This window comes from Exiguobacterium sp. s141, from assembly GCF_018618085.1.
In the GTDB taxonomy this organism is placed as follows: domain Bacteria; phylum Bacillota; class Bacilli; order Exiguobacteriales; family Exiguobacteriaceae; genus Exiguobacterium; species Exiguobacterium mexicanum_A.
In genome coordinates this window covers 574,073-689,415 of record NZ_JACSLJ010000002.1, presented here as the reverse complement: position 1 = coordinate 689,415, position 115,343 = coordinate 574,073, and the positions used below count along the sequence as shown (strand labels likewise).

The 115,343-nt window shown below is 53.0% G+C and carries 112 protein-coding genes and 3 pseudogenes (1 of these 115 cut by a window edge); 22 read left to right on the top strand and 93 right to left on the bottom strand.

Features of this window, described 5'->3' with window-relative positions:
• Window positions 1-230: 230 nt before the first annotated feature.
• From KNP74_RS08050 to adhE, 7 genes are all read right to left on the bottom strand, one after another.
• On the bottom strand, window positions 231-752 hold the full coding sequence (locus tag KNP74_RS08050) for a GNAT family N-acetyltransferase (RefSeq protein WP_138859476.1): 522 nt from the start codon (window positions 750-752) through the stop codon (window positions 231-233).
• 133 nt (window positions 753-885) lie between these two features.
• Entirely contained in the window at window positions 886-2,793 is a 1,908-nt protein-coding gene (locus tag KNP74_RS08045) for a PTS fructose transporter subunit IIABC (protein ID WP_214763988.1), read from the bottom strand.
• Entirely contained in the window at window positions 2,790-3,719 is a 930-nt protein-coding gene (gene pfkB / locus KNP74_RS08040) for a 1-phosphofructokinase (RefSeq protein WP_214763986.1), read from the bottom strand. The genes KNP74_RS08045 and pfkB overlap by 4 nt, the downstream gene beginning before the upstream one ends.
• Window positions 3,716-4,462 (bottom strand): DeoR/GlpR family DNA-binding transcription regulator, encoded by a 747-nt coding sequence (locus tag KNP74_RS08035; RefSeq protein ID WP_214763985.1) that lies wholly within the window; start codon window positions 4,460-4,462, stop codon window positions 3,716-3,718. The genes pfkB and KNP74_RS08035 overlap by 4 nt, the downstream gene beginning before the upstream one ends.
• Before the next feature lie 139 nt (window positions 4,463-4,601).
• Window positions 4,602-5,513, bottom strand: coding sequence for an alpha/beta hydrolase (locus tag KNP74_RS08030; RefSeq protein WP_214763984.1), 912 nt, complete (start codon window positions 5,511-5,513; stop codon window positions 4,602-4,604).
• 385 nt (window positions 5,514-5,898) lie between these two features.
• Window positions 5,899-6,954, bottom strand: coding sequence for a M28 family peptidase (locus KNP74_RS08025; protein WP_214763983.1), 1,056 nt, complete (start codon window positions 6,952-6,954; stop codon window positions 5,899-5,901).
• 274 nt (window positions 6,955-7,228) lie between these two features.
• Window positions 7,229-9,820, bottom strand: a complete 2,592-nt coding sequence (adhE, locus tag KNP74_RS08020) for a bifunctional acetaldehyde-CoA/alcohol dehydrogenase (protein WP_214763982.1) — start codon at window positions 9,818-9,820, stop codon at window positions 7,229-7,231.
• A gap of 386 nt (window positions 9,821-10,206) precedes the next feature.
• On the opposite strand from adhE, the gene KNP74_RS08015 reads away from it, so the two are divergent.
• From KNP74_RS08015 to KNP74_RS08005, 3 genes are all read left to right on the top strand, one after another.
• Entirely contained in the window at window positions 10,207-10,653 is a 447-nt protein-coding gene (locus tag KNP74_RS08015) for a MarR family winged helix-turn-helix transcriptional regulator (RefSeq protein WP_138859482.1), read from the top strand.
• Between the two features lie 79 nt (window positions 10,654-10,732).
• Window positions 10,733-11,446, top strand: a complete 714-nt coding sequence (locus KNP74_RS08010) for a YebC/PmpR family DNA-binding transcriptional regulator (RefSeq protein WP_214763981.1) — start codon at window positions 10,733-10,735, stop codon at window positions 11,444-11,446.
• Between the two features lie 146 nt (window positions 11,447-11,592).
• Window positions 11,593-12,912 carry a Na+/H+ antiporter family protein gene (locus KNP74_RS08005; protein WP_214763979.1) on the top strand — a complete coding sequence of 440 codons (1,320 nt, stop codon included), beginning with the start codon at window positions 11,593-11,595 and terminating at the stop codon, window positions 12,910-12,912.
• A gap of 149 nt (window positions 12,913-13,061) precedes the next feature.
• Here the strand turns inward: KNP74_RS08005 and KNP74_RS08000 are convergent, their stop codons facing one another.
• The 6 genes from KNP74_RS08000 to KNP74_RS07975 all read right to left on the bottom strand — a co-directional run bounded on the left by KNP74_RS08000 (window position 13,062) and on the right by KNP74_RS07975 (window position 22,745).
• The gene (locus KNP74_RS08000; RefSeq protein WP_214763978.1) at window positions 13,062-14,513 is read right to left on the bottom strand and encodes a glutamate synthase subunit beta; all 1,452 of its coding nucleotides are present in this window, start codon (window positions 14,511-14,513) and stop codon (window positions 13,062-13,064) included.
• Window positions 14,510-18,949, bottom strand: coding sequence for a glutamate synthase large subunit (gltB, locus tag KNP74_RS07995; protein ID WP_214763977.1), 4,440 nt, complete (start codon window positions 18,947-18,949; stop codon window positions 14,510-14,512). Before gltB ends, KNP74_RS08000 begins: the two co-directional genes overlap by 4 nt.
• A gap of 278 nt (window positions 18,950-19,227) precedes the next feature.
• Window positions 19,228-19,977 carry a TspO/MBR family protein gene (locus KNP74_RS07990; RefSeq protein WP_034777451.1) on the bottom strand — a complete coding sequence of 250 codons (750 nt, stop codon included), beginning with the start codon at window positions 19,975-19,977 and terminating at the stop codon, window positions 19,228-19,230.
• 218 nt (window positions 19,978-20,195) lie between these two features.
• Window positions 20,196-21,008 (bottom strand): aldo/keto reductase, encoded by an 813-nt coding sequence (locus KNP74_RS07985; protein ID WP_214763976.1) that lies wholly within the window; start codon window positions 21,006-21,008, stop codon window positions 20,196-20,198.
• 66 nt (window positions 21,009-21,074) lie between these two features.
• Complete coding sequence (locus KNP74_RS07980; RefSeq protein ID WP_214763975.1) at window positions 21,075-21,872, bottom strand: ABC transporter permease subunit; 798 nt, start codon at window positions 21,870-21,872, stop codon at window positions 21,075-21,077.
• Window positions 21,873-22,745: an ABC transporter ATP-binding protein gene (locus tag KNP74_RS07975; protein WP_214763974.1), complete on the bottom strand. Its 873-nt coding sequence runs from the start codon at window positions 22,743-22,745 to the stop codon at window positions 21,873-21,875.
• A 121-nt stretch (window positions 22,746-22,866) separates the two neighbouring features.
• On the opposite strand from KNP74_RS07975, the gene KNP74_RS07970 reads away from it, so the two are divergent.
• On the top strand, window positions 22,867-23,430 hold the full coding sequence (locus tag KNP74_RS07970; protein WP_214763972.1) for a TetR/AcrR family transcriptional regulator: 564 nt from the start codon (window positions 22,867-22,869) through the stop codon (window positions 23,428-23,430).
• A 42-nt stretch (window positions 23,431-23,472) separates the two neighbouring features.
• Here KNP74_RS07970 and KNP74_RS07965 read toward each other — a convergent pair whose 3' ends face one another.
• The 5 genes from KNP74_RS07965 to KNP74_RS07945 form a co-directional block, all read right to left on the bottom strand.
• On the bottom strand, window positions 23,473-24,582 hold the full coding sequence (locus tag KNP74_RS07965) for an NAD(P)/FAD-dependent oxidoreductase (RefSeq protein ID WP_214763970.1): 1,110 nt from the start codon (window positions 24,580-24,582) through the stop codon (window positions 23,473-23,475).
• Window positions 24,583-24,662: 80 nt separating this feature from the next.
• Window positions 24,663-25,397, bottom strand: coding sequence for a Bax inhibitor-1/YccA family protein (locus KNP74_RS07960; protein WP_214752847.1), 735 nt, complete (start codon window positions 25,395-25,397; stop codon window positions 24,663-24,665).
• 26 nt (window positions 25,398-25,423) lie between these two features.
• Window positions 25,424-25,948 (bottom strand): type 1 glutamine amidotransferase domain-containing protein, encoded by a 525-nt coding sequence (locus KNP74_RS07955; RefSeq protein WP_214763969.1) that lies wholly within the window; start codon window positions 25,946-25,948, stop codon window positions 25,424-25,426.
• 105 nt (window positions 25,949-26,053) lie between these two features.
• The gene (locus KNP74_RS07950) at window positions 26,054-26,965 is read right to left on the bottom strand and encodes an NAD(P)-dependent alcohol dehydrogenase (RefSeq protein ID WP_214763968.1); all 912 of its coding nucleotides are present in this window, start codon (window positions 26,963-26,965) and stop codon (window positions 26,054-26,056) included.
• A 104-nt stretch (window positions 26,966-27,069) separates the two neighbouring features.
• A complete protein-coding gene (locus KNP74_RS07945) occupies window positions 27,070-27,351 on the bottom strand; it encodes a hypothetical protein (protein WP_138859493.1) in 282 nt (93 codons plus the stop codon).
• A 172-nt stretch (window positions 27,352-27,523) separates the two neighbouring features.
• On the opposite strand from KNP74_RS07945, the gene KNP74_RS07940 reads away from it, so the two are divergent.
• The 3 genes from KNP74_RS07940 to KNP74_RS07930 all read left to right on the top strand — a co-directional run bounded on the left by KNP74_RS07940 (window position 27,524) and on the right by KNP74_RS07930 (window position 29,620).
• Window positions 27,524-28,195: a Type 1 glutamine amidotransferase-like domain-containing protein gene (locus tag KNP74_RS07940; protein WP_214763967.1), complete on the top strand. Its 672-nt coding sequence runs from the start codon at window positions 27,524-27,526 to the stop codon at window positions 28,193-28,195.
• A 154-nt stretch (window positions 28,196-28,349) separates the two neighbouring features.
• Window positions 28,350-29,144: a thymidylate synthase gene (locus KNP74_RS07935; protein WP_034777438.1), complete on the top strand. Its 795-nt coding sequence runs from the start codon at window positions 28,350-28,352 to the stop codon at window positions 29,142-29,144.
• Window positions 29,141-29,620 carry a dihydrofolate reductase gene (locus KNP74_RS07930; protein WP_214711018.1) on the top strand — a complete coding sequence of 160 codons (480 nt, stop codon included), beginning with the start codon at window positions 29,141-29,143 and terminating at the stop codon, window positions 29,618-29,620. The genes KNP74_RS07935 and KNP74_RS07930 overlap by 4 nt, the downstream gene beginning before the upstream one ends.
• 15 nt (window positions 29,621-29,635) lie before the next feature.
• On the opposite strand, the gene KNP74_RS07925 is transcribed toward KNP74_RS07930, so the two are convergent.
• The 6 genes from KNP74_RS07925 to KNP74_RS07900 all read right to left on the bottom strand — a co-directional run bounded on the left by KNP74_RS07925 (window position 29,636) and on the right by KNP74_RS07900 (window position 36,078).
• A complete protein-coding gene (locus KNP74_RS07925) occupies window positions 29,636-31,126 on the bottom strand; it encodes a GGDEF domain-containing protein (protein WP_138859495.1) in 1,491 nt (496 codons plus the stop codon).
• Window positions 31,127-31,295: 169 nt separating this feature from the next.
• Complete coding sequence (gene fumC, locus KNP74_RS07920) at window positions 31,296-32,696, bottom strand: class II fumarate hydratase (RefSeq protein WP_034777433.1); 1,401 nt, start codon at window positions 32,694-32,696, stop codon at window positions 31,296-31,298.
• A gap of 106 nt (window positions 32,697-32,802) precedes the next feature.
• Entirely contained in the window at window positions 32,803-33,192 is a 390-nt protein-coding gene (locus tag KNP74_RS07915; protein ID WP_214763966.1) for a reverse transcriptase-like protein, read from the bottom strand.
• Complete coding sequence (locus KNP74_RS07910) at window positions 33,173-33,955, bottom strand: 5'-3' exonuclease (RefSeq protein WP_138859497.1); 783 nt, start codon at window positions 33,953-33,955, stop codon at window positions 33,173-33,175. Before KNP74_RS07910 ends, KNP74_RS07915 begins: the two co-directional genes overlap by 20 nt.
• On the bottom strand, window positions 33,955-34,884 hold the full coding sequence (locus KNP74_RS07905; RefSeq protein ID WP_214763965.1) for a CobW family GTP-binding protein: 930 nt from the start codon (window positions 34,882-34,884) through the stop codon (window positions 33,955-33,957). The genes KNP74_RS07910 and KNP74_RS07905 overlap by 1 nt, the downstream gene beginning before the upstream one ends.
• A 15-nt stretch (window positions 34,885-34,899) precedes the next feature.
• Window positions 34,900-36,078 carry a DNA-binding protein gene (locus KNP74_RS07900; protein ID WP_214763964.1) on the bottom strand — a complete coding sequence of 393 codons (1,179 nt, stop codon included), beginning with the start codon at window positions 36,076-36,078 and terminating at the stop codon, window positions 34,900-34,902.
• A 156-nt stretch (window positions 36,079-36,234) separates the two neighbouring features.
• Between KNP74_RS07900 and KNP74_RS07895 the strand changes: the two genes are divergently transcribed.
• Entirely contained in the window at window positions 36,235-36,747 is a 513-nt protein-coding gene (locus KNP74_RS07895; RefSeq protein ID WP_138859499.1) for a hypothetical protein, read from the top strand.
• Between the two features lie 42 nt (window positions 36,748-36,789).
• Here KNP74_RS07895 and hfq read toward each other — a convergent pair whose 3' ends face one another.
• The 7 genes from hfq to KNP74_RS07860 all read right to left on the bottom strand — a co-directional run bounded on the left by hfq (window position 36,790) and on the right by KNP74_RS07860 (window position 43,536).
• Window positions 36,790-37,038, bottom strand: a complete 249-nt coding sequence (gene hfq, locus KNP74_RS07890; protein WP_021067304.1) for an RNA chaperone Hfq — start codon at window positions 37,036-37,038, stop codon at window positions 36,790-36,792.
• A gap of 12 nt (window positions 37,039-37,050) precedes the next feature.
• The gene (miaA, locus tag KNP74_RS07885; protein ID WP_214763963.1) at window positions 37,051-38,001 is read right to left on the bottom strand and encodes a tRNA (adenosine(37)-N6)-dimethylallyltransferase MiaA; all 951 of its coding nucleotides are present in this window, start codon (window positions 37,999-38,001) and stop codon (window positions 37,051-37,053) included.
• Window positions 38,002-38,237: 236 nt separating this feature from the next.
• Window positions 38,238-38,831 carry an AmiS/UreI family transporter gene (locus KNP74_RS07880; protein WP_214752831.1) on the bottom strand — a complete coding sequence of 198 codons (594 nt, stop codon included), beginning with the start codon at window positions 38,829-38,831 and terminating at the stop codon, window positions 38,238-38,240.
• 111 nt (window positions 38,832-38,942) lie between these two features.
• Entirely contained in the window at window positions 38,943-39,803 is an 861-nt protein-coding gene (locus KNP74_RS07875; RefSeq protein ID WP_034777421.1) for a PPK2 family polyphosphate kinase, read from the bottom strand.
• 112 nt (window positions 39,804-39,915) lie between these two features.
• Window positions 39,916-41,445 carry a M4 family metallopeptidase gene (locus KNP74_RS07870; RefSeq protein WP_214763962.1) on the bottom strand — a complete coding sequence of 510 codons (1,530 nt, stop codon included), beginning with the start codon at window positions 41,443-41,445 and terminating at the stop codon, window positions 39,916-39,918.
• Window positions 41,446-41,624: 179 nt separating this feature from the next.
• On the bottom strand, window positions 41,625-42,623 hold the full coding sequence (locus tag KNP74_RS07865; RefSeq protein ID WP_214763961.1) for an ABC transporter permease: 999 nt from the start codon (window positions 42,621-42,623) through the stop codon (window positions 41,625-41,627).
• Entirely contained in the window at window positions 42,616-43,536 is a 921-nt protein-coding gene (locus KNP74_RS07860) for an ABC transporter ATP-binding protein (RefSeq protein ID WP_214711058.1), read from the bottom strand. Before KNP74_RS07860 ends, KNP74_RS07865 begins: the two co-directional genes overlap by 8 nt.
• A 117-nt stretch (window positions 43,537-43,653) precedes the next feature.
• Here KNP74_RS07860 and KNP74_RS07855 point away from each other — a divergent pair, with 117 nt between their 5' ends.
• Window positions 43,654-44,403 carry a GDSL-type esterase/lipase family protein gene (locus tag KNP74_RS07855; protein WP_214763960.1) on the top strand — a complete coding sequence of 250 codons (750 nt, stop codon included), beginning with the start codon at window positions 43,654-43,656 and terminating at the stop codon, window positions 44,401-44,403.
• A 36-nt stretch (window positions 44,404-44,439) separates the two neighbouring features.
• On the opposite strand, the gene KNP74_RS07850 is transcribed toward KNP74_RS07855, so the two are convergent.
• Window positions 44,440-45,111, bottom strand: coding sequence for a GNAT family N-acetyltransferase (locus KNP74_RS07850; protein ID WP_214763959.1), 672 nt, complete (start codon window positions 45,109-45,111; stop codon window positions 44,440-44,442).
• Entirely contained in the window at window positions 45,098-46,228 is a 1,131-nt protein-coding gene (locus KNP74_RS07845; RefSeq protein ID WP_214763958.1) for a mandelate racemase/muconate lactonizing enzyme family protein, read from the bottom strand. Before KNP74_RS07845 ends, KNP74_RS07850 begins: the two co-directional genes overlap by 14 nt.
• Window positions 46,229-46,306: 78 nt before the next feature.
• On the opposite strand from KNP74_RS07845, the gene KNP74_RS07840 reads away from it, so the two are divergent.
• Window positions 46,307-47,497, top strand: coding sequence for an HTH domain-containing protein (locus KNP74_RS07840; protein WP_214763957.1), 1,191 nt, complete (start codon window positions 46,307-46,309; stop codon window positions 47,495-47,497).
• A 17-nt stretch (window positions 47,498-47,514) separates the two neighbouring features.
• On the opposite strand, the gene nhaC is transcribed toward KNP74_RS07840, so the two are convergent.
• From nhaC to KNP74_RS07770, 14 genes are all read right to left on the bottom strand, one after another.
• Window positions 47,515-48,915 (bottom strand): Na+/H+ antiporter NhaC, encoded by a 1,401-nt coding sequence (nhaC, locus tag KNP74_RS07835; RefSeq protein WP_214764025.1) that lies wholly within the window; start codon window positions 48,913-48,915, stop codon window positions 47,515-47,517.
• 164 nt (window positions 48,916-49,079) lie between these two features.
• Window positions 49,080-50,177, bottom strand: a complete 1,098-nt coding sequence (locus tag KNP74_RS07830; RefSeq protein WP_214711005.1) for an amidohydrolase — start codon at window positions 50,175-50,177, stop codon at window positions 49,080-49,082.
• Between the two features lie 21 nt (window positions 50,178-50,198).
• The gene (locus tag KNP74_RS07825; RefSeq protein ID WP_034777412.1) at window positions 50,199-50,543 is read right to left on the bottom strand and encodes a DoxX family protein; all 345 of its coding nucleotides are present in this window, start codon (window positions 50,541-50,543) and stop codon (window positions 50,199-50,201) included.
• 55 nt (window positions 50,544-50,598) lie between these two features.
• The gene (locus KNP74_RS07820) at window positions 50,599-51,861 is read right to left on the bottom strand and encodes a S1C family serine protease (protein ID WP_214763956.1); all 1,263 of its coding nucleotides are present in this window, start codon (window positions 51,859-51,861) and stop codon (window positions 50,599-50,601) included.
• Window positions 51,862-51,982: 121 nt separating this feature from the next.
• Complete coding sequence (locus KNP74_RS07815) at window positions 51,983-52,801, bottom strand: fumarylacetoacetate hydrolase family protein (RefSeq protein WP_034777410.1); 819 nt, start codon at window positions 52,799-52,801, stop codon at window positions 51,983-51,985.
• A 54-nt stretch (window positions 52,802-52,855) separates the two neighbouring features.
• A complete protein-coding gene (nrdG, locus tag KNP74_RS07810) occupies window positions 52,856-53,311 on the bottom strand; it encodes an anaerobic ribonucleoside-triphosphate reductase activating protein (protein ID WP_214763954.1) in 456 nt (151 codons plus the stop codon).
• Window positions 53,289-55,133: an anaerobic ribonucleoside triphosphate reductase gene (locus KNP74_RS07805; RefSeq protein ID WP_214763953.1), complete on the bottom strand. Its 1,845-nt coding sequence runs from the start codon at window positions 55,131-55,133 to the stop codon at window positions 53,289-53,291. Before KNP74_RS07805 ends, nrdG begins: the two co-directional genes overlap by 23 nt.
• Window positions 55,134-55,324: 191 nt before the next feature.
• Complete coding sequence (locus KNP74_RS07800) at window positions 55,325-56,167, bottom strand: formate/nitrite transporter family protein (RefSeq protein WP_371815263.1); 843 nt, start codon at window positions 56,165-56,167, stop codon at window positions 55,325-55,327.
• Between the two features lie 210 nt (window positions 56,168-56,377).
• Entirely contained in the window at window positions 56,378-57,037 is a 660-nt protein-coding gene (locus KNP74_RS07795; RefSeq protein ID WP_214763951.1) for a 50S ribosomal protein L25/general stress protein Ctc, read from the bottom strand.
• 163 nt (window positions 57,038-57,200) lie between these two features.
• The gene (mutL, locus tag KNP74_RS07790; protein WP_214763950.1) at window positions 57,201-59,003 is read right to left on the bottom strand and encodes a DNA mismatch repair endonuclease MutL; all 1,803 of its coding nucleotides are present in this window, start codon (window positions 59,001-59,003) and stop codon (window positions 57,201-57,203) included.
• Window positions 59,004-59,007: 4 nt separating this feature from the next.
• Window positions 59,008-61,533 (bottom strand): DNA mismatch repair protein MutS, encoded by a 2,526-nt coding sequence (mutS, locus tag KNP74_RS07785; protein ID WP_214763949.1) that lies wholly within the window; start codon window positions 61,531-61,533, stop codon window positions 59,008-59,010.
• Between the two features lie 54 nt (window positions 61,534-61,587).
• Complete coding sequence (locus tag KNP74_RS07780; protein ID WP_021067281.1) at window positions 61,588-62,019, bottom strand: YlbF/YmcA family competence regulator; 432 nt, start codon at window positions 62,017-62,019, stop codon at window positions 61,588-61,590.
• A 101-nt stretch (window positions 62,020-62,120) separates the two neighbouring features.
• A complete protein-coding gene (locus KNP74_RS07775; RefSeq protein WP_214763948.1) occupies window positions 62,121-62,549 on the bottom strand; it encodes a GNAT family N-acetyltransferase in 429 nt (142 codons plus the stop codon).
• A 16-nt stretch (window positions 62,550-62,565) separates the two neighbouring features.
• Window positions 62,566-64,029 carry a phytoene desaturase family protein gene (locus KNP74_RS07770; protein ID WP_138859516.1) on the bottom strand — a complete coding sequence of 488 codons (1,464 nt, stop codon included), beginning with the start codon at window positions 64,027-64,029 and terminating at the stop codon, window positions 62,566-62,568.
• A 143-nt stretch (window positions 64,030-64,172) separates the two neighbouring features.
• Between KNP74_RS07770 and KNP74_RS07765 the strand changes: the two genes are divergently transcribed.
• From KNP74_RS07765 to KNP74_RS07740, 7 genes and pseudogenes are all read left to right on the top strand, one after another.
• The gene (locus tag KNP74_RS07765) at window positions 64,173-64,673 is read left to right on the top strand and encodes a hypothetical protein (RefSeq protein WP_214763947.1); all 501 of its coding nucleotides are present in this window, start codon (window positions 64,173-64,175) and stop codon (window positions 64,671-64,673) included.
• A gap of 16 nt (window positions 64,674-64,689) precedes the next feature.
• Window positions 64,690-65,136, top strand: coding sequence for a GNAT family N-acetyltransferase (locus tag KNP74_RS07760; RefSeq protein WP_214763946.1), 447 nt, complete (start codon window positions 64,690-64,692; stop codon window positions 65,134-65,136).
• Between the two features lie 13 nt (window positions 65,137-65,149).
• Window positions 65,150-65,671, top strand: coding sequence for a DNA topology modulation protein (locus KNP74_RS07755; RefSeq protein WP_214763945.1), 522 nt, complete (start codon window positions 65,150-65,152; stop codon window positions 65,669-65,671).
• On the top strand, window positions 65,668-66,390 hold the full coding sequence (locus tag KNP74_RS07750; RefSeq protein ID WP_214763944.1) for a nucleotidyltransferase domain-containing protein: 723 nt from the start codon (window positions 65,668-65,670) through the stop codon (window positions 66,388-66,390). Before KNP74_RS07755 ends, KNP74_RS07750 begins: the two co-directional genes overlap by 4 nt.
• A gap of 9 nt (window positions 66,391-66,399) precedes the next feature.
• Window positions 66,400-66,534, top strand: a pseudogene (locus tag KNP74_RS14935) (AAA family ATPase); the annotation flags it as partial.
• 217 nt (window positions 66,535-66,751) lie between these two features.
• Window positions 66,752-67,510: a transporter substrate-binding domain-containing protein gene (locus tag KNP74_RS07745; RefSeq protein ID WP_214763943.1), complete on the top strand. Its 759-nt coding sequence runs from the start codon at window positions 66,752-66,754 to the stop codon at window positions 67,508-67,510.
• On the top strand, window positions 67,507-68,511 hold the full coding sequence (locus KNP74_RS07740) for a pyridoxal phosphate-dependent aminotransferase (protein ID WP_214763941.1): 1,005 nt from the start codon (window positions 67,507-67,509) through the stop codon (window positions 68,509-68,511). The genes KNP74_RS07745 and KNP74_RS07740 overlap by 4 nt, the downstream gene beginning before the upstream one ends.
• Window positions 68,512-68,544: 33 nt before the next feature.
• Here the strand turns inward: KNP74_RS07740 and KNP74_RS07735 are convergent, their stop codons facing one another.
• Window positions 68,545-69,099 (bottom strand): maltose acetyltransferase domain-containing protein, encoded by a 555-nt coding sequence (locus KNP74_RS07735; protein ID WP_034777394.1) that lies wholly within the window; start codon window positions 69,097-69,099, stop codon window positions 68,545-68,547.
• A 90-nt stretch (window positions 69,100-69,189) separates the two neighbouring features.
• Here KNP74_RS07735 and KNP74_RS07730 point away from each other — a divergent pair, with 90 nt between their 5' ends.
• Window positions 69,190-70,113 (top strand): DUF7916 family protein, encoded by a 924-nt coding sequence (locus KNP74_RS07730; protein WP_034777393.1) that lies wholly within the window; start codon window positions 69,190-69,192, stop codon window positions 70,111-70,113.
• Between the two features lie 42 nt (window positions 70,114-70,155).
• Here the strand turns inward: KNP74_RS07730 and hisIE are convergent.
• From hisIE to KNP74_RS07680, 9 genes and pseudogenes are all read right to left on the bottom strand, one after another.
• Window positions 70,156-70,793, bottom strand: a pseudogene (gene hisIE / locus KNP74_RS15110) (bifunctional phosphoribosyl-AMP cyclohydrolase/phosphoribosyl-ATP diphosphatase HisIE).
• The gene (gene hisF / locus KNP74_RS07715) at window positions 70,742-71,509 is read right to left on the bottom strand and encodes an imidazole glycerol phosphate synthase subunit HisF (RefSeq protein ID WP_214763939.1); all 768 of its coding nucleotides are present in this window, start codon (window positions 71,507-71,509) and stop codon (window positions 70,742-70,744) included. Before hisF ends, hisIE begins: the two are co-directional and overlap by 52 nt.
• Complete coding sequence (hisA, locus tag KNP74_RS07710) at window positions 71,502-72,215, bottom strand: 1-(5-phosphoribosyl)-5-[(5-phosphoribosylamino)methylideneamino]imidazole-4-carboxamide isomerase (protein ID WP_214752805.1); 714 nt, start codon at window positions 72,213-72,215, stop codon at window positions 71,502-71,504. Before hisA ends, hisF begins: the two co-directional genes overlap by 8 nt.
• A complete protein-coding gene (gene hisH / locus KNP74_RS07705) occupies window positions 72,193-72,780 on the bottom strand; it encodes an imidazole glycerol phosphate synthase subunit HisH (RefSeq protein ID WP_214763938.1) in 588 nt (195 codons plus the stop codon). Before hisH ends, hisA begins: the two co-directional genes overlap by 23 nt.
• Complete coding sequence (gene hisB, locus KNP74_RS07700; RefSeq protein ID WP_138859524.1) at window positions 72,777-73,364, bottom strand: imidazoleglycerol-phosphate dehydratase HisB; 588 nt, start codon at window positions 73,362-73,364, stop codon at window positions 72,777-72,779. Before hisB ends, hisH begins: the two co-directional genes overlap by 4 nt.
• Window positions 73,351-74,364 (bottom strand): pyridoxal phosphate-dependent aminotransferase, encoded by a 1,014-nt coding sequence (locus KNP74_RS07695; protein WP_214763937.1) that lies wholly within the window; start codon window positions 74,362-74,364, stop codon window positions 73,351-73,353. Before KNP74_RS07695 ends, hisB begins: the two co-directional genes overlap by 14 nt.
• Window positions 74,361-75,578 (bottom strand): histidinol dehydrogenase, encoded by a 1,218-nt coding sequence (gene hisD, locus KNP74_RS07690; RefSeq protein ID WP_214763936.1) that lies wholly within the window; start codon window positions 75,576-75,578, stop codon window positions 74,361-74,363. Before hisD ends, KNP74_RS07695 begins: the two co-directional genes overlap by 4 nt.
• Window positions 75,575-76,183 (bottom strand): ATP phosphoribosyltransferase, encoded by a 609-nt coding sequence (gene hisG, locus KNP74_RS07685; protein WP_034777382.1) that lies wholly within the window; start codon window positions 76,181-76,183, stop codon window positions 75,575-75,577. Before hisG ends, hisD begins: the two co-directional genes overlap by 4 nt.
• Window positions 76,180-77,103, bottom strand: coding sequence for an ATP phosphoribosyltransferase regulatory subunit (locus tag KNP74_RS07680; protein WP_214763935.1), 924 nt, complete (start codon window positions 77,101-77,103; stop codon window positions 76,180-76,182). The genes hisG and KNP74_RS07680 overlap by 4 nt, the downstream gene beginning before the upstream one ends.
• 109 nt (window positions 77,104-77,212) lie before the next feature.
• Between KNP74_RS07680 and hisJ the strand changes: the two genes are divergently transcribed.
• Window positions 77,213-78,025: a histidinol-phosphatase HisJ gene (gene hisJ / locus KNP74_RS07675; RefSeq protein WP_214763934.1), complete on the top strand. Its 813-nt coding sequence runs from the start codon at window positions 77,213-77,215 to the stop codon at window positions 78,023-78,025.
• Window positions 78,026-78,187: 162 nt separating this feature from the next.
• Here the strand turns inward: hisJ and KNP74_RS07670 are convergent, their stop codons facing one another.
• The 13 genes and pseudogenes from KNP74_RS07670 to KNP74_RS07610 all read right to left on the bottom strand — a co-directional run bounded on the left by KNP74_RS07670 (window position 78,188) and on the right by KNP74_RS07610 (window position 89,732).
• Window positions 78,188-78,544 carry a hypothetical protein gene (locus KNP74_RS07670; protein ID WP_034777378.1) on the bottom strand — a complete coding sequence of 119 codons (357 nt, stop codon included), beginning with the start codon at window positions 78,542-78,544 and terminating at the stop codon, window positions 78,188-78,190.
• 200 nt (window positions 78,545-78,744) lie between these two features.
• Window positions 78,745-79,320, bottom strand: coding sequence for a deoxycytidylate deaminase (locus KNP74_RS07665; protein WP_034777377.1), 576 nt, complete (start codon window positions 79,318-79,320; stop codon window positions 78,745-78,747).
• A 53-nt stretch (window positions 79,321-79,373) separates the two neighbouring features.
• Entirely contained in the window at window positions 79,374-80,603 is a 1,230-nt protein-coding gene (locus tag KNP74_RS07660) for a toxic anion resistance protein (protein WP_034777376.1), read from the bottom strand.
• Complete coding sequence (locus KNP74_RS07655; protein ID WP_034777375.1) at window positions 80,587-81,303, bottom strand: 5-bromo-4-chloroindolyl phosphate hydrolysis family protein; 717 nt, start codon at window positions 81,301-81,303, stop codon at window positions 80,587-80,589. The genes KNP74_RS07660 and KNP74_RS07655 overlap by 17 nt, the downstream gene beginning before the upstream one ends.
• Window positions 81,304-81,487: 184 nt before the next feature.
• Window positions 81,488-82,840, bottom strand: coding sequence for a sodium-dependent transporter (locus KNP74_RS07650; protein WP_214763933.1), 1,353 nt, complete (start codon window positions 82,838-82,840; stop codon window positions 81,488-81,490).
• A 121-nt stretch (window positions 82,841-82,961) separates the two neighbouring features.
• The gene (locus KNP74_RS07645) at window positions 82,962-83,840 is read right to left on the bottom strand and encodes a diacylglycerol/lipid kinase family protein (protein ID WP_138859533.1); all 879 of its coding nucleotides are present in this window, start codon (window positions 83,838-83,840) and stop codon (window positions 82,962-82,964) included.
• On the bottom strand, window positions 83,837-85,342 hold the full coding sequence (locus KNP74_RS07640; protein ID WP_034777372.1) for an ABC transporter permease/substrate-binding protein: 1,506 nt from the start codon (window positions 85,340-85,342) through the stop codon (window positions 83,837-83,839). The genes KNP74_RS07645 and KNP74_RS07640 overlap by 4 nt, the downstream gene beginning before the upstream one ends.
• A gap of 10 nt (window positions 85,343-85,352) precedes the next feature.
• Window positions 85,353-86,069: pseudogene (locus KNP74_RS07635) on the bottom strand (ABC transporter ATP-binding protein); the annotation flags it as partial.
• A 158-nt stretch (window positions 86,070-86,227) separates the two neighbouring features.
• Window positions 86,228-86,971 carry a 3D domain-containing protein gene (locus KNP74_RS07630; protein ID WP_138859534.1) on the bottom strand — a complete coding sequence of 248 codons (744 nt, stop codon included), beginning with the start codon at window positions 86,969-86,971 and terminating at the stop codon, window positions 86,228-86,230.
• Window positions 86,972-87,194: 223 nt separating this feature from the next.
• Window positions 87,195-87,659 (bottom strand): GDYXXLXY domain-containing protein, encoded by a 465-nt coding sequence (locus tag KNP74_RS07625; protein ID WP_034777369.1) that lies wholly within the window; start codon window positions 87,657-87,659, stop codon window positions 87,195-87,197.
• Window positions 87,656-88,846, bottom strand: coding sequence for a DUF2157 domain-containing protein (locus KNP74_RS07620; RefSeq protein ID WP_214763930.1), 1,191 nt, complete (start codon window positions 88,844-88,846; stop codon window positions 87,656-87,658). The genes KNP74_RS07625 and KNP74_RS07620 overlap by 4 nt, the downstream gene beginning before the upstream one ends.
• A 17-nt stretch (window positions 88,847-88,863) precedes the next feature.
• Window positions 88,864-89,040, bottom strand: coding sequence for a DUF2187 family protein (locus KNP74_RS07615; RefSeq protein WP_232939448.1), 177 nt, complete (start codon window positions 89,038-89,040; stop codon window positions 88,864-88,866).
• A 65-nt stretch (window positions 89,041-89,105) separates the two neighbouring features.
• Complete coding sequence (locus KNP74_RS07610; protein WP_214763929.1) at window positions 89,106-89,732, bottom strand: NUDIX hydrolase; 627 nt, start codon at window positions 89,730-89,732, stop codon at window positions 89,106-89,108.
• A 107-nt stretch (window positions 89,733-89,839) separates the two neighbouring features.
• On the opposite strand from KNP74_RS07610, the gene KNP74_RS07605 reads away from it, so the two are divergent.
• Window positions 89,840-91,375, top strand: a complete 1,536-nt coding sequence (locus tag KNP74_RS07605) for an FAD-dependent monooxygenase (RefSeq protein WP_371816323.1) — start codon at window positions 89,840-89,842, stop codon at window positions 91,373-91,375.
• A gap of 33 nt (window positions 91,376-91,408) precedes the next feature.
• On the opposite strand, the gene KNP74_RS07600 is transcribed toward KNP74_RS07605, so the two are convergent.
• A complete protein-coding gene (locus KNP74_RS07600; RefSeq protein ID WP_034779838.1) occupies window positions 91,409-91,657 on the bottom strand; it encodes a hypothetical protein in 249 nt (82 codons plus the stop codon).
• Between the two features lie 95 nt (window positions 91,658-91,752).
• Between KNP74_RS07600 and KNP74_RS07595 the strand changes: the two genes are divergently transcribed.
• The gene (locus KNP74_RS07595; RefSeq protein ID WP_235420186.1) at window positions 91,753-92,046 is read left to right on the top strand and encodes a hypothetical protein; all 294 of its coding nucleotides are present in this window, start codon (window positions 91,753-91,755) and stop codon (window positions 92,044-92,046) included.
• Window positions 92,047-92,074: 28 nt separating this feature from the next.
• Here the strand turns inward: KNP74_RS07595 and KNP74_RS07590 are convergent, their stop codons facing one another.
• The 8 genes from KNP74_RS07590 to recU form a co-directional block, all read right to left on the bottom strand.
• Entirely contained in the window at window positions 92,075-92,650 is a 576-nt protein-coding gene (locus tag KNP74_RS07590; protein ID WP_138859540.1) for an NERD domain-containing protein, read from the bottom strand.
• Between the two features lie 18 nt (window positions 92,651-92,668).
• On the bottom strand, window positions 92,669-92,965 hold the full coding sequence (gene gpsB / locus KNP74_RS07585; protein WP_034777365.1) for a cell division regulator GpsB: 297 nt from the start codon (window positions 92,963-92,965) through the stop codon (window positions 92,669-92,671).
• A gap of 5 nt (window positions 92,966-92,970) precedes the next feature.
• A complete protein-coding gene (locus KNP74_RS07580; protein WP_138859541.1) occupies window positions 92,971-93,516 on the bottom strand; it encodes an SLOG family protein in 546 nt (181 codons plus the stop codon).
• Window positions 93,513-94,670 carry a ribonuclease H-like domain-containing protein gene (locus KNP74_RS07575; protein ID WP_214763927.1) on the bottom strand — a complete coding sequence of 386 codons (1,158 nt, stop codon included), beginning with the start codon at window positions 94,668-94,670 and terminating at the stop codon, window positions 93,513-93,515. Before KNP74_RS07575 ends, KNP74_RS07580 begins: the two co-directional genes overlap by 4 nt.
• Window positions 94,667-96,916, bottom strand: coding sequence for a DEAD/DEAH box helicase (locus KNP74_RS07570; RefSeq protein WP_138859543.1), 2,250 nt, complete (start codon window positions 96,914-96,916; stop codon window positions 94,667-94,669). Before KNP74_RS07570 ends, KNP74_RS07575 begins: the two co-directional genes overlap by 4 nt.
• Before the next feature lie 14 nt (window positions 96,917-96,930).
• Window positions 96,931-97,491 carry a hypothetical protein gene (locus tag KNP74_RS07565; protein ID WP_251130111.1) on the bottom strand — a complete coding sequence of 187 codons (561 nt, stop codon included), beginning with the start codon at window positions 97,489-97,491 and terminating at the stop codon, window positions 96,931-96,933.
• A gap of 89 nt (window positions 97,492-97,580) precedes the next feature.
• Window positions 97,581-100,202, bottom strand: a complete 2,622-nt coding sequence (locus KNP74_RS07560) for a transglycosylase domain-containing protein (RefSeq protein ID WP_214763926.1) — start codon at window positions 100,200-100,202, stop codon at window positions 97,581-97,583.
• 21 nt (window positions 100,203-100,223) lie between these two features.
• Entirely contained in the window at window positions 100,224-100,820 is a 597-nt protein-coding gene (recU, locus tag KNP74_RS07555; protein WP_214763925.1) for a Holliday junction resolvase RecU, read from the bottom strand.
• A 352-nt stretch (window positions 100,821-101,172) separates the two neighbouring features.
• On the opposite strand from recU, the gene KNP74_RS07550 reads away from it, so the two are divergent.
• Entirely contained in the window at window positions 101,173-102,024 is an 852-nt protein-coding gene (locus KNP74_RS07550; protein ID WP_034777355.1) for a DUF3800 domain-containing protein, read from the top strand.
• A 42-nt stretch (window positions 102,025-102,066) separates the two neighbouring features.
• Here the strand turns inward: KNP74_RS07550 and KNP74_RS07545 are convergent, their stop codons facing one another.
• The 14 genes from KNP74_RS07545 to bshA form a co-directional block, all read right to left on the bottom strand.
• Window positions 102,067-103,287 carry an MFS transporter gene (locus tag KNP74_RS07545; RefSeq protein ID WP_214763923.1) on the bottom strand — a complete coding sequence of 407 codons (1,221 nt, stop codon included), beginning with the start codon at window positions 103,285-103,287 and terminating at the stop codon, window positions 102,067-102,069.
• Window positions 103,288-103,392: 105 nt separating this feature from the next.
• On the bottom strand, window positions 103,393-104,055 hold the full coding sequence (gene nth, locus KNP74_RS07540; protein WP_034777352.1) for an endonuclease III: 663 nt from the start codon (window positions 104,053-104,055) through the stop codon (window positions 103,393-103,395).
• Complete coding sequence (locus KNP74_RS07535) at window positions 104,055-104,642, bottom strand: DnaD domain-containing protein (RefSeq protein WP_034777350.1); 588 nt, start codon at window positions 104,640-104,642, stop codon at window positions 104,055-104,057. Before KNP74_RS07535 ends, nth begins: the two co-directional genes overlap by 1 nt.
• Window positions 104,643-104,701: 59 nt before the next feature.
• Window positions 104,702-106,003 (bottom strand): asparagine--tRNA ligase, encoded by a 1,302-nt coding sequence (asnS, locus tag KNP74_RS07530; RefSeq protein WP_034777348.1) that lies wholly within the window; start codon window positions 106,001-106,003, stop codon window positions 104,702-104,704.
• A gap of 20 nt (window positions 106,004-106,023) precedes the next feature.
• Window positions 106,024-107,211, bottom strand: coding sequence for a pyridoxal phosphate-dependent aminotransferase (locus KNP74_RS07525; protein WP_214763922.1), 1,188 nt, complete (start codon window positions 107,209-107,211; stop codon window positions 106,024-106,026).
• A 21-nt stretch (window positions 107,212-107,232) separates the two neighbouring features.
• Window positions 107,233-107,712: a hypothetical protein gene (locus KNP74_RS07520; protein ID WP_214763921.1), complete on the bottom strand. Its 480-nt coding sequence runs from the start codon at window positions 107,710-107,712 to the stop codon at window positions 107,233-107,235.
• The gene (locus tag KNP74_RS07515; protein ID WP_016509977.1) at window positions 107,709-107,894 is read right to left on the bottom strand and encodes a YpmA family protein; all 186 of its coding nucleotides are present in this window, start codon (window positions 107,892-107,894) and stop codon (window positions 107,709-107,711) included. Before KNP74_RS07515 ends, KNP74_RS07520 begins: the two co-directional genes overlap by 4 nt.
• A gap of 66 nt (window positions 107,895-107,960) precedes the next feature.
• On the bottom strand, window positions 107,961-110,771 hold the full coding sequence (gene dinG, locus KNP74_RS07510; protein WP_214763920.1) for an ATP-dependent DNA helicase DinG: 2,811 nt from the start codon (window positions 110,769-110,771) through the stop codon (window positions 107,961-107,963).
• 107 nt (window positions 110,772-110,878) lie between these two features.
• Window positions 110,879-111,262, bottom strand: a complete 384-nt coding sequence (gene panD / locus KNP74_RS07505) for an aspartate 1-decarboxylase (protein ID WP_021067221.1) — start codon at window positions 111,260-111,262, stop codon at window positions 110,879-110,881.
• 5 nt (window positions 111,263-111,267) lie between these two features.
• Window positions 111,268-112,098, bottom strand: a complete 831-nt coding sequence (gene panC, locus KNP74_RS07500) for a pantoate--beta-alanine ligase (protein WP_034777344.1) — start codon at window positions 112,096-112,098, stop codon at window positions 111,268-111,270.
• Window positions 112,095-112,931 (bottom strand): 3-methyl-2-oxobutanoate hydroxymethyltransferase, encoded by an 837-nt coding sequence (gene panB, locus KNP74_RS07495; RefSeq protein WP_214763919.1) that lies wholly within the window; start codon window positions 112,929-112,931, stop codon window positions 112,095-112,097. The genes panC and panB overlap by 4 nt, the downstream gene beginning before the upstream one ends.
• Before the next feature lie 219 nt (window positions 112,932-113,150).
• Window positions 113,151-114,113 (bottom strand): biotin--[acetyl-CoA-carboxylase] ligase, encoded by a 963-nt coding sequence (locus tag KNP74_RS07490; protein ID WP_138859552.1) that lies wholly within the window; start codon window positions 114,111-114,113, stop codon window positions 113,151-113,153.
• Window positions 114,086-115,225, bottom strand: a complete 1,140-nt coding sequence (locus KNP74_RS07485) for a CCA tRNA nucleotidyltransferase (RefSeq protein ID WP_214763918.1) — start codon at window positions 115,223-115,225, stop codon at window positions 114,086-114,088. The genes KNP74_RS07490 and KNP74_RS07485 overlap by 28 nt, the downstream gene beginning before the upstream one ends.
• On the bottom strand, window positions 115,222-115,343 hold the 3' portion of the coding sequence (gene bshA / locus KNP74_RS07480; protein WP_214763917.1) for an N-acetyl-alpha-D-glucosaminyl L-malate synthase BshA. It continues 1,000 nt past the right edge of the window; the window shows 122 of its 1,122 coding nt (coding positions 1,001-1,122); its start codon lies off the right edge, out of view — the gene reads right to left on this strand; the stop codon is at window positions 115,222-115,224. Before bshA ends, KNP74_RS07485 begins: the two co-directional genes overlap by 4 nt.

The window sequence follows — 115,343 nt, the reverse complement described above, 5'->3', positions numbered from 1 at the left end:
CATTCGTATGTTAAAGCGTGATACGAACTCCTTCAACTCTTCTGCCATATGCGCAAGTGAGTTCGCAGATTGCGCAATCTCTTCCATCGAACCGAGTTGGTTCTCCGTCGTCGCCACTTGCTTCGAGGCTACCGAGTTCTCATTGGCGATAGGTCAACTTGCTTGCTGTCCTTGCACGGTCATCCCCCTTATCCATAAAAACGGACGCGATCTGCTCTGGCCGCGTCCGTTCATGCGCCGACAATCGCGTCGTGATTCCCTTTCGTCCATCCGTAGGCGACTTCACGGAGGGCAAGTTCCCCGAACAAGCGCTCTTTCGCATCGATGACTTGCCCGTCACGTTGCTCATAGAACGTGCGGTAAGGGTTCAATTCGAGCGCCCAAATGATGAGCCCGTGATTCGACATCGCTTGAATCGCTTGCTCCAGCAATAGCGAACCAATCCCGTTACGCTGATGGTCCTCTAGAATGTAAATCGCATAAATCTCATTCGGATGGTCCGGATATTCGCCCGTCCGTTCTTCCCCGTAAAGAACGAACCCGACGATTTCCTCTTCGACGATGGCGACAAACCCTTCGACTTCTCGTTTCGCGAGGGCGCTGCGGACCTTTTCAGACCACTCGATTGCGTTCGAACCGAGCTTCAAGAGAAAGTCGGCCGGCACAATTCCCCGATAGGTTGTGCGCCATCCGTTCACCCTCACCCGCGCAATCCCGTAAGCGTCTTTTGGCTCGGCTTTCCGTATGAGCATCCGTACCCCCTCCTTAGCGTAAGTTTTACAAGTATTTTACCACAAATCACCCAATCGAAATCAGACTTCTTCCAGATTTGACTGACAATCATTTGACAAAAAACGACCGTAGGAAATCCTACGGTCGTACTGGTCAAGCGACGTTACGCGTTGTTGAAGCTTGCGTCTCCGTCAATGGTTTTTTCAAGAATGAGAGGAGGAGTGCTCCAATCAAGGCTCCGGCGAGAATCGCGAGGGCGTAAAGTCCCATGCTCATGACGACGTTTCCAGCTCCTTCAAGGAGTGGGAAGACGAAGATCCCACCGTGTGGCGCTGGCAATTGGATCGCGAAGAAGGCGGACAATCCACCTGCAATCGCAGATCCGAGAATCGCTGACGGCAATACCCGAATCGGGTCGGCCGCTGCAAACGGGATAGCCGCTTCCGTGATGAACGAGGCACCCATGATATATGCTGTCTTCCCGGCTTCACGTTCTTGTTTCGAGAACTTTTGACGGGCGAACACAGTCGAAGCGAATGCGACGAGAAGCGGTGGTACCATCCCACCGGCCATGACAGCTGCCATGATTTCTTGGTTACCGGCAGTGAGTGCAGCTGTACCGAAGACGTAGGCTGTCTTGTTAATCGGACCACCCATATCGACGGCCATCATGCCACCGACGATGACACCAAGCAAGATGGCGTTGGCGCCGCTCAGGCTGTTCATGACATCCATCAACCATGTCATGAAGGCTGCGATTGGTTTATTGACAACAAGTAACATGATCATACCGGAAATAAATGACCCAAGTAACGGATAGAGCAATACCGGTTTAATTCCTTCAAGCGAGGCCGGTAGTTTAGAAAGTGCTTTAACCAAGAAGAGGACGACATATCCGGCAAGGAAACCAGCGATGAGTCCGCCGAGGAATCCGGCGCCACCTTGACTGGCTAATAAACCAGCGACAAGACCTGGTGCGAGACCTGGACGGTCGGCGATTGACATCGCGATGAAACCGGCAAGAATCGGGACGAGGAAGCTAAAGGCTGCCCCACCGATTGTGTTGAGTTGCGCCGCAAATTCATTGAATGACGGGTCATCCGGATTTGCCGAGTTGATGCCCCAGAAGAAGCTGATGGCGATCAAGAGACCACCAGCGACGACGAGTGGTAGCATCGCGGATACACCGCTCATCAAGTGCTTATAGATGCCTGTGCGCTGTTCTTTCGTCCCACCTGACGAACCAGTTCCCCGATACACCGGTGCGTCTTGTTTCACGGCCCGGTTGATCAACTCTTCCGGCTTCCGGATGCCTTGGGCGACCGGGACTTCGATGACATGTTTTCCGGCGAACCGGTCCATCTCGACGGCTTTATCGGCCGCGACGATGATGGCTGTCGCTTTCGCGATATCGGCTGCTGTCAATTCGTTTTTGACGCCAGTCGATCCGTTCGTCTCGACTTTGATGTCAACTCCCATAGCCTCTGCTTTTTGCTTCAAGCTGTCTGCGGCCATGTACGTGTGGGCGATACCTGTTGGACACGCCGTGACAGCAAGGATGTAAGGAGCATCGGCTTGAACCGGCTTCGAAGCGACAGGAGCCGCCTCGGCCGCTTCTTTTTCTTCGATGGCCTGGATGACATCATCTTCTGATGTGGCCGCATAGAGACGTTCTTGGAACGCTGGATCCATAAGGAAGACAGATAATTTCGAGAGTGTTTCCAAGTGTTCGTTATTGGCGTGCTCTCCGGCGGCGATCATGAAGAACAAGCGGCTGTCTTGGCCGTCGAGTGCTTCGTAATCGATGCCTTCCGAGCGTCCGAAGGCGATGGCCGGTTGTTTGACGGCTTTCGTCTTCGCGTGCGGGATGGCAATCCCTTCACCGAGTCCGGTCGTGCTTTGTGCCTCACGCGCGAGGATGGCGTCGCGATAGCCGTTACGATCCGATAGTTTGCCGGCGCGATCGAGCACGTCGACGAGTTCTTCGATAACTTCGGCTTTCGAACGGCTGCGGAGATTCAGTTGAATCGTGTCCTTTTTAAGAAGGTCCGTGATGTTCATGTTGTTTCCTCCAATCGAGATAGTGGGGTGACGCTGACTTCGCCGACCAAGCGGTCCACGTCTTCTTTTGTGCACAGCCCGAACGTATATGCAGACGCGCTGCCGGTCGTGACCGCATAGCGGAACGCCTCAGTTGCATCGTGGTCGAGAATGTTGGCAACGAATCCGGCGACGAGAGAGTCGCCTGCGCCGACCGAGTTGACGAGTTTGCCATTCGGTGTGTTCGCCGTATAAGCACCTGAAGCGTTCACGAGCATGGCACCGTCACCGGCGAAGGATACAATGACGTTTTGAGCGCCGCGTTCGACCAACTGCTCCGCATATGGAAGTGCCTGCTCGAATGTCTCGATGTCTGTATCGAACAGTTCACCGAGTTCATGGTGGTTCGGTTTAATCATGAGCGGTTTGAGCGCGAGCACTTCAAGCATCGCTTCTTTCGTCGTATCGACGACGAACTCGGCACCGTTCGCGCGGACCGTCTCGGCGAGCGTACGGTAGAGCGTATCCGGCAAGTTGCCCGGGATGCTTCCAGCGAGGACGACGATGTCGCCCGGTTGGACGTGATCGAATTGACGCGTCAATCGGTCAAGTTCCGTGTCCGAGATGACGGGACCGCTCGCGTTCAATTCCGTCTCTTCTTGCGCTCGGATTTTGACGTTGATGCGCGTTTGTCCGTCGACTTCGACGAAATCGGTTTGGACGCCTTTGTCCGTTAACGCCTTCTTGATGAAGTCTCCAGTCGTACCGCCGACGAATCCTAACGCGACCGTGTCGACATCGTATTCGCGTAAGACGAACGCGACGTTAATTCCTTTTCCGCCGGCACGCTGTGTCGTCTCTTGAATCCGGTTGACTTCACCGAGAACGACTTCAGGGAGAGTGACGTAGTAATCGATTGAGGGGTTGAGGGTTAATGTGTAAATCATTGGGCGTTCACCACCTTTGTGATTGATTGGATCGAGCTGATGTATGGCGTGTCACCAAATGTGACGAGTGTGGCTGCCTCGAGTGATGCCACACGGCTGAACAAACGTTTCCCGAATTTTGAATCGTCCGCCAAGATATACGCCTTACGGGCCAAGTCGATCGCTGTCTTTTTGACGAGTGCCTCTTCCGGGTCCGGGGTCGTGTACCCGGCTTCTAAGTCGACGCCGTTAATTCCGAGAAAGGCGAGGTCGACCCGATAGTTCATCATGCTCTCACGAGCGTTATAACCGACGAGCGCTTGTGTCGAACGTTTCAACTCGCCGCCGATCACGAACGTTTTAATATCGAGATCGAACAAGTCGTTGGCAATCGGTAAACTGTTCGTCACGACGATGACATCCTTTCCGTTTAAGAAAGGAACCATCGCTTGCGTCGTCGTCCCGGCATCGAGATAGACGGACATCCCGTCTTCGATGAATGTCGCGGCCTTCCGTGCGATCGCGACTTTTTCATCGATGTGTTGATCTCGTTTCTCCTCGAACGTCGGCTCTTCTTCGTAGCGGGCCACGAGCGTTGCACCGCCATGAACCCGTTCGAGATAACCTTCAGCTTCAAGGTCGGTCAAATCCCGGCGAATCGTCGACTCCGACGATGCCGTCAACTCGACCAATTCTTTCAATTTGACGATCTTTTGCTCCGACAGACGTTGCAAAATCAGTTGATGTCGTTGCTTCGTTAACATCATATTCCCTCCGTAGCTCTAATATAAAGCGTTTTCATTTAAAAAACAATCATAAACATTCAAAAACACTCATCTTTTTTTACTTTGTCACAATTATAACATAAAAAACGGTCACTTAGTGACCGTTTTTGACAGTTCATTATCGTTTCATCAACCAATCGTTCAATCGGCGGATGAGTTCGGGATGAAGCGGCACCTCAATGGCGTCCCGATATTCCTTATGCAACGTGAGGAGCGCGTGCGGACTCGTCCGTTCGACGAGCAAGTGGTTCATGTCATGGATGATGTGGCTGTCGACGTCCCCTTTCGTCCGAATCGAATGGACGTGCTCCGGTGGGACTTGGACGTCGCGGTCGCCGGTCAGGGCGAGCACGGGAACACGCACATGTTCGAGCCGCTCCCGGACGTCATAGGATGCATGCTCGCGAATCCACTTGGCGTTGACGACTTGGCCGCGGTACTTGAAAGCGGCGACATTCGTCCGCAGTGACCGTTCGAGCAAATCGTCTTGGCGCTGACGAATCTTCTTCGGGACGCCGGTCAATCGATAGAACACGCCCTTGAGTCCTTTCACCGAACCGACTTCAGTTGCGAGTGCGTCGGCTTGCAGCAAGAACATCTTCTTTGAGGAATCGTTGAATCCGGCGAGAAGAATCAGTCCGGCCGCGTTCGTCTCGAGCTGGACCGCCGGGGCGATGACGGCCCCTTCGCTGTGGCCGAGCACATACATGTCCCCTGCGTCCGGCTCCTGTTTGATGGCGTTGACGACGGTGATCGCATCTGTCACCAAGTCGTGCAGCCCGACTTTATTGAAATCACCGTCCGATTCACCGATGCCTTGTTTGTCATACCGGTAGACGTTGACACCCATCTGAAAGAGCGCCTCGGCCAGTTTTTTATACGTGCCGAATTGGGATGGTCCAAGATTGCCGTCCCGGTCGCTCGGCCCGCTCCCGCTGAGCAGGACGACCGTCTTACGGGGTTCGCCGTGGGTCATCCACGTACCGGCCAGTTGTCCATAATTCGTTGTCACATTCAGTTGTCGTTCCATCGTATCGCCTCCCCTCTCATCATACCGGACATCGAGGTACGGTTCGAGCAAAACTACGTGTTCAACACTTGTTGATGATTTCGAATTTTTTAGGAAGTAGAATGAAATCAATCTAGCGTTACCAAATTATATACCCCACATTATCGCTGGTACTTTATGTTGTGGTTCGCGTTATGGATTATTAGGTTCCTCTTGCAATTCAGACGACGAATGAAACGGATTGGTTTGTTGATCACACTCATACCGACGCTATATTATTTGTATCTTGTTCTGCGAGCGATGGAATTTATTTCATTTTAGAATTTTTTAAAATCGACGAGTAAAAAAAGTACTTCCGCTGATCAGGAAGTACTTTCATTTCTATAAAATATGTCTACTCACTCGCTTATTGGGTCTTCAACCAATCCACTAACCACTCCACGTGCTCACGCATCGCTTCTTCAGACAGCCGCTCGATCGTGTCTTCTTCGGTAAATACGTCCTGCTCTGCTGTGATCGAATCGTTTACCGAGATGACATCGATACCGGCTTCGCGGTACTCGTCTAAAAGCGACACCCCTAAACTTCTCACCTCGACATCCTCGAACGAGGCATTATCCATGAACGGGTACGACTTCATGCCGTGCGTTTTGACGAATCGGTCCGTCTCCCCTGTCCCGATCAAGTCGAGCAACAACACGCTTCTCGGCGTCACTCCCTGCTCCTTTAACATGTCCAGGTAATGCGTACTCGCCTCATAACCTTCGCCATATCCGTTCAAAAACACGTAACGGATTGTCGCTTCTGTCTCCACGTCATCCATCGCTTGAATGACCTGATATAAAATCGAGGCGCCTCCGAGACCGATCAACGCGTGGTCACCGAATCCGCTACTGTCGAGCCGCGCCATGACGACGACTTCCTCATCGCTCGTCCCTTGCTGAATGAATTCGGTGTACACCATCTCCGTTTTAAACGGCTCGATGACAACGGTTTGGCCATCTTCAAGCAACGCCGCCAAATCTTCATAGATTCCTGTCCCACCCATCTGAAGCGCCGCCGATACGTAGACGAAGCCGGATTCGTCCGGGGCTTCTTTATGTGGGGTGATAAGATAGCCGACCGCTCCCGCCTCATTCAATTTTGATAAATAGCGGTTCGCCAACTCGTCATTTAACACTTCACCATAATGATCAACCTCGTAAGCACCATCTCGTTTCTCAAATGACTCGTCGGTCATCGGCAAGACGACGATTTTATCGGTCACATCCGGAATCGGTGCATCCCATTCAATATGAACGACCTCGCCTTGAATCGCATCCTGCACCATCATCGATGAATAACCTTCAAACGTCTCACCCTCAACTATCACATCCGTCCAATAGGTTTGGATGGGCGCATCATGTACGACGCGGTCCATGCTCAAATCAAGGTCGGTCCCGAGCGACTCGAATAACTCCATGTTCTCCCAACTATCAATTTGACGGTCGTATGACGCAAAGTGTTCCGCTGTCTCATAAGGACTTGTTGATGAGAGCGGATTAAAATAAAGAAAAATAGTAAATAGTGCCGACAGTATGCTGTACATAATGGTCATCTACGTATCTCCATAAAAAAACTCACCAATAAATGGTTGTATTATCCTATTATATTAAGTGATCTGACAATTGTATATTTATTTTTCAAGAAAAAACGGCCTCCCTCTTAGGAGGGAAACCGTTTAGACATTGTAAGACTTATACGCCTTCGAAAGCAGCGTACATGATTTCTTTCAATTCTTCGACGAGCGGCATTTTCGGGTTAGCCGTCGTACATTGGTCTTCGAACGCGTCGACTGCCATCTTGTCGATTTTCGCGTCGAGGTCCGCTTTCTTGATGCCTTGGGCTTTGAACGAGAGCTTGATGTTCAAGCGCTGACCGAGCTCGATGATCGCTTGGATGAGCGACTCGACGCCTTCTTCCGTCGTGCTTGCTGGAAGTCCGAGATAGCGCGCGATTTCAGCGTAACGCTCGTCGGCGATGAATGACTCATATTTCGGGAACGCCGCGAGTTTCGATGGGCGTGTCGCGTTATAGCGGATGACGTGCGGCATAAGGATCGCGTTCGTCCGTCCGTGCGGGACATGGAACTCGCCGCCGATTTTGTGTGCGATCGAGTGGTTGATACCGAGGAACGCATTCGCGAAAGCCATACCAGCCATTGTTGATGCGTTGTGGACTTTCTGACGTGCTTCGGCGTCACTGCCGTTCTCATACGCTTTCGGGAGGTAATCGAAAATCATCTTCATCGAACGAAGCGCGAGTCCATCCGTATAGTCGTTTGCCATGACCGAAACGTACGCTTCGATGGCGTGTGTCAACACGTCCATACCTGTATCAGCCGTGATTGAAGCTGGGACCGTCATGACGAACTCAGGGTCGACGATGGCGACGTCCGGTGTGATCGCATAGTCAGCGATCGGGTATTTGACGTTGCGTTTCTTATCTGTGATGACCGTGAACGGTGTCACTTCAGAACCCGTACCTGATGTTGTTGGGATGGCGACGAACATCGACTTGTTGCCGAGTGTCGGGAACTTGTACGTCCGCTTGCGGATATCCATGAATTTTTGGCGAAGGTTCGAGAACTTCTCTTCTGGGCGTTCGTAGAAGAGCCACATGCCTTTCGCGGCATCCATCGGTGATCCACCACCGAGTGCGATAATCATGTCTGGTTGGAAGTGACGCATTGCTTCGGCACCGCGCATGACCGTCTCGACCGATGGGTCTGGCTCGACTTGGTCGAAGATGCGGTACTCGACACCAGCCGGCAAGTTTTTGACGACTTTATCGGCAAATCCGAGTTTGACCATCATTTCATCTGTAACGATCATCGCCCGTTTTTTCGATGTGAGCGATTGAAGGTATTGGACCGAGTTTTTCTCAAAGTAAATCTTTTCAGGGACTTTAAACCATTGCATATTCACGCGACGTCTCGCCACCTTTTTCACGTTGAGTAGATGTTTCGCCGTCACGTTCTCAGAGACGGAGTTTTTACCGTACGACCCACAACCGAGTGTGAGTGATGGTGTCATTTCGTTATAGAGGTCACCGATCCCGCCGTGTGCCGTTGGCGAGTTGACGATGATGCGGCAAGCTTTCATCCGGAGTCCGAATGCGAGGATGGCGTCGTCGTCTGTCGAGTGGATGGCTGCCGTATGACCGAGACCACCGATTTCGAGCATCTTCTCAGCGATGGCGAAACCTTCTTCACGCGATTGGACTTTGTAGGCTCCTAGTACTGGGCTAAGTTTCTCGTGTGAGAGCAACTCTGTCGCACCGACCGTCTCGAGTTCGGCAATCAAAATTTTCGTGTCGGCTGGGACTGTGAGTCCAGCTCGTTCGGCGATCCAGGCTGCCGGCTTCCCGACGATTTCAGGGTTGACCGCACATGAGTCAGTTTTGATGACGAGTGTCTCGAGTTTCGCTTTCTCTTCTGGTGAGCAGAAGTAGCAACCGAGCGCCGTCATTTCCGCTTTCACTTCTTCATACACTTCTTGGTCGACGATAATCGCTTGTTCCGATGCACAGATCATGCCGTTGTCGAATGTTTTCGACAAGATGACGTCCGAGATGGCACGTTTTACTTTTGCTGTTTTGTCGATGTAGGCCGGAACGTTACCAGGACCGACACCGAGGGCTGGTTTACCAGTCGAGTAGGCTGATTTGACCATCGCCGCTCCACCAGTTGCGAGGACCATGGCAACACCTGGGTGGTTCATGAGCGCTTTCGTCGCGTCGAGTGACGGTTTTTCAACCCATTGAATCAAATGTTCCGGTGCGCCTGCTTCGATGGCTGCGTCACGAAGGATGCGTGCCGCTTCACTTGAACACTGTTGAGCCGATGGGTGGAAACCGAAGATGATCGGGTTACGTGTTTTGATGGCGATGATCGCTTTGAACATCGTCGTTGACGTCGGGTTCGTGACCGGTGTGACCCCAGCGACGACGCCGACTGGTTCGGCGATGTACGTAATACCGTTTTGCTCGTCGTCTTCGATGACGCCGACCGTCTTCTCGCCACGGAGTGAGTTATAAATATATTCTGTCGCAAAGATGTTTTTGATCATTTTATCTTCAAACACACCGCGACCTGTTTCTTCATATGCATGTTTCGCGAGGGCGACGTGTTGTTCGAGACCGGCTAACGCCATTGCCTGAACGATCGCATCGATTTTCTCTTGGTCGAACGTCATCAACGTCTCGAGCGCTGTGTGAGCTCGGGTGACGAGCGTGTCGACCATCTGTTCTGCTGATGTTTCTACTACTGCTTTCTCTTTAACTGCCATGTTGGTTTCCTCCTCATGAATGAGAGCTTATACTGTTGACTTGATGGAGAGCACGGGGCAATCAGTTGGTTTGAGAAGAGTTTGTGCTTTCCTTCACATTCATAGAATACAACGTTTCTCATAGTTTGTGCGTGACAACAATGTGAACTCTTTCACAATATTCTTTAAGAGAATGAGGATAGGTCTTGCTTTTTAGGGTGACGCTCAGTAAAATCGAATGCGTTTTCATGAAAAGATGAAGTCTAAAAAATGTAAACGCTTACATGTATTGTGACGCCTGTTTGTCTGATGTGCTGTGCAATTTGTCACGCAACAAGGATTGGTCGTCCACCCCGTCCTCGGTCGTGTATAATGAAGAAAGAACCTAATTAGGAAGTGACATGATTATGCCGAGACAAGACGCAGCCGATCAGTTCGTGAAACTGATCCCATTTATTCGCCGGAAGTTGTTACGTCGTTCCGACCTTCCGCAAATCCCAAACTTAAACTTTTCCCACTTTCATCTCCTCATGTTGATTGAAGATGAAGGCGCGGTCACGAACGGACACATCAGTGAGACGTTATCGATTGCCCCGCCGAACGTGACGCCGCTCATCACGAAGCTCGTCGATGAGGGCTACATCACCCGCGTCCCGGACGAACGCGATCGCCGCGTCATCTGGAATCAACTGACCGAAAAGGGCGAACTCGTCCTCCGCGAGCGTCGCGATTCATTCCGTCGCCTGTTCGAGGACCGTCTCGCGTTTCTGAACGAGGAAGAGACGGACCGCCTGATTGACAGTTTGAAGACGTTGACGGAGATCGTCGAGAAGATGGATAAAAGCGAGGGATGATTTTTGCTCGTCAACATTCACGTCTTCTTATATAATCGAGGATGAATCAATCGAACAATGGAAAGAGAGATGACATGTAATGGGTCGTAAATGGAACAACATTAAAGAGAAAAAGGCGTCAAAAGACGCCAATACGAGTCGCATTTATGCGAAGTTCGGCCGTGAAATCTACGTAGTCGCCCGTCAAGGGGAACCAGATCCAGAATCAAACCAAGCACTCAAGTTCGTCGTCGAACGAGCGAAAACGTACAACGTCCCGCGCGCAATCATCGACCGTGCTATCGACAAAGCGAAGGGCGGCGACGAAGAGAACTTCGACGAGCTCCGCTATGAAGGATTCGGACCGAACGGCTCGATGCTCATCGTCGACACGCTCACGAACAACGTCAACCGGACGGCGTCTGAAGTCCGCGCCGCTTTCGGTAAAAACGGCGGCAACATGGGTGTCAGCGGGTCGGTCGCTTACATGTTCGACGCGACGGCTGTCATCGGTGTCAGCGGCATGAGTGCCGACGACGTGCTCGAACTCATGATGGAGCATGACCTCGACGTCCGTGATGTCATCGAAGAAGATGAGACGGTGATCGTCTATGCGGAACCAGAAGCGTTCCATGCCGTCCAGACTGCCTTCAAAGCAGCGGGCATCGAGACGTTTGAAGTCGCCGAGTTGACGATGTTGCCACAAAATGAGATTGCCCTCGACGACGAGTCGAAAGAACAGTTTGAAAAACTGCTCGACGTCCTCGAAGACCTCGAAGACGTGCGCCAGGTATACCATAACGTTGAAGGATGACGAACGAGCGATAACTTTTCGGAGTTATCGCTTTTTTTGAACAATCGATTTGACAACCCGAAACACATATGTTAAATTTCAAAAGTCTTTATCATATTAAAGTGATAATATGAGAAAGAGTTTTTGAATGAAAGGTGTTGGAATTGATGAATGCTGTCTTATTAGCTGTTATCGTATTATTCGCGCTCGCGATCAGTCGCGTGCACATCGTCTTGTCACTCATCCTTGCCGCCGTCGTCGGTGGTCTGGTCGGAGGTCTCGGATTCAATGAGACGTTGACCGCCTTCAGTGACGGGCTCGGCGGAGGTGCGACAATCGCCCTCAGTTACGCGTTGCTCGGCGCCTTCGCCGTCGGTCTATCAAAAACTGGACTCCCAGACGTCCTGGCTGAAAAGTTAATTTCCATGTCAGGACGCGACGTCACTGGCAAAAGTGTGACACGGGTCAAGGCGCTATTGCTATCGTTCTTATTACTTCTAGCGATAAGTTCACAAAACGCGCTACCGATTCACATCGCGTTCATCCCGATCGTCATCCCGCCGCTCCTCGTGCTGTTTAACGAGTTGAAGCTCGACCGCCGACTCGTGGCGACGATTCTCACATTCGGTCTCGTCACCCCGTACATGTTACTCCCGGTCGGATTCGGTGGCATTTACTTGAACGAGATTTTGCTGCCGAACGTGGAAACGAACGGCATGACCGTCGGTGATGTCAACATCGTCAGCATCATGGCCATCCCGGCGCTCGGAATGCTCGTCGGTCTCATCACGGCCTTCTTCCACTATCGGAAGCCGCGTTCGTATGAGACGATTCAACTCGGACCAAGCGACTATGAGGTCCGGACGTTGAGCCCGCTCAAGATTTGGCTCACGGCCGCTGTCATCCTCGTCGTGCTCGTCGTACAGCTTCAGACCGAGTCGATGATCGCCTCGGCCGTCACAGGACTCATCTTGTTGACGTTGCTTCGCCTCATCCCTTGGTCAGAGGCCGATGACATCTTCTCGAGCGGTATGCGCATGATGGCTTTTATCGGTTTCGTCATGATCGCAGCGAGCGGTTTCGCAGCCGTCATTCGCGCGACCGGTGCCATCGAACCGCTCGTCAGCGGTGCGAGCGGCATCATGGGTGACTCACAATTCGTGGCCGCACTCGTCATGCTCCTCGTCGGACTCGTCATCACGCTCGGCATCGGTTCAAGTTTCTCGACGGTTCCGATTATCGCAGCCATCTTCGTCCCGCTCTGCATCCAATACGGTTTCTCGGTCGAGGCGACAATCGCCATCATCGGGACGGCCGGTGCACTCGGTGACGCCGGTAGCCCGGCGAGTGACTCGACACTCGGACCAACAAGCGGCTTGAACGCCGACGGTCAACACGATCACTTGCGTGAGACGGTGTGGCCGACGTTCCTCCACTACAATATCCCGCTCATCATCTTCGGCTTGATTGCCGCCATGGTACTGTAATCACTTCCGATTGCGCCGAGCGTAAATCGTGCCGAGCAAGACGAGCACGAGTAAGAACCAAATCCCGGTATACATGAGGATCTCGATAATCATTGCTAATTCCTCCTAAATGTCCATGTAAAAAGGAGCGACGAAATCGTCGCTCCTTTTTATGATGAAGTTTTTAGCTGTTGTTGACAAGTGTTCAAGTATCCGTCGACGGTATCCGCGACTTCGCGGCCTTCCCGGATTGCCCAAACAATCAAGCTTTGTCCCCGTCTCGCATCGCCTGCGACAAACACACCCTCGACGTTCGACGTATAGTCATGGTTCGCCTCGATGCCGACTTTCCGGAGTTCACGCTCCGGTCGTTCGAATCCGATGGCGACAAGCACGAGATCGGCTGGATACGTCTCGACCGAACCGTCGACGACGAAGAACGTCGCCTGTCCGTCCGGTTTGACGATTTTCTCCATCCGCTCCGTCTCAATCCCGACCACCCGGTCCCCTTGTTTGATGACCCGGTTCGAGCGAATCAAATATGTGCGCGGGTCGTGGTCGAAGTGTTCGATTGCTTCCGCATAAGCGTAATCGGTCGATAACGTGTCCGGTTGGAGCGGCCATGGCTTCTCCGGCGCCCGGAACATGCCTTTCTCCGGATGCTTCCCGAACTGCGTCACCGACTTGGCGCCTTGACGGATTGCCGTCGCCACACAGTCCGCGCCCGTGTCCCCGCCACCGATGACGATGACGTCTTTCCCGTTGGCGTCGAATCGAGCGTCGAGCGATTTCCCGCCGAGCGAACGCGTCGACTCGGTCAAATAATCCATCGCCGGCTCGACGCCTGTGGCATCATCCCCATCGATGCCGAGCATACGCTGTTTTTGAGCCCCCGTGGCGAGAATGACGGCATCGTACGTGTGACGGAGTGACTCGATGGTCACATCGGTCCCGACGTTCACGCCCGTCTTGAAGCGAATCCCCTCCGCCTCAAGCAGACGTACACGACGTCGGACGACATCTTTCTCGAGCTTCATATTCGGGATGCCATAGAACAACAGGCCGCCCGCCTCATCCGCTTTCTCATAAATCGTGACCGCATGGCCGAGCTGATTCAACTGATCGGCCGCTGCGAGCCCAGCCGGCCCGCTGCCGATGATGGCGACACGGCGTCCGGTCCGCTTCACGACGTGACGAGGTTTGACCCAGCCTTCCTCGAAGGCGCGGTCGATAATCGTCCGCTCAATCGATTTGATGGCGACCGGGTCTTCGCTGATACCGAGCGTACAAGATCCTTCACACGGCGCCGGACAGACACGACCCGTGAACTCCGGGAAGTTATTCGTCTCCATCAACCGTTCATAGGCTCGATACCAGTCCTGATCCGTTACGAGCTTGTTCCACTCCGGAATCAAATTGTGAATCGGGCAACCGATCGTCTCTTGTCCAATCATATCCCCGACGTGACAGAACGGGGTGCCGCAATCCATGCAGCGCTCGGCTTGTTTGACGATTGGTCCGTCTTCCATGCGGGAAGCGTATTCTTTATAATCATGAACCCGTTCGACGACTGAGCGCTCCGGCAATGTCTGTCGTGGGATATCGATAAATTTATGTCTCATACTCCCCCTCCTTCAGTCACGACACGGAATAGTTCGAGGGCGCGGTCGGCGTCACTCAATTCCGGACGCGTCGCCTCGATGTGACGCATGACGTCAAGCACGTTCGCATAGTCACGCGGCACGATTTTGACGAAGCGTTTGCGTTCTTGCTCGAACGCCTCGAGCACAGCTCTCGCTTTGACACTGTCCGTATGGAACTGGTGCATCTCGAGCAACGCGTAAATCTGTTCGGCATCCTCGTCAGTCAACTCACGGTCGACCGAGACGAGTTCTTGGTTGACGAGCTGTTCGTACGCTTGGTCCCCGTACAGATAGGCGACCCCGCCCGACATCCCGGCACCGAAGTTACGCCCGACATCCCCGAGGACGACGACCGTCCCACCAGTCATGTACTCACAGCCGTGATCGCCGACGCCTTCTGTCACAGCGACCGCACCCGAGTTACGGACGGCAAATCGTTCTCCGACATGACCGTTGAAGAACGCCATCCCAGACGTCGCGCCGTAGAGACAGACGTTCCCAGCGATGACTTGTTCGCTCTCTTCAAACGGGGCATGTTTCTCGGCGATGACGGCGAGTTTTCCACCACTCAAGCCTTTCCCGACGTAATCGTTCGCGTCACCGATGACCGAGATCGTGATCCCGCTCGGCAGGAACGCCCCTAAACTTTGGCCGGCCGATCCGCTGAGGCGAAGTGAAATCGTATCCTCGGCGAGACCGACGTTGCCATGCACTTTCGTCACTTCATGCCCGAGCATCGTCCCGACGGCGCGGTCCGTGTTGCGGACGCGGCCGACGAAGAACGTCGGTTGGAGCGACTTGATTGAGCGTGATACGGCCGGGATCAATTTTCGGTGGTCATACGACTGATAGGCCGGATGCGGCAACTCTTCTTTTTCCGGCAACGCTGTCGGAATCGATAGCATCGGTGCCAAATCAAGTGTTCTCGCTTTCGGATGTTCTTGTTTCCAGACGCTTTCCTCTAACAAGTCGGTCCGGCCGATGACGTCACGGAGCGATTTCGCACCGAGCGAGGCTAAAATCTCTCGCACGTCTTCGGCGAGGAACGTCATCAAGTTGACGACGTGTTCGGGTTTGCCCATGAACTTTGCGCGCAAGGCCGGGTCTTGTGTGGCGACACCGACCGGACACGTGTCGAGGTGACACGCCCGCATCATGATACAACCGAGCACGACGAGCGGCGCCGTCGCGAACGCGTATTCTTCGGCGCCGAAGATGGCGGCGAGGACGATATCACGCCCGGTCATGAGCTTACCGTCGGTCTCGAGCGTGACGCGGCCCCGGAGTCCGTTCAACGCGAGCGTCTGATGCGTCTCGAGCAGACCGAGCTCCCACGGGAGTCCCGTATGCTTGATTGATGTCCGTGGTGACGCCCCGGTTCCTCCGTCATAGCCACTGATGACAATCGTGTCGGCGTTCGCTTTGGCGACACCGGCCGCGATCGTCCCGACGCCTGACTTCGAGACGAGTTTGACGCTGATTTTCGCGTTCGGGTTGACGTGCTTCAAGTCGAAGATCAGCTGAGCCAAATCTTCAATCGAATAGATGTCGTGGTGCGGCGGTGGCGAGATGAGTCCGACACCTGGGACTGAGCCGCGCACTTCGGCGACCCATGGATATACTTTGTTCCCTGGCAATTGTCCACCCTCACCCGGCTTCGCACCTTGCGCCATCTTGATTTGAATCTCATCGGCGTGATACAAATATTCGGCCGTCACACCGAAACGACCACTTGCGACTTGCTTGATGCGACTGACGCGTTCACTGCCGTCCTCATCAGGCGTGAACCGATTCCGGTCCTCCCCGCCTTCTCCTGAGTTGCTCTTGCCGCCGATTTGGTTCATGGCGATGGCGAGCGTCTCGTGGGCTTCTTTCGAAAGGGAACCGAATGACATCGCCCCCGTCTTGAAGCGGCTGACAATCGAGGCGACCGATTCGACTTCGTCGAGCGGGACGGCCTCCTGCTGTTTAAACGCGAACAATTGACGCAAGAATTGGCCTGACGATTCGTGGAGTTTGACGTAGGCGTCATAATACCGGCGCTCGTTCTCACGGCAGGCACGCTGGAGCAAATGAATCGTCTTCGGGTTAAAGGCGTGCTCTTCCCCATCAGCGCGCCATTGGAAGTCGGCTCCGGCCTCGAGCGGTCGTTCGCGCTTATAGGCAGATTCATGCTGCCGGCGCGACTCTTCTTCGAGTTCGGTGAAACCGACACCGGACAACTGTGATGTCGTCCCGCGGAAATGGCGTTCGATCAAGGCACGGTCAATCCCGACCGCCTCAAAGATTTGGGCCCCACGGTAACTTTGTACGGTCGAGATCCCCATCTTCGACATGATCTTGACGATGCCATCGACCGATGCCGTCTGATAGCGGCGAACGGCTTCTGTGAACGAGTATGGCAGTTGACCGGCCTCGACCGCCTCGGCAATCGTCGCATAGGCGAGATACGGATAGACGGCGTCAGCGCCGTACCCAATCAAGGCGGCCGCTTGGTGCACTTCACGCACTTCGCCACTCTCAGCGACGAGACTGCACGACGCGCGAAGGTTGACGCGAATCAAATGTTGGTGGACGGCGCTCAAGACGAGGAGCGACGGCATCGCCAACAGGTTTTCGTTCATGCTTCGGTCTGACAAGATGATGACTTCAGCACCGTCGCGGACGAGCCCTTCGACACGTTCGAACAACGTCTCAAGAGCAGCCTCGAGGTCGTGTTCGTATGTCGTCTCGACCCGTTCGACGCGAAGCGTCTCGTTCACTTGTTCGACCGCGGCCGCATCAAGGAACGGATGTTTGAGCCAGACGCGACGCGCATGACCGCGGCCGGTGTGGACCGGGTTTGCGAGTGGTCCGAGCCACGTGAACGTGGCCGTGACGATCTTCTCACGCAATGCATCGATTGGTGGGTTCGTGACTTGGGCGAAGTGCTGTTTGAAGTAATGGAACAACGAACGTGGTCGTTCAGACAAGACCGCGACCGGTTGGTCATGACCCATCGAACCAATCGGGTCTTTCTTCTCAAGGATGAGTGGGACGAGATATTGTTCGATATCTTCTTTCGTGTAACCGAACGCCCGCTGTTTCCGGTGCAGGTCGGCGACGAACGGCTCTTCGACCGGAGACTCTTCAAGCTTAGTCATCTGCTTCAACCATTTACCGTACGGCTCGGCGCGCGCGATCGTCTGTTTGATTTCCGCGTCAGGGATGAGGCGTTTCGACTCTAAGTCGATCAATAGGAGCTGGCCTGGACGAAGTCGCTGTTTCGACTTCACGTTCTCGGCTTGTACGGGGATGACGCCGCTCTCAGACGACAAGATGAGTTCGCCATCAAGCGTCTCGATATAACGCATCGGTCGCAGTCCGTTCCGATCCAAGATGGCGCCGATTTGACGGCCGTCCGTGAAGACGACACCAGTCGGTCCATCCCAAGGCTCCATGATCGATGAATGATATTGGTAGAAGTCTTTTTTGAACGGATCTATTTTTACTTCTGCGAACGGCTCAGGGATGAGCATCATCGCCGTATGAGCGATGGAACGACCGGTCCGTGTGAAGAACTCGAAGGCGTTATCGAGCATCGACGAATCGCTGCCCGTCTCTTGAAGGACTGGGAACAGCTGATTCACGTCCTCGAACAAATCGGTCGATGTCACGCCTTCGCGCGCTCGCATCGCGTCGATATTGCCGCGGAGTGTGTTAATTTCTCCGTTGTGCACAATCATGCGGTTCGGATGGGCCCGCTCCCATGATGGGAACGTGTTCGTCGAGAAGCGAGAATGGACGATACCGAACGTGCTCTTATAGGCCGGCGCCTGCAAATCGAGATAAAACCGCTCGATCTGTTCAGGCGTCAGCATCCCTTTATAAACGATCGTCTTCGTCGATAAACTCGGCATGTATAGATTCAAGTCTTCGGTCTTCTCAATCGTCCGTCTGAGTTGGTAGAGTGTCCGCTCGTTCGAGTCGTAGTCTGCGAATGGGCAAGAAACGAACCATTGATAAATCGTCGGCTGTGTCACCCGGGCGTGTTCCCCAATGGCCAGACTATCGACCGGGACCTCACGCCAGGCGATGGTCGCATAGTCAAACTCATCGGCAATCGCTTCCATCTGCCGTTGCTTTTCTTGCAGCCGTGATTCGTCAGGTTGGAAAAAGACCATCCCGACCGCGTAGCGACCTGGTGTCGGCAAATTCATCGTCTCGAGGAACAGTTCGTGCGGTAGCTCGGTCATGATCCCCGCGCCGTCTCCGGCATCGATGACGCCTTGCCCGCCCCGGTGCTCCAGTTTACAGAGCATCGATAATGATTTACTGACAATGTCGTGTTTCTTCTCTCCGTTTAGGTTGACATATAGCCCAATGCCACATGCGTCTTTTTCGAATCGTGAATCGTACAAGCCTGTTCGCTTCATCGAATCAACCCCTCTCTCTCGATCTTGTTTCGTAAATTTTATTTTGTTCTAAATATTCTGATAAATCAAGGGGCTTGTATACCATTCTGCATAATTTACGTCCATCACCATATCGATGTAAGCGGATTCATTAACGTTATCAAGCAATTTTTGAAAACATGTTATAATGCATAAAGAATAATTATCCATAAAATATATTGATATATAGGTTCATAAGAACTCAAATAGTCTCACAAAAAAAGCGGTAGTCTATTGAGCTACCGCTTCTGCTTTCGACCTTATTCAACCGTTTTTCGTGAGTGATGCAAAAATGCCCGTGGCTTTTTCCAAATGATCAATCCGACATAGCCGAGGGTAAGCAAAATCAAGGCACTGACGAGGACGACGTAAAGCGTCGCATTGTCGATTCGTGCGAAGATGGCGACGTAGGCCCAGACGAAGACGAGCGGATAGATGAAGTCACGATGCCACCACATGAAGACGAGTGCGAGGACAACACCGACCATGAGCATGAGCGACGTCCAAGCCAATTCGTCGAGCCCGAGCAACGTGGTGACATTTTCTCGGTTCATGACGACGAACACGTTGACGATCGTCGCGACGGACACCCAGCCGATATAAATCGAGAACGGGAACCGGTCGAGCCAACTTGTCGACGTCCGGAAGGCGATGTAATAGAGCCAAGCGAGCGTCGCGAGAAATGCGATCATGACGACGAGCGAAGCGATGAACCACTCGTTCGTGAACGTGAGCAACCAGAGGCCGTTCAAGATACACGAGACAAGAAAGCCCGCTTTCATCCGATTCGCCTGCCGGTTCGCAACCGACCCTTTCTTCAGTTGCAAGACGAGCCAGACGGCGAGCGCGATATAAATCACGCCCCAAATCGAGAACGCGTAGCCGGCCGGTTTGAAGTAAATATCGATTCGGTCCGACACGGCCGCATTTTCACCGCTCGCGAAGTAGTTGATGACGACCGTCGCCAAAAACGCCAGCCAGTTGATTAAAGGCCATTTTGATAAGTCCATAAGTACGATCCTCCGAAGAAGACCTGACACCTCCTTTATTAGCATAGTTTTCTATACCCATGTGCCAACGCTCATACACATCCGGACTAGCTCCTGAATAACTCGCTGGACACATAAATAAAACGACTCCGGCCTTAACCGGAGTCGTGTCGAAGAAGCGGCAGTGTCACCGCATTCGGGATCGTCCACCTAAGTAGGTGGGCGACAACATCAATTGTTTAGAAGTCGATCTCGTCCGGGTCGGGACCGAGACGGTCATGTGTCGCCACGGCATCGATTTTCGCCAAGTCGTCCGCATCGAGCGCAAAGTCGAACACTTCGAAGTTCTCTTGAATGCGGTGCGGTGTGACGGATTTCGGAAGCGCGACATTCCCCGTGTCCAAATGCCAGCGAAGCACGACTTGCGCCGGCGTCTTGCCGTGTTTCTCCGCGATCTCAGCGAAAGTCGGGATGTCGAGGAACTTCCCTTGCATGAGCGGGCTCCAAGCCTCAACTTGAATGCCCTCGTCTTGGCAATACTCGACGAGGTCCGGTTGCGGCAGTTGCGGGTGCAACTCGATTTGATTGATGAGGGGCGTCATGAGACCCGCTTCTTTCAACGTTTCGAGATGGTGTTCTTTGAAGTTCGACACCCCGATCGCCTTGATTTTACCGGCCTCATAGAGGTCAATCAAATCTTTCCACGCCTCGACGAACCCGTCGACTGGCCAGTGGAGCAGACAAAGATCTAAATAGTCAGTCTCGAGTCGAGCGAGTGATTCGTCGAACGCCTCTTTCGTCCGTCGCTGGCGAATGTCTTCGTTCCAAATCTTCGACGTCAAAAAGATATCTTCACGAGCGACGCCTGATTCTTGAATCCCTTTGGCGACGCCTTCTTCATTCTTATAGACGGCTGCTGTATCGATATGACGATATCCGACTTTGAGTGCCTCGGCGACGGCCTGTGGCGCCTCCGTCTCGTTGTCGACTTGCCACACCCCAAAGCCGATCATTGGAATTTTGACACCGTTACGTAACGTTGCGAGTTGCATGCAATCATTCCCCTTTCCAATCTGTTCGAGCTGATTGTATCATACCCGTCATTCTATTTCGAAAAACTAAATCGTCAAATCTTTTCGGGTAAAACGTCCATAAGACAACAGCATGGCGACGATGAGAAGTCCCCCCAACCAGATGAAAGAACGAAACGCTGATTCCCCTTGGATTTGAGCGTTGGCGTCAAACAACGAGAAAATCGATAACGTATTCAACCAGTCGAGCTGGTCACTAAATCCCGAGAAGACGTTCGCCATCAAGAAGAGCGCGAAAATCCCACCTGTGACCATATATGACCGTGTGCTGTCGTCGAACAGGCTTGCGAGCACATAGGCGAGCGCACCCAGGACGACTAGAATCAGTCCTGCGTTCAACTGAAGCGTCCACAGTAAGCCGATGTCGATATGTAAATCAAACAACACGTTGGCGAGCATCAGATTGAGCCCGTTCAACCCGACGAGCATACCACTCGCGATCACAAGCAACACCATACTAGCCGTCACGTAACCGCCACGTGAAATCGGTGCGGCCAAATAAAGCATGACCTCACCCGAATCGACCGGTTTAGCCATGAGCCGTGAGGCGAACGTGAGCGCGAACAGGATGGCCAATACGTAAAAGATGAGCCCATAGTAATTGCCCGCGAGCAGATTGATGACGTTGTCCATCGCCAAGTTCGGGTCGATTTTAAACACTTCTAGCAACTCGGGTGGCAACGAATCCAACTTTCCTTCAATCAGCCCCGTCTCTTGGATGGATGGGAACACCGCCGCCAAAAAGAACAAGTAGAGGCTCGTCCCGAGCGAGTACCCAAGAATCCAGCTACGATTTTGTTTAAACAGTGCCGAGATGAGAACCATTTATTTCGCCTCCCCATAATATTGCATGAACAGATGCTCGAGTTCGTCCGTGCCGCTCGACAACGATTGGACTTCGTGACGGGCGAGTCGATGAATCAAGTCGTTCAACTCTTCGACCGTCGATAAAGTGACGGTGACGACCACACCGTCACGCGAACCGACTTCTTCGCTCAACCGCATTGCTGCCGCCTCGTCCTTCAATTCGATCAGATACGTCTTCTGACTATGCCGTTTTAACTCGGTCATCTCCGCTTCGATGATCATCCGACCATCACGGATGAGTGCGGCCCGGTCACACGTCTTCTCCATCTCCGGGAAGTGGTGGGAACTCATCAAGACCGCCTTACCCGCTGTTTTCTCAGCGATGACCCAATCGACGAGCCGTTCCTGCATGAGCGGGTCGAGCCCGCTCGTCGGTTCATCGAGAATATAAACCGGCACATCTTTCATGAAGCAGGTGACGATGGCAAGTTTTTGTTTCATTCCTTTCGACATCTTGCGCACTTTGAGTGACGTATCGAAGGCGAACACGTCACGCAACGTCCGTTCGCGCTCCGCGCTCGTCACATGAAGTTTCCGAGTCAGTCGGATGACATCCTCCGCAGTCATGTCCTGTGGATAATTGATTTCGCCAGGCAAATAGCCGACAAGCGCCTTCACCGTCTCACTCTCGTTCCAGCAATCATGTCCCATGACGGTGGCGACACCAGATTCAGCGTGGAGCAACCCCATCAAGTGACGAATCGTCGTCGATTTCCCCGCCCCGTTCGGTCCGATAAATCCGAACACGGTTCCCGGCTCGACCGTGAACGACACGTCGAAGATGCCGTGTGACGCATCGAAACGCTTCGTCAGTCCTTTAATTTGAATCACCGCTCTCACTCCTTAGTTTTGAAATTTACTATATATATGATTACAAAACTAGTATATCACGTTATTTTTTGAAATGGAAATGGTATATTGATTACAAAACATTAGAGAAGCGAGGGTCATCATGGATGGATTCACAAAACGAACTGAAACGAAACGACGAGCAATCTTAGACGCCGCCTTTCGACTAATGAACGAGAAGCAGTCCCGTTTCACGGTGAGTGAGCTTGCTCGCGCCGCCTCGGTCTCACCGGTATCGATTTATAATTACTTCGGCTCCAAAGAACAAGTGATTGTCGCCGTCTTGACCGAAATGACGGAGGAACAGATGGGATGGATCGAGTCACAAATCGCTGACACCGTCCCGTTCGATCAATTGCTGATCGAGATTTTGTCTCGTAAAATCGAGACGGCCGGGCTGTTCGACGAGACGATCACGACGACGATTCAAGCGGACGCATCGTGGCAACAGTTGGCCGGTCGAGGCTACGCCGCATTCCGGCAATTGATTGAGTACGGGAAGACGAGCGGGGCCATCGACCCGGAGCTGTCGACCGATTCGTACTTACGCTACGTCCAACTCGTGCAACAGGCGATTTTGTCCGACCCGTCCTTCCCGTCAGGTGACATGAGCTCGTTGATGCAAGACTATTTTCATTTCTTCTTGAACGGAATCATGAGCCGTTGACGACAAACAAGCGACCACCGAAGAGGATGGTCGCTTGTTTTCTCATGTCAGATAGATGAAATCTTCAATCGGATAAAGCGACATATCGAGCTCGCAGTCCCCTGTCAGAACGAGATCGGCGAGCACTTTCCCGATGAACGGGCCGACCGTCAAACCGGATGACCCGAGACCGTTCGCGACGAGCAACTGCTCCGCTCCCGGCACGCGGCCAAGAATCGGGATCGAGTTCGGGGTGACCGGACGGAAGCCGACCCGCGTCTCAATCAGTTCGGCCTCAGCGAGTCCCGGGGCCGATTCTAGTCCTTTCGAGAGCACTTCATGAATCCCGATTGCCGTCGGCCGTGCGTCGAACGCCTTGTCCCGCTCGTGCGTCGAGCCGATGACGATGCGTCCTTCCTCAAATCCGAGCAAATAGCGGCGCCGCGGCGGCATGACGACCGGCCAGTCGGACGCGTCCGTATCCGGCAGCTGAACGTGCACGATTTGCGCCTTTTCCCCGGCGACACGGGCCGTGTATCCAATTGGCTCCATCAACTCGGGCAACCACGCCCCGCAGGCGAGCACGATCTCATCCGCCTCAAAGCGGACCCCGTCGCACTCGACGTGATAGCCGTCCGCTTCGACGAGGACGGCCGAACCGTCAATCATGGTGACGCCGCGCTTCACGGCGACCCGTTCGAGTGCCGCCCGCAATTTCTCTCCATCGACGCGTGCCCCGCCTTCGACGAGTAGGGCGTCATATTCGTCCGAGAGCGGTGGGAAGAGTACTCTCGCTTCTTCTGCCGTCATCCGGGTCAAGTCGCCGATTTCCGGGGCTTCTTCCCGGCGTAGCGCCGTCCGCTCTTGCATCTCGTTCAACTTTTTGTCTTCGTGCAAGGCGAGCGTCCCGACGCGTTTATAGCCCGTCTCCGTCTCTCCTTCTTGCTTCAAGTCGTCGACGACGGTCGCGTAGTAGTGAGCGCCCCCTTTGGCGAGCGCGTACCACGCCTTGTTCCGGCGCTGGGCGATCCACGGGCAGACGATGCCTGCTGCCGCGTCAGTCGCACGGCCCTTCTCTTTACGGTCAATGACGGTGACGTCGGCTTTCCCGGCCAGATGGTACGCGGTCGAGATGCCGACGATTCCTGATCCAATCACAATCACTTTTTTCATAACAGTAGCACCATCATCGGTTCGATGACGGCTTCACATCCTTTCCTTTCATAAAAAATCACCGGCCCGAAGGCCGATGATCAGTCGCGCATGGCGAGGCGATACAGTAAATCAAGAATTTCAATATAGAGCCAGATGAGCGTCACAATCAACCCGAACGCCGCGACCCATTCGAGCTCTTTCGGAGCCCGGCTCTCGACTTGACGAGCGATATAGTCGAAATCAAGCACGAGCGCGAGTGAGGCGATGATGACAATTACAAATTGCACGCCGATGGCAAGCGGTGACGAGCCCGTCATGAACGGGAGTCCTGAACCAAAGAAGCTCATCCCGATTTGAACGAGATAAAGCAACATGACCGTAAAGATCGCGGCCGTGACACCGGCGCGGAACTTTTGCGTCACTTTGACGAGACCCGTCGAGTAGACGAACCACATCGCGAACGCGACGATGAACGTCGTCAAGACGGCACGGCCGACGATGCCCGGAAGCATCGCTTCGAAGAAGTACGAGATCAACCCGACGAACACCCCTTCGACAATACCATACAATGGCGCGACGACAGGTGCCGTTCTCGGTTTGAACGTGATGACGAGTGCTAAGACCAAGCCGAGGATGAGCGAGCCGATCATGAGCGGGAACAATAACGCCTCACCGATTGTCGGCACGAGCATCCACGTCGTCCCGGCGGCTGCCGTGACGAGCAAGAGCAGCGTGAACACTTTCGACCACGTACCGGCTTTCGTCATCGGCGTGGCGCTATAAGCTGTTGTCTCCATTGATTTACGGAGAACTGGATTCGATTTAAGTCTCAACTGTCGTTAACCCCTTTATTCTATTTTCAGTTCTTGGCCATGACTTTAATGAATTCCCGCATATAGTCAGGCAGGTCAGGCGGACGGCGGCTCGAGACGATATGACCGTCGACGACGACCGGCTCATCGTGCCAAATCGCACCCGCGTTTTCCATATCATCTTTAATACCCGGTGTGCTCGTGACGTTGACACCATCAAGAATCTTCGCTGAAATCAATACCCAGCCAGCGTGACAGATTTGACCGATTGGCCGTTTCTCGTCATGCATATAGCGGACGAACCCTTTCACCGAATCGAAGCGGCGCAACAAGTCGGGTGACCAGCCACCTGGGACGAGGATAGCGTCGTATGATGAGATGTCGACGTCATCGAACGCGATGTCCGATTTGGCTGGAACGCCGTACTTACCGATATAGGCGTGATCCGCCTTCTCGCCGGCGAGGGTGACGTTTGCGCCTTCCTCGCGTAACCGATGGACCGGATACCATAATTCTAAGTCTTCAAAGTCGTCACTGACGATTTGCAGGACATTCTTACCTTGTAATTGCATCGAATCCCTCCCTTTATTTGTCTTTCACAAGTATACCCTATAAGACACGTGGCGAAAACAGTGACGATTGACGAAACGCACGTCGCTTAACTTGAATCAATTTGCTTATGTCACGGTCACAATCACATTTCCAGCCTTTCCTCCGGCATCAACGTATCGGTGCACCGCGACGATGTCCTCGAGCGGATAAACCGAATCGATGACGGCCTTTAACCGGCCGGGTTCAAACAGATCGTTCAGGAAAGTCAAATCCTCTTTCCGTTCACTCGCAGGTCCTTGTCCGGCGACAGAACTGAATTTCCCGTGTTCGGCGACATGCTTCCGGGCCAACCGCTTATCGATTTTCCCGGCCGCTTCGAACACAGCGTCGTATGTGGTCAGTTTCTCGTCGTAGCCGTCTATGGTGTAGTCAATCACGACGTCCGCGCCGAGACTTCTGACGAGTTCGAAGTTCCGTTCTCGACAGACTGCCGTTACGCGAGCCCCGTAATAGTTCGCGATTTGAACGGCCATCGAACCGACTGCTCCGGAGGCCCCGTAAATTAATACGGTCTTCGCTTGTTCGATGTTCACTTTACGCAAAAAGTGAAGAGTCGTCGTTCCGCCAAACGGCAAGCTGGCTGCTTCGACAAAACTAGCGTTGTTCGGCATGCGTTCGACACATTTATTCGCTTTGACACACGCATATTCAGCGTAGCCGCCGAACCGCACCCCGGTCAGCGCATAGACACGGTCACCGACCTTGAAGTCTTCAACGCGACTACCCGTCTCGACGATCTCCCCTGCCAAGACGACACCAAGAATCGGTTGGCGCGGCGCCTTGAAACCGACGATGACTCGCATCGGGAGCTTACCTAGAGCCGGTACATCAAGAGCCCGTAATCGAAGGTCGCCGGAATGGACGGCAGAGGTGTGAACTTTGATTAACAACTCATCCGATTTTGGCACAGGCTTGTCGACCTCTCGGAGCTGCAACACGTCAGGTGGCCCATATCCGGTACAAATCACTGCTCTCATCGTAACCCTCCTCTTAAGACGTGCAGTAGTTACTAATGAATTCACCGTCTCAATAAAACAAAACTAGATGGAAAAGTCATCTGGTTCCTGGAATGAGTTTTTCATCAAACAAGCTGAGGAATAAGAATGACCGCCAACAGAAAAACGGAAGTGATTTTTACTTTGTTACGATTCAATGCGAAAGGAAGCAGGAATAACCCAAGAAAAGTAATGGCAAGGGCGATAAGTCCATGGATGAAGTACCCTTCAGTGGATGCGATTGGGATGCTGATCACCTGAATGGTTGGATTTAAGAAAAAGCCCATCGTTTCAAAAACAAGATTTCCGATTAGGCCAAGGCTCAGTAAGCATACGGATAATAAGAAAATTAATGATTGCTTCTTCACGATAATCCTCCTTTTGAACGTACATCAATCAACATGACAAGGTAGACTCGTTTGTCTTCTTCATTATAAACAATCACATATTATTTATGGAAAAAATTTCAACCAGTTCGGTTACAATGAGATTGATTCTAATCAATTTATTGAAAGAACTTTCATACGAAGGAGGCTCACTATGAAGACGTGCTACTATCTTGGATGGTTCAACGATTTTTTCCCAACTCATTTGGCAGATGCCTTGTCACGAGACGTGACAAATCGGCATTCCCTCGTAATGATCAGCTCGGACCCTGCCTCAACTGCGGAAAATGGTGTTATCGAGCTATCGTGGTTACAGGAAGCCGGCATCTTGTTCAACGACTATCACGTAATCAATTATGAAACGGGCCGAACTAATGCAAAACATCTTCTTAAAGTAGCTTCGATGATCTTCTTGTTAGGTGGGGACACCGTCAAGCAAAATCAGTTCATACATGAATATGACCTAATCCAATCGATTCAACAAAGCGAGGCCATCGTCATAGGCGCTAGTGCAGGCGCAATCAATATGTCTTTGTCTTGGTTATGCCCGCCATACATGGGTTATGAGGTTTCAACCCCAACGATTTTCCAGGGCGTGGCCCTCAACGATTTTTCGGTGCTCTCCCACTTCGATCTCGAACATCACATGCACATCGTCAAGCAAGAGCTCGCCCTCTTATCCGAAGAATTACCAATCTATTTGTCGAACAAAGATTGTGCACTTCGTGTTCAAGGTGATCAAGTCGATATCTTCGGAGACGTTTATTTGTACGCGAATCGAAACATAACGAAGCTACCTGAGACCACATCTTTCCATACAGATTAGTCCCTCCCATTACGATATGGTTTCATGTTAAATCCGAGATAATTATCGCTTGCAAAATCTGTATGTAGAAATCGAAACGTTATGTCGTCAATATATTGTGTTATAATGAGTGCGTCTTTTTGTAAATTTTTGAACGAGAAAGGGGACTTCCCACATGAAACAATACCATGATTTATGCACCCATATCCTCGAGAACGGGGTCGTCAAAGAAGACCGCACCGGGACCGGGACGACGAGCGTGTTCGGCTACCAGATGCGTTTCAACCTTCAGGACGGGTTCCCCCTGATCACGACGAAGAAATTACATACGCGTTCCATCATCCATGAACTGCTCTGGTTCATCACTGGCGACACGAACGTCAAATACCTTCAAGACAATGGGGTTCGTATTTGGAACGAGTGGGCCGATGAGGACGGTAATCTCGGTCCTGTCTACGGGGCGCAGTGGCGCTCGTTTCCGAAACCAGACGGCACGACTGTCGACCAGCTCGCGCAAGTAATCGAGCAAATCAAAACGAACCCTGACTCGCGCCGACTCATCGTCTCGGCCTGGAATCCAGGGCAACTTGAAGACATGGCGTTGCCGCCGTGCCATCTCATGTTCCAGTTTTACGTCGCGGACGGAAAATTGTCGTGCCAGCTCTATCAACGAAGCGCTGACACGTTCCTCGGTGTCCCGTTCAATATCGCGTCTTACGCTTTGCTCACGCATATGGTCGCCCATGTGACCGGGCTTGAAGTCGGAGACTTCGTCCATACGCTCGGCGACGCCCACATTTACCATAACCACCTCGAACAAGTGAAGCTGCAATTGACGCGTGAGACCCGACCGCTCCCGACATTGAACATCCTGCGTGACGTGTCATCCATCGAGGACTTCCGGTTTGAAGACTTCGAGATTGTCGGCTATGACCCTCATCCACACATTAAAGGAGAAGTGAGCGTATGATCATCCATGTCGTCGCCATCGGGAGCAATCGGGAAATCGGGAAAGATAACGCCTTGTTGTGGCGTCTGCCCGATGACTTGAAGCAATTCAAAGCCATCACGACGGGTCAAACGGTCGTCATGGGACGAAAGACGTTTGAATCGATTGGTCGGCCGCTGCCGAACCGACGCAATATCGTCGTCACGTCGGACCGCACCTTCTCGGCTGAAGGTGTCGATGTGTGGCACGACCTCGAGTCGCTTAAAGACGAGACGACAGACCTTTATATCATCGGTGGCGCGACGCTCTATGAGCAGACGCTTTCGATAACGGACCGGTTCTTCGTCACCGAGGTCGATGGCACGTTCGAGGCGGACACGTTTTATCCGTCCCTTCCGGACGGTCTTATCGTGACGAACGAACAGTTTCATCCGGCCGACGAACGGCATGCCTATAGCTTCACATTCCGTCAATATGACAAAAGGGACATCGACTGAGTCGACGTCCCTTTTTTAATCGGGTAATTTTTCGAGCCATTGCTCGATTTTTTCAGTGATCGTGTCCTGATGGTCCTGCTCGGCCAAGTCATCATACAGCGCCCCGAGCTCGAGCGCGGTTCGTTTCGATACGGCCAAGATGTGGCTGTACTTGCCGCGTTGCTCTTTGACGGCTGATAAGGTCCCTCTCGTCTCGTTCGTGCCCGAGTCATCGAGAATAAACATTTCCATATGATCGTTACAGGCGTAACGATCGTATGGGCGATAGATGACCTCGTAGCGACGATGCTGCTTCGGCAAGCGCTCAGCGAGCAAAGCGTACTTCTCAGGACTCATCGTCACGTAAGCGAGCCGTTTCTCCTCGCGGACGGCTGACGAGTAGCGGATGATTCGATTGCGTCCATCGCGCTTCGCCTTGTAGAGCGCCTCATCGGCATAAGCACACCACTCGCCGAGCGTCATACCGGTCTGACAGACCCGTGTATAGCCGATCGATACGGTGACGTGATGTTCATATGTAAATGTCATCTCCTCGATGCGCCTACGGACCCGTTCAAGCACCGCATCGACGACGTGACGCTCGGACACGTTTAGGATGATGAGAAATTCTTCCCCGCCATAACGAATCAATTCGTCACTCGAGCGGATGGCGAGACGGACTTCCTCGGCGACGCGATGCAACACCTCGTCCCCGTAAGCATGACCGAACGTATCGTTCAACTGTTTGAAATGATCGATGTCGAGCAGGGCGAGCGTGAAGCTCTCACCGGAGCGCTCAAGTCGGGACATGAAACGACTGAACGTCGCTTTCAAATATTTTCGGTTGAACGCGCCTGTCAATTCGTCGACGAGGAGCGCGTTCGAGACAAGACGAGCCTTCTCGATATGATGTCCGAGACGAACGAGCCGTTCTTCCATCGGTACCCATTCCTCCCAATAGTCATCGAAGCCGTAAGAATAAGCGGCGAGGCGATAATGTTCATTCGTGCCGATCACGATGAGCGGGACATACAGCTTCTTCATCTTGCTGACGAACGATTGAATCGACCGCTCCGGGAAGCGGGCCCACAGCTCGACGTCCATGATGATGGCTTTCGGGACATCTTCATAGTCATATTCGACGGCCTCTTCTAACGTCTGCAAGAAGACAGGACGCGCCCCGAGCTTTTCGACGCGCGGTTTATACCGGCTATACGTAGAAAAACTGTTAGCTAAAACAAGGACGAGATCCTCGTCTTCCTGCTCGATGCCTAAGACGGTATGGATATAACGTTTCACTGGGGCAATCAAAGCCATCGCCTCCGCTTGCGTCAAGACCGGTGGCAATTCACGAACATCAGACTCGACACGACTGAAAATCTCAAGCAAGTGCATCAAGCGGCGACGCTTCACTTCTTGCTTCATCCAATCTAATAAAAACTCGATCTCTGATGTTTGAATCTGTCTCGCGCTCGTGATTTGCGTCAAAATAGTATGTATACGATCTGTGAGTTGCTGCTGCTTCATTCCCGACCCCCCAGTTTCGTTCTCCCCGATATGTTCTTCTGTCTATGATTATGCGACTTTATCCACGGAAATACAACTATTTACTTATTTTCTGCCCATTGTTTGACAGTAAGATAGTGCTTATGACCCATTACATCATGAAAAAGAGCGGTCATCGACCGCTCTTTTCTTATTTTCCAACTTTTAGGTTAGGAGATGTCATCTCTTCTGGACGAATCCATTCGTCAAACTGCTCTTCTGTCAATAGTCCTGTCTCTAGCGCCGCTTCTTTTAAAGAGGTCCCATTCTTATGTGCTAGTTTTGCGATTTTAGCCGCATTCTCGTAGCCGATATGCGGGTTGAGCGCTGTCACGAGCATGAGCGAACGATCAACGTTGTGCGCGATAACGTCCAAGTCTGGTTCGATGCCGACGGCGCAATGCACGTCGAACGAATGAAGACTGTCCGTCAACAGGCGGCACGTCTGGAGGAAGTTGTACATGATGACGGGTTTGAACACGTTTAACTCGAAGTTTCCTTGGCTCGCCCCGAATCCAATCGTCGCATCATTGCCGAGCACTTGGGCCGCGACCATCGTCAACGCCTCACTCTGAGTCGGGTTCACTTTACCAGGCATGATCGAGCTGCCCGGTTCGTTCTCCGGAATCAAGATCTCACCGATACCGGCACGCGGGCCAGAAGCGAGCCAACGGACGTCGTTGGCAATCTTCATCGCATCCATGGCGAGCGCTTTCAAGGCACCGTGTGTGAACACGAGCTGATCGTGGCTCGTGAGCGCATGGAACTTGTTGACGGCCGTGATAAAACGTTTTCCGGTCTCTTGCGAGATCTTCTCGGCCACGACTTCTCCGAACCGTGGATGAGCATTGATCCCCGTCCCGACTGCCGTCCCGCCGAGGGCGAGCTCTGTCAACGGTTCGAGCGTACGCTCAATCATCTGTTTCGACAGCTCGAGCATCCGGACCCAACCACTGATCTCTTGACCGAGCGTGACTGGCGTCGCGTCTTGCAAGTGCGTCCGACCGATCTTGACGATGTCCATGAATGACTCGGCCTTCTTCGCGAGCGTCGCGTGGAGCGCCTCGATTGACGGCAACACATGGTCCTCAACCGCGAGGATGGCGGCGATGTGCATCGCCGTCGGATATGTGTCGTTCGAGCTCTGCGACTTGTTGACGTCGTCGTTCGGATGAATCGTGAGCGTTTGACCACGCTCTTTCAACTTATCATTCGCCAAATGGGCGATGACTTCGTTGACGTTCATGTTCGACTGTGTCCCTGAACCCGTTTGCCAGACGACGAGTGGAAACTCGGCGTCATGTTTCCCGGCGACGATCTCATCGGCGACTTCGGCGATGACGTCGGCTTTCGCTTGCTCCAACACACCGAGCTCGGCGTTGGCGAGTGCGGCACCTTTTTTCAAAATCGCGAAGGCATGCACGACCTCGAGCGGCATCTTTTCCGTGCCGATTTTAAAGTTCTCTAGACTGCGCTGTGTTTGGGCTCCCCATTTGGCTGAAGCCGGAACGTTGATTTCCCCCATCGTGTCCCGTTCGATCCGATATTCCATGAAAATTCCCCCTCTTTTTTTGACTACGCTTTCATTTTATCGAAACTTTTGCAAAAAAGAAATCATTCCCCTGCAATTGACAAAAAGTCGGGCCAAAGCCCGACTCTCATCCGATCAACAATGCCTGTTTCGCCACGTCATGGGCCCGGTTCTCTGCCCGCGGGATCCATTTGATGAACTTGTTTGGCAATTCGTCATACAGCGTCAGCGCCTTGACGAACAAAGGACGCACCGCTTGGTCTTTTAAGAACCTCTGCTCGAGCGCCCGCACGACCGTCTCGGCGTCCGAATAGAACATGAACGTCGATTCGTCCGTGAGCGTATGCGCTTGTTCGAGGGCGAACGCGAGCGCGGCGAGTTCGGCCTGAACGCTCGTCAGCCCGACACGTTTGGCGATGTACGTGGATACGGTGCCGTCCGTTGTCTTAATCCAGACACCAAGACCGTTCTCACCCGCCTCTTGGTTCGTCGCCGCATCAAAATAAATGTGAACCAAAGCGATACGCCTCCCAATCCGTTTCGATCGGTGCATGGATATCGATGAGCGAGAGACGTTTCGACAAGAGCGCCACTTCTTCTTGCCCGTCGAGCTTCTTCGCAAACTTCCGATGCGCCTCTTGGAGTGCTTCTTGTCTCAAGATGTCATACAGCGCTTCAACCGTGTCGTATGACTGGACAAGAATCGTCGCCGTCTTTGGTCCGATGCCGCGGACGCCTGGAATATTGTCCGAGGCATCACCTTGGAGCGCTTTCACATCGACGAACTGTCCGGGCCGTATTCCATAAGTCGTCTCGAATATGTCCTGGTTCATCATCATCTCTTCCCCCTTTTTCGGGACGATTTGAAACACGTTCGGGGAAAGCAGCTGATGCAAATCACGGTCTGACGAATACATATACGATTCACCCGGGAACGCGGTCGCGACGGCCCCGATCAAATCGTCGGCCTCATATCCGGCGAGCTCGGACTGAAAAATGCCGCGCTCGCTCAACGCTGCCCGCAACTTGACGTAATCGTGGAACAACGGTTCCGGTAAGCCGGTACGAGTCGCTTTATAGTCCGAAAACAGGGCGTAACGATGCGTCGTCTCGCGTGGTCCGTCCCAAAAGAAGGCGATATGTGTGAAGTCGTTCGTCCACCCGTCAACTTTACGGAGCAGTCCTTTCAACGTCACATCGGGATCGAGCGCCCGACGACGCTCTGTGGCAAAATAATAACGCGACAGAAGGTTAAACCCATCGACCAACATCAATTTCATCATTCATCCACCTCACAAGCTTGTAATCCGCGCGCTAGCGCGTCTCGATCGAGATTCTTCCCGATCCAGACGAAGACGGAACGCGAGTCGTCGCTCGGTTCGTTGGCGAACGTCGCCCCCATCAGTTGATTTGTCGCTTGGACGACGAATTTTGATGTTTCTCCGTCTAAACGGACAATCGCCTTCAAGCGATAGACATCGTCCTCATAGTGCATGAGCACCTCGCGTACGTATTGCGTGACACGTTCCCGACGTAGTGGGACGTCGGTCGTGAGCGTCACGGCCCGTAGTGAAGAGACGGACGTGTGCCCTGCTGTCAGTCGACCGAGGAGTTGCTCGTCGACTCGTGAAAGCTGGAACGTATTTTCCGTCAAGTCATAGTCCCCTAGCGTTTGGACCGTCTCAATGACCCGAACGGTCGGATTTAGTGCTTTAATCCGTTCATGCGCTTGTTCGAGCGTGACGTCATCGATGAGGTCGATTTTGTTCATCAGAATCACATCTGCATAGGCGATTTGATGGATTCCTTCTATAAACAATTCGCGGTCCATTTGACTAGCGTCGACGACCGTCAAAATCGCCGTCAGCTTGAACCGTGTCCGTAAGTAATCATCGTAATAGATCGTCTGGATGATCGGTGCCGGATCGGCGACACCAGTTGTCTCGATGACGATGCGGTCAAATGTATCTCTGGACGCAAGCTGATAGAACGTCTTACTCAAATCGCTTTGAATCGAGCAACAGATGCAACCGTTCGATAACTCGATCTGTTCTTGGTCCATCTGGACGATCAACTGTTCGTCGATATTGACTGAGCCAAGCTCGTTGACGATGACGAGCAATCGCTCGTCCGTCGCTTCTAGCAAGCGATTCATATAGGTCGTTTTTCCGGCGCCTAAAAAACCGGTCACCAATTGCACGGGAATCATGTACTGCACCTCACCTTATAAATTTTCGTGGACCCGCGCCCACTTCTCATAACGGGCATCCAACAAGTCGATCAGATGGAGCATCCATCCTTCCGTCGTGACCGGTAACACGCTCGAGCCCCACTCGCGCTTGCCGTGGTGGGACAAAATCATATGCCAAATCCGATGATGGACGTCGAGCGGAAGTGTGACGCCGGCAGCTTGTTGACTTCTTTCGAACAACAGTCCGCCGTACGGCATGTGTCCGATCAAGCTTCCCATCGGGTTGATGGAGATCCCGGTCGTCCCACTCGTGCCGCTGACCGAGAACAGTTGCTCAAACCGGTTCGGGGACGATAGCAAGTGACTGTACTCGAACAACTTACCGATATCATGGAACAAAATCCCGAGCGCGAGCTCGTCCCAACGGAGTGGCTCTTTCAACTCGGCGATGGCCTCACAGGCCGCGTAAAGCGACTCGAACGTGCCGCGGAACGCCTGTTCAACTTTTACACCGTTCATCGTATTCCAAACGTCTACTTTGTGCAACTGCTCGGCTTCTTTGATGACCCGGAACGCCATCGCCAAATGGTCGTCTTGTTCTTGGAACCGATAACCAAGTCGAAGCATACAGACCGTGTGCTTCAAGAGGCCGCCGACATAGTTATGATGATGATACAGTGCGGCCGGTGCGAGAACGAAATCGTCCCAATAGCGGTCGAGCAGTGACAACGCGATCGCTTGATAGTCTGGCGAGAGCGTCGACAGAATCGCGAACAGCTCGTCGGCGTATTGTTCCATCGTCTCGTCTCCAGGAAGACCTGGCAACAACGATACCGCTTCGTCCCGGGCAATCGGTTTGGCCCGGTCGATCGTAATCGATTTGGCGCCGTCCGGTTTTGGGTAGACGTCGATTTTCCCTTCGAGCTCGATGACGCCTGACTCGTAAATCGGCAACAATTGATCTTCATTGCCGCGCAACCACTGCTTGGCACGGATGAGTCCGCTCGAGGTCGTCAAATTGAGCTGTAACCATTTCGCCCCGGATTTGCCTTCTCGAACTTCGACCGTACTGACGAGCGCTTTCGTCTGAACCGGTGTTCCGTCTGTCAGGTCCGATAGCCGTGTCGCCGACTTCTCTACGGTCGGAAGTTGGAACCGTGTTCGGTCGAATCCGCCCCCTGCAATTGGATCAATCTGTTGGTAATAGTTCATGTGCAATGCCCTCCTTCTTCTCTTTGCCCATTGTATCGTGTTTTCCGCTTCGAGGCGAACATACTTTCGTTATAGGTCCAGAAGTTTCCTGAATTATATTGAAAGCGCTTACTATAATTGTTACGATAAAGGCAGTTAGATAAAGGGGGAACTCACATGATTTCATTGGTAGATACGTATGAACGGTTGATCGCAACAGGGGAAGCGACACGTTACGCCACTACGCATTCGACAATCGCAAGCATTTTACAGGCATCGACTTGCCCGGTCTCGCATCAAGAGCTCGTCACGGCGGTCTCGGGGCATGCCGGTAACCCATATACGCCAGACCAACTCGTCGACTCGGTCATCGAGCATGAAATGAAAGGGGCGATGGCCGTCCTGCTCGTCGCCGGTTATCCGATCCAAACACCGCTCGCAAAAGCCGTCGTCTTATCGGCGTTCGCACGCACGAACCGGATGAACATCGAGAAACTGAAAGAACTCGGTCATGCTGACTTGCTCGTGCGGATTCAATCGGCAGAACGATCTTGGAAGCGGACATATACCCACTTGTATCGGTCGGCACCGACACAGCTCTGTGACCAGCTCGACTCACTGCTCGGCGGTTGCGCCGTCCATCGTGTAATTGAAGCACTCGATCTCGACCCGAACGTCAAAACGGCATAAAAAAAGAGCGGTCCCCGGGCCGCCCTTTTTTTATGCCTTGAATTATCCTTCTGTCACTTCGACCGCTTCCGGTTCGAACAACGTGACGTTCCGCGCTGGTGAGAACGTTGAAATCGCATGTTTATAGATCAACTGTTGGCGCCCTTCTGATTCGACGATGACCGTGAAGTTGTCAAACGATTTGATGACTCCCCGAATTTGAAATCCGCTGACTAAAAAGACGGTCGTCGGCACCATTTCTTTACGTAATTGATTCAAAAAATGGTCTTGGATGTTATAGCTAGCCTTCATGTTGCATTCCCCCTAGTCTATGTCTCTTTCAAATAATCGGAATTTTCGAAAAAACTCCTCAACTTCATCATAAATATTTTGATACGATAGTTCAAATGATTTTCTTCCCATATCAACCCAAATCCCATCAAATTGATGACGGAACCATGTTAATTGACGCTTCGCGAATTTGCGCGTGTGCTGTTTGAGCGTCTCGGTCATCTGCTCTCGGGTCATCAATCCATCAAGGTACGGGACGACTTCTTTATAACCGATGGCCCGCATTGCCTGCGTATCCCGATAACCAGCTGCGAGCAAACGTTCGACTTCTTCGATGAGACCCGCTTCGAGCATCAAATCGACACGAAGGTTGATACGCTCATAGAGTACGTCCCGGTCGGCGTGGAGCACAAACAATTTGTAGGCGTAATGCTGGGAGGGGAGGCTATCCATCGCTTGAGCATCCCCTTGCAGTGCGACTTCAAGAGCACGGATGACGCGGCGGACGTTATTTGGATGAATGCTCTCGGCCCGTTTTGGGTCGAGCGACTGCAGGCGGGCGTGCAGCGCTTCAGGACCATTTGTCTCCGCCTCTAACTCGAGCGATTCGCGCAATTCATGGTCGACCGGTCGCTCCGTGAACTCATAGTCATATAAGATTGCTCTAATGTAGAGACCGGTCCCACCGACTAAAATCGGCAATTTCCCGCGCGCGTAGATGTCATCGATCGCCGCCCGGGCCAACTTCTGGAATGTGGCGACGCTCATCGCCTCGTCCGGGTCACAGATATCGATTAAATGATGCGGAACCCCTTCCGCCTCCTCGACCGTCACTTTTGCCGAACCGATATCCATCCCGCGATACACTTGGACCGAGTCGCCCGATACGATTTCACCGTTGAACGCTTTCGCGAGCTCGATTCCTGTCTTCGTCTTCCCGACAGCGGTCGGTCCGACGAGGACGATGACTGGTGTTTGTTCCATCCTTGTCACTCCTCAAACGAAAGACCGTTCCAAAAAGGAAACGGTCCGTTAAATTCTTCTTTTAATTGTATCATCAAACACGACCGCAAACAGCATCCATCCGCATAATAATAGTCCCATCAATAAAATTAAGCCATCACTCAGCCGTGGTCGCCTCCTTTACGTACCTCATTCCCACTTTTCACACTTTAGACACAATTGAATACGTAAAAAAAGACGCTCACGAAGAGCGTCATTCATTGTGTCACTTCAAGAACTCGGCGGCCTCGCCACATCGTGAACCCAATGTAGAGAACCGTCGTGCCGCTCGCTGCCCACCAGATCACGTCATAGAGCGGTGTCATCAAGTTGGCCAGTCCAAACAGCGCCGGGACGATCAGTGTCAACCAAGCGAGCACGAATGCGACTCGGGCCGTCAACCCATCAATTTGGCGCCCAAGACCCATCCCTACATAGAACAGTCCCCACAGGAACGACCAGAACAACCAGGTTACGGCGCCCATCACATCGCCCATCGTGAACGAGATGGTGGCATAAAAAACGGCTGAAATCGAAACAAATAGCGAGAACCAACCGACGCCACGTCCGTCGAGGTCGAACAAAAATGTCACACCGACGTACAAATAGGTGAAAGCGAACAAATAGATGCTCGCATATCCGAACACTTCCGCCGAACTCGCCCCGATGACGAGCCACGTCGCGATGAACGTCTGCAACAGTCCTGTGAAGAGACTGAATACACCCGCACTCTTGACGTCCACTTTCCCGAATAATACGAGGCTGTTAATGAACAGTGCCACACCACCAAATAATAAACTAATATTCCCCACTCTCATTGCTCCTTCGTACAGATGTCTGACGTCTTATTTTATACGTCCACTGTAACGTGAATTCGTTTTCAGTGCAAGTGGGGAAATGGATGTTCACGGAGTCGACAAAGGTCACTCATTCTCGAGCGTTTCAATCGCTTCATCAATCCGGTCCTGTTCGTCCTCCGTAAATGTCGGGAATTTAGGATCGATGTCTTCAAGGACGTCAATCATAATCGTGGAGACGATATATCTGGCGTACCAGTCATCATCTGCCGGGAGCACAAACCAGGGTGCATGTTTCGACGCCGTGTTCGATAACATATCCTCAAAGATATCCTGGTAATCATCCCAATGCTTTCGCTCTTCGACGTCATTAAATGAAAACTCCCAGTTCTTACTTGGATCTTTCAGTCGTTCAAGCAAGCGGTCACGCTGGACTTCTTTTGACACGTTAAAGAAAAATTTGATGACTTTGAATCCGTTCTCATCTAAATATTGTTCAAAGTCATTGATTTGGCGATAACGGACCTTCCATACCGACTCTTTGTCCTCTTCATCAGGGATGACCTCTTCCCCGAGCAAGTCATGGACGCGCGGAGCGATCACTTCTTCATAATGCGACCGGTTCAAGATGCCTACCTGCCCCCGCTCTGGCATGAGGTCATGCATTCGCCACAAGTAATCGTGTTTCTTTTCCGTGTCCGACGGTTTTTGGAACGCGTTCGTCTTCAACCCTTGCGCGTTCAAGTTCGAAAAGATATAACTGATCGCCTCATCTTTGCCGCCGGCATCGAGCGCCTGCAAGACGACAACGATCCCTTTCTTCGATTCGGCGTACAGCTTCCAATGCAACTCTTTCAATCGCTCCACGCTCTTTGGAATCAACTCGTTTTGTAACGTCTCGTCAGATGGCCGATCTTGTATCGTGGTCGGGAAATCGCTGAGACGAATCCCATTTTTATGGTCAATGCGAAAAGTTTGAATATCCATGTGTCCTCCTTGACTCGATTGAATTCTAAGTACAACACCTATTTACCCTATTCTTTCAAAAAATAGCGACAAAAAAATCCTTTCCGCCGAAGCGAAAAGGACTGAATCAAGTTTAGTTGATACCGACCGCATCGAACGATTTCGCCGCTGCGACTGCTTGCGTGCTCGTCGCACCGTGCAAGTCTTTGGCCGATTGAACGACGGCTTGACGTAGGCTTGAGAAGTTCGAAGTCGGTGTCAAGTAGACAGTGAGCGCGCGGTAGTAGACATCACCCATTTGCTTGACGCCGATGCCTTGGACCGAGACGCCGTAGTGTGACCCGCCGCTCGCTAAGAGATAAGCCGCTTTGTTGACGATTCCTGAGTTGATGTGGACGCCGCCGTTATCCTGCGTCCCCGTGTAACGGACCGAGTAGTGGTCCGGGTCACCATATGCTGCCGGATTCGACATCGAACGGAGTCCGTCCCCAGCCACACCAGGCGTGTAGATGTCTTCCCCGACCAACCAGTCGAAGTTCGAGCCGACGCTATACTCCGCGACCGTACCGAAGATATCCGATACCGCCTCGTTGATCGCACCCGATTCATTTTGATAGATCAAACCGGCCGTGTATTCTGTAACGGCGTGTGACAATTCGTGAGCGACAACGTCGAGGGCACCAGAGAGGTACGTGAACGTTTGGCCGTCCCCGTCACCGTACACCATCTTGCTGCCATCCCAGAACGCGTTGTTGTAGCTACGGCTATAGTGGACCGTCGAGTTGAGGGCCGCACCGTTGTTATCGTAACTGTTGCGTCCATAAGTGTTCTTGAAGAAGTCATACGTCTTCGTCGCGTTGACATGGGCACTGACCGCGGCCCGGTCGTACGTCGTGTTCAAGACGTTGTCAGCGTCGGCCCAGAGCGATCCAGGAAGGCGCGTCCGGTTTCCGGCGTCATACGTATAGATGCCTTTACCGCGCGTCGAGTCTTGGAGATAGTAGTATGAACCGCTCTTCGTCGTCTTGAACGTTTGGCTCTGGCCAAGGACGTCGATTCCCGTGCCCGTATACGTCGTACCCGTGACGCCGTTCGTCGGTTTGGCGTGTGCCAATTGGTTGTATTTGTTCAATACTTTCCCGCTTGCCGCATCGATGAAGTACGTCCAGCGTGACGGCTCTTCCGCATCAAGGATCGTCCCGGTCACTTCATACGCATAGACCGCCTCTTCACCATTCGGATAGACGACGAGTTCCGCTGCCGGCTCAAGCTCGTATGCGCCTTTGTGGCCGACAAGCTCTTTATAACGAGCGACCGCTTTTTGCTCATTCAGCTTGATCGATTTATGTAATCCTTTAAGTTGTTTCGTATCATCGACGACCGTTTTCAATTGGCCATCGTTATCGACGACACCGACGACGACTCCGCCGAAGACTGGCACTCCGTCGACCGTCTGTTGTAATTTGACAACTTGTCCGACTTTGTCACGCTTCGATTCGAGCGTTTTGAATTCGCCTTTCGCTTTCGCATACTCTTTGACGATCGTCGTCGGGGCTTCGTTCGATGGTTTCGTCAACGTGCCCGACTTGAGCTCCGCCGCGCCGACGAGTTGTGGCACGAGCAAGACGCCTGCGATGAGTGATGTAGATAAAACTTTTTTCATGTGTATTTCCCTCCTTATGTGGTGTCTCCTACTTTACATAGTTTCCCACAATGAAGGTATCCAACTATCTAATTATTTTGACAATTCAAATTATTAAGGCATTCGCCCTATTCCCACTACTTATCTAGTCATTTCAACCATGACAAAAAAAGCGTCACCACGGAAGGTGACGCCAGTCATCAATAGACATCTTTTTGTGTAAAATGGTAGAACGCATACGCGAGAGCCGCTAGCGACCAGACGAATATGACGATGAGCGAGAACGGCAACGTCATCCCCTCGATTGGTGGGGCTTGCCCCTCGAGATAGGTATGAAGACCGAAATTGACGTTGACCAAATATTTCGAGCTGTCCCAATTCGACCCGAGCGACGTGAGGAGCGGTCCTGAAATCAGGACGGCCATCATGATCCCAATCCCTGTCGCCGTGTTTTTGACGATGACCGAGATCATGAGCGCAATCGTCCCGACGGCCGCGACGACGAACCAGGATAGTCCGACCGACATGAGCAAGTATTGCCACATCGGCAGCGTATGGACGAAGTCGGTCGAGAACGTCCCGGTCGCCGAGGCTTGGAACCCTGTCAAAATCGGGGCGGTCCATCCGTCCCAGCCGAGCACGATGCCGGAGATAGCATAACTGACGAGTGCGGTGATGAAGATGAGAATCGACGTATATAGGAGCGTCGTCATCCATTTGGCGAGCAAAATCTTGAAGCGTCGGACCGGACGGGACAACAGCGTCTTAATCGTCCCGTCATTATGCTCACCGCTGACGATATCCGCCATCAAGACGATGATAAAGAGCGGCAGCACGAGCGTCGTCCCTTGCGAGAAGAAGACACGCATGAACGTTGGCGCGCCCGGGTAGTTCGGATTAATATCATTATCTAAGTAGTATTGATTCTGTTGGACCTGGAACTCCAAAATTTGACGGAACTCGTCCTGAACGTTCGCCGAGGCGAGCCGGTTTTGCGTATCGACGATCTCTTGCTGTAAATCGACACGCCAGTCGATCGTCCCTTGTTCTTCCCGCTGCTTCTCGATTTGCCGGTAGTTGGCATACGTGAACATCGAAACGAGCACAGTCAAGATGATTGAGACGACGAGGAGTCGTCGCTTCTTATGGATCTTTAAAACTTCGTTCCGAATAAGGCCAAGTATTGACGGATTAGACAATATGGTCACCCCCGGTCAATGAGATAAACAATTCTTCGAGTGTCTGGACGCGTCGTTCAAGCCCGAATACGTCGACTCCCCGGTCAAGCAAATAGCGGTTCAAGCGGGCCGTCTCTTCAAGATTCATCGAGACGCGAATCGTGCGCTCGTCGACGACGTCGGCATGATCGATCGATTCGAATCCGCGGATGATTGGCAAGACTTCAAAACTGTCGGCCACATGGACATCGACGGTAGACGCCAACTCATGAATCAGTTCCTCGACCGTTCCGACTTTCACGATTTTCCCGCGCGACATGATGGCGACGCGGTCCGCGAGCAGTTCAATCTCGGCCAAGATGTGGCTCGAGACGAGGACGCTCAGTCCTGTTTCTTCGACGAGACGGCGGATGAAGAGTCGAAGGTCACGAATCCCCATCGGGTCCAGCCCGTTCGTCGGCTCATCGAGAATCAAGACACGGGGGTTGTTCAACATGGCCTGGGCGATGCCGAGCCGTTGCCGCATCCCGAGCGAGTAGGTCTTCACTTTATCATCGATTCGTGCCGTCAAGTCGACGAGATCGATCACTTCTTGAATCCGGGCCTCATCTACCCCGGGCAACATCCGCGCGAAGGCGTTCAAGTTCTCACGCCCGCTCATGAACTTGTACAGTTCCGGATTCTCAACGATGGCGCCGATTTGATTCATCGCCTGAACGAATTGACGTTCGACGCTGAACCCACAAATCGAGACGGTCCCGTTCGTCGGCTTAATCAAACCGACAATCATCCGAATCGTCGTCGTTTTGCCGGCCCCGTTCGGTCCTAAGAAGCCGAACACTTCACCGGGAAACACATCGAACGAGATGTCATCGATGATTGTTTTCTTACCAATTACTTTTGTCAAATGGTCTATTTTCAATGTTGGTTGCATCATCTCACCTCTCCTACATTCTATCGGACTCGACCGCATCTGTCCTATTCGAACATTCACATAGGGCAGGTTAAAACTTATTTGATATGATAGTTCTATAGAAAGTGAGGGAATCACATGAAAAATGGGAAATGGTATTCGTTTTTAATCGGTTCGGTCTTCTTGACGGGCATCGCCTTATACGGTTTATGGATCGGCTATCAAGATATCGTCAACCCACCGGAACGCACACTCTCGATTAGTGAAGATTCGAGACCCGAACCGGTCGGTGACGTTTACGTCGCTTTAGGTGACTCCCTGACACGCGGCGTCGGGTCGACGTCAGGTGCTGGCTACGTTCAGCCGGTCGGTGAAACGCTCGACGAAGACGGCATTCGTACGCAGAACTTGGCCGTCTCTGGTGCCCGGACTGAGGATTTGTTGGCCCAACTCGAACAACCGGAAGTACGGCGAACGATTGAGAACGCCCGCTACATCACACTCACGATTGGCGGCAACGACCTGTTCAATCGCGGCGAGAATGTCGATAACTTTGAATCGGTCGATATCGAACAAGTCGTGACCGATGCCAAGACGAATTTGAATGACATCTTTGAACAAGTTCGCGGATTGAACGATACGGCACAAATCGTTTATATCGCGCTCTATAATCCATTCCAAGAGAACGAAAACGGTGAGGCGTTCAATCAACTGATTCTCGATTGGAACGCCTCGGCGGCCAGTTTCGGAAACGCACAACGCATCGACGTAATCGACCCGTTCGCATACGTCTCTGACGTCTCACGTGACCTCGCGACCGACCAGTTCCATCCGAGCGACCGGACGTACGAAAAGTTAGCCGAGGACGTCCTGTTCATCCTCGAATAAGTAAGATGGCCTGATCATCGCGATCAGGCCATTTTCTCATCGTTCATATTTGACGAGCCAGCTCTCCCCGTCGCGCGTCATGGACGTTCCGTACCAACCCTCCTTCAACAAGGCGCCCTGTTGCTCCGTCTCGCCCATCTCGAGCCATGTCGCTTCTCCGGCCGGTCGCCAGTCGCTGTGCAGTTCCTTCATAAAGATGTAGCGCAACTTCCCGCCATACTTCGGTTTAAGGGCACCGATGCGAAGCCCGAGGGCAAACTTGTCTTTCAAGCTCGGGATGTTGAATGGTGCCACGGTCGCACAGACGAGGTCGAATTGGCTACCATGTTCCAGCTCTTTCATCAGAAGCCTGCCGAGATGCTGTTGCAGGCCGTAGCCGCGGTAGTCCGGATGGACGTTCGTCACTTCTTGATAAATGATGCGTTCCAGTCCCTCTGATGGATAACCGATATCATAGCCGAGATGCTCGTCATCGAGCGGTGGGATGAGGAGCGCGCGGAACGCGATCAACGTTCCCTTGTGATATGCCCCGATGAGCGTCCGGTCCGTCAACAACTTCACAAACTCCTCCGTCGACAAGGACTGATACTGGCTCCCTTCCGTCAGTGTATCCATGACATCCTGTTGCACCGCCTCGATTTGTTCCAGGTCGGTCATCGCCAAATAGGTGACCTCGATGTCGAGGCCGTTACAATCACTGCGCCACATGATCGGTCCCTCCGACGACGTACGTCGCGGTCGTCAGACGTAATAAGACAGATTCATCGACGTCGACACCGAGACCTGGTCGTTCAGACAATCGAATGAACGGAAGGTCGTACGTCAAATTGCCGATGTCTTCTGCGAAACGGAGCGGCCCTGTCAATTCGACCGATTGGACGATTTTGCTCGAGAACGCGACGTGGAAACCTGCACTCGAGGCGACCGACGACTCGACCATCGACCCGATTTGGCACTCAATACCTGACATCTCGGCCATATGGACAAGTTTTTTCGCCGGGTAGATGCCGCCGCACTTCATCAGTTTAATGTTCACTTTGTGGGCGGCCTGCGTCATCGTCAGACGACGCATTTCGGTTACACCCCGCACGCCTTCATCAATCATGAGCGGGACCGAGATTTTCCCTTTTACTTCTACCATGCCTTCAAAATCGTCGGCTTTGACCGGCTGTTCGATCCAATCGATATTGAATGGTTCGAGCAACTTCATCGCCTGGAGCGTCTTGGCAGCATTGACCCAACCTTGATTGACATCGACCCGAATCGGAACCTCCGCTCCGACGGCTCGACGAACCGCCTCGACACGTCGTACGTCCGAGGTGGCATCGACGCCGACTTTCATCTTGACGGCTGTATAGCCTTGTTCGATTTGTTCGCGCGCCTCGGCCGCCATCGCTTCCGGATCTCCGATGCTTAACACGTGCGTGACCGGGAAGGCATCGTGATAACGGCCGCCAAGCAACTCATACACAGGCAAGCCAAGTTTTTTACCAACAACGTCGTGGCAGGCAATATCAAGCGCCGCCTTCGCCGCCGGCACGTCCCGGATGGCTCGGTCCATCACGTCATGGATTCGTTCCATATGCATCGGGTTTTGCCCGATCAAAAGTGGTCCTAGCACATGTCGGATGACGCTAATTGTACTGTCGAGCGATTCGCCCGTGACGTGCTCATCAGCGACGGCCTCGCCGTAACCGACATGTCCACACTCGGTCGTCAGTTTCACGATCACCGACGGCATGTCGTCGTAGCGGTGATAACTGACGATGAACGGTACTTTCAGTGGTAGACGTATCGCAAACAGCTCGATTTTCTTTATTCTCATATTTATTCCCCTTTACTTTTTATATATCATTAGCTATATTGTCGTTAAATAGTCGTTAAATTGCAAGGAGGAGTTTTGATGTCCATCCATATCGCCATCGTCGGGTCGCACGAATTTGTGGCGACTATCCGTACCCTCGGTGCCCCAGAAGGTGTTCGGTTCGCGTATCACCCTTACGAGCATCCCCATGAAGCAGCCGTTATTGCCAAAACGCTCGGCTCGTTCGATGGTGTCTTTTTTTCCGGGTCGTTCCCGTTCACTTATGCGGCCCCCTACCTTCAAAACGTGGCGACCCATCACGTCGTCCAAGACGAGACTGTCCTATTAACGACACTTCTCTATGCGACGCTCACCCATTCAGTCCCTCTTGATCAACTGTCCATCGATTTGGTCGAGCCGGAGCGCTTGACGTCAATCCTCGAGTCGTTCCCGAATCATGCCTCGACTCCTTCCGTTATGAAAATCGAACCGAATATCGCTTTCGAAGACGTGATTACTTTTCACACGGAGCACCGGGCCAAGCAGGCGAAACTGGCCGTGACGAGCATCGAACAAGTTCATCGTCAACTCGTCCGTGATGGGTATCATAGTCTATTGATGATCGAGCCGCGGACCACGGTCGAGCGCCATCTCGATATGTTAATTCAACGAATTCGACGCCAGTTCGCGGACGATGCCCAGTTCGCCATCATTCGTTTCGAGACCGACGACAAGGCATTACTCGAACATTTGAAAGTGGTCCGCTACCTTGGCGGACACATCGAATCGACCGACGATGGTCGTATCACGCTACTTACGACACGAGGCGAGACGAACAACGCCCTCGATACAAGTACGCTCAGCCCAACAGGTGATTATCGAATCGGAATCGGCTATGGCACACAATATCAACAAGCATACGAACATGCTGAAATCGCACTATCGGCCGCGAGCAAGGAGCGCATTCGAATCGTCGACGATTCAAAACGCTTGTCCTTCCCGAACCGTGAGGACCGCATCCCCTATCGAGTGACCGAAGTAGCGGTCTTTGACGTCATCAAGCAAGCCGGGATCAGTCCGGTCAACATCGGTAAAATTATGCAGTTCTCAAAGCACCATCTCGAATTCACGGCAAAAGAGTTGACCGACCATCTCGCCGTCTCAAGACGGACGACGGAGCGACTCATCAAAAAATTACATGACGCGCAACTGATCGAAGTGATTGGTGAAGAGATGAGTTACAACCAAGGACGACCTCGTGCCGTCTATAAATTTAATTTCCCAACCTGAATAGGCCGGGAAATTTTTCATTGTGCTGCTTGTTTTTCGAGTGGCGGTTCCACACTCTGCACAGCAATCCGTGCAATCGTGAAGCCTGTGAACGCATAGATAATCGAGATGACCGGAACGATGAAGTTCAAGATCGCGTATGGCGCATATTCGAACGCCCCGACGCCGAGCGTCCCGAGAATGAACACACCGCACGTGTTCCATGGGATGAAGACCGACGTCAGTGTCCCGCCGTCCTCGAGTGCCCGGGACAAGTTTTTCGACTGAAGCCCCATTTTCTCATAAGCACCTGCAAACATACGAGATGGAACGACGATCGAGATGTATTGTTCGGAACACGTGGCGTTCGTTGCTACCCCGGCGAGAATCGTCGACGCAATCATCGAACCGGCCGTCTTCGCTAGTTTGACGATTTGATTCATAATCGATTGCAGCATCCCCGAGTATTCTAAAATCCCTCCGAACGTCATCGCGACGATCGTCATCGAGACGGTGTACATCATCGCGTCGAGACCGCCCCGACTGAACAAGCTGTCGACGAGTTCATTACCGGTGTCGATCACATACCCGCTCTGCAACGCCCCGACGCTGTCGGCGAGCGAACCGCCTTGGACGATGACTTGGGCGAGAAAGCCGAGCGCAATCCCGACGACGAGTGCCGGAATGGCCGGTACTTTCCTCGCGACAAGGACGATGACAGCAAGTGGAATCAATAGGAGCCACGGCGAGATGACGAAGCTGTCCTGTAAAATACCGAGTGTTTGGACGATTTCTGAAGAGTCCGTCGTCGTCTCACTGAACCGTCTGCCAAGCCACCAATAGGCGCCGAGCGCGATGACGAGCCCTGGAATCGTCGTGTAGAGCATATGCCGAATATGTTCGAACAAGTTCGTGTGCGTCAAACCTGCCGCGAGGTTCGTCGTATCCGACAACGGGGACATCTTATCCCCGAAGTATGCCCCTGAGATGACAGCTCCGGCGACCATCGGTGCTGGTATCCCCATACTCAGCCCGATGCCCATCCCGGCGACGCCAATCGTTCCCATCGTCGACCATGAGCTGCCAATCGAGAGCGCGACGACCGAGCAGATGATACAAATCGTCACCGTAAAATAGGCCGGTGAAATAATCGTCAATCCGTAATAAATCATCGTAGCGACGACGCCTCCCCCGATCCAGGCACCAATCGTTAAACCGACCAAGATGATGATGACGACGGCCGGTAGTGCGAGCCGAATCCCTTTGTACATCATCTCCTCGATCTCTTTCCACTTGTACCCGTGTCGCCATGCGACGAGCGACGCGACCGCTGTCCCGACGATGAGTGGGATGTGCGGCCCTTGTTCCAATTTGACGATGGCTACGAGCATGATCCCGATCATGACAAGTAGCGGCAATACCGCCCAGCGAAGCTTCATGTCTACCTTGTTCCCCTGTTGTTCCATGTGTCTTCCTCCCCGATAGCGAAAAATTCAGAATTGTCGTTATATTGTCGCTAATAAGTAGATGATAACGCTTACATTTAAAGTTGGCAATAAAAAAATGAACGAGCTCATCCCGCCCGTCCATCTAGTCAATCGCTTCAATTATCGTTTGCGGCCCTGCGCAACGTATCGGCGAGTAAGGCAGCCGCTTCTGGTAAGACGTCCCGATCGAACGACATATGAGGATGATGGAGCCCCGGTGTCAAGTTCGCGCCGATTCCAATCATCGTCGCATCGAGTCCCGGCTGTTCGACCGTATAGAAATGAAAGTCGTCACTACCTGATGTAATGATCCGGTCGACGAGCGCGTTTTTCCCGAATCGGTCGACAATCGCTTCGGCCGCATGTCGGCTCGAGCGTTCGCCGATCTCCGCACCCGGTGTGAAGTCTTGCCAGTCCCAGTGGATGGTGACATCATGAAGGACGGCGATTTGCTGCAACAGCGTCTCGACGCGGTCACGTAACGCCAGCAGCTCCTTGTTCTGTTGAGCCCGGACGTCGAGTGAGAACGTCGCGTTCCCTGGGATGATATTCAAATTATCGCTACCGGCCTGGACGCCCGTCAACTTGATCGAATGGGGCTCGAACGGCGACAAGTAGATGCTTTTGAGCATCTGTTGAATCGTAAAGATGACATCTAACGCGTTTTGACCTTGATGCGGTCGCGCGCCATGGGCATCGTCCCCGATAACGCTTCCTCTTAGAAAGAATGCGGCTCCGTGTTGAATCGCAGCCGCATATTGTCCGCGCTGCAATTCCTCGAGCGGTCGCAAGTGGATGCCATACAGCTGACTCACTCCTTCGAGTGCCCCTTTTTGAATCATCGCGAGCGAGCCGTTCCCTTGTTCTTCAGCCGGTTGGAAAATGAAGCGAATTCGCTTCGATAGCATCTCATGTTTCAACAGGTCGAGCGCGCCGAGCACCATGCTGATGTTGGCGTCGTGCCCGCATGAGTGATTGGCTTGAAACGTCCCGTCGACTTGTTGCCATAAGGCATCGATATCGGCCCGGACAGCGATGACGTCATCACCTTGCCCAATCTCTGCGATGACCCCGGTCACGTCCGCAAACGTCTCGTGACGGACTTGCCATGACGTCAAGATGTCGGCAATCGTCTTCGTCGTCTCAACCTCTTTCCAGCTCACTTCCGGATGAGCATGAAAATGCTCAAACCAGTTCAATACGTTCGTCGTCATGATCAATTCCCCCATATGTACTTATATTTTTTTGACCCCTTTGATTAAGAGCCACTGCAGTGGCAATCGGGCCCACGTGACCCATTTTGGGAGCGGTATCTTGCCTAGTTTCGACGGTTTGAGCGCCATGTTGATATTGGCTGGGAACACCGCGATTAAGAAAGCGGGTAATGTCCCTTTCACGAAGCGCGTCCCTTTGTTCATGAGCAACAACACACCATAGACGACCTCGATGACCCCGCTTGCCTGGACCATGAATCGTTTGAACGGCCATGATTTCGGAATAATCGACATGAACGCCCGTTCCTGAATGAAGTGCATGATGCCGGCCCCTAGAAATAAAATCCCGTATAGTTTACGAATCAACTGAACCCCTCCTTTTTTCTAAGCATAACAAAAAAGATGGGCTGCGTGCCCATCTTTACAGTGCGTCTCCATTTGCGTTTTGAATCTCGACATCGACCGTTTCGGTCTTACCGTCACGAACGTATTCGATTGTCACGGTCCCGTCCGCGTCTCGAATCAGTTCACTCCGCAGGTCGATGAACGATGAGACAGCCTGATCGTTGATTTTCACGATGACATCGCGTGCCTCAAGTCCTGCCCGTGCAGCCGAACTGTTCGCTTGCACTTCAACGATGATCGTGCCCGACGTCACCGACTCCGGCAAATTGATTTGCTCGGTCAAGTACCCCGGTGGGAACTCCGACACGTCCCGAAGCGAGACGCCGAGCGATGGATGATTCACTTCGCCCGTCTGCTCGATTTGATTGATGAGCGGCAAAGCGATATCGACCGGGATGGAGAAGCCGACCCCTTCGACCGAGTCGGTCGCGATTTTCATCGAGTTGATCCCAATCAATTGTCCTGATTCGTTGATTAACGCGCCACCGGAGTTACCAGGGTTGATGGCCGCGTCCGTCTGAATGACTTCGGCGTTGAAGTCGGCTTGTCCGTTCTCATCCGTATCGACCGGGACGAGACGTGACGTCGACGAGACGACGCCGCGTGTGACCGAGTTCTCAAACTGGCCGAGCGGGTTCCCGATGGCGACGACGGTTTGCCCCGGTTTCAACTCGCTCGACTTTCCAATCGAGATGACGGACGAGACTTTGTCCGCATCGACTTCGAGCACGGCCAAGTCATACGTGGCGTCGCTACCCATCAATTTGGCGTCCGCTGTCGATCCGTCATTGAATGTCACGGTCAAACGGTCAGCACCGTTGACGACGTGATGGTTCGTGACGATGTAAGCCGAGTCGCCGTCTTTCTTATAGATGACACCCGAGCCGACCCCGGCTTCGACAGCTTCACTTGAAAAACCGTTTGACGCGAAATTGTTCACCGTCACGACAGCAGGCTGTGCGGTCGCGACCGCATCGGTGACCGAGCTGTCCGTTGTCGTAGACGTCGTCTGGATCGGCGACCCTTCCGACGTCACGTTCGTATCAGACACATTTGTCGGCACTTGATCGATGAACGGAAAAGCGATGGCGCCAGTCAAGACGGCACCAATCACGCCGCCGACAAACCCAGGGAACATCCGGCCGACGAACGATGGTCGGGCCGGTTGCTCTGCGCTCGACGGTTCTTGTCGTTGTTCTGACGAGCCGAGCTCGGTATCGAGCCAATCCTCGCGGTGATTCTGTTCATTTGATTCTGTTGGACGATCATTGCGTTCCATGTGTAATCATCTCCTATATGATGTTTCCTCTTTGTTCTACCCTTAGTATAAGAGGCATAGTCATCGTTTTGCGGAAATGAAGCATCGATTACAAGATTCTTCACAATTTGCGTCAATTGGGTCAGACGATGACGTTACGGAGCGTCCCGAGTCCCGTGATGCTCACTTCGACCGTGTCTCCTGATTGGAGATAGACGGGCGGCTTCATGCCGTGGCCGACGCCGGCCGGTGTGCCGGTCGCGATGATGTCTCCTGCTTCAAGTGTCATGCCCTTTGACAAAGTCCGAATTAACTCTTCGATCGGGCGAATCATATCCGCCGTCGACCCATCTTGACGTGTCTCGCCATTGACGACCGTTTGAATCGTGAGTGGGAACGAGAGCTCATCCGGTGTGACGATATATGGCCCCATCGGACAGAACGTATCGAACGATTTGCCGCGGAAAAACTGGACGTGTTGTTTTTGCACATCCCTGGCCGTGATGTCGTTCAAAATCGTGTAACCAAAAATATGGGCATCGACGTCGTCAATATCCCGCCCTGATTTCCCGATAATGACGGCGAGTTCGCCTTCATAGTCGAGCTGGTCGGTCAATTCGGGGTGACGTTCGACGACAGCCTCTGGGCCGACGACCGAGGTTGGCGCTTTCGTGAAGATGACGAGCTTACCGGCCCCCGCCGTATCCATCTCTTTCACATGCTCCTCGTAATTTTTCCCGATACAGATGACATTTTTGAGCGGACGATACGGTGCGACGAACGTGACGTCTTGAAGCGCCAGCCTTGGCGCGACATCTAGATCGACATCCGGTTCAAACTCACGCGCGATGACTTCTAACAGCGAAGTCGTATGTAATTGGTCACTGACGTCATAGACGAACTCGCCTGCCACGACACCGACCCTTTGCTCTCCTTCAACTTGAAAACTACACCATTTCATCAAAATTCCCCCTTTTTTGCTAGTATACAAAAAATCGGGACGCGACGGCCCCGATTACGCTTTGTTTAAGAAAATAATCCGCTGGTTGCTCGATCCCCGAAACCGAAGCGACCGGTCCATGAGCGGCTGTTCGAAACGCCCATCGACGAGCACATCGGCACGGTCGAGCACGCTTGTGACGAATTCGTCGTTCATGGCTTGCAACTGTTCGAGCGTATAGCCCGTATACACCCAAACGTTTTTCTGAAGGGCCTTACATCCGTCGACGAGCCGGGCCAATTCTTCCGGTTGAAGAAATGGTTCCCCGCCTGAAATCGTCACCCCGTCCCAGCCTGATTGTTCGATTTGAGCGAGTAAGTCCGCGACCGAGACGTCTTGTCCTCCACGTGGATTCCAAGATTCTGGATTATGACACCCAGGGCAACGGTGCGGGCAGCCCGCCGTAAAGATGACCGTGCGAATGCCTGGACCGTCGACGACCGATTCTTCAAGTACGGATAGGACGCGCATGATGCTTCACCCTCGCTCGTTCTTCTTCTCGTTTTGCCGAATTCCACCGGTCCATCGTCCCGACCAAGTAGCCGGTAATGCGACGAATCCGTTCAATTCGTTCATGTTCGCCACATGTCGGGCACGCTTCGTCGATAATCCCTTCAAGGCCGCAGTTGCCACAACGGTCGACCGGATGGTTGATCGACCCGTAGCCAACGTTCTCGGTCCGCATGAGCCGGACGATCTCTTCGACCGCTTCCGCATTATGGGCGAGCGATCCGTCGACTTCGACATACGTGATATGACCCGCATCACAGAGCGCGTGGTAAGGCGCTTCGAGACGGACTTTATCGCGAATCGAGACCGATTGATACACGGGCACATGAAACGAGTTCGTATAAAAGGCGCGGTCGGTCACACCTTCGATCATCCCAAACGATTGCTGATCTCTCGTCACAAATTTACCCGACAATCCTTCGGCCGGGGTCGCCAAAAGAGAAAAGTTCAAATCGTATCGTTCCGATGCCTGCTTCATTCGATCACGTAAATGAGTGACGATATCGAGCCCAAGCCGTTCCGCCTCTCGCGACTCGGCATGCGTGCCACCTGTGAGTACACGAAGCGCTTCGGCGAGACCGATAAATCCAACCGAGAGCGTCCCTTGCTTCAGTACCTCGCGAAGATTGTCTTCTGGACCGAGTCTCTCTCCACCCCGCCAGACGTGTTGGGCATAGAGAAACCGAAATTCGTCGGCGTGCCGCTTCGCTTGATAGTCGAATCGTTCGAGCAATTGATCGATGGCGACGTCGACATAGGCGTCGAGCGTCTCATAAAACGAATGGATGTTCGAAGCGACAAGCGCCATCTTGACCAAATTTAACGTCGAGAACGATAAGTTGCCGCGTCCAATCGACGTCTCGGCACCATGCCGATTCCCCATCACCCTTGTCCGACAACCCATGTAGGCGACTTCCGAGCCGTGCGTCCCGTCGTAGTATTGAAGGTTGAACGGAGCATCGACGAACGAGAAGTTCGGGAATAACCGCTTGCCCGTCACACGACAGGCGAGACGGAACAAGTCGACGTTCGGATCGTCCTCATGGAAGTTGACCCCTTCTTTCACTTTAAAGATTTGAATCGGGAAAATCGGCGTCTCCCCGTTACCGAGCCCTCGCTCGGTCGCGCGCAGCAACTCTCGAATGAATATGCGTCCCCACCGGCTCGTGTCGGTGCCGTAATTGATGGAAACGAACGGTACTTGTCCGCCACCACGTGAGTGCATCGAGTTGGCGTTGTGGATGAACGCCTCACACGCTTGATACGTCGCCGCGATTGTTTCAGACTCGGCAGTTTCAAAGAGTTGCTCGGTCGTCCATTCGACTGGTAGCTTTTTGAGCCGCTCGAGCTGACGTTCATACGTCTTTTCGACATACGGTGCGAGGTCGACATCAAACATCGGGAAAGCTTGACCGCCGTGTTGCATGTTTTGGTTCGCTTGAAGAATAATCGAAGCGAGCGCCATCGCCGAGCGGATATCCTGGGGCGGTCGAATCGTCCCGTGCCCGGTATGAAATCCGTTCGTGAGCAAGTGGCCGAGCGGGATTTGACAACACGTCGTCGATCCTGTCACGTAGTAGTCGGCGTCATGGATATACAAAAAATTATCCTCGACGGCTTGACGTGACCGTTCTGATAATAGATATGTCGTCGACAATTGTTTTGATACTTCTGAGGATAATCGTGCCAATTTTCCAAGTGGTGATTTCCCGTCGACGTTGGCGTTCTCTTGTACGAGGTCCTGATCTGGGAGAACACAGACATCTTCATAAAGCTGGAGCATATTCACTCCGCATCACCTCACTATATATTGATTACAAGCGAGTTAATTACTCGCTTAAGTTCCATATATAGATTATGTCATGTTTTTCTGGGAAGTAGTGAAGTCTAAATTGTGAGCATTAAGTGTGACGTATTCGCAAAAAAATAGCCGAGCCCTCATCTGGACTCGACCATACCTTAATGTGAACCATATCACAACTCTTTAGCAGGCTTTACGATTTTAAATTCGACTTCTTCTTTTTCTTCTGACTCTTGGGCTTCACGCAAGCCTTTCGCGTTCAACCACGTATAGATCGCACCCATGAACAATGCGCCACCGATGATATTCCCGAACGTGGCTGGGATCAAGTTGTGGATCGCGCCGGCAAAGCTGATCGCCTCAGGATGCGGGACGACGAGCGTGAGGGCGAACAAGACGAAGTTGGCGATGACGTGATCAAATCCTGAGGCGAAGAAAACGGCGACGAGGAAGATCATCGAGAAGATTTGGGCGAACTCGTTTTTCATTTGCTTCGGCAAGAAGATGGCAAGACAGACCATCCAGTTGCAGAAGATTGCGCGGAAGAAAATTTCGACCGTCGTGTGGTGCATCTTGCTTTCGACGACCGAGAACAGCCAGTTGTCCATCCCAAGTTCTTGGATGACACCGGTCGGAGCGAGCAGCAAGGCGAACAAAACGCCACCGAGCGCATTCCCGACAAAGCAGAGCAACCAGACGAGCATCGTGTCGCTGAGCGTCGTGTATCCCCGCATCGTCGAGGTTGTGAAGTACATCGTATTCCCGGTGAACAGTTCGGCTCCGCCATAGATGATCATGACGAGGGCGATCCCGAATGAGAATCCTCCGATGAGCGTTGTGAACGGAGAATCGATCAAATACATTCCGTTGACGACTTTCAGTGTGAAAATTGAAGCGAATCCGATAAAGATCCCCGCGAGCATTGCTCGTAAAAAGTACTCCATTGGCCGATAATGAATCATTTGCGAAGATGCCTGTGCTTTCTTCCGCAACGATTCGAGTGCATGGATTTCCATTGATGCCATGTCACAAACCCTTCTTTCTGTTTGAATGAAACCATTATAATAAGAACGAACATGTGAAATCATTAACAATATAAGCCCGAAACGAATAAATTGCAATCGCCCCTTCCACATGTTGACACATTTTTCACATCGTAATCGTTTACATTTGTCGGATTTGTGACTAGAAAAAAACGACCCTTCGCAAAGGGCCGTTCGAAATGATTATTCTTTGTTTTCAGAAGTCTCTTCCGACTCTTCCGTTGAAGTTTCTGACGCCTCTTCAGTCGCTTCAACTTCGCCTTCTGTCGCTGTATCAGCTTCAAGGTCTTCGACCGCCACCGGTTCATTCACCGATGCGATTTGAAGATCACCCTCAGATACGATTTCGTAATCTTTGTTCTCTGGAATATCAGCGACAGTGAGCGAGTCACCGATGCCGAGTTCAGAAACATCAAGCTCGATACGCTCCGGAATGTTGGCTGGTGTTGCCGAGACCGTTACTTTATAGAGCGTCTGTGCCAAGTAGCCGCCTTCTTTGACGCCTTTCGCGTCGCCGACGAGTGTGACGTCCGCTTCGACTTCTGTCGCTTCGTCCATCTTCACTGCCATAAATTCGACGTGCTTGTATTCGTTCGTGAATGGGTCGACTTCTGTCCCGTGAACGAGTGTATTCACTTTCTTACCATCGATATTGAGTTCGATCAAAGCGTTGTCGCCGTGTTCACGAAGAATCTTACGAAGTGCCATCTCTTCGAATGCGACCGGTGTGCTTTCAACTTTGTAGCCGTAAACGACACCTAACACTTTTCCTTCTTTACGCAAGTTAGCGCGGACCGAACGTGGTCGTAATTCTCGTTTCGTTACTTTAAGCGTGTCTGCCATAATCTTTTCCCCCTACTGGTTTATCGATCATGTCTACATCTTGAGGGTGAGGCAGTGAAAAAGCCACCTCTCAACCTCGATGCGTTGAGTGACATGTGTATATTGTTCCCATAGCCACCTATCCATAAACGTAACAGGAGGTTAAAAAAAGATTACAGGCGTGTCACATAACGCGTTTAAATAGCTTCTCGAGCTCGTACGTGCTCCACTTCACTAAAATCGGACGTCCGTGCGGACACGTGTACGGAGACGTCGTCTGATTCAAATCGTGAAGCAATTGCCGCATCATCTCGTGGTTCAACGGATGGTTCGCTTTAATCGACCGTTTGCACGCCATCAAAATCGACGCGTCTTCCCGATATTTAGCGATGTCAATGGAGCGATCCCGAATCGCCATCTCTATCAAATCACGGACCGTTCCTTCTAAATCATGTTGCGGGTACCACGTCGGAATCTCTCTAACGAGGAACGTATTGCCGCCGAACGGCTCCAATTCGAGACCTGCTTCTTTTAAAAGCGGAGTGACTTCTTCAATCGCGAGCGCCTCTTCTTGCGTGAACTCGAGCGTGAGCGGAAGCAGCAACAACTGGTATTCCTTGTCAGGATTCCCGAGCTGCTTGTAAAACAACTCATATTTGATTCGTTCCTGGGCCGCGTGTTGGTCGATGACGTACATCCCGTCCTCGGCACCACAGACGATATAACTCGCATGCAATTGACCGATGACGTCGAGCGGCGGCAACCGCTCTCCTTTCGTCTCGATTGTTTCCGATTCGACCGTCGACTCTGTCAGCTCAGGCGCTTCATTGACGAGCGGGGTCGGCGACCAACGACTCGGTGACGTGACAGGCTCACGTGGAATTGGATAGTTCCACGTCGGTGCTTCTTCCGTGACCGGCGCCCGTTCAACCGTGAAATCAAGTCGCTCTTGTTCGGTCCGAATGACCGGTCGCTCTTTCGGTTTGACCGACGGGATTAAACGCTGTTCCCGGAGTGTCAGTTGGACCGTCTCACGAATCAACTGACAGAGCTCTTTCTCTTTTGAAAGCCGAACTTCTCGTTTCGTCGGGTGGACGTTGACATCGATCAGCATCGGGTCCATGTTCACTTCGAGGACAGCGATCGGATAACGACCAATCGGTAGCAGCGTGTGGTAGCCTTCGAGCACACTTTGGGTCAACGCGAAGCTCTTGATGCTCCGACCGTTCAAGATGAGCGTCACGTACTGCTTGTTCGAACGCGTCACTTCCGGACGGACGAGATGGGCGCTCAAACTATAGTCGTTCGTCTTACTCGACGCCGTGACAATTTGGGCCGCGACTTGTCGGCCATAGATGGCGAGCATGACTTGTTTGATGTCTCCGTTCCCGCTCGTCCTGAGCAGTTCCTTGTCTTCATGGAACGCCGTGAGGCGCACTTCCGGGTGGGACAAGGCGATGCGGTTCAACGTGTCGGTGATGCTCGCCAGTTCCGTCGCGGACGTTTTCAAATACTTCAATCGGGCTGGTGTATTATAGAACAATTGACTGACGGCTATCTCCGTCCCGACGTTCGCCGCGGCCGGTGTTTGCGCCGTGACAACGCCGCCTTGAAGCGTCATCTCGAACCCGTCTTCCTCGGCCCGGCGTGACTTCAGCGTCACATGGCTGACCGAAGCAATCGAGGCGAGCGCCTCCCCACGAAAGCCGAGCGTGCGAATCCGGAACAAGTCGTGCTCGTCCCGAATCTTACTCGTCGCATGACGTAAAAAGGCGCGCGGGGCGTCCTCTTCATAAAACCCGTGCCCGTTATCGCGGACTTTAATGAGACGGATGCCCGCTTCCTCCAAATCGACTTCGATTTTGGTGGCGCCGGCGTCAATCGCGTTCTCGACGAGCTCTTTCACGACCGAGGCCGGTCGCTCGACGACTTCGCCAGCCGCGATTCGGTTGGCCAGTTGTTCCGGTAACTCCTGTATGATTCCCATCGACTCACCCCTTCTTCGCGGATTGTTGGAGCGCATAGAGCGCTTGCATCGCCTCGATCGGGTTCATCGCCAACAAATCGAGTTCGAGCAATTGTCGTTTAATCTCGTCTTCCGCCTCAAAGAGCGATAGTTGGGCCACGGGTTCTGCCGTTCCCGGATGTTCAACAGCTGCCCGTTCCGGTTTCGAGTCTGTCTCAAGTTGAGACAAGATGGTCCGCGCCCGTTCAATCAAATCACGGGGCAATTCAGCGAGCTCAGCGACATGAATCCCGTACGACTTATCGGCCCGCCCCGGATGTACTTCATGTAGAAACACGACACGCCCGTCTCGCTCGATGGCGCGGACGTGCACGTTCTCAAGAGCAGGGATCGTGTCTTCGAGCACGGTCAGCTCGTGATAGTGGGTCGAGAACAACGTCTTCGCTCCAATTGTCGAAGCGATGTATTCAACGATAGCCTGGGCGAGCGCCATGCCATCATACGTCGACGTCCCCCGACCGATCTCATCGAGCAAGATGAGGCTGTGTTCGGTCGCCTCTGTCACCGCTTGGCGTGTCTCCGTCATCTCGACCATGAACGTCGACTGACCGCTCACCAAGTCATCGGCCGCACCGATGCGGGTAAAGATTCGATCAAACAATGGAATCTCAGCCGCTTCAGCCGGCACGAACGACCCGATTTGATGCAAGATGGCGATCAAGGCGAATTGACGCATATACGTCGATTTACCGGACATGTTCGGTCCGGTGATTAAGAGCATGCGCCGCGTGTCGTCGAGCGTCAAATCGTTGGCCACGTATTCACCACGAGGCAATACCGTTTCGATGACCGGATGGCGCCCACGATCGATTTGGACGTTGTTTGACGTCGTCGGGCGGACGTAGTCCCGTTTTTCGGCGACGATGGCGAGCGCGAGCAAGACGTCTAGCTCACTGAGCGAGCGCGCCAGTTGTTGGAGCGGTTTCGTCTCTTGCTTGACTTGGTCACGCAAGGCGACGAATAAATCATACTCGAGCGTGCAACTCTTCTCTTCAGCCCCGAGAATGAGCGCTTCTTTCTCTTTTAACTCGGGTGTGACGTAACGCTCGGCGTTCGTCAGCGTCTGTTTCCGTTCGTAACGTCCCTCTTCGAGCAGGCGGGCGTTCGCTTTCGTCACTTCCAAGTAATAACCGAAGACACGATTATAGCCGATTTTCAGCGACTTGATGCCGGTCGCGACCCGCTCTTGTTGCTCGAGATTGGCAATCCATGTCTTTCCGTTCGCTTTCGCCTCGAGCAGTTCGTCGAGTTCGGCCGAATAGCCGGCACGAATCATCCCACCCTCTTTAATCGAGATCGGTGGCGCCTCGACAAGCGCTGTCTGGAGCATGCTGGCTAAGTCGTCGAATGTGTCGAGCGTATCATCGATTTGACGAAGCCGTGAGGCCGTGACGCCTTCGAGCAAGGCCCGCACCGCCGGGATGCGCTCGAGTGTGTTCCGGAGTTGGACGAGGTCACGGGCGTTGGCCGTCCCGTAACCGACTTTGGCGACGAGCCGTTCGATATCGTAGACGTGACGTAGCTGTTCACGCAACTGGTCACGAAGCATGAAGTCATCGACCAAGTTCTCGACCGCATCTTGTCGGTCCCGAATCGCCTGCTCGGTATAGAGCGGCTGTTCGAGCCAACGTTTCAGCAACCGTCCCCCCATCGCCGTCGTCGTCTCATCAAGCAAGGCGAGAAGCGACCCTTTCCGTTCACCGGACCGGGCCGACCGAAACAATTCCAAGTTCCGGGCCGTGTTGGCATCGAGTTGCATATGGGCCTCGACTTCATAGGCGACGGCCGGTTGGAGATGATCGAGGGCGCGTTTTTGCGTGCGCGTCAAATAAGCGAACAGCAATTCAAACGCGCTCACTTGCGCCTCGTCTTTCGCTCCGCTCGACAACGGGCTCGCTAGCCGCTCTGTCTGGACCGACAACGGGATGCCTAGCGGAGCGAGTTGTTGTCTTAATTCGTCGTCGGCAACAATAATCTCACTCGGCGCTAGCCCTTCCACTTCTCGTGACACAGCTTCTTGCGATGACAACGTCGTTAACCATGACTCACCTGTCGTCACATCGCCGCGGGCAATCCCGAAACGGCCTGCTACGTTCACGACCGATAGTAAATACCGGTTCTCTTTCTCACCGAGTGCAGCCATGTATGTACCCGGCGTGATGACTTGGATGACTTCACGTTTGACGAGCCCTTTCGTCGCTTTCGGATCTTCCATCTGTTCACAGATGGCCACGTTGAACCCTTTTTCGATCAGCTGTTCAATGTAGATAGCGGCAGAGTGATGTGGTACGCCACACATTGGAATCGGGTGCTCAGCGTTCTTCCCGTTTTTCGCGGTCAATGTCAACTCAAGTTCTTTGGCGACGATTTGGGCATCTTCAAAGAACAGCTCGTAAAAGTCACCGAGCCGGTAGAAGAGAAAGGCGTCTGGATAATCAGCCTTGATTGAAAAGTATTGTTTCATCATCGGGGTTTGATGTATCGTTTCCATTCGTGTTCACCTCTAGAAATTAGAACAGCTGACCAAAGGCCAGCTGTCTGTTTGTTAGTATCCGCAGCCGCCGCGTGATTTCTCCGCTGCCATACCGCTTCCTGTTTTACCGGCGAGAACGTCACCGTCCGTCGACTCGATAATGCGATCTGTCACCGAGTTGGCGAGTGTGACCGTCACGTATTGAAGCAAATCGTTCACTTCGACTTGCGTCTCCTGAAACGCCTGGACAACCGGGATCGAATCGAGTTCGTCCATCGCCTTGTCGATTTTCAGCTCAACTTTGGCGAGTGCTTCCGTCTTCCCGTAGTGCTTGCAGTTGACGGCTTCTTTTTGTAAGTATTTGATACGTTTGATCAACGTTTGAACGCGTTCACTTTCGTTCACTTTCGTTTCCGCTTCTTTGAAGCGGGCCACTTCCGGCGTGCTCGCCAATAAGTCGGCTAATTCTCTCGCTTTTTGAATCACAGTTTGATCAGTCACCATCGTAAACCCCTTTGCTCTCTATGATTGAACGCACGTCTTGACGCACGCAAGTATTCCTCATCATTCTACCACGAACTTATGGCAAACGGTACCGCATCGATTCACTTCGAGACGGTCGCCGTCCGAACCATATCGACGTGAGGAATCCCGTCCTCTAAGTACTCCTCGCTCGTTCGTGTGAACCCGAAGCTCGCATAGAACGGCTCCACGTATGTCTGTGCTTGCAAGTACAAATCGCGATCCCCAAAGTCAGCCACGGCTTCTTGCATCAAACGCCGCGAATGGCCTTGTCCCCGATGCGTCGATTTCGTGACGACACGGCCGATGGCGATCGGCGACTCCTCCTCGAGGACACGTAACGCCGCGATCGGGCGACCATCAGCCTCAATCCAGTAATGGACCGCCGCCACGTCTTTCCCATCGACTTCTTGATATGGACAATCTTGTTCCACGACAAAGATTTCGGTCCGGAGCGCCAATAACTCATAGAGTTCTCTCGTCGTCAATTCGTCAAACCGTTTTTTATGCATCTCCACTTGTCTCCCCTCATAACTTCGAACCGAGCGCTCGGGCGACATGAAGCCCGCTCGTCATCGCCCCGATTGTGCCTGCCCCCGGAAATACTGTATCCCCGCAGACATACAGGTTCGGCAAGGTTGTCCGGTAGCTCGCCGCATGGAACAAAGCTTGTTGCGGTGTTTGGGCATAACCACCGACCGCGCCGTGCGGACGTTTCGTATATTTCACCCACGCCCCTGGTCCCCCGGGCAACATGACAGACGATTCGCCGTTCCAGTCCGGGAACGCTCGACTCACAACCGAGACGAGGCGCTCGGTCCAATCTGTCTCTAGTTTCTCATACGTCGCCTTGTCTTTCCAAGCCTGCCACTCTGTCAAATCGATATGGGTCGAGACGGTGACGGTCCGTTCCGGTCGCTCGGTCCGGAGCGAATCATCTGCGGCTGACATCGAGATGAAGGCGTGTCCTGACGGTAAGTCATCGCTATACACTTGTTGGAAGAGCGGACGTCCCGTGCACACCGCTTCCGGTAACGTAATGTACAGACTGAACGTCCCCCATTGCGTACGTTCCAGTTGACGGCCATACTGTCTTTGGAATTGCCTCGCTGCTTGTCCCGTGACCAACTGCGCGGTCGCCTCGAGCGGAATGGCCGATACGACGACATCGACGAGGTCGAGCCGGCCCCGACGATCGGTCAAAAGCCAACCGTCCGCCATGCGCTCGACTTTGACGATTTGCCGGCCGAGGAGCGTGGTCCCGCCGTTTTGGCGAATCGAGCGTTCCAAGGCGTGGCCGAGCGTATACAAGCCCCCGTCGACGTAATAAGCCCCTTCATGGTAAATCGATAAGGCGACGGCCGCGAGCAAGTGGCTCGCTTCGCGGGCTCCGGTCTGCAAGCTATCGAGCAAAATCCCGTCGATGACCCGTTCAAACATCGTCCCTTTCAATCGATGATGCGATAGCGTGGCCCCGAGCGGTCGATACAGCTTTCGGAACGCCAAGAGCTGTGCCGGTCGAAACGCACGTATCGCAAGCGTCGCATCACGAATCGTCCGAAATGGCAAAGCTGGTAACGATTCAAATAAAGGCCGGATCGTCTCAAAGTCACTCCACACTTCTTCAAAGAAAGCATGAATTCGCGGGGCGAGGTCAGGAAACGTCGATTCGAGTTCTGCTAAAAACTGATCCCGGTCTTGATGATAATGGACGGTCTTTCCATCGAGATGAATATGCATCACCTCGCTTAACGGACGAACGTCAATCGTTTCCCCTAAATAAGATAAGACCCGCTCATGTAGCCCGCCCGGCTCAAACCCCATCCCGAGCGTCGCTCCGGCCGGGAACCGATAGTCGCCGCGTTCGAACTTACCGGCGCAACCGCCCCATTCTCGTGACGACTCGTACACGGTCACGTCATGCCCGATTCGGCTCACGAGCGCACCCGTCGTCAGTCCGCCGATCCCACCGCCAATAATCCCGATTCGCATATTAATCCCCTCCTGTCTTCATCATACATGGCTTCCCGAAGTCGGAGACATTTCGACGTGTTCCATCGACATATTTCGCACGTCAGGCAGGGTTCTGCGAGAAGATGGCGAAAAAAAATCGTATAAAGGACAGGTGAAACCATATGCGAAGTCGGGTCATCATTTATCTGCTCATCCCTATCTTGATTTTTATCGGTATCCTGATTACACCTCCATCAGAAGAATCACAAAAAGTGGCCACCATGACGGCCGTCAACATTCAAGAGATGATTCCGTATGAACGCGAGTACACGGCACAAAAAGTATTACTCGAGGAAATGAACGATGGCCGCGAGGCGATTATCGAGGAGTGGCGGCTCGAGCGCGGGGCCAGGACGACATATAGTTACGTTCTGCGGCTCCAAGGGTTCGAGACGGTGATTCAAGTCGATGCCGGGGCGGCCAACACGCGTTCGGACGGTTATTATGCCATGCAGGCGCACAGTCCCGTCTTCGAAGCGGACGAACCGCTGTCGACCGGTTATCCGATTGTACTCTTCGCCACCGAGCAGCGGCTCGTATTGAACCAGATGGAAGTACGCGTCCTATACGAAGAGGACGGTGTCATTGAAAAATGGCGTATCCTTGAATCCACAGACTCCTAACAAAGGCGGAATCGATATGAATCTCACGTTTCAACGAGCAACCGAATCACAACTGACCGAAATTTATAGTCTTGCAGGCGTCAACCGCGAAGAAGCAACCAATCACGTCTCGGCTGATAGCCGGGAAAAGATGATTGGAGCGTACGAACACTCTGCGAAATTTGGTGCCTATTTCCTCTGTCTCGTCGATGGTGAGACGCTCGTCGGCTGGACGCAAATCGATAAAGCGTTTGACTTTTTGACGGGTGCAGAGGTCGGTTGGGTGAACGACCTGTATATCAAGCCCTCGTTTCGCGGTCACGGCTATGCCAAACTATTGATGCGAGAAGCACTCGATACGTTCAAACAGATGGGCCATACCGATGTGCGCCTGAACGTGTATGCTCACAATCAAACGGCGATGCGACTATATGAACAACTCGGTTTCACCGACGTCAGTAAATTTATGAAGATTGACATTTGAAAGGTGGTATTCGATGCAAAAAATACTTCTCATCGGCTCAGGCGGTTCGGGCAAATCGACGCTCGCCCGAGTGTTGGGAACCCAACTCGGCATCGACGTCCATCACTTAGACGCCTTACTATGGAAACCAAATTGGTCACCCGCCACACGGCAAGAACAAATTAAAACGCAGTCCGCATTGATTGGACGCGATTCATGGATCATCGACGGCAATTACGGGGGCACGCTCGACTTGCGCCTTCATGCTGCCGACACGATTGTTTTTCTCGACTTGCCGAGGATTATTTGTACGTATCGCGTCTTGAAGCGCATGCTTTCCTATCGTGGCAAGACACGTCCGGACATGGGCCCAGGTTGTGAGGAACGGTTTGACCCGAAGTTCTTGAAATGGGTGTGGGATTATCCGAAATCGCAACGCCCGAATGTGATCAACCGATTGCAAGCCCTTCCTGATAACAAACAAGTCATCATATTGCATTCACGGACAGAGGTTCGTGACTTTATAACGCGCGTCGGTACGGAGCAACACCTATGATTCCTAAACTTGAACCAATTGTAGCAGCGAAGACGTTCGTCACAACGCGTTTCCCCCACTGTCGGGCCGCACTGCTCGCCGGAAGCGTCGTCCGTGGTGAGGCGACCGAGACGTCAGATTTAGACATCGTCATTTTCGACGACACGCTCGTCTCGTCTTTTCGGGAATCGTTCATCGAGTCCGGATGGCGCATCGAGCTGTTCGCCCATAACTTGACGTCGTATCGGACGTTCTTCGAGCAAGATTGCCGACGTGCCATTCCGTCGTTGCCGAGAATGGTCGCCGAAGGGATGGTGATGAAGGATACGGATGTCATCGAAAATATCAAACGTGAAGCCCGGGCCTTGCTCGACAGCGGGCCAGAGGCTTGGGCGGACGAGACAATCGAGATGAAACGATACTTTCTGACCGATGTGCTCGATGACTTGATCGGATGCACAAGTCGTGCAGAGGGCTTGTTCATCGCGAGCACCCTCGCCACGTTGGTCTGTGAGTTCATCCTGCGCACGAATCGACAATGGATGGGCTCCTCCAAATGGACATACCGCGCTCTCGACCGCTACGATACGCATGCAGCCCGAGAGCTCGTCGCTGCCCTCGAACGCTATTATCAAACGAACGAACCCGACGCGCTCATCCGTTACGTCGATGAGACGCTCTCCCCGTTCGGCGGCCGGTTGTTCGCCGGATTCAGCCGCGGGAAATCAAACGAAACGTGAGGGCATCCCATGTTCTTTCTTCAATTGTCCGGTTTCACTGGGTCCGGCAAATCAACGCTGTCTCGGGAAATTGCTCGTCGACTGGATGCGATCATCGTCGATCACGATGTCACGAAGACGGCATTGCTTGAATCGACTTCACAACACCGTTTATGCACACGCTTACAATCGATACGAATCGCCCCCTCGAGACGTATTTACCCGACGCCATCGCCTATCTCCAGGCGATGGATTGACCACCTGATGCATCCTGTGACTTTTTCTCGGATGTATTTTTTTAATCGTTTTTGTATTTTTATGCTTTACAATTAATAATCATACATATACACTTAGTCTCATATCTTGAAGGAGGAATTCATACATGAAAAGGTGGGTCATTACAGGGGGATTAGTGGCAAGTGCATTACTAGCAGGATGTAGCCAAGAGACGACGGGCGAAGAGAAAAAAACACTCGTCATGGGGACGAGCGCCGATTACTTCCCGTATGAGTTTGTCGATACGGCGAACGGGGATGAAATTGTCGGATTTGATATCGAGATCGCCGAAACCGTTACGGAACGCCTCGGCTACGAAATCAAAATTGAAGACATGGACTTCGGCAGCCTGCTCGGGGCACTAAACGCCGGACGTGTCGACTTCGTTATGGCCGGTATGACGCCGACCGAAGAGCGGAAAGAAAATGCCGCCTTCTCGGATATCTACTTGTCGGCGACGAACTTAGTCATGACGAAAGATGAGTCACTCGAGTCGATTGAGGCGCTCGCCGGCAAGAAAATAGGCGTCCAAACCGCTTCGATTCAAGAGAACATCGCCAAAGACCAAGCTCCGGAGGCAGAGCTCGTCTCATTGAACAAGATTCCAGAGATCGTCCAAGAGTTGAATACGGGTCGGATCGACGCGATGGTCATCGAGGACACGGTCGCCCAAAAATACTTGGACCAGGATGCCGGACTGTACACGTTCGCCTTGAAAGAAGATGGCGAGAAAGGTTCAGCAGCCGCCTTTAAATTGGAGGACGACCTTCGCGATCAGTTCAACGAGGAGTTGAACAAGATGATTGACTCAGGTGAAATCGACAAACTCGCCAAAAAATGGTTCTCGATGGAGCCGACGGAATGAGACCAGTCTCGCTGCCGATTTATCCAGTCACCTATCCAGACGGGTACCGTTTGAATCAAAACGAGAGTCAGTTCCCGGTGCCGTCCCGCCTCTATGACCAGCTCGCGACGATTTCGTTCCAAGACTTGCATGAGTATCCGGTCCAACCGATTGACGAGTTGTTCACCCGTTATGCGGCCTACGCCGGTGTCGAGCCGAATCAATTGCTCGTCGGTTGCGGCAGTGACGAGATGATTCACGTCGTCACCCAGGCGCTGTTGGCACCGGAAGACGTCGTCTTGTCACCGAGCCCGGATTTCGCACTCTATCCGATCTTCACGACAATCGCGCACGGCTGGCACGTGCAAGCCGATGACCTGTCATATGACGCACTCGTCCAGGCGATCACGCAACACACACCAAAGCTGTTGCTGTTGTCGAATCCGAACAATCCGACCGGAAAATTGTGGAGCGTCGCTGAATTGACCGAACTCGCGGGACTCGTGCCGTACTTGATCGTCGACGAGGCCTATATCGACTTCACACCGGCGTCGAGTATGGTGGCTCACCTTGATGCATTCACGAACGTGATTGTACTGCGGACGTTATCGAAGGCGTTTGGCCTGGCCAACGTCCGCCTCGGTTTCATGGTCACGACGACCGAACTCGCCGCTTATTTCCGTCAGTTCGTCCCGCCGTTCAACATTAGCGGTGTCAGCGCGAAAATCGCCAACATCTTTTTACAAGATGCGACGTATCTCGATGAGGCCATCGCATGGCACGCCGACATGCGCGGACAGTGGACCGACTTGTTCGCCACGATTGGACACGTCCATCCCGCCGAGGCGAACTTCATTTACGTCACGCTCGATGAGCCGGAGGCCGTTTGGGCCCACCTCGTCGCGCATGGCGTTCACACATCGAAACAACCGAACGGGATTCGCATCACGCTCGGCAATGAATCTGCTCTCGAAGCAGCACGTCAGGCACTGGTCACCTACGCGTCACAACCGACAGCATAAGCAAACGACCCGACATCACGTCGGGTCGTTTCGTCATGGTATGAACTTGAGCACTTTCGCCGGATTCCCCCCGACGACGGCACGGGCTGGCACGTCTTTCGTCACAACGGCGCCAGAGGCGATGACGGCATCGTCCCCGACTGTCACCCCTGGGTTTAGAATGGCACCGCCGCCGATCCACACCCGATGTCCGACCGCGACCGGCTTCCCGTATTCAAGACCCGAGATCCGTTCGGTCGGGTCGAGCGGATGCGTCGCAGTATACACATGGACACCCGGCCCGAGCATGCAATCGTCACCGAATGTGATCGGACAGATGTCGAGGAATACGCAATCAAAGTTAGCGAAGAACCGTTCTCCGAGATGAATGTTATAACCGTAGTCGCATTTGAACGTAGGCTCCAAATAAAACGAACTTCCGGTCGAGCCGAACAGCTCCGCTAACACTGCTTTTCGGTCGTCGAGTTCATCGATCCCGGATCGATTAAATCGTTCCGTCAAACGCCGGGCCTGACGCCGGTCGGCGACGAGTTCCTCGTCCCCGGCCAAGTAAAGCTCGCCCCGAATCATCTTTTCTTTTTCAGTCATCTGCATCTCCCCCTATTCTGTCATCATTATAGAGGAATTTCTAGCGAAATGGGGAATAGGAACATGACGAACTAGAGGAGGAATAGACAGATGAAACGAATTCTTGATTGCAGAGCCAGTGATTTCTTGACGTTCAACCGCTCGGATTTGATTGGATCGATTCGCAAAGCCGAAGGCCGGACCGTACTCGCCGAAGTCATCCCGACCGTACAACCACTCTATCCGGAAGTGACGAACGCCGAACTCGCGCGGGCGTTCGGTGCCGACATGATTCTTTTGAACATGCTCGACGTGTTCCACCCGTACATAAAAGGTCTCGAAAGCCACGCCTTGTTCGGAAACATGCCGGGCGAGACGATGTCTGACAATCCAATCATGGAATTGAAGCGGCTCGTCGGTCTCCCGCTCGGGGTCAACCTCGAACCGGTCGACTTCTCTGAGAAATCGGAGGATATGTATGATGTGAAACAAGGACGGCTCGCGACACGGGAAGCGTTCGCCAGAGCGTCAGAGCTCGGCATCGACTTCATCTGCCTGACCGGAAACCCGAACACCGGGGTGACGAACGAGGCGATCGAGCAAGCCATCATCAACGCGCGCCAAGAGTTCGCGGGCGTCATCATCGCCGGGAAGATGCATCAAGCCGGCGTCGGCCGTGTACTTGATCAAGAGGCGTACGTCCGTTTTGCTGAAGCCGGGGCCGATATCATCTTGATTCCAGCGCCCGGCACCGTTCCTGGCGTCCGTGAAGATGAATTCTATGAAGTCACGCGCGAGATTCAGGCGTTGGATAAACTCGTCGTCGCCGCCATCGGCACATCACAGGAAGGGTCCGATGAAGCGACGATTCGTGACATCGCCTTGTCCTCGAAGCGCGGTGGGACGGACATCTTCCATATCGGCGATGCTGGGCTGTCCGGAATCGCCACACCGGAGAATATCCAGGCGTTATCGATTGCGATTCGGGGACGGCGCCATACGTACATCCGTATGGCCGCCTCGGTCAACCGCTAATCAAAAGGAACGAAGCCGATTGTTGCTTCGTTCCTTTTTGTGTTACCAGTCGGTGACGTCTCGGCGTGGTTTCGCCGGAGTCGTCGTCCCATGCCGTTTGGCGAGGAGCGCCTCAACGTCTTGTAATGACACGCCTTTGGCGGCAAGCAAGACGAGCAGGTGGTACAAGAGATCGGCCGACTCTTCGACCAAATCTTCATCGTTCAGCGCCGCGATGACGACCTCGAACGACTCTTCCCCAAACTTCTTGGCAATCTTGTCGACACCTTGGTCGAATAAATAAGATGTATACGACCCTTCTTTCGGTGACGCCTGTCGTTCTTGAATCAACTTCTCTAATTCGTGAATCATCCTTCCACCTCCGTGAAAAAGCAGCTTCGATTTCCCGTATGGCACGTCGGCCCATTGGCACGGACACGGACCAACAACGCGTCTTGATCGCAATCGACGTGGATGCTCTCGAGTTCGAGCGTATTTCCGCTCGACTCCCCTTTCATCCAGAGTCTCCCTTTCGAACGTGACCAGAACGTGACCGTGTTCGTCTCGAGCGTCTTCTGAATCGCCTCCTCGTTCATGTAGCCTAACATGAGGACGGAGTCGTCCTCTGTCGACACGATGATGGCTGGAATCAATCCATTGTCGTCGTAACGAACCGCATCGGCAAGTTGTGCTCGCTGCATACGTGTTTCACCTCTTCCACTGTCGTTTTCCGGTCATGCAAAATCGAGGCGAGTAGCGCCGCATCGACCTTCTCGAGCGCGTCGACGACGTGATTCGCGTTCCCGGCACCGCCAGAGGCGATAATCGGGATATCGACGGCGTCCCGGAGCAAATCAAGGATTCGCAAATCGTAGCCGCTCTGCTTTCCGTCCTGATTCATCGACGTGACGAGCAGTTCACCCGCCCCAAGTGCGGCCACTTGCTTTGCCCAATCGACGGCCCGCAACTCGGTCCGGTTCTTCCCGCCATACGTATAGACAAAGTACTCGTCGTCTTCGAACTTAACGTCGATGGCGATGACGATACATTGTGACCCGAACCGTTCGGCCGCTCGTTTGATCAAATCGGGTGATTCGACGGCGAGCGTGTTGAGCGACACTTTGTCGGCCCCAGCTTTTAAGAGCGAGGAAATATCCTCAAGCGACCGAATACCGCCGCCGACCGTGAGCGGGATGAACACTTTCCGGGCGACGGCACTGACGACGTCAAGCATCGTCTGCCGGCGTTCCGTACTCGCAGTGATATCGAGAAACACGAGCTCATCCGCACCGGAGGCGTCATAATACTTGGCAATCTCGACCGGGTCGCCGATGTCACGTAACGCGACAAACTCGATCCCTTTGACGACACGACCGTCTTTGACATCAAGACACGGAATGATGCGACGTTTAAGCATGGCGCGCCTCCCACTCGATTAAGTCATCAAGACTGACTTGTCCGGAGAGTAGTGCCTTCCCGACGACCGCCTCGTCGATGCCGGCCGCTTGAAGCGCCTCGACGTCAGCCTCGGTCGTCACGCCACCCGAGGCGATGATCGTGACTGAAACAGCATCACGGAGCGCCTTCATCCGCTCGAGGTTCGGTCCGTTCAATTTCCCGTCCGAACCGATATCCGTATAGAGAATCGTCTTGACCCCACGGTCGACGAGTTCTTTCGCGGCATCGATATCTTTTAAGTCGGTCGCTTCTTGCCATCCGTTGACGGCGACGATGCCATCATAGGCGTCGAGGGCGACGGCGACACGATCCCCGTACTTCGCGAGCGCCCGGTCCAAGAAATCCGGGTCTGTAAACGCCTTTGTCCCAAGCAAGACACGGTCGGCGCCGGTCGCCATGACCGCATCGAGCGCTTCCTCGGAACGGATGCCTCCGCCGGTCTGGACGAAGAAGCCGCACGATTTGGCGAATCGGACGACATCAAGATGTCTCGGTTCGCCGGCTTTCGCCCCTTCGAGATCAATCAAGTGAAGCATCGGAACGCGCCCTTGCCATTCCTTCAATTTCTCATACGGGTCGCCATACTGTTCTTCTGTATTGAAATCGCCTTCCGTCAAGCGGACGATTTTTCCGTCAATCAAATCAATGGCCGGTAGTAATCTCACGTTCGACCGCCTCCTTCCATTCTGTCAATAAACGTAATCCGAACGCGCCGCTCTTCTCGGGATGAAACTGCATCCCCGTGACGAGTCCTTTTTGCACGATGGCTGGCACGGTTTCACCCATATAATCGGCAGAAGCGATCACATGGACCGGGTCGGTCACGACGTGATACGAGTGGACGAAATAGACGTCCTCGTCTCGCAAAATCGAGTTCCATCCGACGTGTGGCAGACGTTTCGCCCGCATCCGCTCGACGCGCCCTTCAATCAAACCGAGTCCTTCCGTCGGCACCCCTTCCGTGCTCGACTCGAATAAGAGTTGCATGCCGAGACAGATGCCGAGGAACGGCTTTTCATTCGCCGATCGTTTCAACAGCGGAATCAGCCCCGTCTCGCTCAGCGATTGCATCGCCTGCGGGAACGCTCCGACCCCAGGCAGCAAGATGGCATCAGCTGCCTCGATTTCCACTGGATCGTTCGTGATGATGACGTAACAGCCGATAGCTTGGAGTGCCCGTTCGACGTTGAACACGTTACCCATTCCATAATCGATGACCGCGATTTTCATCCTTCGATCAGTCCTTTCGTCGACGGCAATCGATTCGACCCGTCTTGCCCAATCGCCTCGGCGAGGGCGCGACCGAACGCCTTGAACAACCCTTCAATCATGTGGTGCGAGTTCGACCCGTAGAGGACCTCTAGGTGCAGTGTCAACCGGGCGTTCATCGCCACGGCCCGGAAAAACTCTTCGGCGAGCTCGGTATCAAAGTCTCCGAGTTTCGGATTTTTGATATCGGCGCGGTAGACGAGGAACGGACGGCCCGATACGTCAACGACGGCACGCGCGAGCGTCTCGTCCATCGGCAAATAACTCGTGCCATAGCGGCGAATGCCGACTTTGTCGCCGAGCGCTTGATTGATTATCTGCCCAAGGGTGATCCCGACGTCTTCGACCGTATGGTGGGCGTCGACCCACGTATCCCCTTCGACATGGACCGTCAAATCGATTTGGCTGTGGAACGCGAACAGTGTCAGCATATGGTCAAAGAAGCCGACACCTGTCTTGATGTCACTTTGTCCTGTCCCATTCAAATCAAGCTTGAGCTCGATGTTCGTCTCTTTTGTCTCTCGTTTCGTCTCAGCTGTTCTCAAGTGAAGTCACCTCTTCTATCGTTTGTTGAAGCAAGCGGTACGCCTCGTCCGTGCCGGCACTGACACGAATCCCGTCTGCGAACGCGCGAACATGGACATCCTTTTCTAAGAAACGGGCGGCCCAAGATTCGCTGTCCGGTGTTTTGACGTATAGGAAATTGGCACGGCTCGGTAAGACGTTTCCAATCGGTGCGAGCAACGTTTCAAGCTTTTGTCGCTGCGTTTGATGGAAGTTGATCGACTCCTCGATATATTCGGAGTCGTTCAACACGACCGTCGCCACGGCCGCACTCAGCCCGCTCACGTTGAATGGCGAACGGAACCGGTCAATCTTCTCGATTAAGCGCTCGTCGGCAATCATGAAACCGATGCGCAGATTCGCGAGTCCGAACGCTTTCGATAACGTACGGAGAATGATGACGTTCGCGTGGTCCGCGAGTCGGTCTTTGAATGAATCTTCCATCGTGAAATCGATATATGCCTCGTCCACGACGAGATATGGAACACGGCTGGCGACCGTTTCGAGTTCATCGAGTGACCACATCTTTCCCGTCGGATTGTTCGGGTTCGACACGAGCACAAGTTTCGGCCGTTCCGCCTCGATCGTCTCGAGCAATGATTGAATCGACAATCCGTCCGCATCCGGCTGCACAAAATTCCCGCGAGCGATATGCGTATAAATGCCGTACATCGAAAAATCGGGAATCGGGGCGGCGACGACGTCATCGGCGTCAAGGATTGCCTGACATAAAATGGCTAGCAGTTCGTCACTGCCGCTCCCGACCATGAGTTGTTGCGGATCCACACCAGCATATGTCGCATAACTTTGTTTCAGCGCTACCAACTCATCGACCGGATAATGGCTCAAATCGAGCGGAAGCTCTCGGATTGCCGTCTTTAACCGCTCTGGGAACTCATATTGGCTCTCGTTTTGATTCAACGCATGTCCTTTGACCGCCTGCGGGACGTAGCGGGGAATCGTCTCATAGTTCTGTCTCATACGTCCTCCAATCGAACCGCCATCGCTCGGGCGTGGCCGTCAAGTTGTTCTTGTTGTGCGATGCGAATCGCGGCGCGTGTGACACGTTCATTGAGCTCCGTCATCTGAAGGAACGTCTGTCTCCGGTAAAAATCATCGACCGAGAGGCCGCTCGAGAAGCGGGCCGTCCCGCTCGTCGGCAAGACGTGGTTTGGTCCAGCGATGTAATCACCAAACGCTTCCGCGGCTTCATGACCGAGGAAGAACGAACCACCGTGACGGATGGCTTGCATATAGGTTTCCGGGTCGGAGACGGCAAGTTGCACGTGCTCGGCTGCCATCTCGTTGGCGACTTCGATTGCACGTTCGCTCGACATGATGCGTACCCCGCCTCGTTTCAATGCCTCGACCGCAATGTCACGGCGTGGTAGCTCGGCCAGCTGGCGTGCCAATTCCTGTTCGATCCGTTCGGCCAACTCGACTGACGTGACGAGAGCGAGTGCCGTCGCTTCGACGTCATGTTCGGCTTGGGCGAGCAAGTCGGCGGCGACCCATTTCGGATTGGCCGTCTCATCGGCGATGATGAGTACTTCAGACGGCCCAGCGACCGAGTCGATGCCGACGATGTGAGAGACGAGCGACTTCGCGGTCGCGACATAGGCGTTACCAGGTCCGACAATCTTGTCGACCGGTTTGATCGTCTCGGTGCCAAACGCAAGCGCGGCCACGGCTTGTGCCCCTCCGACCAGATGACACTCATCTGCCCCTGCGATTTTTGCCGCAATCAATAGCGACAAGTCGATGCCATCTGGTTTTGGCGGCGTCACCATGACGATCCGTTTCACACCGGCCACTTTCGCCGGGATGATGTTCATCAAGACGCTCGAGGGATAGACGGCCGTCCCACCCGGTACGTACACGCCTACCGAGTCGAGCGGCATGAAGCGACGTCCGAGTCTGAACATGCCATCTTCATACGCGTCGTCTTGACGACGCTGACGCTCGTGGAACGTGCGAATGCGTTCGGCGGCGAGCGTCAACGCCTCGGTCAACTCCCCGTAAGCTTCAGGTGGCGTGAAGGCTGTCAAGTCGACCGTTTCGATTACGTCGACACCGTCAAATTTCTTTGTAAACTCTAGGAGCGCTTCATCTCCGTTCAACTCCACGGCCTCGAGAATTGGCTTAACTGCTTCCGCCCAGCTTTCACGCCGGCTCCGATTCGTTTCCGTGCTCATTTCGCTTCCTCCTTGCTTAAACGACGAATCCAGGCCTTCAATTCATCAGGATCGTTGGCGAGCGCCGTCTCACTCGTGATGAACTTGGCGTTCACCGTGAAAATCGTTTCGTATTCCTCGAGGTCGTTCGCACGAAGCGTCGCCCCCGTCTCGACGATATCGACGATGCAATCGGCGAGTCCTGTGAGCGGTGCGAGTTCGACCGAACCGTTCAACGCAATCACTTCAACGTTCTGTCGCTTCGAAGCGAAGTGAGAGATGGCGATATTCGGATACTTGCTCGCGACTTTCAATTTTTTCGTCCCATTTTTCCGTTCTTTCGGTCCACAGACCGCCATCCGGCAACGGCCGAACGGCAAATCGACGACTTCGAGAACGCCAGGCGTCTTCTCTCGCAAGATGTCGCCTCCGACGACGCCGACATCAGCCGCGCCGTGCATGACATATTTATAGACGTCATCCCCTTTGACGAAGATGAACTCATGCCCGTCGACTTCGACAGTCAGTTCCCGGCCGCGTTTTTCGGGCCAGACGGTTAATCCGACTTGTTCGAAATAGTCTCGGGCCGCTTTTTCAATGCGTCCTTTCGCGATGGCCACTTTCATAAAATCACCTCACCTAACTGTTCTAAATCAAGCGACAATCCGAACGCCCGTCGCGATTGGCCGAAATGTCCGTATAGCGAATCATAGCGACCGCCCGAGAGGACGCGCCGTCCGTCGATGCTTCCTGTCACCGTCAGTCCTGAATAATAATCAAAATCGCCGGTCTGTCCAAAGTCGTACGATACGTTCAAACCGATGGCGCGTAAATGTTCGACCGCCCGCTCGACTTCATTGATCGCAGCCGTCAATCCTGGCTCGGCGACTTCTCGTAGTTCAGCGAGTGCCGAATCACCGATTAAGAACGGTAGCTTCGCGATTAACGGGTATTGATACATATCCGCGAGGTCACGGAGTGATTCCAAGTTACGGAGCGCCAAATATTGACGGAGCGTCCGCTCAGGGATGCCGGCCTCATCCGCCACGGCGGCGACCAAGGAAGCCGAACCGACTTGAATCCGAAGCCCGTCTTGCGGCAACACCCGCTCAGTCATACTGAGGAATGACGCGATCAACTCCATATCGGGAGCGTCCCCGTCAATCCATTCAAGCCCGAGCTGTTGACGCTCATGCGGCTGACCCGAATGTTTCGGGGTACGCCGATAGACGGCACCGGCATAGGCGACCCGCATCGGTTCATGACCATCGGCGAGCTTCCGAGCGATTTGCAACGTATAGTCCGGACGCATGACGAGCAACTCGCCGTCATTCCCGAACAGTCGATAATAGGCCGACTCATCGAACAAGGCCAAGTCTTGATAGTGCGAATAATATTCCACGAGCGGCGGCTTAATGACACTGTAGCCATTTGACTCGGCTCGCTCTAAAAATGACAACATCCACTGCTTCGGACGCAGAACGTCTTCCCCTTGCAATTCGTGCCATCCTTCCGGGATGGATCCTTTTGTATTGAACCAGATCATCAATATCACCCTTTATCTTATTATCACTTTACCAAACTAAAGTAGTGTGTTAAATTTATCAAACCAAGCCGTTGCTGTCAACCGGCGAACTCGAAAGGAATGTCGACTGATGATTGACTTTACCCGTGATGGTCACCTTCACACTCCATTTTGTCCGCATGGTTCATCCGATTCGCTCGAAGCGTATATAAAGCGCGCCTTGAACCAAGGAATCAAGACGCTCACGTTCACAGAGCATGCGCCGCTCCCGACCCGGTTTCAGGACCCGACGCCAGAACAAGATTCAGCGATGGCGCTCGATTTGCTCCCTCGTTATATAGAAGCTTTGCAGACGTTGAAGCGGTCCTATCCCGAACTTGATCTCCGCATCGGTTTGGAGATCGACTATTTGCCCGGATATGAGTCCGAGACGCTGGCGTTGCTCGAGCCGTATGCCGACGTATTAGACGAAGCAATCTTGTCCCAACACTTTCTCCTCGTCGACGACGAGCTCCTGCCTATCGACTTCTCGGCCGACACGTTTGATGTGCTCGTCGAACGTGTCGGCTCGTTCGAGGCCGTGATGAAACAATACTACACGGCGCTTGAGGCTGGCCTCGCCTTCCCTTGGGAGCGCTTGAAAGTGGACCGCATCGGACATATCGACTTACCGATTAAATATCAACACAATTACACGTGGGACCGCTCGAACGTGCAGGACGAACAGACGCGCTTGCTACAAACGATCGCTACGCGCGGTTTCGGTCTCGATTTGAACACGGCCGGGCTCCGCAAGCCCGATTGCGGCCAACCTTACGCCATTGACGTCGCGTCCGAGGCGGCCGCACTCGGCATCCCGTTCGTGCTCGGTTCAGACGCCCATATCGCCTTTAATGTCGGCGCCGGGTTCGAAATTATACAAAAAAAAGCCACGTTCCTATGAACGTGGCTTTTTCACAGCGATCTAGCTATCTAGATCCCCATTTTTGGTTGTCGATAACGATATGGCGTTCCATTTCTTCATCTATTGACAATAATACCATACTGAACCCGCATTGCAACCCGAAAATGAAAAAAGGATGACGTGGGTATCATCCTTACAAAGTTAGACCGCCATCTCGGCGTATAGGTCTTTCAACTCTTCCGTCGCTGCCTCGTCCATTTGTAACGCGACGAGTTCAACAAACCGGAGCGCCGGATCCGTATCCCCTGACAAGGCGACGATCTCAGCTGCGGCACCATCGAGCGCTAGCAAGATGCCCGAGACACCGAGCGTCGGATAGTAGCGAAGCAACGCCCGAACGTGCTTCAACTCCGAAACCTCATTTCCGTTGATCTTTAATGACTTAACGGCGAGCTCTTTATGCGTCCCGATGGCAAATTTATCTTCCCACACCTCTTCGAGTGTGATCAACGCTTCCACATCATAGGCACCATCTGTGAAACGAACTTGTTTTTCCATGTAACATTTCCCCTCTCGTTAATCTACTTTCATTATAAGAAAGAAACCCACGAAAAGATTGTGAAATATTGAACATTATGTGTAAACTTTGTCTCACCTGTGCTTAGCCATAAAAAAAGGTCCCTCCGAAGAGAGACGAATAATGGAAGAGTAAAACACCATTGGCAGTACATTAATAATATAACATCGAATGTAAACGTTTACAATGTGTTTTTGAAACTTTTTTCGAGTGGCATATGTACCACGTCAATCCCACTCTCACGCATCAAATCGAGGCCGTCACCGTGCTCATAGCCGACCGCATAGACGACACGGGCTACGCGTGATGCGATCAAAGCGAGCGAACAGGCATGACATGGTGAGTGGGTCACATAGGCTGTCGCCCCGAAGGCGTTCGTCGAATCCGCGGCGAGCTTACCGATCGCGTTGATTTCGGCGTGGATTTCATGTTGCTTCGACCAATTATGGTGGTCGTATGGGTCCGAACATCTAATAAATGTCACACCCTCATGGATGAATGAAACCGGTGCCTCGAGCAAATCGACCGCATCTTCTGACACGTACTCGGCCCGTTTATAAAAACCGTCTTCCCGTTTTAAAAAGATCTCATTGCAATTCGTATGCCCGGGTGGCGTCCCATTGAGCCCAATCGAGATCGGCTTCTCATCTTTGACGATGACGCAAGCGACACTTTTCGAGGCGCATTTCGAATGGCGTACCGCCATCATATCAGCGAACTGCAACCACGTCTCATCCCATAGCCGTTGTTTTTCCATTTTCTTATCCTCCTCAAAGAAAAGGAAAGTCTGAGAGCTCAGACTTTCCTCGTTCAATATCCAGTCTCTTTTGGCAACTCTTTGTTTTTTGAAGCGATCTCGATAACTTTTTCTTTCAACTCGTGCTCCATGCGATCGAGTTCACGTTCGGCCTCACGGCGCTTCTGACGTCCTTCTTGTTGAATGCGGAGCGTCTCGTCGAGCGTCGAGAGCAAGTTCTCGTGCGCCACTTTGAGCGATTCGACCGAAACGATGCCTTTCTCGTTCTCTGTGGCGATCTCGATCGATGAGTCTTTCAACATCTTCGAGTTCTGCTCGAGCAACGTGTTCGTCGTCTTCGTGACGTCTTGCTGCATGCGGAGCGCCGTCTTTTGTCGTGTCAAGCTGAGCGCGAGCACGACTTGGTTTTTCCAGAGTGGAATCGTATTGACGACCGCCGACTCGATTTTCTCGGCTAGAATCTGGTTGTTCTGTTGGATGACCCGGATTTGCGGTGCCATCTGCAGACTGATTGTCCGGCTCAGTTTCAAATCGTGCAATTTTTTCTCGAATCGGTCCGCGAGTTGAATCATGTCGTTCAACTGTTGAAGTTTGACCTGGTCTTTCGACATCTCCACTTCTTGACGGAGCGGGGCGATCTCATAGCTGCGCACGTGGTCAAGTTTCGTCTCACCGGCGGCGATATAGACGTTAAGCTCTTCAAAATAACGCTTGTTCTTATCGTACATTTGATCGAGCATCGTGATGTCCTTCATCAAACCGAACTTGGCCCGGTCTAGATTGTGGATGACTTCTTCTAAATAGACGCTCATCTTTTCAAACTGGAGTTTGTAGTTCTCCGCTTTCTTTTTCGCCCGTCCGATGAGCGGCAAGTTGTCCATAAAACTCTTCTTCTCTGGCTGCAACATGTCCGGGTCCATCTTGCGTACGTTCTGCATCAAGTCGGACAAAAGCTTTCCGGCGTCACCGCCATCCTTCATCCGGACCTCGGTCAAGATTTGGTCCGAGAATTGCGACAGTTCGCGTTGCACGTTTGATCCGAACAACATGACGGAATCTGTCTTTTTAATATCGATCGACTCGGCGATGCGCGTGATTCGTTCCCGGTGTTCCTGCGGGACATCTGGATTCACTTGAATCGCCGGCACCTCATGTTTCTCTGTCATAGATGACCAGTCCACGGACGGGTCCGAAATCGCATCGGTTTCCGTCTTCGTTTTCGTCTGTGAAGTGAGCTCTTCTTCTGGCCATGACTGCCAGTTCGTTTCATTCGATGAAGTCATGTTTTTTTCTCCCTTCTGGTTGATCGGCCAGTACTTTTTCCATCATAATCAACTCTCGTTCAAAGTCGACCGCATCGTCTTCTAAGAGACGGCTGCGTTGCTGTTTGAACTTGTCGACGATGAGTCGCATATTGGTAATCAACTGTTCACGTGTCTCTTCTTGAATGACGACGCGTTTTCCTTCTAGTTCTTTAAATTTCAACACGACCGACACGAGCGAATCCAAATAGAACGTGAAGAGATCACGAACATGTTTCGCGTCTTGTGGATTCTCGAACAGTTCGGCGAACAGTTCGTGCGCTTCCTTCGAGACGGCCTTCATCTCACGCCGCACCTCGATGTCTTTGATTTCCGGCAAGACGCGGTCGATTTGTTGCAGTTTCTCATACCCTTGTTCAATCGTCCGTTGCAAAAATTGAAGCTCTAAATCGTCGGTCGCCTCGAACTGACGTACCGGCGCCGCTTCTTCGAGCGGTTTCAAAATACGCGAGCCGACGAACGGTTCGTCTTCATCGAGCAACAGCTTTTTCTTGGCCCGTTTGGCAACGGGGGCCGGTGCCCGCTTCCGGCGTTTATTGGTCGACCACACTTCGTTTAATACGAGCGCCCCGACGATGATAAACAACCAAGAGAAATCAAAAACGTTTATGGCAAAATATAGGATTGCCCCGGTCAGGGCCCATTTCATCCATGTTTTCATCCGTTTCACCTCGTCTCATGATACTTCTATTGTACCTTACGTGACCCTTCAAAAAAAGTTTCGTCATCTTTATAAGCTTAGCATAATGACGCCGCACGCTCTCTCGGTCGCAAGAACGAAAAGTCAGGGTCGCTCGAATGTAAAAAAACCTCCTGATTCAATGAATCAGGAGGAGTTCGTCACGTTACACCGTGACCCAAGTTGACACCATGACGATGGCGACCGTCACCGGAATGACATAACGGATGAGGAAGTGCCAGACCGGGTACAGCTTGACACCAGCGCCCGATGTTTGAATCTCTTCTTTAAGAATGCGTTGATCAACGACATACCCGACGAAAATTGATGTCAAGAGCGCACCGACCGGCATCAAGACATAGCTGACGATATAGTCCATCGAATCGAAGAACGTACGACCGTACAAGAACTGCATCTCGCTCATGACTCCGAACGAGAGGGCCGAAGGGATACCGACCGCAAAAACGATCGCTGCTGACAAGAGTGTGACGTTCCGTTTCGACATCGTCTGTTTCTTTTCGTTCAGTCGGTCGGTCACACCGGCGACGACGACTTCAAGCATCGCAATCGATGACGTGATCGAGGCGAACGTGAACAGCAAGAAGAACAATACCATGAAGAAACCACCGAGCGGGACTTGATTGAAGACGGCCGGCAAGACGACGAAGAGAAGCGCCGGGCCTTCAGCCGGGTCGAGACCTGATGCGAACACGGCCGGGAAAATCGCGAGACCCGCCAACAGTGAGACGGCGATGTTCAATAGAACGATCATGTTCGCCGAGCGATTGAGTGTGCCTTTCGTTTTAATGTAGGACGCATACGTCAACATGGCCGCAACCCCGAGTGATAGCGAGAAGAACGCTTGACCGAGGGCGAACAAGACCGATTCCCCCGTCAAGGCAGAGAAGTCAGGCTGCAAGAAGAAGCGAACCCCTTCCATCGCCCCGTCGAGCGTCAATGAGCGGATGACGAGGACGATGAAACTGACGAACAAGAGCGGCATCAAGATCTTGCTCATCCGCTCGATTCCAGCTTCGACGCCTTTTAGCACGATTAAGAGCGTGATCAATAAGAATAAGAATTGACCGAACACGGCGATGCCTGGTGACGAGACGACATCTCCGAAGACGGCACCAAATTCGTCAGGCGATCGGCCGTTCAATGTCCCGCTCAAGCCGAGACCGACATAGATTAAGACCCAACCACCGATGACACTGTAGAATGAGAGCAATAAGAAACATGCGATGACACCAAGGTAACCGACGATCGTCCAACGGCCGTGTCCTAATTTTTTGAATGCGAGCAGTGCCGTTTTTTGTGTCGAGCGTCCGACGATGAACTCACCGATCAATAACGGGAGACCGAGTAAGAGCGTAAACGCTAAAAACATGAGCAAAAAGGCGCCGCCTCCACTTGTGCCGGTGACATACGGAAATTTCCAGATCGCACCGAGACCAATCGCTGACCCTGCGGCCGCTAAGATGAATCCAATTTTTGAGGCGAACGAGTTTTGCGCCATTACCATCCCTACTTCCTGTTTTCATATCTATTTTCATAATAATAGTGAAATACTAACACTGTTCAGAAATGAGAACAACAAAAAACAGAGAAAAGTCTGAATTCTTTTCTCTGTCTGGTTTTTAGTGGGATGGCACAAGGAATGTCAGTTCCCTTGGCAAGACGTCGATGTGTAATCGGTCCGCCTCAAAATGTTCCCCATCGACGTCGATAATCTGTGATTCGCTCAAATGGACGGTCAGTTGAGACATCTGTAGATGGACCCACTCCGGCGACGAATGTTCGAGTCCGAGTTGTTGCGTAAGCAGTTGCCGAATCATTGGAAAGCCGATGGCCGAGCTGTGCACGACTTCGACGAGTCCGTCGGTGAACGATTGGGTCGGTAACTTTGTCGGTACCGTACCAAGATATGCCCCGTTTCCGACGTACAAAAAACTGATCGGCCCATCATGGACGACTTCTCCGTCCTGCTCGATGCGGACGTCGAACGGGTCGAGTTCACGAAACTGCCGGATTGTCGCTAAAAAGTAGCCGATGGAACCAAGAGATTCTTTTTGAAGCGGATCGATTTGTCGCGATGCGTCGGCGATCAGGCCGACCCCAATAAAATTGAGGCCATATCGATCATTGACCCGCATGACGTCGACGGGCTGGACATGACTCATCTTAAATAACCGGGCCGCCTCAATCGGTTCGACTGGTAAATCGAGCGCACGGGCAAAGTCGTTGCACGTACCACCGGGGACGAGGCCGACCGTCGGCCGCTCGTCCTTCGGAAGTGACATGAGGCCGTTGACGACCTCATGCAGGGTCCCGTCCCCACCGATGACGATTAAATGCTCGAACGACCCACTCGCCTCGGCAAAGCGGGCAGCATCTCCTTGTCCGAGCGTCTTTCGAATCAGAATCTCGTCATACAAGGATTCGACCGTCCCGACAACCTCACCGAGCATCGTTTCACTTGCACCGGATGTTGGATTCGAGATAATCATTGCTCTCATAGGAGACCTTCCTGCTCCAAGAAGTCTTGTGCGACGTCATAAGCACGCTCATTCCCATACGCGACGCGGCGGTTGAGTTCAGACATTTCTTCATCTGTAATTTTACCAGCCAATTGATTGAGCGCGTCCTCGATTTCAGGGTGCTCGTCTAATGTCTCTTGCTTGAGCAACGGTGCCCCTTGATATGGCGGGAAGAACTGTTGATCATCTTCAAGGACGAGCAAATCATTCTCGGCGATATCCGGGTCCGTCGCGTATGCATCGACAAGGTTGACGTCACCACGAGCGATGGCGCGGTAACGGAGTTTCTGTTCCATCGAGACGACCGACGGAAAGTCGAGACCGTAGGCTTGCTGAAGTCCAGGGTATCCGTCTTCCCGGTCCGTAAACTCGAGCGTGAAGCCGGCTTTAATGTCCGTTTGCACGTTTCGTAAATCAGAAATCGATGTGATGCCTTCCTCTTCGGCGTAGTCGCGTGGGATGGCGATGGCATATGTGTTGTTGAACTGCATCGGCTCAAGCAAGGCATAGCCGTCGTCTGCCAGCGCATCACGAGCCTGTTCATACACTTCGCGAGCGTCATTTGAGTTCGGTGTCTCTTTCACGAGACTGGCGAGTACCGTCCCTGTGAATTCTGGGTAAATATCGACATCACCAGATTGGAGTGCACCCCAGACGAATGTCGTCTCGCCAAAGTTTGGTCGGACAGAAACAGTCAAATCAGTCTCTTCCTCGATCAATAATTTATACATGTTCATTAAAATTTCAGGCTCTGGTCCAAGTTTTCCGGCGACGACGAGATCGGTCTGTTGCGTGCGACCGAGCGCGAGCGGTGCCGCGACGATTAACGCCAAGACGGTAGAGACAGCAATCAATTTTGTCTTATTCCGCGTAGCTGTCGCGCCTTCCATTTGTCGGAGCAGGAAATCGAACAAGAGAGCAAGGATGGCGGCCGGGATGGCGCCGAGTAAAATCAAGTAGTTGTCATTCCGGTTGATACCTAGAAGAATCAACGTCCCGAGCCCACCTGCTCCAACGAGGGCAGCGAGCGTCGCCGTCCCGACGATGAGAACCATCGCCGTCCGAATCCCGGCCATAATGACCGGCAAGGCGAGCGGGAGCTCGACTTTCATCAAGCTCTGGTTCGGCTTCATGCCGCAAGCTCGTGCCGCTTCGATGAGCGATTTGTCGACCTCGTTCAGTCCGGTGAACGTGTTTCGTAAAATTGGGAGTAAGGCGTACAATACGAGGGCAATCGTCGCCGGCAAGGCGCCAATCCCAACAAGTGGAATCATCAGTCCGAGGAGCGCCAAAGAAGGAATCGTTTGAATGATGGCAGTGACACCGATGGCGGTCTCGGCCACTTTTTTACGGCGCGTCAACCAAATACCGAGCGGGACGGCAATCAAGACCGCGATCAATAAGGAGACGACGGAGAGCTGCAAGTGCTCGATGAGCGCCTCGACGAGTTCCCCTCGTCGGTTTTGGAATGTCTCAAGCATCAACCTCACCTCTTCCGCGTTGTGTAAAGTCGAGGACGAACGGGTCCGTGCTCGCTCTGATTTCATCTGGTGTCCCGACGACGACCAACTCGCCGTCACGCATCAATGCGATACGGTCTCCGAGTTTCATCGCTTCCTGCATGTCGTGGGTCACGAACAAAATCGTTTTCCCAAGTTCATCGTTCAAGCGTTTAATATCGTCTTGGAGTTGACCCCGGCTGATTGGGTCGAGTGCCGAGAACGGCTCATCCATCAAGATGACGTCAGGATCGGCCGCGAGCGCACGGAGCACCCCAACGCGTTGCTGTTGTCCACCGGATAGCTCGGTCGGCTTTTTAGCCCGCAAGACGGGATCTAATCCGGCGATTTCCATGAGTTCGGTCACGCGGTCTTTCGTCTTTTGCTTTGGCCACTTCAATAGTTCAGGAACGACAGAAATATTTTCTTCGACCGTTAAATGAGGGAATAAGGCAATTTGTTGAAGTACATAACCGATATTGCGGCGTAACTCATAAATATTGAATTGGTAAATCTCTTTCCCATCAATCAAAATTTTCCCGTCGGTATGATCGATCAGTCGATTCACCATTTTCATGGTTGTCGTCTTGCCACACCCTGATGGGCCGATCAAGACAAAAATCTCGCCTCTTCGTACTGTTAAATCCAAATCTTTGACGGCTAACGTCCCGTCTTCGTAACGCTTAGATACATTTTGGAATTCTATCAACTCTACCCCTCCTCGGCTCGTAACTTTTCATAAAGGTCAAATATTAGTTTGCCCGTTTCCAACGATTGTTAAACAATGAAACGTGCTGGGACGCGGTCGAAAGACTGCCAACCCACGAGGCGAGACAAAAAAGGTTCCCCCGCAGGAGAACCTTTAGATTATGGCAATGTGATTGTGATATGACGACGACCCCAATTGATGGCCTCGCTCTTCGTGTCGACGAGTAAATCGACGATGTTCCCTTTAATGCGTCCTCCTGTATCAAGGGCGATCGCTTGGCCGATGCCGTCGATTTGAACGACCGTACCGAGCGGGATGACAGATGGGTCGACTGCGATGATACGCATGCCGTTATAATAAATCGAGTCTGTCACGTCATGGCCTGTCGCCGTCAAGACGCGCCCCCCGTAAGAACCGTTGTCAGCTGCATCGTTCGTGTAGGCCGTTGACTCGGCTTGAATGACACGTCCTTGTGTCGAGACCGGTGTCACGGTCGCACTCGATGCCGCTTGTTGCTTCTTCTCGGTTTTTGCTGCGGCTTGGCGTTTCGCTTCTTCTTGTCGTGCCTTTTCGGCAGCGACGCGCTTTTCTTCTTCCAAACGTTCTGCTTTCGCTTTCGCTTCACGCTCGGCCTCTTCACGTTTGGCTTTCTCTTCTGCCAAACGCTTTTCTTCGGCTAAACGTTTTTCTTCAGCGAGCCGTTTCTCTTCGGCAAGACGTTTCTTACGTTCGATTTCTTGTTGGCGCTCCAACTCAATGGCCTGACGTTCTAATTCAAGTGGGTTTTGGACAATTTTCTGTTCAGTCCCGATTCCAATTTGGGCGGCATCGGCATTCGCAGCAAACACGAATGTTCCAACAGCGGCAAATAAAATCGCGATTATATATTTTAAGGAATGCATTAATAGGTCAGCACCTTTCTCGTCATCTAACGAACAGGAGTAAATTTACCATGTCGTTTCAATCACGAGAAGGGATTTTGACGAAGTGAAATATTTCTGACACATCAAGAAAGAACTGGTTACAATCTGTAACATTTACAATAAACCTAGGGTTACCAACCGTTTTCGAAAAAAATTACAGATTCGTTACAACATAACGTGTAACAAATCTGTAATCTGATTGTCATTCTGTTTCAGCTTCAATCGAGCGTAAATCATGGGGGCGAACCATGCCCCAAGGTGCCACGTCGACATCCACTTCGAACGTTTTCGCACCTTCGATCGCCGACGTTTCTTCTTCGGCGACCCGATACGAACTCATGTCATCGATATACACTTGCCGGTCATAGTAATTGGCACGAGTGCCACCGAAGAACGGCCGTGAACTGACCCGATCAATGGTCGCGTAACCGTCGTCCCCCGTTTTGAACGACACGTATACCGTCCCTGATTCGACATCTTGTCTGCCGTCGAACGAATCGTATTCCAAATAGACAAAGTCTCCAAAGAACGGATCGTACGGCTCATAGGAGGTCGCTTTGAACGTATACGTCTCTCCGAACCAGGAGACCGCATAGACGAGCAGAATAAAACCGACAGCGATCACTACTTGCAAAACCGGCACTAGCCAAGGCGTCAATCGTTTCATGTCTGAGCATCCCCTCTCGTACGGCTACGGCTGCGCCACCACAAAGCGAGCGACAGTGCGAAGACGATCAATGCTCCGATGAGGAAGAACAGCGAAATGTCGAGTCGATCCCAAACGTAAATGAAGTAGATCGTCATTTGGACGAGCAAGAAATAAATGAAAGCAAGCACGATCGGTTTGCGATTGTGGTCTTGATAGACGAGATAGGCGAGTGCGACCACTTCAAGTAGCACCGCTAGCAAGATGCCGGAGTCTTCGAATAACGAGAACGGGATGACAGCGAGTAAACTGACCCACATCAAGTCCTGGCGTCGGTGAAGTAAATAGACGGCGACGAGGATGACCGAAAGGATCGTCGCCTCGATGACCGAGGGCGTTCGTTGCGACAACCAGCCTTCCGTCGCATTGATTAAATAACCGATCGATAGGACGGCTGCGACGAAGAGGTACAAATAATTCCACTGGGCCCGCTCACGATAGATAAGGAATAGGACATGTAAGGCAGCAAGGGCCCATAGCGGCCAAAAGCGTCCTTCGTAGTCGGCATATTGACCGATTGTGATGAGGAGGCCATAAAAGCCGAACCAGGCGAAGATACGATCGAGCTCGTTGTCTCCGTAATGGAACCAGACCCAGGTCACGAGGAACCCGAACGCGATCAACGTGATGCCGATGCCTTGAAAACTGTTCGTGACCGCCAAAAAGGCAGCGAGCGCGGCCAGGAACGTGTAGATGGGATGCTTATATATCAATTTATGCAGAACAGCGACGGCAAGGAAGAGCCAAAATAAGAGCGGAATTTGCGAGGACAGATTATAAGTGGAGAAGATGACGATCATCGTGGCGACGAAGAAAGCGACGCCTAAAAGCCGGAACAGCGTGACATAGCGTGACGCCTTCACTTGCAGGCGTTCGGCGGTCACATACATCCCGACCATAAACACGAGGAAAATAGCGACTTTCACAAGGTCAGGAATCGCTTGCCAATTGGCCGCGACAAAGCTGAATAGACTGAGTGCGAGCAAAATAGAACCGATGACCACAAGAATAGGCGGTTTGTGCTCACGTTTGTCACCGACCGCCAATTTCTTATGTTCATATTCGACCAAGCGCTGACCGGTTACTTCATCAAGTAAACCGGCCTCTTCCCATTCACGAACTTTTTTGTCAATGGACACCTGAATCATCCCTTTCGATTAAAAGGTCAGCTGGCGCGTTCGATCAATTCCAAATCTTTTTTCAGTAAAACTTGCTTCTCAAATTCGAGACCAAGCTGTTGAAATTCTTCCATGATGGAAACGTCCCCGATGACCGTATTGGTCAATACGGCAGTCACTTCTGCGACCCAACCTTCACGAGTTGACTTGACGATATCACCCACAACGAATTCTACAGACACACCCATTCACTTCCAATCTTAAATTTGTTTCTATCATTATAACGAAATTATATCGGTTTGAATACGTTTTCTTTAAGCCGTTTAATAAATTGTGTCAAAATTTTTCCAGTCAATCCCCAAATAATGTAGTCTTCATGTTCATAAAAAGGTTCTTTCATTTTAATTACCCGTTTTTCGTACGCTTTAGCATTCGCCATCCGTTCAAATGGGATATTTTGATCCGGGTTCATCGTCCATTCCATCTCGCCGTGGAACGGGTCGAGCAACAGCAACGTCTCGACCGGGATTGAAAATAAATGGTCGACCTCATCCGTATGATGCACGTCCGGTCGCAGTGGAATTACCCCGACGAACGGATAGATCAGTTGCCGGTGCGGCGTCGCGAGCGGCTGCAGGCGACCGATGACTTCGATATCGGATAAGGCGAGCAATAACTCCTCACTCGTCTCTCGAACAGCGGCCTCGACCGGTGTCTCGCCGGGATCGAGACGGCCGCCCGGAAATGAGATTTCTCCGGGTTGACGCCGCATTGTATGGGCGCGTACTTCAAAGACGACGTGCCACGTCCCGTCGACCTCGGTCAACGGGATCAAAACGGCTGCCGTCTGTTCATAGTTTTCTTCCATCGAGAAACTGTCACGTAGTTGTTGTTCCGTGATCCACGATTTGTCCATTCTCTCCACCTCGTTCTCTTTGTTTCTACACTTCCACCGTTGTCTCCTCGTTTAAACGCATCAAATGTCGGAAATATCATTATTAACGATAGGAGTTGGTGGATGTGGTGGATAAAAAAGTTGATGTATTGATCGTCGGAGCGGGCCCGACCGGACTCACGCTCGGATTGACGTTAGCCAGATATGGGATCTCATTTGAAATTATTGATCGTAAGACGACCCCGTCGAACAATTCCCGGGCCATCGGGATTCAACCGCGAACGATCGAAGTGTTCTCTCGTCTCGATGTCGCCAAGGAAGTACTCGGCCGGGCACGGACCATCGAGAAAGGCAATCTATACTTCTCGGGTCAATGGACGGCCAAACTTGAATTTTCTCGCCTCGTCACGCCGTACCCGTTCGTGACGCTGCTACGCCAAAACGAGACCGAGGCGATTTTAGAGGATGCGTTAAACGGACACGGTCATTCCGTCCAGCGCGGTGAATCGCTCGTCTCGTTGACACATTACCCGTCTCGAGTGCTCGCCCACCTTGAGTCAGATGCATCAAACCGGACGATCGAAGCCAAATACGTCGTCGCTGCCGATGGGGCGAACAGTTCGATTCGTCGGATGCTCGCCCTTCCGTTTAGCGGAAAATCATTCAAAGAGTCATGGGTGCTCGCCGATATGAAAGCCAAATGGAACATCTCGCGCGAAGAAGTGCATATTTTCTTTTCCGACCGGGGCGTCTTAGAAGTTTTCCCGCTCACGGATGACACGATTCGCATCACAGGGAACCTCGCGAGCGACGAGTCGTTCAATGAGTCGGAACTGCGCAATTTGATTGAACAGCGAAGCCATATGGATGTCGAGATCGACGAAGTTGAGTGGTTCTCGCTCTTCCGGGTCCACAACCGTATGGTCGACTCGTTCATCCACAATCGAGTCATTTTAATGGGAGACGCCGCCCATATCAACTCACCCGTAGGCGGACAAGGGATGAATACCGGCATCGCCGACTCGTTCAACCTCGGGTGGAAGTTGTGGCTTCATTTGAAGGCTGGTGCCCCGTTCCGCGTCGTCGCCTCGTATCGCGACGAACGTGAACACGTGGCTCGTAACGTACTTCAGACGACGAACGTGGCGACTGAGGTGTTACAGACGACGTTGCCTGTCTTCTTGCCGTTCCAAGCGCTCGGCGCCGACGTCTTTACGCGCGTCAACTTGGTCAACCAAAAAATAACGGAACGAATCGCCCAACTGCACTTGTCTTATCCCGGGCATTCCCGAATTCCGTTTTTGCGTGTCGCCAAGGGCAAGATCTTCCCGGAGATCGAGATCATCCGGACCGATGACGGGTTGCGCACCAAAATCTCGGAGATTGCGGACGGCCGGTTCCAAGTGCTCATCCTCGACGATGATAAACGTGATGCGACCGAACTCTATGATTATTTGAACGATCATCAATCGTTCTTCCAAATCATCACGCTCTCGAAGACGAGTCGTCCCTTCTTCGACCAAGGCAACGAGCTCGCGAAATCATTGTTCATGAAGCGCGGCGTGCTCGTCATCCGACCGGACGGCTATTTGCTTCATAAACAGCGGCACCTGCGCCCTGATTCGTTGCAAGAGACGATGTCCGCTTGGCTCCCGACACCATGACAAAAGCTCCACTCGAGATGAGTGGAGCTTTGTTTACGCTTGGTTATAATAAAGCGTCCCTGGCTTCGAGAGCGTCAAATCGTAGAACGCCTCAAACGCTTCGATGTCCTCTAACTTGCGGAAATCGACTTTGTCCGTCTCTTCATTCGGAATCGCGACGACGATTCCGTCTTCGGTTTGTTTGATCATCCCGGTCTGCCCGTTATGGATGCGGATGTAGAGCACGTGCTTGTCTTCTAGCAGCGTCACGGCTTCGCGACGCGATTGAATCGTTGTTTTCATCGTCATCCCTCACTTTCTTTTGAGTATACCGGTCTATCGTTGTTGCTTTCAAACGGTTGCACCCTTAAAATTATGTAAAGAAGGGGTTGAACGCTTTGGATTTGGAAACGCTATTGATTATCGTCTTAGGCATCACATTCGTCGTGCTCGTCTCGATCCGCGCCGTCCGTAATTTACAGTGGGTCCGTTTCGGCGAGGCGTTTGGCAAGCAAGGCGAGGCGCTGCTCGACGACTATACGTATTTGACGGAACAAGGCATCACGTGTCGCGTCGAACACGGCTTGCCGACCGGGCGCCTGTTCCGCCCGCTCGCAAAAAACTTGGACGACCGGGTCGCTTTGTTCGTCCATCGTAAAGATGCAGAACAAGCCCGACAATTATTGAAATGAAAATGGCGCTGAAGCTTCAGCGCCATTTTCATTTATGTACTTGACGCTCCGAGCAATAGTAGGCGATGTGTTTAATTGTCGCCTCCGATAACAGCTCGAGCTTCGTTTTCGCGATGACGTCATCGATCACATCGAACGTATCGGCACAGTTGGCTTTGATGCGTTCGACCTTGAGACGGGATGTCTCAGGGAAAATCAAGAACGACGTGACAGGGACTGCCTGTCCGCATTGCTTCTTCAGGACGCTCCTGACGTGCTTCGTCATCCGCTCAAGCTCTTCCATCGGATGCGGATAGATGTTTTTCCAACCGAGCGACGTCTCGAGACGACAGTCACGGTTCGTCATATGGACGGCCGACGTCGTCCGATTGATGCGGACTAAAAAGACGCCTTTCGGGCCGACCAATACATAATCGAGCACATCCTCACCAAGCTCGACTTGTTCGATCATCATCCAATCAAACCGGCATGTGTGACGGATAATCTCGACGATCTCGTCCGTGTACGACTTCGGCGGTGCGATGACTTCTTCTTTCGTGCGGAACAAGCCTTTCGTCTGTCGTTTCTCAGGTTCTTTTTTGACGGCCGTCAATACTTGTAACATCTTCTCCACCTCCTCACTTTATTCGCTCGGGCCGACCTGTTTTCCGAAGACGGCCTTTTCTAAATTCGAGATGCGACGCAACATGTCATAGTTCGACGCGACAGGCTGAGCCGGTTTGACCGGTTCTGCTTGTTCGTTCGAACCGCGGCGGAGCGACTCGTTCTCTTGGCGCAACCGTTCGATTTCTTTCGTCATCTTCTCATAATCGCGGATGACGACGTCCAAAAACTGGTCGACTTCTTCTTGTGAGTACCCACGAAGGGCGGTCTTGAATTCTTGTTTATAAATGGCTTCGGCTGTTAATTCAGTTTGCATCATTTTCACTCCCAATGTTGTTCCCATTGTTTTTCTTCTTCAATCACGCGTAATTCTTCCTGTGTGATCAAGAATAACTCCATCTGGTGTTTTCGTTTAGCCCCTTCGACGAGAAAGCGTGGGCTTCCTCCCGTCTCTTCGTCATACAGTGTGATTAATCCTGCTGCTTTGTCTAAAAAGAAGGCAGTTTTTGCCCGCAACTGGCTCGGGTCCTCGTAAGGACGCTGGGTCAGCGCTTCAAAAAAGTCGGCCTCGAGCTGCAAACGAATGAACAATTCTTGCTCGTACGGCTTATACTTCTCTTCCATCTGTAAAAAAGGTGGAAATACGGCGATTTTGATTGGATAAGTTTCTCTTAACTCTAACAATACTTCTCCAGCCCATAATTCACAACCGTTCGTGCCACTAAAAATGAACCATTCGGCTCCGAGCTCGATGGCTTCGACAATTTTTCGCTCATACGCTTCCTTGATGATGCCGATACCGGGATGGTCGGATTTGAAGATGCCGAGTTCATGCGGCCGGTATCCTGTGATGGCGACAACTTTCATGACTGCTTCCTTTCTAGCCGGTTCATCCGGTGCCGAAGCGCCCGCATCTCGGTCAAAGCGGTCTGTCGAAGCACCGTCTCTTTCCGTTCCGCCAAAGCGATGGCCTGTTCGGTATAGATGATGGCCCGATTGATGTCTTTTTCGCGATGTTCGGCGTATTTCGCCAATTCGACGAGCGCCTCGACCGTACCGACTTGTTCGAACAGCGGCAACGCCTGCTCCACCTGACCGGTCCGTTTTAACAGGAGCGCTTGACGCATCAAGGCCCGCTTCGTCGGCTGTTCGAGCCTCTCGTACTCTTGAAGCGCCGCCTCGGCGTTGCCGAGGTCGTTCAACCAGTGCGCCCGTTCTTCACCAAACGGCGTCTCGTCGGCTTCGACGAGATGACAGAGCCGTTTGTAGAGCGAGACGAGGCTTAGACAGTCGGCATGATGGTGTTCGATGACCGGCTGTAAAATATCTGGTTCCCGGTCCTTCACATATTGGAAATAGTGCATCGGTGCCAAGAAGCCGGGCAAGTCGTCCGTCCGGGCGTGGCCGAAATGGGCCTCGACCGCCTTGAGCGATACCGATTCGAGCGTCGGTTTCAGCAATCGCCGTGAGGCATGCAACAAATCGACATGGCCGACGGCCGGTAACGCTTTGACTTTCGAGCGGACGAACGTGTGCCGTGTCTTGATTTGGGGCCAGTCGAACGATTTTCCGTTATACGTCACGAAACGGACCTCGTCGCCGATGTCGTTCAAGAAGTGATAATAAAATGCCGTCTCGAACGCGGGATGAGGCAACACGTATTGGATCATCTCGAGATGGTCTCCTTGGAAACGCGCGAATCCGATCAAAAAGATCGAGGTCCCCGATCCGCGGAGCCCAGTCGTCTCGGTATCCATGAACAACACCTGCTCGGACGGGACATCGACTTGGAAAAAGGGATGGGTCGATGTCGCGAGTGAGGCTTTCGCCTCTCCGAACGTAAAGTCGTGGTACGTCTCGTCGAGCGGATAAATCTGCTTCAAGCGGACACACCACTCTTGTTCGAACGTCAGGATTTCTCCACCCCGGGCCCGCCATTTTGCTTGTTCGACGTCGTCCGGCGTCACGGCCGTTTGTTTCGGTTCATTCGTTTTGATGAGTCGTGATAGTTTTGCTTTCATATCGATCCTTTCAATGCATGCAACTGCTGGACGACCTGCTGTTTGAAATCACCGTACCCAATCATGCCGACGCACCGCGGACAGCCGCTCTCACACGGACAGTCCTCGACCGTACGGATGGCTGCATCCAAGACCTCATCGGCGTCGCGATAAAGCGCCTCGCTCAGCCCGATTCCGCCTGGGTAGCGGTCGTATAAATAGACGGTCGGTTTGTTCGTATGGGTCGCTTTCATTTGAATCGTCGTGAACAAGTCGAGCGTGTCACACATTAAATAGAGCGGGGCGAGCCGCCGCAAGAGATCACTGACCGCTTCGAGCTGATCTTCCATGTCGGCCTCCGAGTAGGCGAACCGTTCGTCGAGCGTGAACCACGTCGCCGTCGTGTGCAGTTCTCGTTCCGGCAAATGAATCGGTCCGGAACCGATATTCTCGTGCGTCCCGAACTTGATTTTCTTAAATAGTGTCGCCATCGCGATGACCGATACTTCACCGAACGTCTTCACGCCGGTCGTCTTGTTCTCTTCCAACACTTTCAGTTCGACCGCCAAATTGGCGTCCGTATAGTAGTCGACGTCGACACGTCGGACGTAAGCTTTCTTCTCTTCAAAGTCGAGTCGTTCGACTTGATATTGCTCGGCCCCATGTAAATAGATGGCCTCGTCATGCAGTAACGTCATCGCGCTGAACGTATCCATCTCTCCGATGACCTGGTTTTTCGCGGTCTGGTCGACGATGACGACATTCTCTTGGTCACTCGTCCGCAGCGAGATGTCATGAGCCGGGAATGCGTCCGTCATCCAATAATATTTATTGGCCCGTTCATGCAAGATGTGGGCGTCCGTCAAGAAATCGAGAATTTCTTCCGTCTCGACCGTGCCGAATCGTTCCCCTTTTGAGAAAGGCAGTTCGAAGGCGGCACATTTCATATGGTCAACGAGAATGATTAAATTGTTCGGGTCGAGACGAGCCGCTTCCGGAGACCGGTCTAAAATCAAATCGGGCTGTTCGACGACGAGTTGATCGAGCGAAGAAGACGAGGCGACAAAAATGACGAGCGCCTCGGAATGACGGCGTCCGGCCCGGCCCGCTTGTTGCCACATCGAGGCGACCGTGCCCGGATAGCCGTTCAAGACACACGCCTGCAACTGGCCGATATCGACGCCGAGTTCAAGCGCATTCGTCGAGACGACAGCTTTAATCTCACCGTTACGGAGCCGACGCTCGATTTCACGACGCTCCGACGGTAAGTAGCCGCCCCGATAGCCAACGATCGATTTTGGTCCGAGCTCGCGCCGCGTCAGTTCTTGTAAATACGTCAACAACACCTCGACCCGTACCCGAGAGCGGGCGAAGACGATCGTCTGAATGTCCGCTTCGACGAGCTTTGAGGCGATCCGCTTCGTCTCGAGCGTGGCGCTCCGACGAATCCCGAGCGCCTCATTGACGACGGGCGGATTGTAGAAAATCAAATGTTTCTTCCCTTGGGGCGCCCCGTTGTTGTCGACAAGGACGACGTCCTCTTCGGTCAACAGTTCAGCCAGCTCGACCGGGTTGGCAATCGTCGCTGACGTCATGATCCATTTCGGATGGCTCCCATAATAGGCACAGATCCGTTTCAAACGACGAAACACGTTGGCGACGTGGCTGCCGAATACCCCTCGGTACGTGTGCAACTCGTCGACGACGATATATTCCAAGTTCTCGAACAAGCGAATCCATTTCGTATGATGCGGCAAGATTCCAGAGTGAAGCATATCGGGATTCGTGATGACGATATTGCCGGCGTCCCGTACTTTCGTACGAGCCGCTGGCGCCGTGTCCCCATCGTAAGTGAAACAGCGGAGGTCACCTTCGAGCGCCTCGACCATCTCCATCAAATCACTGTTTTGGTCTTGGGCGAGCGCTTTCGTCGGGTACAAGTAGAGCGCCCGGGCATTCGGTTGTTCAATCATTTTCGATAAAACCGGCAGATTGTAACAGAGCGTCTTCCCGGAAGCGGTCGGAGTGACGATGACCGTCGAGTTGCCTCGAGACGTCTGCTCGATTGCTTCGGCCTGATGGGTGTACAGTTGTTCGATTCCACGGCCATGGAGCACCCGGACGAGATCTGGCGGAACGCTCGATGGGATCGGCGCATACCGGGCCGGCTTCGCCTCGACCGTGTGCCAATGCGTCACGTTGCCCGAGAAACCCGGGTCGGTCTTGAGCGTCTGAATCATTTCTTCCACGGAACATTTTTTCCGCATAGAGTTCACCTTCTTTACGATTTCGAAGGTGCAAGACGTTCCACGACAGCCTTGACTTGGCTAATCCGTTCGTCATGTACGAGCCGGTGGACGGCCGGCAAACGGAGCACGTCCATCGCTTTGAACGAATCGGCGACATGCTCATTCTCTACTTCGAGACGCGTGATCGCATCGTCAAACAACCGTTGCGTCGACCGTCCGAACAAGACGATGGTATGTAGCTTCGTGCACTTCGAGTGGACCGCTTGTAAATGCTTCGTGTAACGCTGCACCGCTTTATGATAATCTTCATGCGTCGCGAGCGCTTGGCGCTTGCCCCGCAGAAGTTCAGGGTAATATGACTCGTCGCCGAGAAACATCGTCTCAACGCCGATTCGTTTCAAATAGGGATGGCCACTGGCCTCGGCCACGGCTTGATCATCAATCAAGCGTCCGAACGGAATCGATTCCTCGAGGAGCAATCGGCCCATCTTCAAGCCATTGACGCCATGTAACGGGATGCCAAAATCATCCTCTTGCAGTCGGTCGATCACAAACAATACTTTCATCTTACGTTTCAATGAGAGTTGTACCATGTGTCACCATCCTATTCGCTTTCTTTTCATTATAGCAAACGAAACAGAAAAACAGGGCGCTGATGTCGCCCTGTTTCCTGTGAGTCAGATTAGTCACGACCACCGTTGCCATTCCCGTTGCCGTTGTTACGGTCATCCGAGTCTGACGTCGATTGACGGCTGACGTCCCCCTCCGAATCCGACTCCCCGTCTGTCTCATCGGTTGTCGGTTCTTCTTCGGTCGGTTCTTCCGTGTTCTCGTCTTCGGTGTTGTTGTCGTTTCCGTTATTCTCATTGTTTTCGTTATTGCCATTGTTCTCGTTGCTCTCACCATCGGTTTGCTCGCCTTCTTCTTCAGGAGGCGTCTCTTCCGTGGCTGGCTCTTCTTCCTCTTCGGCAGCAGGCTCCTCGCTCCGTTCGACCGTGTAGGAAGTTTGGAGCGGGCTCGACTGTTGATCGCCGACGAGCGCGTTCGTCGCGTTGGCGACAATCGTGAACGTCGTCTCCCCTTCACCGAGGCCAGAGATGGCGATGCTTGTGTCTTCGGTCGTCCCGACGACACGCTCGCTACCGTCCGGACGTGTCTCCGTCACGGTGAACGAAAGTCCTTGGTAACCAGCTGCTTCGACTGCTTGCTTGTCGTATGACCACGAGAGCGTACCTGTCTCGCCTGGCACATCGTAGTCAATCGATGCGCCGGTCGGCGCGGCGAGTTTGTCCGGCTGCAAGTCTTTTGGTTTCGTTCCTTTGACGTACAACTCGTTTCCGAGCGAGAGCACCGATTCCGGTTGCTGGAAGCGATCCGGTTGACCCGTCGCTTTCGTTACTTCTTGCATCATATAGTCAAAGTAGAACTGAGCGTGGTCTTCAGCAAGCGCATCCTTATCAGCTCCTGGTGCTTTTCCGGTCCATACCGAAATTGAGTAATCGGTCGTATAACCAGTGAACCACTTATCGTTTGGATTTTTATCTTTATCGTTCGTCGTCCCGGTCTTCCCGGCGACGTCATAAGGGAAAGGTTCAGGCACATACGTACCAGTTGACGTGTTAACCACGTCACGGAGCATGTCGGTCAACATGTAGGCCGTATAGTCTTCCATCGCCTGTTTTGCTTTAATCGGCGAGTTGATCGTCGAGCCGTCATTGAACTCAATTTTTTGAATCAAGTGCGGCTTCGTATACATCCCGTTCGTGCCGAGCGCAGCGTAAGCAGCCGCCATTTGTGTCGTGCTCGCTTCTGCTACACCGAGACTGTTCGCAGGTAACATCTCGTCACCCGCACGCGCCGGCTCGATGCCGACGTTCTCGACGAACGATTCGATCGCCTCCGAACCGAACTCTTCCTGTACTTCATAGAAGGCACGGACGGCCGGAGTGTTCCCGGAAATCGTCAAGTAATAACGCATCGTATTGGCGCCGCGATACCCTGTGTAATAGTTTCCTGGATTGAATTCATCTTCACCAAACGGTTCATCCATCAAAATTTTCCCAGTCGACCACTGCGCGTTCTCAATCCCCGGACCGTAATCGAAGAACGGTTTCGCCGTCGACCCGATTTGACGTTTCTCGCGCGAATAGTCGCGATAGTTCTTATCGCCCTGTTTCGCTTGCTGACTGTCGATAACGGCGACAATTTCACCCGTCTTCGTGTTCAACACGGTCGCTCCCATGAGAAGGTCTTCTGGGAACGTCTCAGTCTGAAGATTGACGTTATCGTTCTTAATATCGCTATTGAACTTCGTATGCAAATCTTTATTGATTGATGTATACACTTTCAAGCCCGTCCCGTAAATGTCGGCCTGCTCGAGACCGTAGTCTTCCTCGAGCTCGGCTTGGACGCGAGCGTAAATAGAGCGCGTGTACGTCTCTTCTTCTGTTTCTTTACCTGGCGAGATGACGTCCGCGATTTCAACGTCGAGCGCCTGGTTGTATTCTTCTTCCGTGATATGACCGTCACGCTTCATCGCTGAGAGCACTTGCTCTTGACGATAACGCGTCAGTTCCTGGTCCCCGTTGATCGGGTCATAGGCACTCGGACGTTGCGGGAGACCCGCCAAAATAGCCGCCTCTTGGTAATTCACTTCTGAGACCGGCTTATTGAAGTAGCGTTTCGATGCCGTTTGGACACCATATCCGCCTGTACCGTAATAGTTCTTATTCAAGTACATCTCGAGAATCTGCTCTTTCGTGTACTCGCGCTCAAGTTTGATGGCGAGCCACTGTTCTTGCAGCTTCCGCTTCAATTTCTTGTCGGTCGACAAGAACGATTGTTTGACGAGCTGTTGCGTGATCGTCGAACCACCTTCGGCCCCGAAGCCGTCCGTCAAGTTCGCGACCACGGCGCCGCCGATACGGCGCAAGTCAATCCCGTTATGTTCATAGAAGCGACGGTCCTCGATCGAGATGACCGCTTGTTGCATCACTTCTGAAATTTCATCGATGGAGACGTACTCCCGAATTTGTCCGCTTCCTTCGAGCGGTTCGCCTTCAGCTGATAATAGTTGGATCGGATACGTATCGACCAACTTCTCTTCATCGAGCGGCGGTGCCGTCGCGATCGCATACGCAGTGTATGCGGCACCGGCGATGACGCCGATAATGAATAAAATCCCTAAAATCGTTAAAATGCGTCGAAACTTCGACTTCTTCGTTTTTTGTTTCGGCTTCTTGGCCGCTGGTTTACGTTTATTACTCGTCGTATCTTGTCGACGTGCCATCCGACTTCGTTCCATTCACGCTTCACTCCTTCTATTTCAATCGAGCCACGCCTCAATCGCCGTCAAATAATCGACGGCGGGCATCGCCCGGGTTGGAACTTCAATTGCTTCTTGCTCGATATAGGAGAGCGGAATCGACTTCCGTCCCGATTCGCGCTGTTCCCACCAAACTAATAATTGCTCCGTTGATAACACATATTGCGTATTATAGCGGCTAAACCGAATGATGACAAAACAAACCCCTCCATGCCGCTCGCACTCACGCATGTGGTTGATTTGGTGGTCGTGGAAGTTTCCGAGTGGAAATGACGTCTTATTGTTCGTCTCTTTCGCCTCGAAATCGATGTACTTCCCGCGATACACCCCGTTATAATCGGTCGTCGACGCTTGCTTGAAATACGCCTCGGTCACTTTCGCCGCGCTCCGTTTCGGGTAATCGACTTTCACGATTTGCAGCGGTGTCGGCTTCTTATGGATGACCGCTCGTCCATGAAGTCGGTAAAACTCATTTGTGTCGTTCAGCAGCTTCTCAAGGTTCATGCCTCGATTCGCATACGTCTGCGGATTAGAGCGGACCGGCGTTGCCGCAGGTTTCGGCTTTTTCCCGTTCGGATATTGGAACAATGTCGTCACCCCTAGTCTCTAGTTTAACAGGTTGGTCCAGCCGTTCCTTCCGTCTGAAGTCTGATTGTCGAGTTCTGTCGCTCGACTCCTGTGTGGATTTTCCGCAATCCATATCGTACCAAACTCCCGTATGTTAAACTAGTATGTAGTTCATTGTGTAGTCAAATTGACACGACCTTGTTACGGAAGAGCTATTTATTTTTCTGAAATAAGTCTTCTACTTATTAGCCATAATCAAGACAGATTAAACGCAGATTGACGTAAGTTTGAAAAAGTGCGCAATAAGCAATGTAAACCAAGGTTGGAAAACAATTAGCAGGCTCGCTTGGATAAATAGTTGAGCCATGGTTGGAGGAGTAAGATGGAAACACAAAAGAAGTATGTCATGTTCGTCGATGAGACGGGCACGCCAAAAGGAAATACCCAGTTCAACCTCACCGGCGTATTGATGGAATACAAATATGCAATCGATGCCGACGAGGCCGGGATGCCGTGCGAGTTGAAGCGCCGGTTACATGCCTTCAAACGCGACGTGTTCAAGACGGAGAATATTCCGCTCCATTTAAAAGAGATTTTAAAGGCCGAGCATCCGTATGGAAAAGAGGACGGCATCACGATCGATATGCTTCGTGACTTTTGGAACAAGTTGCCGGACTTCCTACGCGATATCAACTGTACAATCATTAGCGTCGAGGTCGATAAACAAAAACTTCACGACTTCTATTCAACGCCGAAAGACCCGTACGTCGTCGCCTTCGCCCACTTGATGAAATCGTTTTATGCATTCTTAGAAGAGACGGAAGCGGTCAGCGCCCGTGTCGTCTTGGAATCGCGAGACGACTATCAAAACTTGCTCATCCAAAAAGCGTTCTTCGATATCTTCAATTCAGGGACGGTCCATCTCGACGTCGAGAAGAGCCGACAAAAGATTAAAGGTTTCATCTTCTCGGAAAAACAGAACACAATCTATCAGTCTGGGCTTGAAATCGCTGACCTCGTCTGTCTACCGCTCTCGCGCGTACGTCGCGGCGTCATCGAAGTGAAACCACGGTTCGTCCATTATGGGGATGAGAACCGGATCTTCAAAGCCATCAAGGACAAGATTTACATTCGTAAAGAAAGTCCTGACCAAGATTTCCGTAACTGGGGATTCAAAAAAGTACCGATCACGAAAAAACGCCGCGAATGGAGCGACCATCCGTGGAACCATTAAAAAAACTGCCTTGCCGAAATCTTCGGCAAGGCAGTTTTTTGATTAACGCAAACCTGGAAGTGTCTCCCGCAAACGACCGAGCGCATTGAGTCCGGCCAGGAACGGTAGGACGGCCACAAGCCCGATCGCCCAATCGATGGACAATATGTCGGTCAACACCCCGGCAAAGATGGCCCCGAACGCATAGCCGCTGTCGCGCCAAAACCGATAGACGCCCATTGCTGAGGCGCGCCAATATGGCTCGGCGATGTCACTGATCGAGGCTTGGAGCGTCGGATAGACCATTGCCGTCCCGATGCCGAGCATGACCGCGGCGAGCACCCATTGCCAATAGTCGGACATGACGAGAATCGCCCAAAGCGAACCGGCCTGGACCCACATCCCGGCGACGATCAATCCTTTGCGTCCGATGCGATCGCTCCATACCCCGGTGAACAGTTGTAAGAAGCCCCACGCCGCCGGATAGACCGCCACGATTAATCCGACTTCAGCTAGACTGAGCCCTTGTGCGGCGAAATAAATCGGGAACAAGCCCCATGCCATGCCGTCTTTCAGATTGGTCGACAGACCCGCCACCGTCAGACTCGAGAGCAATCGATCTTTCCACGTCGTCGTCATAAATACGTCTCTCGCGGAACGTGTTTTTTCAGACCCGCTCGTCGGTTGGAGCTGTACCTGATTCGTCGTATCGCGGACGAACAGTGATAACCCGAGACCGATGAATGCGACGAGGACGCCGATATAAAACGGTTCCGGCCGACTGCCGTACGTGACGGCAATCATCCCAGAGACGGCGGCCATCACGGCGACACCGACATAACCGGCGAATTCATTCAGTCCGACCGCGAGCCCCCGCTCCGTCGGTTTAGCCAAATCAATCTTCATATTGACCGTCATCGACCACGTCAGTCCTTGGTTGATCCCAAGCAAGACGTTCGCCACGATGATCATCCACCAGGCCGGGGCCAACATGACGAGCACGGGGACGAATACCCCAATCCCCCAGCTGAAGACGAGCACTTTCTTGCGCCCGAATCGATCGGCGATGGCTCCTGCGAAGTAATTGACGACAGCCTTCGAGAACCCAAAGCTGATGATGAATGATAGTGCCGCACTCGTCGAGACGAGCCCGAAGTCCTCTTCTCCGATGATGGGCAAGATCGTCCGTTCGAGGCCGACCATCGACCCGACGAAAAAGTTCGTCACGACGAGCAAGATAAAGTTCATTTGATTTTCTTTTATTCCAATCCGGGTTTCACCCATATACATCCTCCTTGCCGATTGCTAACTGGATTGAGTATACCAAAAAATACCCCCTCACGTATAAAAAAGCGTCTTCCTGATCATTGTAATCAGGAAGACGCTTGTTCATTGTCCGGTCGCTTGCTTGGACTTCATTCGTTTCTTGCCTTCGCGGCACATGTGCAACAGCGGACATGTCTCGCAGGCAGGACGTTGCGCTTTACAATGGTAACGTCCAAAAAAGATGAACTGATGATGGAGCTGAGACCATTCTTCGCGTGGGAACTTCTTCATGAGCGTGTCCTCGACTTGACGGACGTTGTCTTTCCAACGACAGATTCCGAGCCGTTTCGAGACGCGCTCGACGTGTGTGTCGACGGCGAACGCCGGTTCATGAAACGCGACGGACAAGACGACGTTCGCCGTTTTACGACCGACGCCAGGTAACGCCTCGAGTGATTCGCGGTCCGACGGGACGATTCCGTTATGACGTTCCACGATTTGCATCGACAGCGCCTTCACGTTTTTCGCCTTGTTCCGATAGAGACCGATGCGCTTGATTAACGCCTCGATGTCGGCGACGTCTGCCGCGGCCATCGATTCGACGGTCGGATAGGCCTCGAACAGACCAGGCGTCACTTTGTTGACGAGTGCATCCGTCGCCTGCGCCGATAACGCCACGGCCACGACCAGCTCGAACGGGTTGCGGTGCGTCAACTCACAGTGGGCGTCCGGGAACATACGGCGCATCTCGTCCGACACTTCGTTCAATTGGGCTCTCGTCAACATCACTTTTTCCTCCGTTGATAATCGACGAGGTCCTCGAGCGACTCGACGTTATGGTCTTGCCACACCCGGAGGATCTTGTCCATATATTTGAAGTTCCGTACGTTGCGTAGTTTCGCTTCCCGAAGCGCGGCCATGATCAGCTCTTCGCTGAAGCCGTCCTCGGTCAACCAGCCGACAATCTGCTCGATCTCGAATGGAGTGATTGTCCCGAACTCGCGCTCAAACGTATGAATGATGTTCTCATTCAACGAATGGGCCGATTTTTCAGGTGCCGCCCCTTCCTCGAGCGCCAAGAACAATGGAAGCAGACTGTATCGTTCGACCTCGGCCGACGCGTCGATGGCGATCAACTCTTTTTGGAGCAGGCCGAGCAACACGGCGCGGGCCTCGCTCTCGGCCACGTTCATCCGGTCCCCGAGCTCACTCGGGAGCGGCATCTCGATGCCTTCCCCGATCATTTCAAGCAAATGGATGACGAGATTGAACTCGACCGGCGTCAAGTTGAGGCGACGTGCCTCGGTGAACAGTTTCCTCGGAACGACGACTGGATTTTGTTCGAACAGCTTGATTATATTATGTGCATCCATGTCGCACATCCTTTCTAGACAAATCAATCGGGGAAGACAAAGTCATCCCCGATCGGCGATTATGGGTGAATGCGGTTCAAGAGACGTGGGAACGGGATCGCTTCGCGGATATGCTCGATACCGCTAATCCAAGCAACCGTCCGCTCAAGGCCGAGGCCGAAGCCAGAATGCGGGACCGACCCGTATTTACGGAGTTCGAGATACCAGTCGTACGCGTCCGTCTCGTCAAGACCTTCTTTGATGATTTCTTCTTTCAAGCGGTCGTAGTCGTCTTCACGCTGCGAGCCGCCGATGATTTCGCCGTAACCTTCCGGCGCGATCAAATCGGCACAAAGGACGAGTTCCGGGTTCTCCGGGTCGACTTTCATGTAGAACGGTTTGATGTCTTTCGGCCAATGGGTGATGAACACCGGGAGGTCATGCGCGTTGGCGATGGCCGTCTCGTGCGGTGCACCGAAATCGTCACCATACTCGATGTCGTCGAAGCCTTCCTCTTTCAAGAACTTGATCGCATCCGTGTAACGGACGCGCGGGAACGGTGCTTGAACTTTTTCAAGTTTTGACAAGTCACGTCCGAGCAGTTCCAATTCGTTACGGCAGTTCTCAAGTGCCGACTTGGCGATGTATGAGACGTAACGCTCTTGGAGCTCGAGGCTCATGTCGTGGTCGAAGAACGCCATCTCTGGCTCGATCATCCAGAATTCGATCAAGTGACGGCGCGTCTTCGATTTTTCGGCCCGGAACGTCGGTCCGAACGAGAATACTTTCCCGAGTGCCATCGCTGCGGCTTCCATATAAAGTTGGCCCGTTTGCGACAAGTAGGCCGGCTGTCCGAAATAATCTGTCTCGAACAATTCCGTCGTGCCTTCCGGTGCGCTCGACGTGATGATTGGTGGGTCGATCTTCACGAATCCTTCTTGGTTGTAGAACTCGTACGTCGCCCGGATCAATTCGTTACGGACTTTCATGATCGCGTGCTGACGACGCGAGCGGAGCCAAAGGTGACGGTTGTCCATCAAGAACTCTGTCCCGTGCTCTTTCGGTGTGATCGGATAGTCGACCGATTCCGCGATCACTTCCATGTCTGTCACCTCGAGTTCGAACCCGAGCGGCGTGCGACCACCGTCCGATTTGACGGTACCGGTCACCCAGACCGATGTTTCTTGTGTCACGCCTTTGGCGAGGGCAAACAAATCTTCGGCCACATCGGCTTTGACGACGACCGCTTGGGCGAAGCCGCTCCCGTCACGAAGTTGAAGGAACGCGATCTTTCCGCTCGAACGTTTGTTGGCGATCCAAGCTCCGACCCGGACCGTCTGGCCTTCATAGTCTTTAAATTGGCTGATTGAAATAGTTGTCATGTTCATATCCATCCTTTCGCTTATCGAGCGTTACGTGTAATGAAGTCTTCCACTCGATCGAGCGCTTCTACTACTCGTTTTAATTCTGTTGCATATGACAAGCGGACGTAGTCGTCCTGACCAAAACCTGAACCCGGGACGAGCGCGACGTACGCCTCACCGAGGACGGCCTCGCACCACGCATCGACCGAGTCGTAACCGCTCATCGTGGCCGCTTCTTTGGCGTTGGCATATAAGTAAAATGCGCCTTGCGGCTTCAAGCATGTGATTCCTGGAATCGCAATGAGTCGTTCATAGACGATCTCGAGTCGTTCAGCAAACGAGACACGCATCATCTCGACGTCATCTTGTGGCCCATTGTAGGCTTCGACCGCCGCAGCTTGCGCGATCGACGTCGGGTTCGATGTCGAATGCGACGCGAGGTTCGTCATCGCCTCGATGATCGTCTTGTCACCGACTGCATAGCCGATGCGCCATCCCGTCATCGCATGCGACTTCGAGACACCGTTGATGATAATCGTCCGTTCCCGCATGTCAGGAAGCGTCGCGATGGAGACGAACTCCGCCTCACCGTAAACGAGTTTCTCATAAATCTCGTCACTGACGACGAGCAGATCGTGCCGTTTGACGACGTCCGCAAGCGCCGAGAGTTCAGATTCTGTATAAATCATGCCGGTCGGGTTCGATGGGCTGTTCAAGATGACCGCCTTCGTCCGATCCGTGATGGCCGCCTCGAGCAGCTCCGGCGTCAATTTGAACATCGTCGTCTCGTTCGTGTCGACGTAGACCGGAACTCCGTCAGCCAGCTTCACTTGCTCCGGATAACTGACCCAATATGGTACCGGGATGATGACCTCGTCCCCTTCATCTAAAATCGCTTGGAACAGCGCATAGAGGGCGTGTTTCGCACCGGAAGCGACCATGACCTCTGGACGTGTGAACGTTAAGTTGCTGTCGCGTTTCGTCTTTTCGATGATTGCGTCTTTGAGTGCGACCGTCCCGCCAGATGGGGTATACTTCGTGTCGCCATCGCGTGCGGCCTGACAGGCTGCCTCGATGATGCGTTCAGGCGTATTGAAGTCCGGCTCACCGGCCCCTAGCCCGATCACGTCTTGACCCGACGCTTTTAACGCTTTCGCTTTCGCCGTGATGGCGAGTGTCGTTGAAGGTGTCAACTGCTTTACACGTTGTGCCAATAGATGTTCCATTGAGATCCCCCTCTAGTTTCGTCAAGGCGAGTCCGTCAATTGGACCCGTCGAATGAATTCGCCCGCTTGGAGCGTATAGTACGAGTACGTGTAAGACGTGCCCGCTTTTGTCACGACTTCGATCAATGCCCGTTCATCGAAGCCATATTTACAGCTGACGAGCGTACCGCCGGTCTCTGCGACCGAGTCGGCACAGATTTGTTCTGAATCGACCGTTGCGATATCTCGTGTCTCGATTGGCAACTTGTCGTCGACCGGCACGAATTGGACCCGATTCGTCTCCTCGAAGACGACATACGGTTCTGTCCCGTTAAACAGTTCGGCCCGTTCAATCGAGACGGACGGTTGCTCGTCGACGAGTCGCTCGCGCGCTTCCTCGATCATTTTCTCTTTCGTCCGCTCGGTGTGGCCGACCGTGAACCAATAAATGCCACTAAATACGATGACGACACCGATGAGTGCCGTCATGAACGCAATCACTACTTTTGTCTTCCGTGTCATTCCGTCCGATAGATGGTGAACACCATCTCTTCTTTCTTCGGATCATTCACTTTTTTCTCTAAAGCAAGACCGAACATTAAATCTTGGCTCTTCAACGTACGATTCAACAAGTCGACGATTTTGTAGACGTCTGCCGTCGGCTCGATTCGAACCGTCGCCAACGTCTCAATATTCGAATTCATGATTACTCCTCCTTCAAAAAACACTATACCCATTATTATAAAGCGATAATTTCACGATGCCTAGCGTTATCTCTGATTTCCTAGCCCGGTCTTCTCTTTCTCGTCTAAAAACAGCTCAAGCTCAGCGAGTGCGGTCTCGAGCGGTCCGTCAATTCGATCGACGGACGGTAGACTATTGATGAACTGCTTGCCGTAACGCGTCGTCTCGACGCGACGATCGAAGACGAAGATGGCGCCGTAATCCTCTTTCGAACGGATCAGGCGACCGACCCCTTGCTTGAAGCGGATGACCGCTTGCGGAAGCGATAGTTCAAAGAAAGACGATTTACCGGTCGCCTCGATCTTCTCGGAACGAGCCTGCATGACCGGCTGGTCGGGCGGCGCGAACGGAAGCCGGACGATGATGAGGCAGGTGAGTGCCTCGCCCGGAATATCGACCCCTTCCCAAAAGCTTGCCGTTCCGAACAAAATCGACTGGTCGATCCGTTTGAACTGTTTCGTCAAGCGGCTTCGCGATCCGCCGCTGACGCCTTGGGCGAGGAGCGTGTACGCCTCATCCAATTGGTCTTTGACAGCCTCGTGCGTCAAACGCAACAGTTCGTTCGACGTGAACAAGACGAGCATCCGTCCTTTCGTCACGTTGGCGATTTGGGCGATCGAGTCCGCGATCTGCTCGACGAACCGCGGCAACGGAACTTCGTTGATGAGCGGGATGTCGGACGGAACGAACAGTTTCGCTTGCTTCTTGAAATCAAACGGAGACGCCAGGACGACGCGGCGAACGTTTTCCCCATCGAGTCCAAGACGGCGTTCGATGAAGCCGAATCGTCCTGAGACGGTCATCGTCGCCGACGTCAGGATGGTCGGCCGTTTGGCGAACAGCCGCTCATGCAGGAGCGGTCCGATCTCGACCGGCTGGGTGTACACCGAGGTCAACTTGCGATTAGCCAGATTGAGCTCAACCCAACTGACGGCATCGTCGTCCCGCGTGAGCATCGTCTCGTAGAGGACGCTCTCTATATCGCGCACGTCGCCGATGAACGCTTTCAAATCACCGAGCACGGCCCGTTGTTTGAACGTCATATGCTCTTTATGCTCATCGAGGAGACGGTGCAGTTGTCGCAATGTCGTCCGTAACGTGCGTAGACGGTCTTCGAGCCGTTTCGCCACTTCACGGATTGGTCGGAACGGTTCCCCTTCCCGCTCGAAGCGGACGGTTTGACGTTGCTCCCGTTTTTTCCCGAGTGACTGGAGCGCCGTGAGCAAATCGTTCAGCTCATCGTCGACGCGGGCGAGTGCTTGATCGGTCGCTTTGCTGAACGCCTCGGCTTCTTCCGAGACGGACGTCAAATCGGCGAGCCCGAGCACGCGCGAATGAAACTTGCCGTCGGCACCGTAGCCGAACCATTTGAACAAGCGGTCAAATTGAATCGCGTCAAACGTGACTCCGAAGTGATGCGACGCGACTTCCTCGACTTGATGTGCCTCGTCCAAGACGAGTGGCGTATCGGTCGGGAGAATCCCAGCCTGGTGTTGCAAATCAGAGAACAACAAAGCATGGTTCGTCACGATGATATCGGCCTCTTTCGAGCGCAAGACGGCCCGGGTGAAGAAGTCACGGCTATACCAAGGGTCGAAGCGACCGAAGTCAGAGGCGGCATCGGCCTGGATCAGCCGTTTGAACGAGGCCGGCCCTTGTGACGCCGCACCGGGCAATGACAACTCTTCCAAGTCCCCCGTCTCGGTCTCGGTCAACCAGACGAGGACCATTGCCTTGCACATCGCCGGGAGCAGCCCGTCATTCGTTTCTTCGAGAATCATCTCGAACTTTCGGAGGTCGATGTAGTTGCGTCTCCCTTTCAAAAGTGTGAACTCGATTTCAGGGAAAATCGCTTTTAAGATTGGTAAATCTCGATTCAACAACTGTTCTTGCAACTGAATCGTATGTGTGCTGACGACGACCGGGCGCTTCGTCTCGAGGGCGTGGTGTGCGCTCGGAATCAAATACGCCAATGTCTTTCCGGTCCCCGTACCCGCCTCGATCAACAGCGTCGCCTCGTCGTCGAGCGCCTTATAGACGTGTCGCATCATCTCGAACTGGCTTTGACGCGGTTCAAATTGACCGAATAGTGCCGGAAGCGTCTCTTCGATCGTCCGGTGAAGAAACGGCTCGAACGGGTCGCGTTCGACAGCGGGTTCGAACGTATCGACGAGACGTCGGAGTGCGATTTTCCGATGAATATCGAACGTCGTCTCATCGTCGGCTCGGATCCCGACCTCAAGAATCAACTCGTCGAGGAGCGGTTCGACGTTGCTCGTCCACGACTCGGACAGGCGTCGTAACTGTTGTAACGTCACGAGCGGCAAGGCGCGCAACCGTTCAATCAAACGAATGAACAGTTCCGCCGTCGCCTCGGCATCGCTGAGCGCCCGGTGCGCGTCAGTATGCACGAGATCAAACGTCTCGGCGAGCGACTCGAGCGCATGGCTCTCAAGCGTCGGGTATAGGATCCGGGCCAGCTCGACCGTGTCGATGGCCCGTCCCTGAAACGGGATATACCCGGCTTGCTCGAGGCTTTCATTTAAAAAATTCAAATCGAAAGACACGTTGTGGGCGACGAATATTCGCCCATCGAGCATCTTCCATATATCTGGAATCACTTCCTCAAACGTCGGGGCTTCCGCCACGTCTTGGTTCGTGATCGTCGTCAACTGCGTGATAAAAGGCGGGATTGGGCGACTCGGGCGAATCAAGGTACTGTAGCGCTCAATCACTTCACTCCCTTGAACGACCACCGCCGCAAATTCAATCAGTTCGTCGCCGGACTTGACGGAATGACCAGTCGTCTCCAAATCCACTATCACATAGGTGTCCATAACATCCATCCCATCTTCGGCACGCTCGTGCTTTCTGTCTGTCTCATCTTACCATAGAACGATACACGAAAAAACGGGGATGCCTCTATCGGACATCCCCGCTCGTGTCATAGAATCGTATGGGCGATCTCTTCATAAAGAAGTTGATCGATCTCGTTCCGTTCGTTCAAGACGGCGACTTTCGGACGATGCTGTTTCGCTTCCTCGGCCGTCATTTGGCCGTACGCCATGATGATGACGACATCTCCGACTTGGAAGTGACGGGCCGCTGCACCGTTCAGACAGACGACACCCGAACCTCGTTCTCCTTTGATGACATACGTCTCGATACGGGCTCCGTTATGGTTGTTCGTGATGTGCACATGTTCGTTTTCCATGATGCCGACCGCGTCCATCAAATCTTCATCGATTGTGATCGAGCCGACGTAATGCAAGTTCGCCTCGGTGACGGTCGCTTTGTGTAGTTTCGCGTGCATAAATGTTCGAATCATTGGATTCATCCTCTCTTCCAAATCACATTATCAATCAAGCGGGCCCGTTCGAACTGCACCGCTACGGCAATCAATAGTTCGGTCGACGCGGAGGTCACCTCGGTCAACGTCGGGTAGTCTTTGATTTCGACATAGTCGATCGTACTGTTTGGGATGTTCTTCAGACGTTCCTCGAGATGTGCTTTCACATCTTGAATCGTTTTGCCTTGTACAAGCGCATCCTTTGCTTCAGCCAATGCCCGATTGATGTCACTCGCATCCGCCTTCTCCGTCTCCGACAAATAGACGTTCCGGGACGACTTGGCGAGACCTGATTCTTCACGGATGATTGGACAGCGTCGAATCTCGACCGGGACGAAATAGTCACGGACGTATCCTTCGATCAAGGCGACTTGTTGCGCGTCCTTCAAACCAAAATAAGCACGCGTCGGACGGACCAAGTTGAACAGCTTGGACACAACGGTCAAAACGCCATCGAAATGACCGGGCCGGCTCGCTCCGCAGAGGACATCTGCGCCGGTACGTACCGTGACGCGAGCCATGTCGAGGGGATACATCGTCTCCGTGTTCGGGTAAAACAAGACGTCGACACCCGCCTCGCGGGCGAGCGCCTCGTCCCGCTCGAAATCACGCGGATAGCGGTCGAGGTCCTCGTTCGGACCGAACTGGGTCGGGTTGACGAAGATGCTCATGACGACGAGGTCGTTCTCTGACTTGGCCGCCTCGACGAGACTGAGATGCCCTTCATGCAAATAACCCATCGTCGGGACGAAACCGATCGTCCCGGCGTCGGTCAACAGTTTCTGTAAGTCATGTGGTGTCGTGACGATGTTCATGCCTTGCCCCCGTAGAGTGTGTCGAGCAACGACTCATCCATCGTGAACGTGTGCCGTTCGAGCGGGAACGAGCCGTCTTTCGTCGCCTCGACATAATTGCGGATTGCCGTCGTCGCGACTTCGTTCACATCGGCATACGCCTCGACGAACTTCGGCAGACGGTCGACGCCATATTTCAAGATATCGTGATAGACGAGCACTTGACCGTCCACATCGGCACCGGCACCGATGCCGATGACCGGGATTGTAAGTGCCTCGGCAATCTTTTTGGCCAATTGGTGCGGCACACACTCGAGAACGAGCATCTTCGCACCGACCCGTTCGGCCTCGAGGCTATCGGCAATCAACTGTTCGGCATCCTCGAGCGATTTCCCTTGTACTTTATAGCCTTCAAGTACACCGACCGATTGTGGGGTGAGGCCAAGATGGGCCACACACGGCATACCGACTTTCGTCAGACGTTCGATCGTTTCGAGCACCTCGCCGGCCCCTTCAAGTTTGATGGCATCGGCCTGACCGTCTTGGAACAACGTCGCGGCCGCTTGAAGCGTGCGGTCGAAGTCGCCATGGTATGTCGCGAACGGCATGTCGACGACGACGAACGTGTTCCGTGCCCCGCGGCGCACGGCCTTGGCATGGTGGACCATGTCCGAAGTCGTCACCGGGATTGTCGAATCGTAGCCGAGCACGACCATTCCGAGCGAGTCCCCGACTAAAATGATGTCGACCCCTGCTGCCTCGGCCAGTTTTGCCGACGGATAATCGTAGGCCGTCAACATGACCAATTTCTCTTCTGGCTTCATCTTCTTCAATAACGAAGTCATCGTGTGCATATGGTTCTCCTCCTAAATGTGGAGACAGGTTACAAAAAACGCCTTCCTACACGAATGGTAAGAAGGCGCACGAAAACGATCTCAAGTAGTTGAGTGTCCTTCTGTCCCTGTCAAAATGATCAAGGCAGACAAAAAAATGTAGTGACGGTCTGCAGTACTGGTACACTTCGCGAGCGATAGCGTCCGGCACATTCATTATAGACCACGAACCCGTTTCCATCAATCATTCCAAACTGCGATTTCGGCAGAGTAAATCGGTTCGACCGTTCCTTCATGTTCCAACAGGAGTGCCCCATCCTCTGAAATGCCGCGCATCGTCCCGCTTCTTGACTTCCCAGACGCCGTCAACGTGATCGATTCGTTCAGATAAGCGGCATGCTCGAGCCAATGCTTGCGCACAGGGCCGAACCCAGACTCAAGGAACAAGTCATATTCGCTTTCAAGCTCGGCGAGTAAGTTGGCAAGCAGCTCGCTTCTGCGATGCGTCTGATTCGTCTCGAGTTTGATCGATGTGGCCCGATGCGCGAGCTCTTCCGGGATGACCTCGCTGTTGACGTTCATCCCGAAGCCGAGGATGACGGCTTGAATCCGGTCACCCTCCGTCTGCATCTCGGTCAAGATGCCGCCGATTTTTTTCCCGTTGAGCAACAAGTCGTTCGGCCATTTGATGGTGGCCGGGATGCCTTGCGCGTGCAGGGCGCGCGCGAACGCGCTCGCTGCCATGAGCGTCAGCTTCGAGGCGTCTCGAATCGGCAACGCCGGCCGCAAAATCACGCTCGCCGCGATATTGACGTGGCTCGGATTATACCAGTTCCGGCCGAGTTGGCCTCGGCCCGCTGTCTGCTCTTCGCTGATGACGAGCGTTCCTTCGAGGACGCCCTTTTGCGCCAATTCATGGGCGATGCGTTGGGTCGTGTCGATTTGCTCAAACGCATGGACGACTTGTCCGAACCGCCCTTTTCGGAACGATACGAACGCCGGTTCATCGAGCCGGTCGGTCTGACCGAACAATTGATACCCTTTTCGAGGAATCGTTTCAATCGCATACCCGTCTTGTTTTAACGTCTCGATATGCTTCCAAATGGCGGTACGTGAAATATTTAATTGGCGGGCCAACTCTTGACCGCTCCAGACGGCCCCGTCCTGCAACAGATTTAAGACTTTTCCGCGTGTCGAAGCCATTGTTCGGCCTCCTTTCGTAACGATTCCGGCTCATTGGCGAGCTCGCCAATGAGCACGAGCCGCTCAACGTGGGCGAGCAGCTGTTTGATGAGCGGTCCCCGGGCACCGAGATGTAGCGCATCGCGACCATCGAATCGGAGTTCCCGGCGCGACTGGATCGGCAACTGCCGCTTCAACTGTTCGGCCGTCTCGCTTCGTCCGGACATCCGCAAGTATGTCGCTAACGTCTCCAGCGTCGTCTCATAGATGGTGAACGTGTCGAGCCCGCTGTCGAACAGACGCGCGAGCACGCCCGCCTCCCGCTTCAGTGCGTTCGAGCGTTTCCACGGTGTCAGCCAATCGGTGGCGTCAGCATAATAGACGAACAACGCCCAGCCCCCGACCGGGTCGACCGGGGTCCGCTTGTCGGCGATGACATGGCGGATGAGCGTCTCCGTGACGTTCGGCAAGTATTGATGGATGCCGAGGTCAAGTATCGCCGCGAGCGCCTTTCGGTATGCCGGGCCCATCATCAACTTCTCGAACTCGATGGCGACCCGTTCCATCGCGATGTCTTGCAGTTTGTGGCCGAGTTCGCGTGAGGCCCGTTGCACGTCTTCGTCGAGCCGGAAATCGAGTTGGGCCATGAAGCGGAACGCCCGCATGATGCGGAGCGCGTCCTCGTTGAAGCGTTCATAGGGGCTGCCGACGGTCCGAATGACACGTGCCTCGAGGTCCATCCGTCCGCCGAACAAGTCGACGACGTTGCCGTCGTGAAACGCCATCGCGTTCATGGTGAAGTCACGCCGTTTCATATCTTCTTCAAGCGAGACGCCGAGCGAAACATGGTCGGGTCGTCTCGAGTCCGAGTACGTCCCTTCCGAGCGGAACGTCGTCACTTCGAACGGATGATGGTCGAGGATGACCGTCACCGTTCCGTGGTCAATCCCGGTCGGTACCGATTTCGGGAACAAGCGCATGACTTCGTCCGGGAAGAGCGACGTGGCGATATCGATATCATCCGGAAGCGTACCGAGCATATAGTCACGGACGGCACCCCCGACGATGTACGCTTCGCCGCCGTGGGCGTTGATCGTCTCGATGATTCGTTTGGCGTATTCCCATTCCGTCATCGTCCCACCACCTGTTCATAAAGCGATTCATACGCCGTGACGATATCGGCCGAGGCGAACTGTTTGGCCCGCTCGAGCCCGTTCGCACGGAAGCGTGCATGGAGCTCGTGGTCGAGCA

Excerpts from the sequence above, each read along its gene's own strand:
- KNP74_RS07965 (WP_214763970.1), bottom strand. The coding sequence starts at position 24,582 with ATGAAAAAAGTGATTGTGATTGGATCAGGAATCGTCGGCATCTCGACC.
- KNP74_RS07590 (WP_138859540.1), bottom strand. The coding sequence starts at position 92,650 with ATGTTACAAGTATTGACGGCCGTCAAAAAAGAACCTGAGAAACGACAG.
- hisJ (WP_214763934.1), top strand. The coding sequence starts at position 77,213 with ATGATTGACTTTACCCGTGATGGTCACCTTCACACTCCATTTTGTCCG.
- hisD (WP_214763936.1), bottom strand. The coding sequence starts at position 75,578 with ATGAGCACGGAAACGAATCGGAGCCGGCGTGAAAGCTGGGCGGAAGCA.
- asnS (WP_034777348.1), bottom strand. The coding sequence starts at position 106,003 with ATGACAACTATTTCAATCAGCCAATTTAAAGACTATGAAGGCCAGACG.
- KNP74_RS07770 (WP_138859516.1), bottom strand. The coding sequence starts at position 64,029 with ATGCGAATCGGGATTATTGGCGGTGGGATCGGCGGACTGACGACGGGT.
- nrdG (WP_214763954.1), bottom strand. The coding sequence starts at position 53,311 with ATGCGCGTCCTATCCGTACTTGAAGAATCGGTCGTCGACGGTCCAGGC.
- KNP74_RS07560 (WP_214763926.1), bottom strand. The coding sequence starts at position 100,202 with ATGGAACGAAGTCGGATGGCACGTCGACAAGATACGACGAGTAATAAA.
- pfkB (WP_214763986.1), bottom strand. The coding sequence starts at position 3,719 with ATGATTTACACATTAACCCTCAACCCCTCAATCGATTACTACGTCACT.
- miaA (WP_214763963.1), bottom strand. The coding sequence starts at position 38,001 with ATGGAACAAACACCAGTCATCGTCCTCGTCGGACCGACCGCTGTCGGG.
- KNP74_RS07980 (WP_214763975.1), bottom strand. The coding sequence starts at position 21,872 with ATGGTTCTCATCTCGGCACTGTTTAAACAAAATCGTAGCTGGATTCTT.
- KNP74_RS07730 (WP_034777393.1), top strand. The coding sequence starts at position 69,190 with ATGAAACGAATTCTTGATTGCAGAGCCAGTGATTTCTTGACGTTCAAC.
- KNP74_RS07740 (WP_214763941.1), top strand. The coding sequence starts at position 67,507 with ATGAGACCAGTCTCGCTGCCGATTTATCCAGTCACCTATCCAGACGGG.
- KNP74_RS07795 (WP_214763951.1), bottom strand. The coding sequence starts at position 57,037 with ATGGCAGACACGCTTAAAGTAACGAAACGAGAATTACGACCACGTTCG.
- KNP74_RS07580 (WP_138859541.1), bottom strand. The coding sequence starts at position 93,516 with ATGAAAGTTGTCGCCATCACAGGATACCGGCCGCATGAACTCGGCATC.
- KNP74_RS07735 (WP_034777394.1), bottom strand. The coding sequence starts at position 69,099 with ATGACTGAAAAAGAAAAGATGATTCGGGGCGAGCTTTACTTGGCCGGG.
- KNP74_RS07650 (WP_214763933.1), bottom strand. The coding sequence starts at position 82,840 with ATGGCGCAAAACTCGTTCGCCTCAAAAATTGGATTCATCTTAGCGGCC.
- KNP74_RS07905 (WP_214763965.1), bottom strand. The coding sequence starts at position 34,884 with ATGATTCCCGTGCAATTGGTGACCGGTTTTTTAGGCGCCGGAAAAACG.
- KNP74_RS07665 (WP_034777377.1), bottom strand. The coding sequence starts at position 79,320 with ATGGAAAAACAACGGCTATGGGATGAGACGTGGTTGCAGTTCGCTGAT.
- KNP74_RS07925 (WP_138859495.1), bottom strand. The coding sequence starts at position 31,126 with ATGAAGCAGCAGCAACTCACAGATCGTATACATACTATTTTGACGCAA.
- gpsB (WP_034777365.1), bottom strand. The coding sequence starts at position 92,965 with ATGCAAACTGAATTAACAGCCGAAGCCATTTATAAACAAGAATTCAAG.
- KNP74_RS07670 (WP_034777378.1), bottom strand. The coding sequence starts at position 78,544 with ATGGAAAAACAAGTTCGTTTCACAGATGGTGCCTATGATGTGGAAGCG.
- KNP74_RS07845 (WP_214763958.1), bottom strand. The coding sequence starts at position 46,228 with ATGAGAATAAAGAAAATCGAGCTGTTTGCGATACGTCTACCACTGAAA.
- KNP74_RS07660 (WP_034777376.1), bottom strand. The coding sequence starts at position 80,603 with ATGACTTCATCGAATGAAACGAACTGGCAGTCATGGCCAGAAGAAGAG.
- adhE (WP_214763982.1), bottom strand. The coding sequence starts at position 9,820 with ATGGCAGTTAAAGAGAAAGCAGTAGTAGAAACATCAGCAGAACAGATG.
- KNP74_RS07930 (WP_214711018.1), top strand. The coding sequence starts at position 29,141 with ATGATCATCCATGTCGTCGCCATCGGGAGCAATCGGGAAATCGGGAAA.
- KNP74_RS08050 (WP_138859476.1), bottom strand. The coding sequence starts at position 752 with ATGCTCATACGGAAAGCCGAGCCAAAAGACGCTTACGGGATTGCGCGG.
- KNP74_RS07840 (WP_214763957.1), top strand. The coding sequence starts at position 46,307 with ATGTCCATCCATATCGCCATCGTCGGGTCGCACGAATTTGTGGCGACT.
- KNP74_RS07575 (WP_214763927.1), bottom strand. The coding sequence starts at position 94,670 with ATGAAAGCAAAACTATCACGACTCATCAAAACGAATGAACCGAAACAA.
- KNP74_RS07900 (WP_214763964.1), bottom strand. The coding sequence starts at position 36,078 with ATGAACTATTACCAACAGATTGATCCAATTGCAGGGGGCGGATTCGAC.
- hisF (WP_214763939.1), bottom strand. The coding sequence starts at position 71,509 with ATGCTTAAACGTCGCATCATTCCGTGTCTTGATGTCAAAGACGGTCGT.
- nth (WP_034777352.1), bottom strand. The coding sequence starts at position 104,055 with ATGTTGACGAGAGCCCAATTGAACGAAGTGTCGGACGAGATGCGCCGT.
- KNP74_RS07520 (WP_214763921.1), bottom strand. The coding sequence starts at position 107,712 with ATGACACGGAAGACAAAAGTAGTGATTGCGTTCATGACGGCACTCATC.
- KNP74_RS07750 (WP_214763944.1), top strand. The coding sequence starts at position 65,668 with ATGATTCCTAAACTTGAACCAATTGTAGCAGCGAAGACGTTCGTCACA.
- panB (WP_214763919.1), bottom strand. The coding sequence starts at position 112,931 with ATGCACACGATGACTTCGTTATTGAAGAAGATGAAGCCAGAAGAGAAA.
- KNP74_RS07990 (WP_034777451.1), bottom strand. The coding sequence starts at position 19,977 with ATGGACTTATCAAAATGGCCTTTAATCAACTGGCTGGCGTTTTTGGCG.
- KNP74_RS07820 (WP_214763956.1), bottom strand. The coding sequence starts at position 51,861 with ATGGAACGCAATGATCGTCCAACAGAATCAAATGAACAGAATCACCGC.
- KNP74_RS07640 (WP_034777372.1), bottom strand. The coding sequence starts at position 85,342 with ATGCTTGAGACATTCCAAAACCGACGAGGGGAACTCGTCGAGGCGCTC.
- KNP74_RS07490 (WP_138859552.1), bottom strand. The coding sequence starts at position 114,113 with ATGGCTTCGACACGCGGAAAAGTCTTAAATCTGTTGCAGGACGGGGCC.
- KNP74_RS07565 (WP_251130111.1), bottom strand. The coding sequence starts at position 97,491 with ATGGTACAACTCTCATTGAAACGTAAGATGAAAGTATTGTTTGTGATC.
- hisH (WP_214763938.1), bottom strand. The coding sequence starts at position 72,780 with ATGAAAATCGCGGTCATCGATTATGGAATGGGTAACGTGTTCAACGTC.
- KNP74_RS07680 (WP_214763935.1), bottom strand. The coding sequence starts at position 77,103 with ATGATCTGGTTCAATACAAAAGGATCCATCCCGGAAGGATGGCACGAA.
- KNP74_RS07695 (WP_214763937.1), bottom strand. The coding sequence starts at position 74,364 with ATGAGACAGAACTATGAGACGATTCCCCGCTACGTCCCGCAGGCGGTC.
- KNP74_RS07645 (WP_138859533.1), bottom strand. The coding sequence starts at position 83,840 with ATGAGAGCAATGATTATCTCGAATCCAACATCCGGTGCAAGTGAAACG.
- KNP74_RS08025 (WP_214763983.1), bottom strand. The coding sequence starts at position 6,954 with ATGGAGTTATTCGAGTCGCTCGGGACCGACCTTGATTTGAGCATGGAC.
- hisG (WP_034777382.1), bottom strand. The coding sequence starts at position 76,183 with ATGAAAGTGGCCATCGCGAAAGGACGCATTGAAAAAGCGGCCCGAGAC.
- KNP74_RS07950 (WP_214763968.1), bottom strand. The coding sequence starts at position 26,965 with ATGAGAGCAGTGATTTGTACCGGATATGGGCCACCTGACGTGTTGCAG.
- KNP74_RS07800 (WP_371815263.1), bottom strand. The coding sequence starts at position 56,167 with ATGGAAATCCATGCACTCGAATCGTTGCGGAAGAAAGCACAGGCATCT.
- mutL (WP_214763950.1), bottom strand. The coding sequence starts at position 59,003 with ATGGGAATCATACAGGAGTTACCGGAACAACTGGCCAACCGAATCGCG.
- KNP74_RS07895 (WP_138859499.1), top strand. The coding sequence starts at position 36,235 with ATGATTTCATTGGTAGATACGTATGAACGGTTGATCGCAACAGGGGAA.
- KNP74_RS07610 (WP_214763929.1), bottom strand. The coding sequence starts at position 89,732 with ATGGACAAATCGTGGATCACGGAACAACAACTACGTGACAGTTTCTCG.
- KNP74_RS07600 (WP_034779838.1), bottom strand. The coding sequence starts at position 91,657 with ATGAAAACAACGATTCAATCGCGTCGCGAAGCCGTGACGCTGCTAGAA.
- KNP74_RS07630 (WP_138859534.1), bottom strand. The coding sequence starts at position 86,971 with ATGCATTCCTTAAAATATATAATCGCGATTTTATTTGCCGCTGTTGGA.
- KNP74_RS07620 (WP_214763930.1), bottom strand. The coding sequence starts at position 88,846 with ATGATTCAGGTGTCCATTGACAAAAAAGTTCGTGAATGGGAAGAGGCC.
- KNP74_RS07550 (WP_034777355.1), top strand. The coding sequence starts at position 101,173 with ATGGAAACACAAAAGAAGTATGTCATGTTCGTCGATGAGACGGGCACG.
- KNP74_RS08030 (WP_214763984.1), bottom strand. The coding sequence starts at position 5,513 with ATGGAACGACAACTGAATGTGACAACGAATTATGGACAACTGGCCGGT.
- panC (WP_034777344.1), bottom strand. The coding sequence starts at position 112,098 with ATGAACATCGTCACGACACCACATGACTTACAGAAACTGTTGACCGAC.
- gltB (WP_214763977.1), bottom strand. The coding sequence starts at position 18,949 with ATGAAGCGAACAGGCTTGTACGATTCACGATTCGAAAAAGACGCATGT.
- KNP74_RS07875 (WP_034777421.1), bottom strand. The coding sequence starts at position 39,803 with ATGGATATTCAAACTTTTCGCATTGACCATAAAAATGGGATTCGTCTC.
- KNP74_RS07625 (WP_034777369.1), bottom strand. The coding sequence starts at position 87,659 with ATGAAACGATTGACGCCTTGGCTAGTGCCGGTTTTGCAAGTAGTGATC.
- KNP74_RS07830 (WP_214711005.1), bottom strand. The coding sequence starts at position 50,177 with ATGACGACGAACGTATTGAACTGGTTTGAGCATTTTCATGCTCATCCG.
- KNP74_RS07955 (WP_214763969.1), bottom strand. The coding sequence starts at position 25,948 with ATGCAATTACAAGGTAAGAATGTCCTGCAAATCGTCAGTGACGACTTT.
- KNP74_RS07515 (WP_016509977.1), bottom strand. The coding sequence starts at position 107,894 with ATGAATTCGAATATTGAGACGTTGGCGACGGTTCGAATCGAGCCGACG.
- KNP74_RS07870 (WP_214763962.1), bottom strand. The coding sequence starts at position 41,445 with ATGAAAAAAGTTTTATCTACATCACTCATCGCAGGCGTCTTGCTCGTG.
- KNP74_RS07570 (WP_138859543.1), bottom strand. The coding sequence starts at position 96,916 with ATGCGGAAAAAATGTTCCGTGGAAGAAATGATTCAGACGCTCAAGACC.
- KNP74_RS08015 (WP_138859482.1), top strand. The coding sequence starts at position 10,207 with ATGCCGAGACAAGACGCAGCCGATCAGTTCGTGAAACTGATCCCATTT.
- hfq (WP_021067304.1), bottom strand. The coding sequence starts at position 37,038 with ATGAAGGCTAGCTATAACATCCAAGACCATTTTTTGAATCAATTACGT.
- KNP74_RS07985 (WP_214763976.1), bottom strand. The coding sequence starts at position 21,008 with ATGCAACTCGCAACGTTACGTAACGGTGTCAAAATTCCAATGATCGGC.
- KNP74_RS07760 (WP_214763946.1), top strand. The coding sequence starts at position 64,690 with ATGAATCTCACGTTTCAACGAGCAACCGAATCACAACTGACCGAAATT.
- KNP74_RS07775 (WP_214763948.1), bottom strand. The coding sequence starts at position 62,549 with ATGCATAAAAAACGGTTTGACGAATTGACGACGAGAGAACTCTATGAG.
- KNP74_RS07485 (WP_214763918.1), bottom strand. The coding sequence starts at position 115,225 with ATGACGGAATGGGAATACGCCAAACGAATCATCGAGACGATCAACGCC.
- KNP74_RS08045 (WP_214763988.1), bottom strand. The coding sequence starts at position 2,793 with ATGAACATCACGGACCTTCTTAAAAAGGACACGATTCAACTGAATCTC.
- KNP74_RS08005 (WP_214763979.1), top strand. The coding sequence starts at position 11,593 with ATGAATGCTGTCTTATTAGCTGTTATCGTATTATTCGCGCTCGCGATC.
- KNP74_RS07940 (WP_214763967.1), top strand. The coding sequence starts at position 27,524 with ATGAAGACGTGCTACTATCTTGGATGGTTCAACGATTTTTTCCCAACT.
- panD (WP_021067221.1), bottom strand. The coding sequence starts at position 111,262 with ATGATTCGAACATTTATGCACGCGAAACTACACAAAGCGACCGTCACC.
- fumC (WP_034777433.1), bottom strand. The coding sequence starts at position 32,696 with ATGGAATATCGGATCGAACGGGACACGATGGGGGAAATCAACGTTCCG.
- KNP74_RS07815 (WP_034777410.1), bottom strand. The coding sequence starts at position 52,801 with ATGAAATGGTGTAGTTTTCAAGTTGAAGGAGAGCAAAGGGTCGGTGTC.
- mutS (WP_214763949.1), bottom strand. The coding sequence starts at position 61,533 with ATGGAAACGATACATCAAACCCCGATGATGAAACAATACTTTTCAATC.
- KNP74_RS08035 (WP_214763985.1), bottom strand. The coding sequence starts at position 4,462 with ATGTTAACGAAGCAACGACATCAACTGATTTTGCAACGTCTGTCGGAG.
- KNP74_RS07805 (WP_214763953.1), bottom strand. The coding sequence starts at position 55,133 with ATGCTCCAGCTTTATGAAGATGTCTGTGTTCTCCCAGATCAGGACCTC.
- dinG (WP_214763920.1), bottom strand. The coding sequence starts at position 110,771 with ATGGACACCTATGTGATAGTGGATTTGGAGACGACTGGTCATTCCGTC.
- KNP74_RS07655 (WP_034777375.1), bottom strand. The coding sequence starts at position 81,303 with ATGAAAACATGGATGAAATGGGCCCTGACCGGGGCAATCCTATATTTT.
- KNP74_RS07745 (WP_214763943.1), top strand. The coding sequence starts at position 66,752 with ATGAAAAGGTGGGTCATTACAGGGGGATTAGTGGCAAGTGCATTACTA.
- KNP74_RS08000 (WP_214763978.1), bottom strand. The coding sequence starts at position 14,513 with ATGAGACATAAATTTATCGATATCCCACGACAGACATTGCCGGAGCGC.
- KNP74_RS07935 (WP_034777438.1), top strand. The coding sequence starts at position 28,350 with ATGAAACAATACCATGATTTATGCACCCATATCCTCGAGAACGGGGTC.
- KNP74_RS08010 (WP_214763981.1), top strand. The coding sequence starts at position 10,733 with ATGGGTCGTAAATGGAACAACATTAAAGAGAAAAAGGCGTCAAAAGAC.
- KNP74_RS07860 (WP_214711058.1), bottom strand. The coding sequence starts at position 43,536 with ATGCAACCAACATTGAAAATAGACCATTTGACAAAAGTAATTGGTAAG.
- KNP74_RS07525 (WP_214763922.1), bottom strand. The coding sequence starts at position 107,211 with ATGGAACATCTATTGGCACAACGTGTAAAGCAGTTGACACCTTCAACG.
- nhaC (WP_214764025.1), bottom strand. The coding sequence starts at position 48,915 with ATGAAGCTTCGCTGGGCGGTATTGCCGCTACTTGTCATGATCGGGATC.
- KNP74_RS07850 (WP_214763959.1), bottom strand. The coding sequence starts at position 45,111 with ATGTGGCGCAGTGATTGTAACGGCCTCGACATCGAGGTCACCTATTTG.
- KNP74_RS07780 (WP_021067281.1), bottom strand. The coding sequence starts at position 62,019 with ATGGTGACTGATCAAACTGTGATTCAAAAAGCGAGAGAATTAGCCGAC.
- KNP74_RS07545 (WP_214763923.1), bottom strand. The coding sequence starts at position 103,287 with ATGGGTGAAACCCGGATTGGAATAAAAGAAAATCAAATGAACTTTATC.
- KNP74_RS07855 (WP_214763960.1), top strand. The coding sequence starts at position 43,654 with ATGAAAAATGGGAAATGGTATTCGTTTTTAATCGGTTCGGTCTTCTTG.
- KNP74_RS07535 (WP_034777350.1), bottom strand. The coding sequence starts at position 104,642 with ATGGATGCACATAATATAATCAAGCTGTTCGAACAAAATCCAGTCGTC.
- KNP74_RS07765 (WP_214763947.1), top strand. The coding sequence starts at position 64,173 with ATGCGAAGTCGGGTCATCATTTATCTGCTCATCCCTATCTTGATTTTT.
- KNP74_RS07970 (WP_214763972.1), top strand. The coding sequence starts at position 22,867 with ATGGATGGATTCACAAAACGAACTGAAACGAAACGACGAGCAATCTTA.
- KNP74_RS07910 (WP_138859497.1), bottom strand. The coding sequence starts at position 33,955 with ATGAAATTGATGTTGGTCGATGGGTTTAACCTTCTGTCGCGTTATTAT.
- KNP74_RS07755 (WP_214763945.1), top strand. The coding sequence starts at position 65,150 with ATGCAAAAAATACTTCTCATCGGCTCAGGCGGTTCGGGCAAATCGACG.